The 114,872-nt window shown below is 56.0% G+C and carries 108 protein-coding genes, 2 tRNA genes and 1 pseudogene (2 of these 111 cut by a window edge); 56 read left to right on the forward strand and 55 right to left on the reverse strand.

Features of this window, described 5'->3' with window-relative positions; all coding sequences use genetic code 11:
* Window positions 1-508: the 5' portion of an iron-sulfur cluster repair protein YtfE gene (gene ytfE, locus M495_RS01585; RefSeq protein ID WP_020824923.1), read on the reverse strand. The gene continues 158 nt to the left of window position 1, outside the view; only the first 508 of its 666 coding nucleotides appear in the window; its start codon is at window positions 506-508; the stop codon falls past the left edge of the window.
* A gap of 119 nt (window positions 509-627) precedes the next feature.
* Window positions 628-2,580, reverse strand: a complete 1,953-nt coding sequence (locus M495_RS01590; RefSeq protein ID WP_020824924.1) for a bifunctional 2',3'-cyclic-nucleotide 2'-phosphodiesterase/3'-nucleotidase — start codon at window positions 2,578-2,580, stop codon at window positions 628-630.
* A gap of 256 nt (window positions 2,581-2,836) precedes the next feature.
* Between M495_RS01590 and cysQ the strand changes: the two genes are divergently transcribed.
* Complete coding sequence (gene cysQ / locus M495_RS01595) at window positions 2,837-3,577, forward strand: 3'(2'),5'-bisphosphate nucleotidase CysQ (protein ID WP_041415176.1); 741 nt, start codon at window positions 2,837-2,839, stop codon at window positions 3,575-3,577.
* Window position 3,578: 1 nt separating this feature from the next.
* Here cysQ and M495_RS01600 read toward each other — a convergent pair whose 3' ends face one another.
* Entirely contained in the window at window positions 3,579-4,136 is a 558-nt protein-coding gene (locus M495_RS01600) for a YtfJ family protein (RefSeq protein ID WP_020824926.1), read from the reverse strand.
* Between the two features lie 326 nt (window positions 4,137-4,462).
* On the opposite strand from M495_RS01600, the gene M495_RS01605 reads away from it, so the two are divergent.
* Window positions 4,463-4,669 (forward strand): DUF1107 domain-containing protein, encoded by a 207-nt coding sequence (locus M495_RS01605; protein WP_012004917.1) that lies wholly within the window; start codon window positions 4,463-4,465, stop codon window positions 4,667-4,669.
* A 197-nt stretch (window positions 4,670-4,866) separates the two neighbouring features.
* Here the strand turns inward: M495_RS01605 and M495_RS01610 are convergent, their stop codons facing one another.
* Window positions 4,867-6,198, reverse strand: coding sequence for a hemolysin family protein (locus tag M495_RS01610; protein ID WP_020824927.1), 1,332 nt, complete (start codon window positions 6,196-6,198; stop codon window positions 4,867-4,869).
* Window positions 6,199-6,375: 177 nt separating this feature from the next.
* Window positions 6,376-7,017, reverse strand: coding sequence for a peptide-methionine (S)-S-oxide reductase MsrA (gene msrA, locus M495_RS01615; protein ID WP_020824928.1), 642 nt, complete (start codon window positions 7,015-7,017; stop codon window positions 6,376-6,378).
* Between the two features lie 286 nt (window positions 7,018-7,303).
* Here msrA and tamA point away from each other — a divergent pair, with 286 nt between their 5' ends.
* The 3 genes and pseudogenes from tamA (at window position 7,304) to M495_RS01630 (ending at window position 13,199) form a co-directional block, all read left to right on the forward strand.
* Window positions 7,304-9,040, forward strand: a complete 1,737-nt coding sequence (gene tamA / locus M495_RS01620; RefSeq protein WP_020824929.1) for an autotransporter assembly complex protein TamA — start codon at window positions 7,304-7,306, stop codon at window positions 9,038-9,040.
* Window positions 9,037-12,849 (forward strand): annotated as a pseudogene (tamB, locus tag M495_RS01625) (autotransporter assembly complex protein TamB). Before tamA ends, tamB begins: the two are co-directional and overlap by 4 nt.
* 2 nt (window positions 12,850-12,851) lie before the next feature.
* Window positions 12,852-13,199 (forward strand): gamma-glutamylcyclotransferase family protein, encoded by a 348-nt coding sequence (locus M495_RS01630; RefSeq protein ID WP_006317485.1) that lies wholly within the window; start codon window positions 12,852-12,854, stop codon window positions 13,197-13,199.
* 52 nt (window positions 13,200-13,251) lie between these two features.
* Here M495_RS01630 and ppa read toward each other — a convergent pair whose 3' ends face one another.
* Window positions 13,252-13,782: an inorganic diphosphatase gene (gene ppa, locus M495_RS01635; RefSeq protein WP_004952787.1), complete on the reverse strand. Its 531-nt coding sequence runs from the start codon at window positions 13,780-13,782 to the stop codon at window positions 13,252-13,254.
* Between the two features lie 256 nt (window positions 13,783-14,038).
* Between ppa and M495_RS01640 the strand changes: the two genes are divergently transcribed.
* The gene (locus M495_RS01640; protein ID WP_020824932.1) at window positions 14,039-15,592 is read left to right on the forward strand and encodes a methyl-accepting chemotaxis protein; all 1,554 of its coding nucleotides are present in this window, start codon (window positions 14,039-14,041) and stop codon (window positions 15,590-15,592) included.
* A gap of 37 nt (window positions 15,593-15,629) precedes the next feature.
* On the opposite strand, the gene fbp is transcribed toward M495_RS01640, so the two are convergent.
* Entirely contained in the window at window positions 15,630-16,634 is a 1,005-nt protein-coding gene (gene fbp, locus M495_RS01645; protein WP_020824933.1) for a class 1 fructose-bisphosphatase, read from the reverse strand.
* A 168-nt stretch (window positions 16,635-16,802) separates the two neighbouring features.
* On the opposite strand from fbp, the gene mpl reads away from it, so the two are divergent.
* Entirely contained in the window at window positions 16,803-18,182 is a 1,380-nt protein-coding gene (gene mpl, locus M495_RS01650) for a UDP-N-acetylmuramate:L-alanyl-gamma-D-glutamyl-meso-diaminopimelate ligase (RefSeq protein WP_020824934.1), read from the forward strand.
* 203 nt (window positions 18,183-18,385) lie between these two features.
* Here mpl and yhcN (M495_RS01655) read toward each other — a convergent pair whose 3' ends face one another.
* The 3 genes from yhcN (M495_RS01655) to argR all read right to left on the reverse strand — a co-directional run bounded on the left by yhcN (M495_RS01655) (window position 18,386) and on the right by argR (window position 19,913).
* A complete protein-coding gene (gene yhcN / locus M495_RS01655; RefSeq protein WP_020824935.1) occupies window positions 18,386-18,649 on the reverse strand; it encodes a peroxide/acid stress response protein YhcN in 264 nt (87 codons plus the stop codon).
* 124 nt (window positions 18,650-18,773) lie between these two features.
* A complete protein-coding gene (gene yhcN, locus M495_RS01660; RefSeq protein WP_020824936.1) occupies window positions 18,774-19,037 on the reverse strand; it encodes a peroxide/acid stress response protein YhcN in 264 nt (87 codons plus the stop codon).
* 405 nt (window positions 19,038-19,442) lie between these two features.
* Window positions 19,443-19,913 (reverse strand): transcriptional regulator ArgR, encoded by a 471-nt coding sequence (gene argR / locus M495_RS01665; RefSeq protein ID WP_020824937.1) that lies wholly within the window; start codon window positions 19,911-19,913, stop codon window positions 19,443-19,445.
* Between the two features lie 47 nt (window positions 19,914-19,960).
* On the opposite strand from argR, the gene M495_RS25725 reads away from it, so the two are divergent.
* Window positions 19,961-20,128, forward strand: coding sequence for a hypothetical protein (locus M495_RS25725; protein WP_169534188.1), 168 nt, complete (start codon window positions 19,961-19,963; stop codon window positions 20,126-20,128).
* Window positions 20,129-20,379: 251 nt separating this feature from the next.
* The gene (gene mdh, locus M495_RS01670; RefSeq protein WP_020824938.1) at window positions 20,380-21,318 is read left to right on the forward strand and encodes a malate dehydrogenase; all 939 of its coding nucleotides are present in this window, start codon (window positions 20,380-20,382) and stop codon (window positions 21,316-21,318) included.
* Window positions 21,319-21,386: 68 nt separating this feature from the next.
* Here the strand turns inward: mdh and M495_RS01675 are convergent, their stop codons facing one another.
* Window positions 21,387-21,647, reverse strand: coding sequence for a helix-turn-helix domain-containing protein (locus tag M495_RS01675; protein ID WP_020824939.1), 261 nt, complete (start codon window positions 21,645-21,647; stop codon window positions 21,387-21,389).
* Between the two features lie 182 nt (window positions 21,648-21,829).
* Here M495_RS01675 and M495_RS01680 point away from each other — a divergent pair, with 182 nt between their 5' ends.
* Window positions 21,830-22,180 (forward strand): DNA-binding protein, encoded by a 351-nt coding sequence (locus M495_RS01680; protein WP_020824940.1) that lies wholly within the window; start codon window positions 21,830-21,832, stop codon window positions 22,178-22,180.
* A 49-nt stretch (window positions 22,181-22,229) separates the two neighbouring features.
* Here the strand turns inward: M495_RS01680 and ispB are convergent, their stop codons facing one another.
* The gene (gene ispB, locus M495_RS01685) at window positions 22,230-23,201 is read right to left on the reverse strand and encodes an octaprenyl diphosphate synthase (RefSeq protein ID WP_020824941.1); all 972 of its coding nucleotides are present in this window, start codon (window positions 23,199-23,201) and stop codon (window positions 22,230-22,232) included.
* Between the two features lie 269 nt (window positions 23,202-23,470).
* On the opposite strand from ispB, the gene rplU reads away from it, so the two are divergent.
* From rplU to cgtA, 4 genes are all read left to right on the forward strand, one after another.
* Window positions 23,471-23,782: a 50S ribosomal protein L21 gene (gene rplU / locus M495_RS01690; protein ID WP_004933561.1), complete on the forward strand. Its 312-nt coding sequence runs from the start codon at window positions 23,471-23,473 to the stop codon at window positions 23,780-23,782.
* Window positions 23,783-23,799: 17 nt separating this feature from the next.
* On the forward strand, window positions 23,800-24,057 hold the full coding sequence (gene rpmA / locus M495_RS01695) for a 50S ribosomal protein L27 (protein WP_004933559.1): 258 nt from the start codon (window positions 23,800-23,802) through the stop codon (window positions 24,055-24,057).
* Between the two features lie 106 nt (window positions 24,058-24,163).
* The gene (locus tag M495_RS01700) at window positions 24,164-25,135 is read left to right on the forward strand and encodes a DMT family transporter (RefSeq protein ID WP_041415179.1); all 972 of its coding nucleotides are present in this window, start codon (window positions 24,164-24,166) and stop codon (window positions 25,133-25,135) included.
* Between the two features lie 16 nt (window positions 25,136-25,151).
* Window positions 25,152-26,324, forward strand: a complete 1,173-nt coding sequence (gene cgtA / locus M495_RS01705; protein WP_020824943.1) for an Obg family GTPase CgtA — start codon at window positions 25,152-25,154, stop codon at window positions 26,322-26,324.
* A 51-nt stretch (window positions 26,325-26,375) separates the two neighbouring features.
* Here cgtA and pmrB read toward each other — a convergent pair whose 3' ends face one another.
* The 3 genes from pmrB to dacB are packed head-to-tail and all read right to left on the reverse strand — an operon-like array spanning window position 26,376 to window position 29,541.
* A complete protein-coding gene (pmrB, locus tag M495_RS01710) occupies window positions 26,376-27,440 on the reverse strand; it encodes a two-component system sensor histidine kinase PmrB (RefSeq protein WP_020824944.1) in 1,065 nt (354 codons plus the stop codon).
* Window positions 27,437-28,099: a two-component system response regulator PmrA gene (pmrA, locus tag M495_RS01715; protein WP_020824945.1), complete on the reverse strand. Its 663-nt coding sequence runs from the start codon at window positions 28,097-28,099 to the stop codon at window positions 27,437-27,439. Before pmrA ends, pmrB begins: the two co-directional genes overlap by 4 nt.
* A gap of 8 nt (window positions 28,100-28,107) precedes the next feature.
* Complete coding sequence (gene dacB / locus M495_RS01720; protein WP_020824946.1) at window positions 28,108-29,541, reverse strand: serine-type D-Ala-D-Ala carboxypeptidase; 1,434 nt, start codon at window positions 29,539-29,541, stop codon at window positions 28,108-28,110.
* A 256-nt stretch (window positions 29,542-29,797) separates the two neighbouring features.
* Here dacB and greA point away from each other — a divergent pair, with 256 nt between their 5' ends.
* On the forward strand, window positions 29,798-30,274 hold the full coding sequence (gene greA, locus M495_RS01725) for a transcription elongation factor GreA (RefSeq protein WP_020824947.1): 477 nt from the start codon (window positions 29,798-29,800) through the stop codon (window positions 30,272-30,274).
* A gap of 114 nt (window positions 30,275-30,388) precedes the next feature.
* On the opposite strand, the gene yhbY is transcribed toward greA, so the two are convergent.
* Window positions 30,389-30,682: a ribosome assembly RNA-binding protein YhbY gene (gene yhbY / locus M495_RS01730; RefSeq protein ID WP_004933536.1), complete on the reverse strand. Its 294-nt coding sequence runs from the start codon at window positions 30,680-30,682 to the stop codon at window positions 30,389-30,391.
* A 144-nt stretch (window positions 30,683-30,826) separates the two neighbouring features.
* Here yhbY and rlmE point away from each other — a divergent pair, with 144 nt between their 5' ends.
* The 19 genes from rlmE to yedF all read left to right on the forward strand — a co-directional run bounded on the left by rlmE (window position 30,827) and on the right by yedF (window position 50,470).
* On the forward strand, window positions 30,827-31,456 hold the full coding sequence (gene rlmE / locus M495_RS01735) for a 23S rRNA (uridine(2552)-2'-O)-methyltransferase RlmE (protein WP_012004940.1): 630 nt from the start codon (window positions 30,827-30,829) through the stop codon (window positions 31,454-31,456).
* Window positions 31,457-31,512: 56 nt separating this feature from the next.
* Window positions 31,513-33,444 (forward strand): ATP-dependent zinc metalloprotease FtsH, encoded by a 1,932-nt coding sequence (gene ftsH, locus M495_RS01740; RefSeq protein WP_041414147.1) that lies wholly within the window; start codon window positions 31,513-31,515, stop codon window positions 33,442-33,444.
* A 92-nt stretch (window positions 33,445-33,536) separates the two neighbouring features.
* A complete protein-coding gene (gene folP / locus M495_RS01745; RefSeq protein WP_020824949.1) occupies window positions 33,537-34,370 on the forward strand; it encodes a dihydropteroate synthase in 834 nt (277 codons plus the stop codon).
* 7 nt (window positions 34,371-34,377) lie between these two features.
* The gene (gene glmM, locus M495_RS01750) at window positions 34,378-35,715 is read left to right on the forward strand and encodes a phosphoglucosamine mutase (RefSeq protein WP_020824950.1); all 1,338 of its coding nucleotides are present in this window, start codon (window positions 34,378-34,380) and stop codon (window positions 35,713-35,715) included.
* A 252-nt stretch (window positions 35,716-35,967) separates the two neighbouring features.
* Window positions 35,968-36,303, forward strand: a complete 336-nt coding sequence (gene secG / locus M495_RS01755) for a preprotein translocase subunit SecG (RefSeq protein ID WP_020824951.1) — start codon at window positions 35,968-35,970, stop codon at window positions 36,301-36,303.
* A 77-nt stretch (window positions 36,304-36,380) separates the two neighbouring features.
* Window positions 36,381-36,467 (forward strand) — tRNA-Leu (locus M495_RS01760).
* A gap of 60 nt (window positions 36,468-36,527) precedes the next feature.
* A tRNA-Met gene (locus M495_RS01765) sits at window positions 36,528-36,604 on the forward strand.
* Window positions 36,605-36,821: 217 nt separating this feature from the next.
* On the forward strand, window positions 36,822-37,274 hold the full coding sequence (gene rimP / locus M495_RS01770; RefSeq protein ID WP_071827073.1) for a ribosome maturation factor RimP: 453 nt from the start codon (window positions 36,822-36,824) through the stop codon (window positions 37,272-37,274).
* Window positions 37,275-37,295: 21 nt separating this feature from the next.
* Window positions 37,296-38,804, forward strand: coding sequence for a transcription termination factor NusA (gene nusA / locus M495_RS01775; RefSeq protein ID WP_004952855.1), 1,509 nt, complete (start codon window positions 37,296-37,298; stop codon window positions 38,802-38,804).
* Between the two features lie 24 nt (window positions 38,805-38,828).
* The gene (gene infB / locus M495_RS01780; protein ID WP_020824953.1) at window positions 38,829-41,516 is read left to right on the forward strand and encodes a translation initiation factor IF-2; all 2,688 of its coding nucleotides are present in this window, start codon (window positions 38,829-38,831) and stop codon (window positions 41,514-41,516) included.
* 68 nt (window positions 41,517-41,584) lie between these two features.
* Complete coding sequence (gene rbfA, locus M495_RS01785; RefSeq protein WP_020824954.1) at window positions 41,585-41,995, forward strand: 30S ribosome-binding factor RbfA; 411 nt, start codon at window positions 41,585-41,587, stop codon at window positions 41,993-41,995.
* Complete coding sequence (truB, locus tag M495_RS01790; protein ID WP_020824955.1) at window positions 41,995-42,939, forward strand: tRNA pseudouridine(55) synthase TruB; 945 nt, start codon at window positions 41,995-41,997, stop codon at window positions 42,937-42,939. Before rbfA ends, truB begins: the two co-directional genes overlap by 1 nt.
* 123 nt (window positions 42,940-43,062) lie before the next feature.
* Window positions 43,063-43,332 carry a 30S ribosomal protein S15 gene (gene rpsO / locus M495_RS01795; protein WP_012004950.1) on the forward strand — a complete coding sequence of 90 codons (270 nt, stop codon included), beginning with the start codon at window positions 43,063-43,065 and terminating at the stop codon, window positions 43,330-43,332.
* Between the two features lie 255 nt (window positions 43,333-43,587).
* The gene (pnp, locus tag M495_RS01800) at window positions 43,588-45,705 is read left to right on the forward strand and encodes a polyribonucleotide nucleotidyltransferase (protein ID WP_020824956.1); all 2,118 of its coding nucleotides are present in this window, start codon (window positions 43,588-43,590) and stop codon (window positions 45,703-45,705) included.
* 128 nt (window positions 45,706-45,833) lie between these two features.
* A complete protein-coding gene (nlpI, locus tag M495_RS01805) occupies window positions 45,834-46,718 on the forward strand; it encodes a lipoprotein NlpI (RefSeq protein WP_012004952.1) in 885 nt (294 codons plus the stop codon).
* A 122-nt stretch (window positions 46,719-46,840) separates the two neighbouring features.
* Entirely contained in the window at window positions 46,841-46,915 is a 75-nt protein-coding gene (gene yrbN / locus M495_RS26185) for a protein YrbN (protein ID WP_223499600.1), read from the forward strand.
* Window positions 46,905-48,872: a DEAD/DEAH family ATP-dependent RNA helicase gene (locus M495_RS01810; RefSeq protein WP_020824957.1), complete on the forward strand. Its 1,968-nt coding sequence runs from the start codon at window positions 46,905-46,907 to the stop codon at window positions 48,870-48,872. Before yrbN ends, M495_RS01810 begins: the two co-directional genes overlap by 11 nt.
* A gap of 147 nt (window positions 48,873-49,019) precedes the next feature.
* On the forward strand, window positions 49,020-50,234 hold the full coding sequence (gene yedE / locus M495_RS01815) for a selenium metabolism membrane protein YedE/FdhT (protein ID WP_020824958.1): 1,215 nt from the start codon (window positions 49,020-49,022) through the stop codon (window positions 50,232-50,234).
* Window positions 50,231-50,470, forward strand: a complete 240-nt coding sequence (gene yedF, locus M495_RS01820) for a sulfurtransferase-like selenium metabolism protein YedF (protein WP_004952879.1) — start codon at window positions 50,231-50,233, stop codon at window positions 50,468-50,470. Before yedE ends, yedF begins: the two co-directional genes overlap by 4 nt.
* 82 nt (window positions 50,471-50,552) lie before the next feature.
* On the opposite strand, the gene M495_RS01825 is transcribed toward yedF, so the two are convergent.
* A complete protein-coding gene (locus M495_RS01825; RefSeq protein ID WP_201766289.1) occupies window positions 50,553-51,566 on the reverse strand; it encodes a luciferase-like monooxygenase in 1,014 nt (337 codons plus the stop codon).
* Between the two features lie 224 nt (window positions 51,567-51,790).
* Between M495_RS01825 and M495_RS01830 the strand changes: the two genes are divergently transcribed.
* The 4 genes from M495_RS01830 to M495_RS01845 all read left to right on the forward strand — a co-directional run bounded on the left by M495_RS01830 (window position 51,791) and on the right by M495_RS01845 (window position 56,263).
* Window positions 51,791-52,762, forward strand: coding sequence for an HlyD family secretion protein (locus M495_RS01830; protein ID WP_020824960.1), 972 nt, complete (start codon window positions 51,791-51,793; stop codon window positions 52,760-52,762).
* On the forward strand, window positions 52,744-53,898 hold the full coding sequence (locus tag M495_RS01835) for an ABC transporter permease (protein WP_020824961.1): 1,155 nt from the start codon (window positions 52,744-52,746) through the stop codon (window positions 53,896-53,898). The genes M495_RS01830 and M495_RS01835 overlap by 19 nt, the downstream gene beginning before the upstream one ends.
* Window positions 53,895-55,037: an ABC transporter permease gene (locus tag M495_RS01840; RefSeq protein WP_020824962.1), complete on the forward strand. Its 1,143-nt coding sequence runs from the start codon at window positions 53,895-53,897 to the stop codon at window positions 55,035-55,037. The genes M495_RS01835 and M495_RS01840 overlap by 4 nt, the downstream gene beginning before the upstream one ends.
* 104 nt (window positions 55,038-55,141) lie before the next feature.
* Window positions 55,142-56,263: a ribosomal protein uL16 3-hydroxylase gene (locus tag M495_RS01845; protein ID WP_020824963.1), complete on the forward strand. Its 1,122-nt coding sequence runs from the start codon at window positions 55,142-55,144 to the stop codon at window positions 56,261-56,263.
* Window positions 56,264-56,331: 68 nt separating this feature from the next.
* On the opposite strand, the gene M495_RS01850 is transcribed toward M495_RS01845, so the two are convergent.
* Together M495_RS01850 and ubiU are read right to left on the reverse strand one after the other, a co-directional pair.
* Window positions 56,332-57,210 carry a U32 family peptidase gene (locus M495_RS01850; RefSeq protein ID WP_020824964.1) on the reverse strand — a complete coding sequence of 293 codons (879 nt, stop codon included), beginning with the start codon at window positions 57,208-57,210 and terminating at the stop codon, window positions 56,332-56,334.
* Between the two features lie 11 nt (window positions 57,211-57,221).
* Window positions 57,222-58,217, reverse strand: coding sequence for a ubiquinone anaerobic biosynthesis protein UbiU (gene ubiU, locus M495_RS01855; RefSeq protein WP_020824965.1), 996 nt, complete (start codon window positions 58,215-58,217; stop codon window positions 57,222-57,224).
* 254 nt (window positions 58,218-58,471) lie between these two features.
* On the opposite strand from ubiU, the gene ubiT reads away from it, so the two are divergent.
* Complete coding sequence (gene ubiT / locus M495_RS01860; RefSeq protein ID WP_020824966.1) at window positions 58,472-58,993, forward strand: ubiquinone anaerobic biosynthesis accessory factor UbiT; 522 nt, start codon at window positions 58,472-58,474, stop codon at window positions 58,991-58,993.
* Window positions 58,987-59,490, forward strand: a complete 504-nt coding sequence (locus tag M495_RS01865; protein ID WP_020824967.1) for a GNAT family N-acetyltransferase — start codon at window positions 58,987-58,989, stop codon at window positions 59,488-59,490. The genes ubiT and M495_RS01865 overlap by 7 nt, the downstream gene beginning before the upstream one ends.
* Here the strand turns inward: M495_RS01865 and M495_RS01870 are convergent.
* The 4 genes from M495_RS01870 to speFL form a co-directional block, all read right to left on the reverse strand.
* Entirely contained in the window at window positions 59,477-59,785 is a 309-nt protein-coding gene (locus M495_RS01870) for a GIY-YIG nuclease family protein (protein ID WP_071846548.1), read from the reverse strand. The genes M495_RS01865 and M495_RS01870 overlap by 14 nt on opposite strands.
* 90 nt (window positions 59,786-59,875) lie before the next feature.
* Entirely contained in the window at window positions 59,876-61,192 is a 1,317-nt protein-coding gene (potE, locus tag M495_RS01875) for a putrescine-ornithine antiporter (RefSeq protein WP_041415181.1), read from the reverse strand.
* Window positions 61,193-61,255: 63 nt separating this feature from the next.
* Window positions 61,256-63,418, reverse strand: a complete 2,163-nt coding sequence (gene speF / locus M495_RS01880; RefSeq protein ID WP_020824970.1) for an ornithine decarboxylase SpeF — start codon at window positions 63,416-63,418, stop codon at window positions 61,256-61,258.
* Between the two features lie 269 nt (window positions 63,419-63,687).
* A complete protein-coding gene (gene speFL / locus M495_RS25445) occupies window positions 63,688-63,792 on the reverse strand; it encodes a leader peptide SpeFL (protein ID WP_112363015.1) in 105 nt (34 codons plus the stop codon).
* A 438-nt stretch (window positions 63,793-64,230) separates the two neighbouring features.
* Between speFL and M495_RS01885 the strand changes: the two genes are divergently transcribed.
* Window positions 64,231-64,659 carry a YhbP family protein gene (locus tag M495_RS01885; RefSeq protein WP_020824971.1) on the forward strand — a complete coding sequence of 143 codons (429 nt, stop codon included), beginning with the start codon at window positions 64,231-64,233 and terminating at the stop codon, window positions 64,657-64,659.
* Window positions 64,660-64,706: 47 nt separating this feature from the next.
* Window positions 64,707-65,345, forward strand: coding sequence for an NAD(P)H-binding protein (locus M495_RS01890; RefSeq protein ID WP_020824972.1), 639 nt, complete (start codon window positions 64,707-64,709; stop codon window positions 65,343-65,345).
* Here M495_RS01890 and phnP read toward each other — a convergent pair.
* From phnP to phnF, 11 genes are read right to left on the reverse strand one after another with little or no spacing between them, the layout of a single operon-like run.
* Entirely contained in the window at window positions 65,296-66,078 is a 783-nt protein-coding gene (gene phnP / locus M495_RS01895; RefSeq protein ID WP_041414151.1) for a phosphonate metabolism protein PhnP, read from the reverse strand. The genes M495_RS01890 and phnP overlap by 50 nt on opposite strands.
* Window positions 66,079-66,092: 14 nt before the next feature.
* Entirely contained in the window at window positions 66,093-66,695 is a 603-nt protein-coding gene (locus M495_RS01900; protein WP_020824974.1) for a DapH/DapD/GlmU-related protein, read from the reverse strand.
* Window positions 66,692-67,261 (reverse strand): ribose 1,5-bisphosphokinase, encoded by a 570-nt coding sequence (phnN, locus tag M495_RS01905; RefSeq protein WP_020824975.1) that lies wholly within the window; start codon window positions 67,259-67,261, stop codon window positions 66,692-66,694. Before phnN ends, M495_RS01900 begins: the two co-directional genes overlap by 4 nt.
* On the reverse strand, window positions 67,261-68,397 hold the full coding sequence (gene phnM / locus M495_RS01910) for an alpha-D-ribose 1-methylphosphonate 5-triphosphate diphosphatase (protein WP_020824976.1): 1,137 nt from the start codon (window positions 68,395-68,397) through the stop codon (window positions 67,261-67,263). Before phnM ends, phnN begins: the two co-directional genes overlap by 1 nt.
* Complete coding sequence (gene phnL, locus M495_RS01915; protein ID WP_020824977.1) at window positions 68,397-69,101, reverse strand: phosphonate C-P lyase system protein PhnL; 705 nt, start codon at window positions 69,099-69,101, stop codon at window positions 68,397-68,399. Before phnL ends, phnM begins: the two co-directional genes overlap by 1 nt.
* 16 nt (window positions 69,102-69,117) lie before the next feature.
* Window positions 69,118-69,906, reverse strand: coding sequence for a phosphonate C-P lyase system protein PhnK (gene phnK, locus M495_RS01920; protein ID WP_020824978.1), 789 nt, complete (start codon window positions 69,904-69,906; stop codon window positions 69,118-69,120).
* A complete protein-coding gene (locus tag M495_RS01925) occupies window positions 69,906-70,766 on the reverse strand; it encodes an alpha-D-ribose 1-methylphosphonate 5-phosphate C-P-lyase PhnJ (RefSeq protein WP_020824979.1) in 861 nt (286 codons plus the stop codon). Before M495_RS01925 ends, phnK begins: the two co-directional genes overlap by 1 nt.
* Window positions 70,759-71,844, reverse strand: coding sequence for a carbon-phosphorus lyase complex subunit PhnI (locus tag M495_RS01930; RefSeq protein ID WP_020824980.1), 1,086 nt, complete (start codon window positions 71,842-71,844; stop codon window positions 70,759-70,761). Before M495_RS01930 ends, M495_RS01925 begins: the two co-directional genes overlap by 8 nt.
* Window positions 71,844-72,425 (reverse strand): phosphonate C-P lyase system protein PhnH, encoded by a 582-nt coding sequence (phnH, locus tag M495_RS01935; RefSeq protein WP_020824981.1) that lies wholly within the window; start codon window positions 72,423-72,425, stop codon window positions 71,844-71,846. The genes M495_RS01930 and phnH overlap by 1 nt, the downstream gene beginning before the upstream one ends.
* Before the next feature lie 2 nt (window positions 72,426-72,427).
* Window positions 72,428-72,871, reverse strand: a complete 444-nt coding sequence (gene phnG / locus M495_RS01940) for a phosphonate C-P lyase system protein PhnG (RefSeq protein ID WP_020824982.1) — start codon at window positions 72,869-72,871, stop codon at window positions 72,428-72,430.
* Window positions 72,872-73,597: a phosphonate metabolism transcriptional regulator PhnF gene (phnF, locus tag M495_RS01945; protein WP_201766292.1), complete on the reverse strand. Its 726-nt coding sequence runs from the start codon at window positions 73,595-73,597 to the stop codon at window positions 72,872-72,874.
* 260 nt (window positions 73,598-73,857) lie between these two features.
* Between phnF and M495_RS01950 the strand changes: the two genes are divergently transcribed.
* The 3 genes from M495_RS01950 (at window position 73,858) to M495_RS01960 (ending at window position 75,601) form a co-directional block, all read left to right on the forward strand.
* The gene (locus M495_RS01950; protein WP_020824984.1) at window positions 73,858-74,916 is read left to right on the forward strand and encodes a permease; all 1,059 of its coding nucleotides are present in this window, start codon (window positions 73,858-73,860) and stop codon (window positions 74,914-74,916) included.
* A gap of 104 nt (window positions 74,917-75,020) precedes the next feature.
* A complete protein-coding gene (locus tag M495_RS01955; protein WP_020824985.1) occupies window positions 75,021-75,308 on the forward strand; it encodes a type II toxin-antitoxin system RelB/DinJ family antitoxin in 288 nt (95 codons plus the stop codon).
* 8 nt (window positions 75,309-75,316) lie between these two features.
* Window positions 75,317-75,601, forward strand: a complete 285-nt coding sequence (locus M495_RS01960; protein WP_020824986.1) for a type II toxin-antitoxin system RelE/ParE family toxin — start codon at window positions 75,317-75,319, stop codon at window positions 75,599-75,601.
* Here M495_RS01960 and nrdG read toward each other — a convergent pair.
* Window positions 75,598-76,062: an anaerobic ribonucleoside-triphosphate reductase-activating protein gene (gene nrdG, locus M495_RS01965; protein WP_020824987.1), complete on the reverse strand. Its 465-nt coding sequence runs from the start codon at window positions 76,060-76,062 to the stop codon at window positions 75,598-75,600. The genes M495_RS01960 and nrdG overlap by 4 nt on opposite strands.
* Here nrdG and M495_RS25730 point away from each other — a divergent pair, their 5' ends adjacent.
* Entirely contained in the window at window positions 76,063-76,224 is a 162-nt protein-coding gene (locus M495_RS25730) for a hypothetical protein (protein WP_071846549.1), read from the forward strand.
* Between the two features lie 11 nt (window positions 76,225-76,235).
* On the opposite strand, the gene nrdD is transcribed toward M495_RS25730, so the two are convergent.
* Together nrdD and M495_RS01975 are read right to left on the reverse strand one after the other, a co-directional pair.
* On the reverse strand, window positions 76,236-78,374 hold the full coding sequence (gene nrdD / locus M495_RS01970; protein ID WP_020824988.1) for an anaerobic ribonucleoside-triphosphate reductase: 2,139 nt from the start codon (window positions 78,372-78,374) through the stop codon (window positions 76,236-76,238).
* A 283-nt stretch (window positions 78,375-78,657) separates the two neighbouring features.
* Complete coding sequence (locus tag M495_RS01975) at window positions 78,658-79,566, reverse strand: LysR family transcriptional regulator (protein ID WP_020824989.1); 909 nt, start codon at window positions 79,564-79,566, stop codon at window positions 78,658-78,660.
* A 104-nt stretch (window positions 79,567-79,670) separates the two neighbouring features.
* On the opposite strand from M495_RS01975, the gene M495_RS01980 reads away from it, so the two are divergent.
* Window positions 79,671-80,195 (forward strand): NAD(P)H-dependent oxidoreductase, encoded by a 525-nt coding sequence (locus M495_RS01980; protein WP_020824990.1) that lies wholly within the window; start codon window positions 79,671-79,673, stop codon window positions 80,193-80,195.
* Between the two features lie 28 nt (window positions 80,196-80,223).
* Here M495_RS01980 and treC read toward each other — a convergent pair whose 3' ends face one another.
* Both treC and treB read right to left on the reverse strand, forming a co-directional pair.
* Window positions 80,224-81,888, reverse strand: coding sequence for an alpha,alpha-phosphotrehalase (treC, locus tag M495_RS01985; protein WP_020824991.1), 1,665 nt, complete (start codon window positions 81,886-81,888; stop codon window positions 80,224-80,226).
* 56 nt (window positions 81,889-81,944) lie between these two features.
* Complete coding sequence (treB, locus tag M495_RS01990) at window positions 81,945-83,360, reverse strand: PTS trehalose transporter subunit IIBC (protein WP_020824992.1); 1,416 nt, start codon at window positions 83,358-83,360, stop codon at window positions 81,945-81,947.
* Window positions 83,361-83,691: 331 nt separating this feature from the next.
* On the opposite strand from treB, the gene M495_RS01995 reads away from it, so the two are divergent.
* Window positions 83,692-84,108 (forward strand): Exc2 family lipoprotein, encoded by a 417-nt coding sequence (locus tag M495_RS01995; protein WP_235437184.1) that lies wholly within the window; start codon window positions 83,692-83,694, stop codon window positions 84,106-84,108.
* A 33-nt stretch (window positions 84,109-84,141) separates the two neighbouring features.
* Here the strand turns inward: M495_RS01995 and treR are convergent, their stop codons facing one another.
* Entirely contained in the window at window positions 84,142-85,089 is a 948-nt protein-coding gene (treR, locus tag M495_RS02000) for a trehalose operon repressor TreR (protein ID WP_020824994.1), read from the reverse strand.
* Window positions 85,090-85,506: 417 nt separating this feature from the next.
* On the opposite strand from treR, the gene mgtA reads away from it, so the two are divergent.
* Together mgtA and M495_RS02010 are read left to right on the forward strand one after the other, a co-directional pair.
* Entirely contained in the window at window positions 85,507-88,215 is a 2,709-nt protein-coding gene (gene mgtA / locus M495_RS02005; protein WP_020824995.1) for a magnesium-translocating P-type ATPase, read from the forward strand.
* Window positions 88,216-88,487: 272 nt separating this feature from the next.
* On the forward strand, window positions 88,488-90,881 hold the full coding sequence (locus tag M495_RS02010) for a beta-N-acetylhexosaminidase (RefSeq protein WP_020824996.1): 2,394 nt from the start codon (window positions 88,488-88,490) through the stop codon (window positions 90,879-90,881).
* Window positions 90,882-90,927: 46 nt separating this feature from the next.
* On the opposite strand, the gene M495_RS02015 is transcribed toward M495_RS02010, so the two are convergent.
* From M495_RS02015 to M495_RS02070, 12 genes are all read right to left on the reverse strand, one after another.
* Window positions 90,928-91,656, reverse strand: coding sequence for a proteasome-type protease (locus tag M495_RS02015; RefSeq protein WP_020824997.1), 729 nt, complete (start codon window positions 91,654-91,656; stop codon window positions 90,928-90,930).
* Window positions 91,657-91,731: 75 nt separating this feature from the next.
* Window positions 91,732-92,526, reverse strand: coding sequence for a transglutaminase family protein (locus tag M495_RS02020; RefSeq protein WP_020824998.1), 795 nt, complete (start codon window positions 92,524-92,526; stop codon window positions 91,732-91,734).
* Window positions 92,523-93,452 (reverse strand): alpha-E domain-containing protein, encoded by a 930-nt coding sequence (locus M495_RS02025; protein WP_020824999.1) that lies wholly within the window; start codon window positions 93,450-93,452, stop codon window positions 92,523-92,525. Before M495_RS02025 ends, M495_RS02020 begins: the two co-directional genes overlap by 4 nt.
* On the reverse strand, window positions 93,446-94,882 hold the full coding sequence (locus M495_RS02030; RefSeq protein WP_041415185.1) for a circularly permuted type 2 ATP-grasp protein: 1,437 nt from the start codon (window positions 94,880-94,882) through the stop codon (window positions 93,446-93,448). The genes M495_RS02025 and M495_RS02030 overlap by 7 nt, the downstream gene beginning before the upstream one ends.
* 245 nt (window positions 94,883-95,127) lie before the next feature.
* Window positions 95,128-98,109, reverse strand: coding sequence for a non-ribosomal peptide synthetase (locus tag M495_RS02035; protein WP_020825001.1), 2,982 nt, complete (start codon window positions 98,107-98,109; stop codon window positions 95,128-95,130).
* 207 nt (window positions 98,110-98,316) lie between these two features.
* A complete protein-coding gene (gene ridA / locus M495_RS02040) occupies window positions 98,317-98,703 on the reverse strand; it encodes a 2-iminobutanoate/2-iminopropanoate deaminase (RefSeq protein ID WP_020825002.1) in 387 nt (128 codons plus the stop codon).
* A 157-nt stretch (window positions 98,704-98,860) separates the two neighbouring features.
* Complete coding sequence (gene pyrI, locus M495_RS02045) at window positions 98,861-99,325, reverse strand: aspartate carbamoyltransferase regulatory subunit (RefSeq protein ID WP_020825003.1); 465 nt, start codon at window positions 99,323-99,325, stop codon at window positions 98,861-98,863.
* Between the two features lie 12 nt (window positions 99,326-99,337).
* Window positions 99,338-100,273 (reverse strand): aspartate carbamoyltransferase, encoded by a 936-nt coding sequence (gene pyrB / locus M495_RS02050; RefSeq protein ID WP_020825004.1) that lies wholly within the window; start codon window positions 100,271-100,273, stop codon window positions 99,338-99,340.
* A gap of 313 nt (window positions 100,274-100,586) precedes the next feature.
* Entirely contained in the window at window positions 100,587-101,591 is a 1,005-nt protein-coding gene (locus M495_RS02055; protein WP_020825005.1) for a FecCD family ABC transporter permease, read from the reverse strand.
* On the reverse strand, window positions 101,591-102,547 hold the full coding sequence (locus tag M495_RS02060; RefSeq protein WP_020825006.1) for an ABC transporter substrate-binding protein: 957 nt from the start codon (window positions 102,545-102,547) through the stop codon (window positions 101,591-101,593). The genes M495_RS02055 and M495_RS02060 overlap by 1 nt, the downstream gene beginning before the upstream one ends.
* A gap of 235 nt (window positions 102,548-102,782) precedes the next feature.
* Window positions 102,783-103,571, reverse strand: a complete 789-nt coding sequence (locus tag M495_RS02065) for an ABC transporter ATP-binding protein (RefSeq protein WP_020825007.1) — start codon at window positions 103,569-103,571, stop codon at window positions 102,783-102,785.
* Between the two features lie 19 nt (window positions 103,572-103,590).
* Window positions 103,591-104,832, reverse strand: a complete 1,242-nt coding sequence (locus tag M495_RS02070; protein WP_020825008.1) for an amino acid deaminase — start codon at window positions 104,830-104,832, stop codon at window positions 103,591-103,593.
* Between the two features lie 193 nt (window positions 104,833-105,025).
* On the opposite strand from M495_RS02070, the gene M495_RS02075 reads away from it, so the two are divergent.
* From M495_RS02075 to M495_RS02085, 3 genes are read left to right on the forward strand one after another with little or no spacing between them, the layout of a single operon-like run.
* Window positions 105,026-105,889, forward strand: coding sequence for a MurR/RpiR family transcriptional regulator (locus M495_RS02075; protein WP_020825009.1), 864 nt, complete (start codon window positions 105,026-105,028; stop codon window positions 105,887-105,889).
* 38 nt (window positions 105,890-105,927) lie between these two features.
* On the forward strand, window positions 105,928-107,388 hold the full coding sequence (locus tag M495_RS02080) for an N-acyl-D-amino-acid deacylase family protein (RefSeq protein WP_020825010.1): 1,461 nt from the start codon (window positions 105,928-105,930) through the stop codon (window positions 107,386-107,388).
* On the forward strand, window positions 107,385-107,783 hold the full coding sequence (locus M495_RS02085) for a RidA family protein (protein WP_020825011.1): 399 nt from the start codon (window positions 107,385-107,387) through the stop codon (window positions 107,781-107,783). The genes M495_RS02080 and M495_RS02085 overlap by 4 nt, the downstream gene beginning before the upstream one ends.
* 236 nt (window positions 107,784-108,019) lie before the next feature.
* Here M495_RS02085 and M495_RS02090 read toward each other — a convergent pair whose 3' ends face one another.
* Window positions 108,020-109,588 carry an ABC transporter substrate-binding protein gene (locus M495_RS02090; RefSeq protein WP_020825012.1) on the reverse strand — a complete coding sequence of 523 codons (1,569 nt, stop codon included), beginning with the start codon at window positions 109,586-109,588 and terminating at the stop codon, window positions 108,020-108,022.
* Between the two features lie 202 nt (window positions 109,589-109,790).
* Window positions 109,791-110,810 carry an ornithine carbamoyltransferase gene (argF, locus tag M495_RS02095; protein ID WP_041414153.1) on the reverse strand — a complete coding sequence of 340 codons (1,020 nt, stop codon included), beginning with the start codon at window positions 110,808-110,810 and terminating at the stop codon, window positions 109,791-109,793.
* Between the two features lie 163 nt (window positions 110,811-110,973).
* On the opposite strand from argF, the gene rraB reads away from it, so the two are divergent.
* Together rraB and miaE are read left to right on the forward strand one after the other, a co-directional pair.
* On the forward strand, window positions 110,974-111,402 hold the full coding sequence (gene rraB, locus M495_RS02100) for a ribonuclease E inhibitor RraB (protein ID WP_020825014.1): 429 nt from the start codon (window positions 110,974-110,976) through the stop codon (window positions 111,400-111,402).
* 99 nt (window positions 111,403-111,501) lie between these two features.
* Window positions 111,502-112,266 carry a tRNA isopentenyl-2-thiomethyl-A-37 hydroxylase MiaE gene (miaE, locus tag M495_RS02105; RefSeq protein WP_020825015.1) on the forward strand — a complete coding sequence of 255 codons (765 nt, stop codon included), beginning with the start codon at window positions 111,502-111,504 and terminating at the stop codon, window positions 112,264-112,266.
* 24 nt (window positions 112,267-112,290) lie between these two features.
* Here the strand turns inward: miaE and M495_RS02110 are convergent, their stop codons facing one another.
* Entirely contained in the window at window positions 112,291-113,898 is a 1,608-nt protein-coding gene (locus tag M495_RS02110; RefSeq protein ID WP_020825016.1) for a GMC family oxidoreductase, read from the reverse strand.
* Between the two features lie 352 nt (window positions 113,899-114,250).
* On the opposite strand from M495_RS02110, the gene M495_RS02115 reads away from it, so the two are divergent.
* A protein-coding gene (locus M495_RS02115) for an acyltransferase family protein (protein ID WP_020825017.1) crosses the window boundary here: on the forward strand, window positions 114,251-114,872 show its 5' portion. Its footprint extends 368 nt past the window's final position; only the first 622 of its 990 coding nucleotides appear in the window; it begins with the start codon at window positions 114,251-114,253; its stop codon lies off the right edge, out of view.

Here is a 114,872-nt window from a genome sequence, read left to right on the forward strand (position 1 = left end):
CTTCCAGCTGTTCGCCTGCTTCGTCATGCTCATGTTCCATTACCGAGATCGGCCCAGCCGCCTGCCGGCCCATACCCTGCTTGATCATCGGGAACAGGATCTGTTCCTCTTTCATCATGTGATTTTCCAGATCCAGCCGGATCAGGTTCAGCTGTTTCGCCAGACCGCGTGGACAGGTGGCTTTGTCGGCATGAACCCGTTCGACTTTTTCCGCCATCAGTACCAGCTCGGCCAGCTGTTCACGGTGCCGCTGATGGAAGCGTGGCAGAATATAATCAATCAGTTCACCGAGCGGTGCAGTACGCCAGTCATAGCTTGCTGCCGGTCTGGCGGCGAGGGCGGCCAATTCGCTTTCAAGCTGCTCGAGATCCAGTCCTTTACGCTCGGCCGCGCGTTGCAGCGTTTGTTTTCCGCCACAGCAGAAATCCAAATCGTTCAGGCGGAACAGGCGTGATGCCCGGGGAATAGCGATGGCGAGAGCGCCGAGGGATTGATTACGGTAATCCATGAGAGTGCCTCTTTAAATGAAAAATCTATAACATGCATTTTAAATGCAATTTAAAGGGCGCGCCAGCGAGAAAAAGGAGTAGATGGCCGGGGGGAACGCTGTGCCTCCCGGCCTACAGCTTATTTGCTACTTAAATCAATCTTATAAACTGCGAACCCGATGTTATCCGTGCCTTCGGATTTCATTGGATACTGGGCATATGCCTTGATAAACGCTGTCGCTTTCTCGCTTGGCGAGGTTTCAAAGCGAATATCCAGCGGTTGCGGGCTGCTGAAGGTCGCCAGGCGCCAATTGTTATCCACCTGTGGCCGGACTGCGCCATGCTGCTTGGTTTCAGCGCTGATATAGGCCGCCAACACCGAACGGTTCTCGTCCGGCGAAGCGAAGGCTATATGCTGATCGCCAGTGCCAGCGAACTTGCCGCCGTAAGCGCGGTAGTTATTGGTCGCCACCAGGAAGGTGGCCTTAGGATCAATTGGTTTGCCTTTGAACGTCAGCTGCTTGATACGTTCCGCCTTGTCGTTAATCAACTGGCATTCGCCGTCGTAACGCGCAGGCTGGCTGACGTCGATCTGGTAATTAACCCCGTCAATCACGTCGAAGTTATAGGTGCGGAAGCCATCCCAGTTGATCAGGCCCTGCGGTTGGCTGCTGTTGACGTCGATTTGATTGAACTGCCCGGCGGAGCACTCCAGCCACTCCTTCACCTCTTTGCCACTGGCTTTTACTACCACCAGGGTGTTGGGGTAGAGGTAGAGATCCGAAGCGTTACGGAAGGTGAGCTGGCCTTTTTCCACTTCGACGAAGCTGGCCGGATCGTTTTTGCGGCCGCCGACCTTGAACGGTGCTGCCGCTGACAGCACCGGCAAATCGGCCAGATCCGGGTCGCCCTGAATGTAGTGTTCCACATAGGCTTTCTGCGCGTTATTTACGATTTGTACCGTTGGGTCATCCTGCACCAGCGCCAGGTAGCTGTACATGTTGTCATCAGCTTTGCCGACCGGCTTGCTGACAAAATCGCGCGTGCCCTTATGATCTTCCGCCAGGACTTTCACCAGCTTGGCGTCTTCTGCCGCCAGCGATTTCTTGTTCTCTTTGTCGTAGATGGGCCGTGCTTCCGCTTTGGCGGAAGCTACTTTCCAACTGCCAGAGTCGTTGTTCAACTGCAGATCGACAACGCCGAGGTGGTCGCCCCACTGGCCGGGCATGACCGCAGGTATGCCGTTCAGCGTGCCCTGGGCAATGTCAGCGCCTTTGATATTGGCGAAGTCTTTGCTCGGGAATACGGCGTGAGCATGGCCGAACATGATGGCGTCAATGCCCGGAACCTGGCTAAGGTAGTACACCGAATTCTCTGCCATCGCCTTGTACGGCTCGCTGGACAGGCCGGAGTGCGGGATCGCCACGATCAGATCGGCCCCCTGTTTACGCATTTCCGGCACGTAGCGTTTGGCGGTTTCGGTGATGTCGTTGACCTTAACCTTGCCTTGCAGATTGGCCTTATCCCACACCAGAATTTGCGGTGGCACAAAACCGATATAGCCGATGCGTAAACTATGTTCCTTGCCGTCACGGTCTTTTACCGGCGTATCGACGATAATGTAAGGAGTGAACAGCGGTTTCTGCGTTTTAGCGTCGATCACGTTAGCATTGATATACGGGAACTTGGCACCGCTGATGGCGGTTTTCAGGTAATCGAGGCCGTAGTTGAATTCGTGGTTGCCGATATTGCCGACCACATAATTCAGGGTGTTCATGGCCTTATAGACAGGATGAATATCGCCGGGCTTCAGGCCCTTGGCCGCCATATAGTCGCCGAGCGGGCTGCCCTGAATGATGTCGCCGTTATCCACCAGTACGCTATTGGTGGCCTGCTGGCGAGCCTGTTCAATCAGGCTGGCGGTGCGCACCAGACCGAACTTGTCGGTCGGTTTATCCTTGTAGTAATCGAAGTCCATCATGTTGCTGTGCAGGTCGGTGGTTTCCAGCACGCGCAGATCGACCGTTGCCGCCTGCGCTGAGGCGCAAACCAGCACAGCGAGGACAGACAACGTCAGCGGACGCTTCATCATTTTTGGCTTTCTCCATTCTATTTTTCGAGTTTTATCGCAGAGGGGCATGTAATTAACATTGGTTGTCTCACCAAACTGTGAAGTGTGGCAGAAAATCGGCCAAGGTATCGGAGGAAATGTCACAGTTGTGACGGCAAAGACTCGAGTCATTACCGAAGGTTAAATCGTTATGATGGATATTCGATGCAAAAAAAACTAGGCTGCTAGCAATGAGAAAGGGGAAATGGCCCACGGAACTGTCTATCTGAGGTGAATGATGTTAGAAAAAATTTGCCAACTGTCCCGCGAGGCGGGCGCGGCCATCATGGCGGTGTACAACGGTGAACAACCGCTTGATGTTACACAAAAAAAAGATGACTCCCCGGTGACGGCGGCCGATCTGGCGGCGCACCACATTATCCAGCGCGGCCTGGCGGCGTTAACGCCGGACATCCCCTTGCTGTCGGAAGAAGATCCACCGACCTGGGAAGTGCGGCAGAATTGGACGCGCTACTGGCTGGTCGATCCGCTGGACGGCACCAAAGAGTTCCTGAATCGCAACGGTGAGTTCACGGTAAATATCGCGTTGATTGAAGACGGGCAGGCGGTAATGGGCGTGGTTTACGCCCCCGCGATCGACGTGCTGTATCTGGCCGAGCGCGGTAAAGCCTGGAAAGAAGAAAAAGGCCACCGGCAGGAGATTGGCGTCAGCAATGCCCATCCGCCATTGGTGGTGGTCAGCCGTTCGCACAGCGACGAAGAGCTGAAGGACTACCTGAAACAGCTGGGCGAACACCAGACCGTTTCCGTCGGTTCTTCGCTGAAATTCTGCCTGGTGGCGGAAGGTAAAGCGCAGCTCTATCCGCGCTTTGGGCCCACCAATATCTGGGATACCGCCGCCGGTCATGCCGTGGCCGTGGCAGCCGGGGCACAGATCCACGACTGGCAGGGCAGACCTCTGCTCTATACGCCGCGTGAATCCTTCCTAAACCCCGGCTTCAGGGTTTCGCTGTTCTAAATCAGTTCGCCAGCAGCTGGTGCAGTTGGGTCATGACCTGCTGCACCTCTTCTGGCGTCAGGGCGCCGTCTTTGGCGAACTGGATCCTGCCTTGCTTATCCAACACCACAATGGCCGACCCTTTCGGCTGCAAATCCCAGGCCTTGCGCACGTTGCCGTTGCTGTCGACCACAAACTGCGACCAGGGGAACTCTTTCTTGCTGTCTTCAATGCTGTTGCGAACAAACACCGCGGTGCCGAGTATCGCGTCGTCGGTATTCACTATTGTCGTCGTTTGGTAACGATCGTGCGGTAGTTTAGCTTTCTTAATCGCTTCGATCAGCGGATCGTTCATCGCCTTGGCGGAGCTACGGCCGGCAATATGCTGTATGACTCGCACTTTCCCACTGAGTTGCGCGCTATTCCAGTTTTGATAGCTAAACTTATCATTAGCGTAATTCAACTCTCCCTTATCGCTGACGCCGACCGGCGCGACGCGTTGCTGGAGTTGGAAGTTGTGCGCAGAGGCTAAAAAGGGGGCAAGCAGCAGGGAAACAATAAGCAGGTGACTTTTTTTCATGCCTTCTCCTTGGAAGGGGAACGGTGCCGACAGCACCCGACAGCCTAAAGCATAGGTGGTGATCGGAGGTCTGTCCTGTTAGCTGGATCGCAGTTTCCTCTTCTGGCCGGTAATACCTGTGTTTTGAAGGGATATACTGAAAAAGTTATATATTATCATATACAATTCTGTCAAAAAGTGTAAATCCAGTGAAGATATCCGTGCAGAAGTGAACATTATCGTCTTTACTAGGTCTACTACATGGCAATCAAGTTGCGTTCTTACTTTAGAGGCTGCCACCTTGGCGGCTCGCTGAGCGCATGGACCAAACGGAGGAGAGTAATAGAATGAGAATCTTCCAGCGTTATAATCCGTTGAAAGTGGCGAAGTACGTAAAAACCCTGTTTCGTGGCCGGCTGTATATCAAAGATGTAGGCGCGTTCGAATTCGACGAAGGGAAAATCCTGTTACCGAAAATTCGTGACCGGCGCCACTTCAGCGTGATGTCAGAGGTAAACCGTCAGGTGTTGTTGCTGCAAACTGAGATGGGTTGATGCATTACCCGTCGCCTTTCAAGCCGCAGCGTTGTTATCTGCACTCACCCACCCCTGTTACTTACTTAAGTAAGCTCCAGGGGATGAGTGGGCTGGCTGCCTAGCTGCAACTTGAAATTCATAGGGTAATTAGAGCAACTGAAAAAACTGAAATAATTGCGGCCCCGATGGGGCCGCTGACGTTTCTACAGTCCGGATCAGGCAGGGGCGTTGTCTTCTGGCGCCTTCGGCAGTACCGCCGCCGGTTTGTCGCTCAGTTTGGTTACCAGCAACTGGTCAATCTTGTAGCTGTCGATGTCCACCACTTCAAACTTGTAGCCGGCGTATTTCACGAAGTCGGTGCGTTTTGGGATCTTGCGCAGCATGTACATCATAAAGCCGCCGATGGTTTCGTAGTTGCCCGCCTGCGGGAACTCATCAATGTGCAGAACGCGCATCACATCGTCGATTGGCGTACCACCCTCAATCAGCCATGAGCTTTCATCGCGTGCGACGATCTGCTCTTCCTGGCCTTGACCGACCAGATCGCCCATCAGGGTAGTCATTACGTCATTCAACGTGATGATGCCCACGACCAGTGCATATTCATTGAGAATAACGGCAAAGTCTTCGCCGGCCGTCTTAAAGCTTTCCAGCGCTTCGGACAGCGTCAGGGTATCCGGCACGATCAGCGCCGCGCGGATTTGCACACCGCTGCTCAGCACCAGGCTTTGATTGCCCAGCACGCGGTTCAGCAAGTCTTTGGAGTCAACGTAGCCGACCACCTGATCGATATTGCCGTCGCACACCAGGAACTTGGAGTGCGGATGGGTCGAGACTTTCTCGATAATGCTTTCTTCGGTTTCACGCAGATCGAAGTAAACCACGCTTTCGCGCGAGGTCATCGACGAAGGTACGGTGCGTGACTCCAGTTCGAACACGTTTTCGATCAGCTCATGTTCCTGCTTGCGCAGCACGCCAGCCAGGGCTCCGGCTTCCACTACCGCGTAGATGTCGTCGGAAGTGATGTCGTCCTTGCGCACCATCGGCAGTTTGAACAGGCGGAAGATCAGGTTTGCCATGCCGTTGAAGAACCACACCAGCGGCCGGAAGATCATGATCGAGAAACGCATCGGGTTGATGATCCGGACGGCGACCGTCTCTGGTGCAATCATACCGATGCGCTTCGGGGTCAAATCTGCGAACAGGATGAACAGGCTGGTCACCAGGACGAACGAGCAGATAAAGCTGACTTGCTCCGCCATCTCCGGGGACAAAAAGCGATCGAACAACACCTGGAAGCTAGGGGAGAAGGCAGCATCGCCGACGATACCACCGAGAATGGCTACGGCGTTCAGACCAATCTGCACCACGGTAAAGAACAGCCCCGGGGTTTCTTGTAGTTTAAGGACTTTGGCGGCATTGACGTTACCTTCGTCAGCCATCAGTTTCAGTTTAATCTTGCGTGATGCGGCCAGAGATATTTCCGACAGTGAGAAAAACGCACTCACTGCGATCAGAAAAAGAATCAGTAAAATACTGTTTAACATAATCTATCCATACGTGCCGACGGGATGACGGCGCTCTTGAGGAAGGGTAGTACATTGTAAAAAAAGTAGTGATAACAACCAGAAAGGAGGCTATCAGGCCGCAGATGCGGCCCGCATAGTATAGCAGCAGCCCTACAGGGGCCGCCAGCGGTTAAAAAATTACCGCTGACCAAGGGTTTAGCCCTGGGGTGGCAAACAAACGCCGATGCCGCCCAGGCCGCAGTAGCCTTCAGGATTCTTGTACAGATACTGCTGATGGTCATCCTCGGCATAGTAAAACGGCAGCGCCGGCACCACTTCGGTGGTGATGGTGCGTTGATCGCCCGCCTCGTTCATGGCCTGCTGGAAACGCTTCAGACTGCTTTCGGCTGCGGTCTGCTGTTCCGGCGTCAGCGTATAAATTGCTGAGCGATACTGAGTGCCGACGTCGCCACCCTGACGCATGCCCTGCGCCGGATCGTGGTTCTCCCAGAACACCTGCAGCAGCTGCTTATAGCTGATGATTTTCGGATCGAATACCACCCGCACCACTTCAGTATGACCGGTCTGGCCGCTGCACACTTCGCGGTAGGTTGGGTTTGGCGTAAAACCGCCGCTGTAGCCTGCCGCCGTGCTGTACACGCCCTGCTGCTGCCAGAACAGGCGCTCTACACCCCAAAAGCATCCCATGGCGAAGATAGCCACTTCCATGCCTTCCGGCACCTGGGTCATTGAATGGTGAGTGACCACGTTGAGCGTGGCAACCGGCATGGGCGTCGTGCGGCCAGGCAGTGCGTTCGCCTTGTCGACGGTTTGTGTTTTATCAAAAAATGGCACCACGGTTGACTCCTGTTGTCACAGTAAGAATTGACCTAAGACACGGCAGTTCGGTTGTATCTAACCGCAACTTTGCCCACAATAAGCTACATATTCAGATTATGAATCAGATTAACGCAGTATTTAGAGCGCCAAAAGCTAAGAATGCGCCAGTTTACTGCGGCAGTAAAATCGTAATATGTCGCGTCTGGAATAAGGCTGAAAGGGCTGCCGTCTTGATAGCGCGGAGTATGCCCTGGCACCAGAGTGCGTGTTATAACAGGAAAGTAAAATAAATTAAGGAGAACGCGTGCCACGATACCGTGCCCTGTGCTTTTTGTGTGCGCTGCTCGCGACGCCTGCGGCGTTTTCGGCGAATGTGCGGCTGCAGGTTGAAGGACTTAGCGGGGAACTGGAAAAAAACGTCCGGGTACGCCTGTCTTCCATCACTCCGGAAGAGGTCGGTACTGATGGCCGTTTCCGCGCACGCGTGGATGAAGCTGTTCGTCAGGGGCTGAGAGCGCTTGGCTATTATCAGCCTACCATCGAATTTACGTTGGACGATCGGCCAGGGCTGGCGCGGCCGGTGCTGCACGCCAAGGTCAATCCGGGTGAACCGGTGCGCATTGCCGGGGCCAATATCGTGTTGGAAGGCGGTGCGAAAACCGATGAAGACTATCTGTCGTTGGTCAAAAAAGGCAAACCGACGATAGGTGAGATCCTTAATCACGGTAAATACGACAGTTTTAAAGGTTCACTGACCGGCCTGGCGCTGCGCAAAGGCTATTTCGATGCCGATATGACCAAAAGCCAGCTCGGCGTGGCGGAGGATCTGCATAAGGCCTATTGGGACATCGACTTCGACAGCGGGCAGCGTTACCGCTTCGGCCAGGTGAAGTTTACCGGTTCGCAAATTCGTGAAGACTATCTGCAAAATCTGGTGCCCTTTCATCAGGGGGATTATTACACTTCGGAAGACCTGGCCGAACTGAACCGCCGTTTGTCCGCCACTAACTGGTTTAACTCGGTGGTGGTCTCCCCTGATTTCAAAGATGCCAAAGAGAACAAGATTTTGCCGCTAGATGCGTTGGTGTCACCACGCACTCGCAACACCATCGAAACCGGTGTCGGTTACTCCACCGACGTTGGCCCCCGCGTTAAAGGCACATGGAAGAAGCCCTGGCTTAACGATCGCGGCCACAGTCTGGAAACCAGCGCCAGTATTTCGGCCCCGGAGCAGCAGCTCGATCTGACCTATAAGATCCCGTTGCTGAAGAATCCGCTGGAGCAGTATTACCTGCTGCAGGGCGGGCTCAAGAACGTCGATCTCAACGATACCAAGTCCGTAACCTCCAAAGTGGTGGCCTCGCGCAACTGGGATCTCTCCAGCGGCTGGCAGCGGGCTATTAACCTGACCTGGCGCTGGGATAACTTTACCCAGGGTAACGTCAGCAATACCACCATGCTGCTGTACCCTGGCGTCAGCCTCAACCGCACCCGCTCACGCGGAGGTCTGATGCCGACCTGGGGCGATAGCCAACGCTACTCCATCGACGTTTCCGACACCACCTGGGGATCCGGCGTGGACTTCGCGCTGATGCAGGCACAGAACGTCTGGATCCGCACCCTGGCCGATAAGCACCGGTTCGTGGCGCGCGGGCAGGTGGGGTGGATCGAAACCAACGACTTCGACAAAGTGCCGCCAGACCTGCGATTCTTTGCCGGTGGCGATCGCAGCATCCGTGGCTACAAGTACAAAGACATTTCCCCCCGCAACGATGACGGCAAGTTGACCGGTGCCTCCAAAATGCTGACTGGCTCGCTGGAATATCAATACAACGTGACCGGTAAATGGTGGGGGGCGATGTTCGTCGATTCCGGTGAAGCGGTGAACGATATCAAGCAGAGCAACTTCAAAACTGGCGCCGGTGTAGGTGTACGCTGGCAGTCGCCGGTAGGGCCAGTGAAGCTGGATATCGCCGCGCCCGTGGGGGACAAGGACACCCACGGGATGCAGTTCTACATCGGTTTGGGGCCTGAACTATGAGCCTGATAAAAAAGATTTGCTTTGGTTTCCTGATTGTCTTGCTGTTGCTGGTCGGGGCGGTGGCGTACTTGCTCGGTACCACCAGTGGTTTGCATATGACCCTCAACGCTGCTGCTCGATGGGTGCCGGGGTTGGATATTGCCAGCGTGAGCGGTGGCTGGCGTGATCTGACGCTAAAAGGCGTGAAGTATCAGATGCCGGGCGTCACGGTGAATGCCGGACAATTCCATCTGTCACTCGATCTGGCCTGCTTTAAAAACAGTTCGCTGTGCGTCAATGCGCTGACCGCGCAGGACGTCGACGTGGTGGTGAAAACCAAAGAAATGACGCCGTCTGCGCCGGTGGAAGAGACCAGCGAGCCGACCACTAATCTGAGCACGCCGTACCCTATTACCTTGCGTATGCTGACGCTGAATAACGTTAAGGTCAGCGTAGACGACACGGCAATCTCTCTTGGTGAATTCCGTACCGGAGCGCAGTGGCAAGAGCGTGCGTTGACCTTGCTGCCCACCAAAATCAGCGGCCTGTTGATTGCACTGCCGAAAACCCCGCAGAACCCGTTGCCGGAGGCGATACAGCCGGCTGTCGAGGTCGCGAAAAAAGTGGGTGAACAGGTCGACAAGGCGGCGAAACCGGTGCCGGAAGAGAAGCCACTGGGCGAAACGTTGAAAGAGCTGTTCGCCAAGCCGCTGCTGCCGGATCTGCCGGAAATCCGCCTGCCGTTGGACATCACGGTTAAGGAGATCAGCGGGGAACAACTGCGCTTGACCGGTGATACCGAGGTGTTGATTACCAGCCTGTTGCTGCAGGCCAGCACCCAGGATCAGCATATCAAGCTGGACAATTTCGATGTGAAATCCCCGCAGGGCACGTTGTCTGCGCAAGGGCAGGCGACGCTGACCGGCAGTTGGCCGGTGGAAATGGTGGCTAACAGCACGCTGAATATCGAGCCGCTGAAAGGGGAAAAGGTCAAACTGAACGTCGGCGGTGGGCTGCGCGAAGAACTTAAAGTGGCGCTGAACCTCTCCGGACCGGTCGGTGCGCAGCTTGATGTACAGACCCAATTGGCCGAAGTGGGTTTACCGCTGGCACTGACGCTGCAAAGCAAACAGCTGAAATGGCCGCTGAACGGCGAAGCTCAGTATCAGGTCAACGATTTCCGCCTGCGTTTCAATGGCAAGGCGACTGATTATGCCTTGTCGACCCGGGCCAATATCAAGGGGCAGGATCTCCCGCCGGCGGTGCTGACGCTGGACGGTAAAGGTAACGTTGAACAGTTCAAACTGGATCGCCTGCGGTTGGCGGCCTTGCAGGGCAATACCGATCTGACGGCGCTGGTGGACTGGAGCAAGGCCATCAGTTGGAATTCACAGCTGACGCTGAGCGGCATCAATACCGCCAAGCAGTGGCCGGAATGGCCGGCGAAGTTGGACGGTAAAATCACTACGCGTGGCAGCCTGCACGGCGGCAGTTGGTAATTGCAGGTGCCGGTGCTGCAGCTCGATGGTAACGTGAAGCAAAACAAAGTCACTGCACGTGGCACGCTTAGCGGCAATGCTGCCGGTCAGTGGAAAATCCCGGGCATCGATCTGACGCTGGGACGCAACCAACTGAACGTTAAGGGCCAACTGGACGAGAAAAGCTGGAACCTGGATGCGAATATTGACGCGCCACGTCTGGACGGCGCTCTGCCAGGGCTGGGCGGTACGGCGAAAGGCTTGCTGAAACTGCGGGGCAACCTGCAAGCGCCTCAGTTGCTGGCCGACCTGACCGCTTCCGGCCTGCAGTGGCAGGCGCTGCGCATCAACCGGGTGAAGATTGACGGCGACGTGCGTTCCAGCGATCAGATCCAGGGTCAGTTGGCGGTACGCGTTGAGCAACTTAAGCAGGATGCGCTGGATATCAGCCTGCTGACATTGGATGCCAAAGGCAGTGAGAAGCAGCATCAGCTGCAGTTGAAAATTGACGGCAAGCCGGTATCCGGTCAGTTGGCGCTGCAGGGCAGTTTCGATCGCCAACAGCAGCGCTGGCGCGGCAACCTGAACAATACCCGTTTCGATACCCCGGTGGGCGAATGGCGCTTAACTCGCGCCATTGCGCTGGATTACCTGAATACCGCGCAGAAAATCAGTATTGGACCGCACTGCTGGCAGAACCCGAACGCCGAACTGTGCGTACCCAAGACCATCGAAGCAGGCCAGAGTGGCCAGGCCAGCGTGGTATTGAACCGCTTTGATCTGGCGATGATCAAACCTTTCCTCGGTCCGGAGACCGCTTTGAGCGGCGTGTTCACCGGGCGGGCGGACGTAAGCTGGAAACCGGGCGGTGCGCTGCCGGACGCGAAAGTTTCCCTGGTGGGTAACGGCGTGAAGGTGGTTCAGCAAGTGCAGGGCAACGCGTTGCCGATCGCCTTTGATCGGCTGAACCTTAATGCCGGCCTGTCCAACGGTCGTGCACAGGCCGACTGGTTGATCAAGTTGACCAATAATGGCCAATTTGACGGTAACGTGCAGGTTGCCGATCCACAGGTACGACGCATTATCAGCGGCAACGTCAATATCACCAATATCTCGCTGGCGATGATCAATCCGGCGTTGATGAAGGGGGAGAAAGCCGCGGGCATGCTGAATGCCAATCTGCGCCTGGGTGGCAGTGCGCAGAAGCCTCTGGTTTATGGCCGGATGGCGTTGGATAAGGTTGATATAGATGGTCACTGGATGCCGTTTGATATGACGGACGGCCGCCTGGTGATGAACTTTGACGGCATGACCTCGACCATGGAAGGGCTGGTCAGCACCACGCGCGGACAGCTTAACCTGTCGGGCGATGCTGACTGGCGCGACATCAACGCCTGGCGCGCACGTATCGCCGCCAAGGGCGATAAGCTGCGGGTGACGGTGCCGCCGATGATCCGCATCGACGTTTCACCCGATCTGGTGTTTGAAGCCACGCCGCAGCTGTTCTCGCTCAATGGTTCGGTCGATATTCCGTGGGCGCGCATTACGGTGCAGGAGTTGCCGGAAAGTGCGGTGGGCGTCTCTTCCGACGAAGTGATGCTGGACGACCAACTGAAACCGATACAGCCGAAAACCGCAGGGATCCCGATCAACAGCAACCTGATGATCCACGTGGGTAACGATGTGCGGCTGGATGCCTTTGGCTTAAAAGCCCGCTTGAAGGGCGATCTGAAAGTAGTGCAGGACAAGAATGGCCTGGGCCTGAACGGCCAGATTGACATCCCTTCCGGTCGCTTCCATGCTTATGGTCAGGATTTGATCGTCCGCAAGGGCCAACTGATGTTCTCAGGGCCGCCGGATCAGCCGTTGCTGAATATTGAAGCCATCCGTAATCCTGAATCGACCGAAGACGACGTCACCGCTGGGGTACGCGTTACCGGGTTGGCGGATGCACCCAAGCTGGAAGTGTTCTCGGATCCGGCCAAATCTCAGCAGGAAGCGCTGTCTTATCTGCTGCGCGGGCAGGGATTGGGCAGTTCCGGCGCCGATGGTAACGCAATGACCTCAATGTTAATTGGGATGGGGGTTGCACAAAGTGGTCAACTTGTGGGTAAAATCGGCGAGGCGTTTGGCGTAAGCAATTTGGCCCTGGATACTCAGGGTGTCGGCGACAGTTCCCAGGTTGTCGTGAGCGGTTATGTTCTCCCAGGCTTACAAGTAAAATATGGGGTGGGTATTTTCGACTCGCTGGCTACGTTGACGTTGCGTTACCGCCTGATGCCTAAATTGTATCTGGAAGCGGTGTCTGGTCTCGACCAGGCATTAGATTTGCTCTATCAGTTTGAGTTTTAGCGATGCGAATAATTGTCTACGGCAGTTTACGACGCAAACAGGGAAACAGCCATTGGATGACCAACGCCCAATGGCTCGGCGAGCATGAGCTCGAAGGCTATCAGATTTATAATCTGGGCCATTACCCGGCGGCGATCCCTGGAGAGGGCACGGTACATTGTGAAGTGTACCGCATCAACTCATCGATTTTGGCTGAGCTGGACGAACTGAAAAGCAACACCAAGGACTATAAGCGCGAGCTGATTCAGACGCCTTATGGGAGTGCGTGGATCTATCTGTATAAACACAGTGTGGACGGTTACCCGCGAATTAACAGCGGCGACTGGCTGAAGCGTCTCGACGAAAAGTAAAAAAAAACACCGCTCACTGAGCGGTGTTTTTTTATCGGACGGCTGGCAAGAATTACTTCTTGGCGGCACGCTCGAAAGAAGCAACGATTTCAGCTTTGGCAGCGGCAGCATCTGCCCAGCCTTCCACTTTCACCCATTTGCCTTTTTCCAGATCTTTGTAGTGCTCGAAGAAGTGAGCGATCTGGGCACGCAGCAGTTCCGGCAGGTCGTTCACGTCTTTGATGTGATCGTACTCTTTGGTCAGCTTGCTGTGCGGTACGGCAACCAGTTTCGCATCTTCGCCGGCTTCGTCGGACATCTTCAACACGCCAACCGGACGGCAGCGGATCACAGAACCAGGCTGCAGTGGGTATGGGGTTGGCACCAGCACGTCAACCGGGTCACCGTCCAGAGACAGGGTGTGGTTGATGTAACCGTAGTTGCACGGGTAGAACATCGCGGTGGACATGAAACGGTCAACGAACAGCGCACCGGTGTCCTTGTCGATTTCATATTTGATCGGATCGGCGTTTGCCGGGATTTCGATAACAACGTAGATGTCTTCCGGCAGGTCTTTGCCAGCAGGGACCAGGTTCAAGCTCATGTCGGTTTCCTTTAATCAAACCAGAAATGGAGTGGCGGCTATTATAGCGGACTCTTTTGCGATTTCCTGCCCTTTTCATCATCCCCGCCCCGGCGCAGAGCCATCCATCGAATTTCCAGATAAATCCTCCCACGGCGTTAAGTTTTCTCGAGGGTTGCCGATAACTTTATCAAATAATAATGAGTCGGCGAAGTCTGGCTCCGCGTTTTACCTCCTCTACGTAAGATCTCACTATTTCTGAAGCCGGGAAGAACTCATGCTAAAAAAGATTACGGTCAAGGCCGGGCTGATTGCCCTGTTGAGCCTGATGACGCTGCTGTTGATTATGGTCAGCACGATTGGCGTCAACGCGATTAACGAAGGATCGCGCTCGTTACACACCCTGAATCAAATCCTGGGGGAAGAGTTGGGGTCGCTGGCCAGCAGTTCCAACCTGACGCTGCGCGCCAGAACCGCTGCCTCACTGGCGGTACGGCAACGGGAAATCGGCCAGATTGAGGTTTCAGATGCTACGGTGGGCCGTATCTATGACTACCTTGCGCAATCGAAGCAGGAAATGGCGCGTTTTGTCAGCGTCGGTACCGTTACCGAACGTGGACGCGAGCTGTCCGGTCGTTTGCAAAACAGCTATCGCGCTTATCTGGAACAGGGCGTTGGGCCGATGGCCGATGCCATCAAGGCCGGCAAAGTTGATGATTACTACGACATTCAGGAAACAAAAATTTCCGCGTTGAGCATCGCTTTTGAAAAGGACCTCAGCGACTTCCGCAGCTTCGCCATGAAGATTGGCCAGCAGCGGGTGAATGAAGCGGAAAGCAATGCCAGCACTAAAATTACGCTGATCGTGATTGCCGGCCTGCTCAGTATTTTGCTGGCGCTACTGGCCTGGTTTGCACTGCGGGTGATTATCCTGCGTCCGCTCGATGAGTCAATCGCCCAGCTGGAACATATCGCCAGCGGTGACCTGACGCACCGTATCACCGGCGAAGGCGAGACCGAAATGGGCCGTCTGGTGCGTGCGATGCAGCGGATGCAGCAGGCCTTGGTCAGTTCGGTCAGCAAGGTGCGCGATGCCAGCAGCCAAATCGATACCGGTTCACGCGAACTGGCTGCCGGCAACCTGCATCTGGCGCAGCGTACCGAAGAATCAGCCGCTTCTCTGGAAGAAACCGCCGCCAGCATGGAACAGCTGACCTCGACGGTGAAGATGAACGCCGAGAACTGCGAACAGGCGAATCAACTGGCGCTGAGCGTATCCGATATTGCCAACCAAGGCAGTGAAGTGGTCAGTCAGGTCATGGATAAGATGCAGGCGATCACCGACAGCTCACGCCGCATTGCCGATATCATCAGCGTGATGGACGGCATTGCCTTCCAGACCAACATTCTGGCGTTGAATGCGGCGGTGGAAGCGGCACGTGCCGGTGAACAAGGGCGTGGTTTTGCCGTGGTGGCCGGTGAGGTTCGCAGCCTGGCTCAGCGCAGTGCGCAGTCGGCGAAAGAGATCAAAGGGTTGATTGAAGCGTCGCAGAATCGGGTGCAGGAAGGCGAACAAATGGCCGGTTCGGCGGCGAAAACCATGAACGGCATTACCGGTGAAGTGGGCCGGGTGACGGCGCTGATGCGGGAAATCTCTGCGGCTACGCGTGAGCAAAGCAGCGGTATTGAGCAGGTAAACCTGGCGGTGGCGCAGATGGATCAGGTGGCGCAACAGAATGCGGCCTTGGTCGAAGAGTCTGCGGCGGCGACGCGCTCGCTGGAGGATCAGGCGCAGTTGTTGGCGCAGAGCATGGCAGCGTTCAAATTATAATGCCGGGGACGGCGTGCCGTCCCCCACATCGAACTCGTTATTCGTCCGGGTTCTCAGCGATAAAGCGCTCTGCGTCTTCCACCATGGATTTGGTGCCGACGAAGAACGGTGCGCGCTGGTGCAGTTTCACCGGGGTGATGTCCAGAATACGGTTTTTACCGTCGCTGGCTTTACCGCCGGCCTGTTCCGCCAGGAACGCCATCGGGTTGCATTCATACAGCAGGCGCAGCTTGCCTTGCGGGTGGCTGGCGGTGCTTGGATAAATGTAGATGCCGCCTTTCAGCAGGTTGCGGTGGAAGTCGGCAACCAGTGAACCGATGTAGCGTGAGGTATAAGGGCGTTGCGTAGCTTCGTCCTGTTCCTGACAATATTTGATGTATTTCTTCACGCCGCGCGGGAACTTGATGTAGTTACCTTCGTTGATGGAATACATATTGCCGCTGGCCGGGAAGCGGACTTTCTCATGGGAGAGGCAGAACACGCCCAGAGAAGGATCGTAGGTGAAGGCATGCACGCCATAACCGGTGGTGTACACCAGCATGGTGGATGAACCGTAAACCACGTAGCCTGCGGCGACCTGTGCGCTGCCTGGCTGCAGGAAGTCTTCTTCGGTCACTGGCGTACCGACCGGGGTAATGCGACGATAGATAGAGAAAATCGTACCGACCGAGACGTTGACATCGATGTTGGACGAACCGTCCAACGGATCCATCAGCACCACATACTTGGCATTTTCAGCCCGCTCGCCGTCGAATATCACGATTTCATCTTCTTCTTCAGAAGCGATACCCGCAACTTCACCGCGCGCTTTCAATGCTGCTTTCAGCTTTTCATTCGCGTACAGGTCCAGTTTCATCTGAACTTCGCCCTGTACATTGGAAACGCCGCTGGTGCCCAGAATATCCACCAGACCCGCTTTGTTGATATCGCGGTGGATGATTTTGGCGCCCAGTTTAATTGCAGAAAGTAGCGCAGTCAGCTCGCCGGTGGCGTGTGAGAAGTCGTGCTGTTTCTCGACGATAAATTCGCCTAACGTTTTCATGACACAATCCCTGAATCTACGGATGGGTAGCGGTTTGTTAACAAACCGCCAACGTATTCGCGAGCAGTGTAGCCCAAAGATGAACGCTATTCATAGGCAAATCCATTTCTTCTGGACGATTCTGAGCGTTAGAATGAGTCAACATTCGACGTACTCTATGAGAAAACTATGCGCATTCACATTCTTGGGATCTGTGGCACCTTTATGGGCGGGCTGGCGGTGCTGGCTCGTTCGCTAGGGCATGAGGTGACCGGCTCTGACGCTAATGTCTATCCGCCGATGAGCACGCTGCTGGAGAAGGAAGGGATCGACCTGATCCAGGGCTACGATCCTGCTCAATTGGATCCGGCGCCGGATCTGGTGATCATCGGTAACGCCATGACGCGGGGTAATCCTTGCGTTGAAGCGGTACTGGAACAGGGGATCCCTTACGTTTCCGGCCCGCAGTGGCTGCACGATTATGTGCTGCGCGATCGCTGGGTGCTGGCCGTGGCCGGCACGCACGGCAAGACCACTACCGCCGGTATGGCCACCTGGATCCTGGAAGCCTGCGGCTATCAACCGGGCTTCGTTATCGGTGGCGTTCCGGGCAACTTTGACGTTTCCGCGCGTCTGGGCGGTAGCCCGTTCTTTGTGATCGAAGCCGATGAGTATGACTGCGCCTTCTTCGACAAGCGTTCCAAGTTTGTACATTACAGCCCGCGTACGCTGATCATGAATAACCTGGAGTTCGATCACGCTGATATCTTCGACGATCTGAAAGCGATCCAGAAACAGTTCCACCATCTGGTGCGTCTGGTGCCGGGCAAGGGCAAGATCATTTTGCCTGATAACGACAACCACCTGAAACAGGTGATGGCGATGGGCTGTTGGAGTGAGCAAGAGCTGGTCGGGGAAGAGGGCGCATGGCGCGCTCAAAAATTAACGCCGGACGCCAGCCATTATGCGGTGTTCCTCGACGGCGAACAGGTGGGCGAAGTGAAGTGGTCGCTGGTGGGTGAACACAACATGCATAACGGTTTGATGGCCATTGCCGCCACGCGCCACGTTGGTGTGCTGCCAGCCGATGCCTGCCGCGCGCTCGGTGAGTTTATCAATGCTCGCCGCCGTCTCGAACTGCGCGGTGAAGCTCATGGCGTTACGGTGTATGACGATTTTGCCCATCACCCAACGGCGATCCTGGCGACCTTGGCCGCATTGCGCGGCAAGGTTGGCGGTACCGCGCGCATTTTGGCTGTGCTCGAGCCGCGCTCCAATACCATGAAAATGGGGATCAGCAAGAATGATTTGGCACCGTCTCTGGGCCGTGCCGATGAGGTCTTCCTGTTCCAACCGCACCATATCCCCTGGCAGGTGGCGGAAGTCGCGGAAGCCTGTGTACAGCCGGCCCACTGGAGCGCCGATCTCGACACGCTGGTGGACATGATCGTGAAAACGGCCCAGCCTGGCGACCACATTTTGGTGATGAGTAACGGCGGCTTCGGTGGGATCCATGACCGTCTGCTGGAGGCATTGGCCCACAAGTCAGAACCTAAAGTGACTTATTGATCGTCGATTCAGTGTGACTGAAGCAAAACTAAAAGGCCGCTTGCGGCCTTTTCTTTTGCCCATAAAAAAGCCCTCGCGAGCGAGGGCAACGGGGTTCGTCGGATAGGACGACGAAGTTTCTTCAAGGAATCAGTGCTTACGATAGAACTCGGCAGTGGCAGTGACGAGGGTAATCAGTTCGGTAAGCAGGGCTCCCTGAATTGTTATTTGTAGATTTCGGCTGTCGCGTGCCAATTGCCGTTTTCGTAGGCTTCGATCACGCGGTAGGCTTTAGCGCCTTGTTTATCGGCTTTGTCAGACAGGGCCTGGCGAATATCGGAAGGCGCGCCGGTGACGCCGCTGACGGTGATGGTACCGGCAGACTGGAGCGTATTGGCCTGGTCGTTAGTGATTAACGTCGCGGCGGAAGCGCCGAACGAAACGACAGACAGCAGGCTAAGTGCAGCGAGAGTGGTTTTCATGTTCATGATAGTGCGTCCTGTTGTGATAACCGCCTGGAAGGGCTTTTGCAGCGTTTTTGTACTTGAAGGCTGTTATCAGTGGTGCTCGGTACCAGAGTTATATTGCCCGTTGCCGGGTAACGCCTTGTACTTATTTGTAAATTTCTGCTGTCGCGTGGAAGTTACCTTCGTTGCGTGCTTCGATTACACGGTAAGCGGTCGCCCCTTTGGCATCGGCCTTTTCAGACAGTGCCTGACGGATATCTGAAGGTGCACCGGCAACGCCGCTGACGGTAATGGTGCCTGCAGATTGCATTTTTTCAGCCTGGTTTGCATCAACAGATTGTGCTGCAAATGCGCCGAAAGAAAGCATGGAGAGAACGCTCATAGTTGCGATGGTAGATTTAATTTTCATGATTTGACCTTTTCGTATTCTTTTATCAGTTCCAGTGAACTGTGATTTACGTCACGGAAATGAGTATACATCTAGTAACGCCAAAAATTAATAGTTCGCTAACAGTTTCTAGTGAAACTTTATTATGATGATCCTTATCTTTTATAACCAGATGGAATAAAAAGTGGTTATAAAACGATCTTTTGATGTTAAATTTATGTAATTTCAATAGGGTAAGTGCTTTTGACCAAAAGTGCGGAAGAACACAGTAGCTATCACTGGCTGAGCAGTAATGTCATTGAAATATGCTGTGATGAGAAAGAAACCTGGCGTTAAACGTGGTAGGGCTAGAGGGGAAAGTTAGGATAGGGTTAAAGAAACGCTAACAAAACGCGACGGCTCGCCGCATTTTGTTAGCGTTATGCATCACAGCTCCTGTTCGAACAGGGTCAGGATGGCTTCGTACAGCTGGCGCGCGGTAAAGCTGCTGGCTGGGGTAACGAAAATGGTATCGTCACCGGCGATGGTGCCGAGAATACCTTCGGATTTGCCCAGAGAATCCAGCAGGCGAGCAATGAGCTGCGCGGCGCCGGGGCTGGTGTGGATCACCACAACCGCATCGTTGTGATCGACATCCAGCACCAGATTCTTCAGCGGGCTGGTGGTGGTCGGCACGCCGAGTTCGGCGGGAAGGCAATACACCATTTCCATTTTGGCATTGCGCGTACGCACCGCGCCGAACTTGGTCAGCATGCGCGATACTTTGGATTGGTTGATGTTTTCGAAGCCTTCTTCTTGCAGCGCCAAAACAATCTCGCCTTGAGAACTGAATTTTTCTTCTTTCAATAACGCTTTAAACGCCTTGATCAGATCTTCCTGCTTTGCGGGATTACGCATTTTGCACCGTGGAATGTTGACAATAGAAGTGATGATTATGCATATAAATGAATTTTTATGCAATAAAAGGACGCCCGGAAAAAATAACAATGCCCGGACAACGAGGAAAGGGCAGCATTTTAACAAAATCCGTACCCCATGAATATGCCCTTTCGGTGACCGAAAATGCCGCCCGCGGTGGTAAAGAAAATGTTATTAAAATGATGTTGTTCTGATGTTGTGTAAGGGTGTAATGTAACCGCCGGTTAACTTGCTCGTGAATAACCTCGCAGTATTTTTGATTAGTGTGCGCTATGCCCTTAATGCGTAAGCTATTTAATCTAAAATGAGCGCGACATCGGCTGTTTTATTGCGCCAGTTCTCAAACAGACTGTTAAGAGATTGTTTTTAAAGGTGTAATAATTTAAGGTCCGTAACCAACATATTCACGGCGCTTTATATATTTAAGATAATAAAGGAGTATAGGATGAAAGTTGCAGTTCTCGGTGCTGCTGGCGGTATCGGCCAGGCCCTCGCCCTTCTACTCAAAACCCAGCTTCCTTCAGGTTCTGAACTCTCTCTCTACGACATTGCCCCCGTTACCCCAGGCGTTGCCGTCGATTTAAGCCACATCCCAACCGCAGTGAAAATCAAAGGCTTCAGTGGCGAAGACGCTACTCCAGCTCTGCACGGTGCAGACGTGGTGCTGATTTCTGCAGGCGTTGCGCGTAAACCTGGCATGGATCGTTCAGATCTGTTCAACGTGAACGCAGGCATCGTGCGTAATCTGATCCAGCAAGTGGCAACCACCTGCCCGAAAGCCTGCATCGGCATTATCACCAACCCGGTCAATACCACCGTGGCTATCGCGGCAGAAGTGCTGAAGAAAGCCGGTGTTTATGACAAGAACAAACTGTTCGGCGTGACCTCGCTGGACATTATCCGTTCCAATACCTTTGTGGCTGAGCTGAAAGGCAAAAAACCTGAAGAGCTGAACGTACCGGTGATCGGCGGACACTCTGGCGTGACCATTTTGCCGCTGCTGTCGCAGATCCCTGGCGTGAGCTTTACCGATCAGGAAGTGGCCGATCTGACTAAGCGTATCCAAAATGCGGGTACTGAAGTGGTTGAAGCCAAAGCCGGCGGTGGGTCTGCAACCCTGTCTATGGGCCAGGCGGCGGCGCGTTTCGGCCTGTCTCTGGTTCGTGCGCTGCAAGGCGAAAAAGGCGTGGTGGAATGTGCTTATGTGGAAGGCGATGGCAAATACGCTCGCTTCTTCGCGCAACCGCTGGTGCTGGGTAAGAATGGCGTTGAAGAACGCAAAGACATCGGCACTCTGAGCGCGTTCGAACAGAAAGCGTTGGAAGACATGCTGGATGTTCTGCACAAAGATATCGAACTGGGCGAAAAGTTTATCAATAACTGATCATCCAGCAGTGCATGAGTATGCATAGGCCGCCGGACAACGTACCGGCGGTTTTTTTATGCCCGCAGCTAGGACCGAATACGGGCTTTTCGATCCAGTAAGTTATTGGTATGGGGATCGAAATAGCGGCTCGGCCAGATTTCTGCAGGGTGTATATCGAGCGTTTCGGCAATCAGCCATTCTCCTTTTGGCCAGGGACGCGACAGTGCGTTTGCCAGCGTTGATGAGCTAAGTCCTGCCTTGCGCGACACCGCCGCCAGTGTCGTTCCCTTCTTACGTAAAGCCGCAATGATATCCGCCGGATGCCAATCCTTATTCCTTGAGTTCATGTTTGCATTCCTTTTTTGATTAGCGAAAGTTCTGTTAGTGGTATAACTAACAGGTCAAGATTAATCGTTTGAACAACATGAAACGCTTATACGGAAACTAGGATACCACTAAATTTCTTAAAAAATATCCAATAAATTTCCTAAAAAAGATCTTCGCCTACTTTTGCCCAGAGAACATGGCCATGAAAAAAGAGTGGTTTGCCGCCAAGGAATTGACCGGCGTGGCAGGGTTACCTTCCTCACCACAGGGAATAAACTTGATGGCGCGTCGTGAAGGCTGGATCAGCCGCCGGCGCAAAGGCGTACAGGGAAAGGCGCTGGAGTATCACATTGACAGTTTGCCGACCGGTACGCGCAATTTACTGATCTTGAAAGAGGACCCGGCGCTGTATGAAGTTGAACGCAAGGATCCGCTGACGGTGTGGATTGAGTATTACTACCACCTGACGGAGAGCGAACGCGAAAAGATGTTGGCTTTCCTGATGCGAGAGGGGATTGGCGGCCTGCTGGCGCGTGTCTTTCCGGGGAAATGAACAGACCCGCATCGCGGGTCTGTGGAAACTGCAGGGCGTTTATTATTTCTTAAAAATCGCGTTGAACTGCAAGATGGGCTAATCCTTCCAGCGCGGCACGGTGGGCAGACTCCGGTAGCACCTGCAGTGCGGCAATCGCCTTGTCGGCCTCTTCCTCAGCGCGTTGGCGGGTATATTCCAGCGAGCCGCATTGCTCCATGGCCTGTAAAACCGGCTCCAGCAAATGACGGCCGTTGCCCTGTTCAATCGCGCCGCGGATCATGGCTTTCTGCTCGCCTTCACTATTATGCATGGCATGCAGCAAGGGCAGCGTCGGTTTGCCCTCGTTAAGATCGTCACCGGTATTTTTACCCAGGGTGCTGCCGTCGGCGCTGTAATCGAGCAGGTCGTCGATCAGCTGGAAGGCGGTGCCAAGATAGCGGCCGTAATCCTGCAGCGCTTTTTCTTCTGCCTCGCTGGCGCCCGAAAGGATCGCCGAAGATTGTGCCGCCGCTTCGAACAGGCGTGCGGTTTTGCTGTAGATCACCCGCATGTAGCTTTCTTCGGTAATGTTCGGATCGTTCACGTTCATTAACTGCAGCACTTCACCTTCGGCAATCACATTGACCGCCTCGGACATCAGCGCCAATACACGGAGCGATTCCAGGCTGGTCATCATCTGGAAAGCCCGCGTATAGATGAAGTCGCCAACCAATACGCTGGCGGCATTGCCGAAGGCAGCATTGGCAGTGGCCTTGCCGCGACGCATATCGGATTCATCCACCACATCATCATGCAGCAGGGTTGCGGTATGAATGAATTCGATCAGCGCAGCGACGGTAATGTGTTTATCACCCTGATAATGCAATGCCCGCGCCGCCAGAACGGCGATCATCGGGCGGATGCGTTTACCGCCACCACTGATAATGTAATAGCCAAGCTGATTGATGAGCGTGACATCGGAATTCAGCTGTTCGAGAATTGTTGCGTTCACGGCCGCCATATCTTGCGCGGTTAACTCGGTAATTTGCTCTAGGTTCATTGTATTTTTTTCAGCTGTGTTTCTCTTCACCGCGTTGAGATCGCTGCTCACATCGGTACATGGCGGTAACTGTCCTACTGATTGTACTTGAAAAACGCCTCAGATAAACGCCATGAAAGAAACTGTGCTTTTTTTCTTCTTTTTTCTACTTCTGGTCTTATTCTGCTCTTGTCATATGCTGGATTATTGCGTAGAATTCGCGCCCTATTGTGAATATTTATAGCGCGCTCTGTACTGAACAGTTGGGCACGCGGAAAGCGGAGTTTTATATGTACGCGGTTTTCCAAAGTGGTGGTAAACAACACCGAGTAAGCGAAGGTCAAACCGTTCGCTTGGAAAAGCTGGACATCGCAACTGGTGAAGCTGTTGAGTTTGACCAGATTCTGATGATTGCTAATGGCGAAGATATCAAAATCGGCGTTCCTTTCGTCGATGGCGGTAAGATCAAAGCTGAAGTCGTTGCTCACGGTCGTGGCGAGAAAATTAAGATTGTTAAGTTTCGTCGTCGTAAGCACCATCGTAAGCAGCAGGGCCACCGTCAGTGGTTCACTGACGTTAAAATCACCGGCATCAGCGCTTAAGTTAGGGGAGCAGATTAATGGCACACAAAAAGGCTGGCGGCTCGACTCGTAACGGTCGCGATTCAGAAGCTAAACGTCTGGGCGTTAAACGCTTTGGCGGCGAAGCAGTACTGGCAGGCAGCATCATCGTTCGTCAGCGCGGCACTAAATTCCACGCTGGTACCAACGTGGGTTGCGGCAAAGACCACACTCTGTTTGCTTTGAAAGACGGTAAAGTCAAATTCGAAGTTAAAGGCCCGAGCAATCGTAAATTCATCAGCATCGAAGCTGAATAATTTTTCGAGCCTTACGAAATAGATGTAAGCCCCGCAACTCGTTGCGGGGCTTTTTACATTTATGGGCTGCTTGTGCATCGGCCCGTCAGCGCTGGCAAAAGGTAAGATGGAAACGAAACAGCAGGTCGGAATTGGCATTTTCCTAGCGGTAACTACGGCAGTTTGCTGGGGTGCATTGCCGATTGCGATGAAAGAAGTGCTGGTAGTGATGGAGCCGTTTACCGTCGTTTGGTATCGATTTACCATCGCGGCGCTGGGGCTTGGGATCATTTTGGCCGTGCGCGGCAGATTGCCGCCGGTGACCATGTTCCGTCAACCACGCTGGCTGCTGATTTTGGCCATCGCCACCGCGGGCTTGCTGGGGAATTTTATCTTCTTCAGCTCTTCGTTGCAGTACCTTAGCCCGACCGCATCTCAGGTCATCGGCCAGCTGTCGCCGGTCGGTATGATGTTTGCCAGCGTGCTGGTTTTAAAAGAGCGGATGCGCATCACCCAGGTGATTGGCGCACTGATGCTGATTTGCGGGCTGCTGTTGTTCTTCAATGTCAGCCTGATTGAGATTTTCACCCGCCTGACGGATTACACCCTGGGGGTGCTGTTGGGCGTGTGTGCGGCGATGGTCTGGGTGACTTATGGCGTGGCGCAGAAAGTGTTGCTACGTCGATTAGCCTCGCCGCAAATTTTGGTAATGTTGTACACTTTATGTGCGATCGCGCTATTCCCTCTGGCCAAGCCTGAGGTGATTTTCCAGCTCAGCGGCTGGCAATTAGCCTGTTTGCTGTTCTGTGGCGCCAACACGCTGATTGGCTATGGTGCGCTGGCGGAAGCCATGGCGCGCTGGCAGGCGGCGCAGGTGAGTGCGTTAATCACGCTGACCCCGCTGTTTACCCTGCTGTTTTCAGATTTGTTGGCGCTGGCCTGGCCACACGTATTCGCCGCCCCGACATTGAATGTCGTCGGTTATGTCGGCGCTTTCGTCGTGGTAGCGGGCGCCATGTTTTCCGCAATTGGTCACCGTTGGTGGCCGCGACGGGCAGAAACCCGCCTGGTTGCTCCTTTGAAGCAGCCCGGTGAATGATTTACGGAGACGGTAAATGAAGTTTGTAGATGAAGCAGCGATTTTGGTCGTTGCAGGTGACGGTGGTAATGGTTGCGTCAGCTTCCGCCGCGAAAAGTATATCCCGAACGGCGGCCCTGATGGCGGTGACGGCGGCGATGGCGGCGACGTCTATCTGTTGGCGGACGAAAACCTCAACACGCTGATCGACTACCGCTTTGAGAAATCTTTCCGTGCTGAACGTGGCCAGAACGGTCAAAGCCGTGACTGTACCGGCAAGCGTGGCAAAGATATCACCATCAAGGTACCGGTCGGTACCCGCGTGCAGGATCAGGGCACCGGTGAGATCCTCGGTGACATGACTCGCCATGAACAACGTCTGATGGTAGCGAAGGGCGGTTGGCACGGTTTGGGCAACACCCGTTTTAAATCATCAGTTAACCGTGCACCGCGCCAGAAAACGCTGGGCACCGCCGGTGAAGCACGTGACATCTTGCTGGAGCTGTTGCTGCTGGCCGATGTTGGCATGCTTGGCCTGCCAAACGCTGGCAAATCCACCTTCATTCGTGCAGTGTCCGCCGCTAAGCCGAAAGTGGCCGACTATCCATTTACCACTCTGGTCCCAAGCCTGGGCGTGGTACGTATGGATCACGAACAGAGCTTCGTTATTGCCGACATTCCTGGCTTGATCGAAGGGGCTTCCGACGGTGCCGGCCTGGGTATTCGCTTCCTGAAGCACCTGGAGCGTTGCCGCGTTCTGCTGCACCTGGTGGATATCGCACCTATCGATGAATCCGATCCGGTAGAAAACGCCAAAGTCATTATCAACGAGTTGAATCAATACAGCGAAAATCTGGCGCAGAAGCCACGCTGGCTGGTTTTCAACAAGGTTGACCTGATAGGTGAGGAAGAAGCCGCCGAGCGCGCCAAGGCGATTGCAGAAGGCATGGGCTGGGAAGGCAAGTACTACATGATCTCCGCGGTGAATCGCGAAGGCGTGAATGCGTTGTGCTGGGACGTGATGAAGTTCATCAACACCCAACCGAAAGCCATGGCTATCGAAGAAAGCGCACCGGAGAAAGTCGAGTTCATGTGGGATGATTACCACCGTGAACAGATCGCTGAAGTGGAAGCTGAAGCGGAAGACGATTGGGATGATGACTGGGACGAAGATGACGACGAAGGCGTCGAAATCATTTACCAGAAATAATCTTGCAAAGAAAAGGGCTCAGTTAAAAACTGGGCCCTTTTTTTATCGGCATTATTTGTTCAGGACATTCTCAGGTAACCAGCATTGTGCATTCAGCCCGTGGGTATCCTGGCGATTTTCCAGAGTCAGACGGCCCTGATGCAGTTGCACTATGCGGGTGACGATGTTCAGTCCCAGTCCGCTGCCGCCATAGCGTTGATCCATACGGCGGAATGCCTGAGTGAGCTCACCTTCCATTTGTTCTTTGATTCCCGGGCCTTCATCCGTCACCTGCAACTGATAGCCGGGTTTCTGCTGTGTCAGCTGCACCTGAATGCTGCTGCCTTCCGGGCTGTAGCGGTGAGCATTTTCTACCAGATTACGCAGCAGCAGGCGAAGCAGGACCGGATCGCCATGCATCGGGGCCGCCGTCGGGAGCTGCCATTGCAGTTTTTGTCCGCGCTGGCGGGTCAACTCCTCAAGTTCCTCTTGTAGCGGCAGGATCACGTCGCTCACCCAATCGAAACGCTGATAGTGGCCGCTGGCAAAGTCTTGTCCGGCACGCGCGAGCATCAGCAATTGTTCGACGGTATGCATCAGTTGATCGATGCGGGTGATCAACGGCTTACTTTGCGGGACCCCCTGTTTTTCCATTAACTCCAGATGCAGTCGTATCCCCGCCAGTGGCGTACGTAACTCATGTGCGGCATCTGCGGTGAACAGTCGTTCCTGTTGAATGGTGTTATCCAACCGTGAGAACAGTTGGTTGAGTGTGGTGGTGACCGCCATAATTTCGAGGCTGTCTCCGCTGAGCGGCAGAGGCGTCAGGTTATCGGCGGAACGCTTCTCCAACCGTTGCTGCAGCTGATTGAGCGGGCGAATAATCCAGCTGATAGCCCAGAATGAGGCCAGCAGGGTGACGATCATCATGATCAGCGAAGGGGCGAGCAGTGAGGCTATCGCCTCGGCGATTTCCGTATCGACACGCTCGGTACGCACCTTGGCCGACAGGGTTTCATCCACCAGGAAACTGATTTGCTCCTGGCTTTCATGCCAGAGCCAAAAGGCGCTGATTAACTGGGTGACCAACAGGATCAGCGCCAGCATCAACAACAGACGACGGCGCATGCTGATCATGATGAGGATTCCAGACGATAGCCAATGCCACGAACGGTACGGATGCGGTCCTTGCCCAATTTACGACGCAGGTTATGGATATGCACTTCCAGCGTATTGGAGCCTAAATCATCCTGCCAGGTATAGAGATCCTGCTGCAACAGCTCGCGATTAACCGTTTGACCGGCGCGCATCATCAGGCGGGAGAGGATGGCGAATTCTTTCGGCGTCACCTCCACCGGCTGCTGCTGAACATAAACCTGCTGGCTGGAGAGATTGAGCTGGAGATCGTCCAACTGAATAAGATTGTCGCTGTGGCCCTGATAGCGGCGGATCAGGGCGCGCACGCGCGCCTGTAGTTCAACTAACGCGAAGGGCTTGACCAGGTAATCGTCAGCACCGGCGTCCAGCCCGTCGACCCGGTCTTCCAGTGCGTCACGGGCGGTCAAAATCAGCACCGGCAGGTCGACTTGCTGGCGGCGCCACTGCCGCAGCAGGCTGGCACCATCCATGTCGGGCAAGCCCAGATCGAGGATAATCATGCTGTATTGGCTGGTGATGAGCAGAGCATTGGCCTCCGCTGCCGTGGCGGCGCAGTCACAGGCATAGCCTTCCCCGGCTAATGCCAGTGCCAACCCTTGTTGCAGCAGCTCATCGTCTTCCACAATCAGCAGTTTCATCATAACCCTCAGTTATTCTGATAAATATCCCGGTACAGGCGGCTTTCGAAACGAACCAGTGGCGCTCGACGCTGCTTTTGATCTTCCGGCGGTACGGCATAGCCTGAAAGATACTGTACGAAGGCAAAACGCTGGCCGCTGGCGGTAGTGATAAATCCGGCCAGGTTATATACGCCCTGTAGCGCACCGGTTTTGGCGGACACCTTGCCATCAACACCGGCTTCGTGCAGCCCGCCACGGTAGCGCAGCGTTCCGTCGTAACCGGACAGCGGCAGCATCGAAATAAAGTTCAGCTCGCTGTCATGCTGCGCAATGTATTGCAGCGCCTGCATCATGGTCGCCGGAGCCAGCAGGTTATGGCGTGAAAGGCCTGAGCCGTCTACCACGATGCTGTTGCCCAAATCCACGCCGGCCTTCTGACGCAGCACCTGACGCACGGCGTCAGCGCCGGCACGCCAGGTACCCGGAACGCCAAAACGTTCATGACCGATGGTGCGGAAGACGGTATCGGCAATCATGTTGTCCGATTTCTTCAGCATAATCTTCAGCAATTCGTGCAACGGCGCTGATTGAGTCTGGGCGATCACCGTGCCTTTCAGGCCCGGCTGTGTCTGGCGCTTCAGGTGTCCGTCGATCTGGATACCGGCCTGGGTCAGCTCATCTTTCAGGATCGCCCCGGCATAGCTGGCACCATCCTGAATGGCGAAGGCCAGCGGCAGGGGATCGCTGCGTTGGGTCAGGCAACCGGTCAGGGTAAAGCGGTTCAATTCGCCCGGCACCACATCCAGCTCGCAGTATTGGGCATCCGCAGACCCTTTCGCCAACGTGCGAACCTGGCTAAACATATTGACCGGATAATAGGAGGCCACGCGAATAAAGGCCATATCGCCCGGATTGGGGGCGCTGTACAGCGACACCGAGAAACAGTTGCGGTCGACTATCGCCGCCGCCGGCGGTGCGCTGAAACACTGCGTCAGGTCGTTCCACGGCCAGCCGGGGGCTTTGTCATGGCTGGCGAATACCGAGGTATCGACCAGCACATCGCCGGTAATCTGGCGCACGCCCTGTTTTTTCAGGATCGCCACCATGTTGCGCAGGCTCTGGCGCTTAAAGGTCGGATCGCCGCCAAAGCGGGCAATCAGGTTGCCGCGCAGCACGCCGTCGCTGATGTCGCCCTGGCTCTCCAGCGTGGTGGTGAAGCGATAGTCTGGGCCGAGCTGCAACAAGGCAGCTAAAGCGGTCAGTACTTTTTGGGTACTGGCCGGCAACGCCATTTGCTGAGAGTGATAATCGATGGTCGGAGCGCTAGCGCCGATCTTCTGAACTACCAGGGCAAGGTTGGCCCCATCAGGCAAATATTGTGTGTAATCTTCAACCGGGGCCGCATTCGCATTCAGAACAAATGCGCAAGCCAATGCACTGACAATTCGTGAAAAACGCATAATCTCGGGATAACAGCTGGATAACGTGCCGTCATACTACGGTGCATTCAGGGAAAAAGTAAACGATGACCCTCAAGGAACTCTAGGCTAAAATGCGTATCAAAATGCAAAATCGATCCTGACTTGGGCAAGGGTTCCGAGTCAGGCTTCTTTTGTTTATCGCCTGGAGGCGGGGGGCACGTACCCACCGTTTTTTCATACGAACACGTCAGGATGACGGCTATTTGAACAGGAAAGATTTAGAGGTATTTATACTATGAAACAGATTCCGATGACCTTGTTTGGCGCTGAAAAACTGCGCGAAGAACTCGAATATTTGAAAGGCGTGCGCCGTCCGAAAATCATTGCGGACATCGCTGACGCCCGTGAACACGGCGATTTGAAAGAAAACGCAGAGTACCATGCGGCGCGTGAGCAGCAGGGATTCTGTGAAGGACGTATCCAGGAAATTGAAGCCAAGCTGTCGAACGCGCAGGTGATCGATATCACCAAGATGCCAAACAATGGCCGCGTGATTTTTGGCGCTACCGTATCGGTGCTGAACCTGGATAGCGAAGAAGAAGTGACCTACCGTATCGTTGGCGACGACGAAGCTGATTTCAAGAAAAATCTGATTTCTGTCAATTCGCCTATGGCACGTGGCCTGATCGGCAAAGAACAAGATGATGTGGTTGTGATAAAAACCCCGGGTGGCGATGTCGATTATGAGATCTTGAAGGTTGAATATCTCTGATCACCTTCCAATCGTGCAGAAAATCGCCAGGGTTTTGTAAAGAAAGGAAAAAGGCCGCGTGCGGCCTTTTATCTGAATCAGGTGCATGGCACCTTTTCGTTAACCCAATGCTTATTAACGCGGTAGACTGATCTTGCGCTCTTTAGACGGGCGGTAAAGAATAAGCGTACTACCGATGACTTGCACATTGCAGGCACCCGTTTCGCGCACGATAGCGTCGGCGATCAGGGTTTTGGTTTCGCGATCTTCAGCAGCGATTTTTACCTTGATCAGCTCATGATGCTCCAGAGCCTGTTCAATTTCAGCCAGCACCCCTTCGGTGAGACCGTTATTACCCAGCATGACAACCGGTTTTAACGGATGCGCCAGGCCTTTCAGGTGCTGTTTTTGTTTATTATTCAGATTCATTGTCTTTTTTGCTTAAGTTGGGATTGAAAACGGTACATTCTACCGCCATCTCATGTATATCACCAAATCGGTCTTCATCGGTGTGAGTCTACATGAGCTGCGAACCTGACATTAAGACTCTTTTTATGATAGTTGGAAAACGAGATGGCTAATAAAAAGCGTTCTGCTAGCTCCAGTCGCTGGTTACAAGAACACTTTAGCGATAAATATGTGCAACAGGCGCAGAAAAAAGGGCTACGTTCGCGCGCCTGGTTTAAACTTGATGAAATACAGCAGAGTGACAAACTGTTTAAACCTGGCATGACCGTAGTAGATTTAGGTGCGGCGCCGGGTGGTTGGTCGCAGTATGTCGTGACCCAGATTGGCGGTTCCGGCCGCATCATCGCCTGTGATATTTTGCCAATGGATCCTATCGTTGGCGTCGATTTCCTTCAGGGCGATTTTCGTGATGAACTGGTGCTCAAGGCTCTGTTGGAACGTGTAGGTGAAAGTAAGGTTCAGGTGGTCATGTCTGACATGGCCCCGAATATGAGTGGCACTCCGGCCGTCGATATTCCAAGATCGATGTATCTGGTGGAATTAGCACTGGGAATGTGTCGTGATGTCCTCGCACCAGGCGGAAGTTTCCTGGTGAAGGTGTTCCAGGGAGATGGCTTTGACGAGTACCTACGGGAAATTCGCTCCCTGTTTACGAAGGTTAAGATTCGTAAGCCAGACGCTTCCCGCGCACGTTCGCGCGAAGTGTACATTGTAGCGACAGGGCGCAAGCTGTAGTACCCTAACGCTGTTTGTTAACACAGTTGTAATATGAGGTTAATCCCTTGAGTGACATGGCGAAAAACCTAATTCTCTGGTTAGTCATCGCGGTAGTGTTGATGTCTGTATTCCAGAGCTTTGGGCCCAGCGAGTCGAATGGCCGTAGGGTGGATTACTCTACCTTCATGTCCGAACTGACCCAAGATCAGGTTCGCGAAGCGCGAATCAATGGACGTGAAATTAACGTTACCAAGAAAGACAGTAACAAATACACGACCTACATCCCTGTCAACGATCCTAAGTTGCTGGATACGTTGTTGACCAAGAATGTGAAAGTGGTTGGTGAACCGCCTGAAGAGCCGAGTTTGCTGGCTTCTATCTTTATTTCATGGTTCCCGATGCTGTTGCTGATCGGGGTCTGGATCTTCTTCATGCGTCAAATGCAGGGCGGCGGCGGCAAGGGCGCGATGTCCTTCGGCAAGAGCAAGGCCCGCATGCTGACGGAAGACCAGATCAAAACCACTTTTGCTGACGTTGCTGGCTGTGACGAAGCGAAAGACGAAGTAAGCGAATTGGTGGAATACCTGCGCGAGCCGAGCCGTTTCCAGAAGCTGGGCGGCAAGATCCCGAAAGGCGTGCTGATGGTTGGCCCGCCGGGGACAGGTAAAACCCTGCTGGCGAAAGCTATCGCCGGTGAGGCGAAAGTGCCGTTCTTCACCATTTCCGGTTCTGACTTCGTGGAAATGTTTGTGGGTGTCGGTGCTTCCCGTGTGCGTGACATGTTCGAGCAGGCGAAGAAAGCGGCACCGTGCATCATCTTTATCGATGAAATCGATGCCGTCGGTCGCCAGCGTGGTGCCGGCCTGGGCGGCGGTCATGACGAACGTGAGCAGACGCTGAACCAGATGCTGGTTGAGATGGACGGCTTTGAAGGCAACGAAGGTATCATCGTTATCGCTGCGACCAACCGTCCAGACGTGCTTGACCCGGCGTTGCTGCGTCCAGGCCGTTTCGACCGCCAGGTTGTGGTGGGCTTGCCGGACGTGCGTGGTCGTGAGCAGATCCTGAAAGTGCATTCACGCCGCGTGCCACTGGCACCCGATGTTGATGCTTCTGTACTGGCTCGTGGTACGCCGGGCTTCTCCGGTGCTGACCTGGCCAACCTGGTTAACGAAGCTGCCCTGTTTGCCGCACGTGGCAACAAACGTGTTGTGTCGATGGTGGAGTTCGAAAAAGCCAAAGACAAGATCATGATGGGTGCAGAACGTCGCTCCATGGTGATGACCGAAGCGCAGAAAGAGTCGACCGCGTATCACGAAGCTGGCCACGCCATTATTGGTCGCCTGGTTCCTGAGCACGATCCGGTGCATAAGGTCACGATTATTCCTCGTGGCCGTGCGTTGGGTGTGACCTTCTTCCTGCCGGAAGGGGATGCGATCAGCGCCAGCCGTCAGAAGCTGGAAAGCCAAATCTCTACTCTGTACGGCGGTCGTCTGGCTGAAGAGATCATTTACGGACCGGAAAAAGTCTCTACCGGTGCCTCGAACGACATTAAAGTGGCGACCTCGATTGCACGCAACATGGTGACCCAATGGGGCTTCTCCGAGAAGCTGGGGCCATTGCTGTATGCGGAAGAAGAGGGCGAAGTGTTCCTGGGCCGTTCAGTGGCCAAGGCGAAGCACATGTCGGACGAAACCGCGCGCATTATCGACCAGGAAGTTAAATCCCTGATTGAACGTAACTATGTGCGAGCGCGTTCGCTGTTGATGGAAAACATGGACATCCTGCATTCAATGAAGGACGCCCTGATGAAGTACGAAACCATCGACGCGCCGCAGATTGACGATCTGATGAACCGCAAAGACGTGCGTCCGCCAGCGGGTTGGGACGATGTGGGCAAGGGCAGCAATTCCGACAACGGTGGCACACCAAAAGCCCCGACGCCGGTTGATGAACCGCGCACACCAAACCCAGGCAATACCATGTCTGAACAGCTAGACAAGTAACTTTGGCTGTGTAATAACATCGAACCCCGGCATGCCGGGGTTTTTTATTGCCCGGCGGGCAGTGAACCAGGCAACAGTAAGGTGGATTAGCAATGCAGTTAACCGTGCGAGACATGACTCTCGATCTTTCCCATCCGCGGGTGATGGGGATCCTCAACGTGACCCCGGATTCTTTTTCTGACGGCGGCCAGCACAACCAGCTTAATCAGGCTTTGCTGCACGCGCATGCGCTGATTTCGGCCGGTGCGACCATGATTGATGTGGGCGGCGAGTCGACCAGACCGGGAGCGGCTGAGGTCAGCGAAGACGAAGAGATCGCGCGCGTAGTCCCCGTCGTTGAAGCCATTGCCCGGCGTTTTGAAGTTTTTATCTCGGTAGATACTTCGAAAGCAGGGGTGATCCGCGAGTCGGCTCAGGCCGGTGCGCACCTGATCAACGACGTTCGTTCATTGCAGGAGCCGGGCGCATTGGCCGCTGCGGCGGAAAGCGGGTTGCCAGTGTGCCTGATGCACATGCAGGGTGAGCCACGAACCATGCAGCAGGCACCGCACTACGACGATCTGATTGGCGATGTGAACGCCTTTTTTCAGCATCATATAGAACGCTGTAATGCCGCCGGCATTACAAATCAGAAATTGCTGCTCGACCCCGGGTTCGGTTTCGGTAAGAATTTAGCGCACAATTATCAGCTTCTGGCCAGATTGTCTGAGTTTCATCACTTCGGCCTGCCGCTTTTGGTGGGAATGTCGCGTAAGTCGATGATTGGGCAACTGCTGAATGTCCCACCTGATCAGCGGGTTATCGGCAGCGTAGCCTGTGCGGTTATCGCCGCTATGCAGGGAGCGCAGATTGTCAGAGTGCATGACGTTAAAGAAACCGTCGAGGCGATGCGTGTCGTCGAGGCAACCATTTCAGCTAAGGGATGATAGAGACATGAGCGAGCGCAAATATTTTGGTACCGACGGCATTCGTGGCAAGGTCGGTGAGAGTCCTATTACCCCTGATTTCGTTCTGAAACTGGGCTGGGCGGCGGGCAAGGTGCTGGCACGCCACGGTTCTCGTAAAATTATTATCGGCAAAGACACTCGTATCTCAGGTTACATGCTTGAGTCGGCATTGGAAGCCGGTCTTGCCGCGGCGGGGCTGTCTGCTTCCTTCACGGGGCCTATGCCGACGCCAGCGGTAGCCTATCTGACGCGTACCTTCCGTGCGGAAGCCGGTATTGTGATCTCCGCTTCTCATAACCCGTTTTACGACAACGGCATTAAATTCTTCTCCATTGATGGCGCGAAGCTGCCGGATCATGTGGAAGAAGCCATTGAAGCTGAAATGGAAAAACCGCTGACCTGCGTAGAATCTTCCGAACTGGGTAAAGCGAGCCGGATCATTGATGCTGCCGGCCGTTACATCGAATTCTGTAAAGGCACCTTCCCGAGCGAACTGAGCCTGAAAGGCCTGAAAATTGTGGTGGACTGCGCCAACGGCGCGACCTATCACATTGCGCCGAGCGTGCTGCGTGAACTGGGTGCCACGGTGATTGCCATCGGCGTTGAACCGGATGGCATGAACATCAATGAAAAATGCGGTGCAACAGACGTTCGCCAACTGCAAGAGCGCGTGCTGCAGGAGAAAGCGCACGTCGGTCTGGCATTTGACGGCGACGGTGACCGGGTGATGATGGTTGATCACCTTGGCCACAAGGTCGACGGCGACCAGATCCTTTATATCATCGCCCGCGAAGGGTTGCGTCAGGGCCAACTGCGCGGTGGCGCGGTAGGCACGCTGATGAGCAATATGGGGCTCGAACTGGCACTTAAGCAGTTGGGCATTCCCTTTGCTCGAGCCAAAGTCGGCGATCGCTATGTACTGGAGAAGCTGCAGGAACTGGGATGGCGCATTGGTGCGGAGAACTCCGGCCATGTAATCCTGCTGGATAAAACTACCACCGGTGACGGCATCGTTGCCGGTCTGCAGGTACTGACGGCGATGGTCCGCAACAACATGAGCCTGCACGACCTGTGCAGCGGCATGAAATTACTGCCGCAGATCCTGGTCAACGTGCGTTTTGTCGGCGAGCACAACCCGCTGGAATCAGAAGAGGTGCGTAAAATCACCGAGCAGGTCGAGGCTGAACTGGCCGGCCGCGGCCGCGTGCTGCTACGTAAATCCGGTACCGAGCCGCTGATCCGCGTGATGGTGGAAGGCGAGGACGAGCAGCAAGTGACGGCATTGGCACATCGCATTGCCGACGCGGTGAAATCTGCGGGCTAACGCTTTTTTGATCGGTCCGGGGGCAACCGCTGCCCTCGGAAATCACAGCCTGCGAATTTTATTGGCGTTTTTTTCCGCAAACGCGCCGGTGGCTGCAAATTGCCCTTGCGTGGTTTGGCGCCTTTGGTTAGTATTCACACCCGCTTCAGTGGGCAGTTTGATATAACGCCTGCGACTTCTTAATAGAATTAGAAGCCTTTGGGGTGTGAAGCATTTGGCACGCGGTGAAGCCGCAAGGATACGGGTACAACTATGTACGAAGCTCTTCTGGTAATTTTCCTGCTGATCTCAATCGGGCTGGTTGCTCTGATTATGCTGCAGCAAGGTAAAGGCGCTGATATGGGAGCCTCATTCGGAGCAGGTGCTTCTGGCACATTGTTCGGTTCGAGCGGTTCCGGTAACTTCATGACCCGCATGACGGCTGTGCTGGCGACGCTGTTCTTCGTCATCAGTCTGATCCTGGGCAACCTGAGCACCAACCAGAGCAAGAAAGGCAGCGAGTGGGAAAATCTGGGTCAGCCAGTGAAATCTGAGCAGACTACCGCGCCGGCAGCACCAACCAAGCCGAGCAGCGATATCCCGCAGTAAGCAGCACGCAGTAACAGAGTTTGAAAACGGTTGTTATTACCTCATTAAAATAACGGCCGTTAGCAGTAAGAATCAGTACCGAGGTGGTGGAATTGGTAGACACGCTACCTTGAGGTGGTAGTGCCCTAACGGGCTTGTGGGTTCGAGTCCCATCCTCGGTACCAAATCCCAGAGATAACTTGCAATTTTGCGATTATCGGCGTAATATTTGCCACGTTTTCGGACGCGGGGTGGAGCAGCCTGGTAGCTCGTCGGGCTCATAACCCGAAGGTCGTCGGTTCAAATCCGGCCCCCGCAACCACTTTCCTTTAAGTGTTTATTTTCAAATACACTTTTCGATTGAATTCCGCTTTTCTCGATCAACATTTGAAAATGACACTTGTTAGAAAGTTGCACCGAAGCCGCTTAGCGGCAAACAGGGTCCAGTTGCATAAAGCCCCGAATTTTCGGGGTTTTTTGTTATTTGGCAACAGAATCACTGGGCTATTAGGCCCTTTTTTTATGTCTTGGGGGTGGGCTTGTCCACATTAGAGCAAAAATTAACAGAGATGCTTTCGGCACCGGTAGAAGCGTTGGGCTTTGAACTTGTAGGCATCGAATTTATTCGTGCGCGCCAATCGACGCTCCGTATCTATATTGACAGTGAAAACGGCATCAATGTTGACGATTGCGCTGATGTCAGCCACCAGGTCAGCGCGGTATTGGACGTCGAAGAGCCAATCACAGTCGCTTACAACTTGGAAGTCTCCTCTCCTGGCCTTGATCGCCCGATGTTCACCGCCGAACACTATACTCGTTTCCTCGGTGATGAAGTCAGCTTGGTCCTGCGCATGGCCGTACAGAACCGTCGCAAATGGCAGGGCATTATCAAGTCTGTCGATGGCGAGATGATCACGGTTACTGTGGAAGGGAAAGATGAAGTGTTCGCGCTGAGCAATATCCAGAAAGCGAACCTGGTACCCCACTTTTAAAGTTTGGATGAGGCAACTAGGATGAATAAAGAGATTCTGGCTGTTGTTGAAGCTGTTTCCAATGAAAAATCCCTTCCGCGTGAGAAGATTTTCGAAGCGCTGGAAACCGCATTAGCCACCGCCACCAAGAAAAAATACGAGCAGGAAATCGAAGTTCGCGTCAGCATTGACCGCAAAACTGGCGATTTCGATACCTTCCGCCGTTGGGTCGCCGTAGATGAAGTGACTCAGCCAACGCGTGAAATCACGCTGGAAGCTGCGCAGTATGAAGAGCCAGGCATCGAGCTGGGCGGTTACATCGAAGATCAGATTGAATCTGTTACCTTCGACCGTATCACCACTCAAACCGCGAAACAGGTTATCGTACAGAAAGTACGTGAAGCCGAGCGCGCTATGGTCGTTGATGCTTTCCGTCAGCACGAAGGTGAAATCGTCACCGGCGTGGTGAAGAAAGTTAACCGTGACAGCATTGCGCTGGATCTGGGCAGCAACGCCGAAGCGGTCATTGGCCGTGAAGACATGCTGCCGCGCGAAAACTTCCGTCCAGGCGACCGCATCCGCGGCATCCTGTACGCCGTTCGTCCCGAAGCCCGTGGTGCCCAGCTGTTCGTCAGCCGCTCCAGCGCCGAGATGCTGAAAGAACTGTTCCGCATCGAAGTACCGGAAATCGGCGAAGAAGTGATTGAAATTAAAGCGGCAGCCCGCGATCCAGGCTCCCGTGCGAAAATTGCAGTGAAAACCAACGACAAACGCATCGACCCGGTCGGCGCTTGCGTAGGTATGCGCGGTGCGCGCGTTCAGGCCGTTTCGAGCGAGCTCGGCGGTGAACGTATCGACATCATCCTGTGGGATGATAACCCTGCGCAGTTCGTCATCAACGCCATGGCGCCGGCAGACGTTGCCTCGATCGTGGTTGATGAAGATAATTGCACTATGGATATCGCCGTTGAAGCCAGCAATCTGGCACAGGCGATCGGCCGTAATGGCCAAAACGTGCGTTTGGCATCCCAGCTGTTAAAACAACACCGTGACGACGACCGTTGGGAACTGAACGTGATGACGGCGGACGATCTGCAGGCCAAGCACCAGGCCGAAGCTCATGCCGCCATTGATACCTTCACCAAGTATCTTGATATCGACGAAGATTTCGCCACCGTACTGGTTGAAGAAGGCTTCTCTACGCTGGAAGAATTGGCTTACGTGCCAATCAAAGAGCTGCTGGAAATCGACGGTCTGGATGAAGATATGGTTGAAGCGTTGCGCGATCGCGCCAAAGCTGCATTGACCACGCTGGCCCTGGCCCAAGAAGAAAGCCTGGGCGACCAAAAACCTGCTGACGATTTGCTCAACCTTCCGGGTCTTGAGCGCAGCATGGCCTTTAAACTGGCCGCGCGTGGGGTTTGTACGCTGGAAGATCTTGCCGAGCAGGGTGTTGACGATCTGGCTGATATTGAAGGGCTTAGCGATGAGCAAGCCGGCGAGCTGATTATGGCCGCACGTAATATCTGTTGGTTTGGCGACAACGCGTAATAAACTGTAGCAGGAAGGAACAGCATGACGACAGATGTAACCGTAAAATCGCTGGCAGCAGAGATTCAGACTCCAGTTGATCGCCTGGTACAGCAGTTTGCTGATGCAGGGATTAACAAGTCTGAGACAGACTCTGTAACCCAACATGAGAAAGAAGCCTTACTGGCGCACCTGAACCGTGAACACGGTAGCGCGCCTGGTAAGCTCACGTTGCAGCGCAAAACGCGCAGCACCTTGAATATTCCGAGCACCGGCGGTAAAAGTAAATCGGTGCAAATTGAGGTCCGCAAGAAACGCACTTATGTAAATCGCGATACGCCAGAAGCCCAACAGGCTGAAGCGGCAGAGCAGGCACAGCGTGAAGCGGAAGAGCAGGCACAGCGCGAAGCGGAAGAGCTAGCGAAACGCGAAGCAGAAGCGAAGCGCGCAGCCGAAGAGCAAGCCAAACGTGAGGCCGCGGAGATTGCTAAGCGTAATTCAGCGGAAAAAGAAAAAGTGACGAATCAACATACCGACGAAATGACCAAGCCAGCTCAGGCAGAAAAAGCACGCCGTGAAGCCGAAGCCGCTGAACTGAAACGTAAAGCGGAAGAGGAAGTACGCCGTAAGGTCGAAGAAGACGCCAAACGCGTAGCGGAAGAAGCTCGCCGCATGGCAGAAGAGAACGGTGAGAAGTGGGCCGAAGCTGAAGCAGCAAGCGCTGCGGTTGAAACAGCCGATTACCACGTGACTACCTCTCAGCACGCCCGTGCCGCTGAAGACGAAAACGACGCTAAAGTTGAAGGCGAACGCCGCAGCCGCACCCGTGGCGGTAAAGCGACCAAGCAGAAGAAAGGCAACAAGCTTTCCGAGTCTAAAGCAGACCGTGAAGAAGCGCGCGCCGTTACCCGTGGCGGTAAAGGCAAGCGTAAGCCAAGCACTCTGCAGCAGGGCTTCAACAAGCCGGCTCAGGTGGTTAACCGCGACGTTATTATCGGCGAAACCATCACCGTAGCCGAACTGGCTAACAAAATGGCGGTTAAAGGCTCTCAGGTCATCAAAGCGATGATGAAGCTGGGCGCAATGGCCACCATCAACCAGGTCATCGATCAGGAAACCGCGCAGCTGGTTGCCGAAGAGATGGGCCACAAAGTTATCCTGCGTCGTGAGAACGAGCTGGAAGAAGCGCTGATGAGCGATCGTGATACCGGTGCAGCGGCTGAGCCACGTGCGCCAGTTGTGACCATCATGGGCCACGTCGACCACGGTAAAACTTCTTTGCTGGACTACATCCGCTCCACCAAGGTGGCAGCAGGCGAGGCCGGCGGTATTACCCAGCATATCGGTGCTTACCACGTAGAAACCGACAACGGCATGATCACCTTCCTGGATACCCCAGGCCACGCAGCCTTTACTTCAATGCGTGCCCGTGGTGCTCAGGCGACTGACATCGTTGTTCTGGTTGTTGCTGCCGACGACGGCGTGATGCCGCAAACCATCGAAGCTATCCAGCATGCGAAAGCAGCGCAGGTACCGTTGGTGGTTGCAGTGAACAAAATTGACAAGCCGGAAGCCGATCCGGATCGCGTTAAGCAAGAACTGTCCCAGTACGGCGTTATGCCGGAAGAGTGGGGCGGCGAAGCTCAGTTCGTTCACGTATCTGCGAAAGCCGGTACCGGTATCGACGAACTGCTGAACGCTATCCTGCTGCAGTCCGAAGTTCTCGAACTGAAAGCGGTACGCAGCGGCATGGCCAGCGGCGTAGTTATCGAATCCTTCCTGGATAAAGGTCGTGGTCCGGTTGCTACCGTGTTGGTACAGGAAGGTACGCTGAACAAAGGCGATATCGTTCTGTGTGGCTTCGAATACGGCCGCGTGCGTGCGATGCGTGACGAGCTGGGTCGCGAAGTGACCTCTGCGGGTCCTTCTATTCCGGTTGAGATCCTGGGCCTGTCCAGCGTTCCTGCCGCCGGTGATGAAGCGACCGTTGTGCGTGACGAGAAGAAAGCGCGTGAAGTTGCGCTGTACCGTCAAGGCAAGTTCCGCGAAGTTAAACTGGCGCGTCAGCAGAAATCCAAACTGGAAAACATGTTTGCGAACATGACCGACGGTGAAGTTTCTGAGCTGAACATCGTACTGAAATCCGACGTACAGGGTTCTTGTGAAGCCATCATGGATTCACTGTTGAAACTCTCTACCGACGAAGTGAAAGTGAAGATTGTTGGTTCTGGCGTAGGTGGTATCACTGAAACCGACGCAACGCTGGCAGCCGCTTCCAACGCCATCATCCTGGGCTTCAACGTCCGTGCCGACGCTTCCGCGCGCCGCGTGATTGAAGCAGAAAGCCTGGATCTGCGTTACTACTCCGTGATCTATAACTTGATCGACGAAGTGAAGCAGGCGATGAGCGGTATGTTGGCGCCTGAGTACAAGCAGCAGATCATCGGTCTGGCCGAAGTGCGTGACGTGTTCAAATCACCTAAATTCGGTGCTATTGCCGGTTGTATGGTTACCGAAGGTAACATCAAGCGTCACAACCCAATCCGCGTTCTGCGCGACAACGTGGTTATCTATGAAGGCGAGCTGGAATCCCTGCGCCGCTTCAAAGATGACGTTAACGAAGTCCGTAACGGCATGGAATGTGGTATCGGCGTTAAGAACTACAACGACGTGCGCGTCGGCGACATGATCGAAGTCTTCGAAATCATCGAGATCCAACGTACCATCGCTTAACGCTAGCACATCTGCTTAAGTCTTTTCTGGGGGGCCTTGTGCCCCCCGATTTGTCTGGAGAATCCATAATGGCAAAAGAATTCAGCCGCGGTCAGCGCGTGGCACAAGAGATGCAAAAAGAGATTGCTATCATTCTGCAGCGTGAAGTCAAAGATCCGCGTATCGGCATGGCTACCGTTTCTGGTGTAGAAGTTTCTCGCGATTTGGCCTATGCCAAAGTTTATGTCACCTTCCTGAACGTGTTGACCGAAAACCCGGATCCGGAACTGGTGCCAAACGGTATCAAAGCGCTGCAAGACGCTTCGGGCTACATCCGCACATTGCTGGGCAAAGCCATGCGTCTGCGTGTAGTACCTGAGCTGACCTTCGCTTACGACAACTCTCTGGTTGAAGGCATGCGCATGTCTAACCTGGTGACTAACGTAGTGAAGAACGACGCCGAACGCCGTTCCGCATCAGGCGATGACGAGGAGGCTTAATGAGTCGCCCTCGTCGCCGCGGCCGTGATATCCACGGCGTCCTGTTGCTGGACAAACCGCAGGGCCTGTCGTCTAACGACGCCCTGCAAAAAGTAAAACGCCTCTATAACGCCAACCGCGCGGGACACACCGGCGCGCTCGACCCGCTGGCGACCGGCATGCTGCCGATTTGCCTCGGTGAGGCGACCAAGTTCTCACAGTTCCTGCTCGACTCCGACAAACGCTATCGCGTTATTGCTCGACTGGGTCAGCGCACCGATACTTCGGACGCCGACGGCCAGATTGTGCAGGAACGTCCGGTGAACTTCACCCAGGCGCAGCTCGATGCGGCGCTGGACAGCTTCCGCGGCGATATCAAGCAGGTGCCTTCGATGTATTCGGCGCTGAAGTACCAGGGCAAGAAACTCTATGAGTATGCTCGTCAAGGTATCGAAGTTCCGCGCGAAGCACGCAGCATCACCGTTTACGATCTGCAGTTTATCCGCTGGGAAGGGGACGAACTGGAGCTGGAAATTCACTGTTCGAAAGGCACCTACATCCGCACCATTACCGACGACCTCGGTGAGCTGCTGGGGTGTGGGGCACACGTGATCTACCTGCGTCGTCTGCAGGTGGCGACCTATCCGATCGAAAGGATGGTCACGCTGGAACAGCTGAACGAATTGCTGGAGCAGGCACAGGCACAGGAAGTCGCGCCAGGCGAGCTGCTCGATCCTCTGCTGATGCCGATGGACAGCCCGGTGGAGAACTACCCGGAAGTGAATTTGCTGCCGGTAGTCGCGGGATACGTTAAGCAGGGGCAGCCCGTACAGGTTGCCGGTGCGCCGGCCTCGGGCATGGTACGTATCACCGAAGGTGAAGAGCGTAAATTTATCGGCGTGGGTGATATTGCCGATGACGGTCGTGTGGCGCCGCGCCGCCTGGTCGTCGAATATTTCGACTGAGGGCAGAAAACGCACTGCCTTGCGATCGCACTGCGCTAAGGGTAGAATGGCGCAGCTTATGCATTGGGTTGCTGAATTAGAGATCGGCGCCTGTATTTATTATCTATAATCTGGAGTATTACAATGTCTCTAAGTGTTGAAGCTAAAGCTAAAATCGTAGCTGATTTCGGTCGTGGTACTAACGACAGCGGTTCTTCCGAAGTTCAGGTTGCCCTGTTGACTGCGCAGATCAACCATCTGCAAGGCCACTTCTCAGAGCACAAAAAAGATCACCACAGCCGTCGTGGTCTGCTGCGTATGGTTTCTCAGCGTCGTAAGCTGCTGGACTACCTGAAGCGTAAAGATGTAGCACGTTACACCAGCCTGATCGAGCGTCTGGGTCTGCGTCGCTAATCTAGCGAGTTTCAGTGGAAAGGGGCCTATTTGGGCCCCTTTCTTCTAGGAAGCATAAGCAAATCAGGTTAATGTATTACTGATGTTTCCAAACAGGATCTTCCATTACAGAGGTTCGCGCGGCTAATGAGAGGCTTTGTCTCAGGCTTGAGATAAGGATTGTCATTAGTCGCGAGGATGTAGTGAGAAGGCAAATCGAGCCAATGGCGTGTCGAGTCGTCAATACGATTGCGCGCCTAATCTAAGGATATAATTTTGCTGACACCGATCATTCGCAAATTCCAGTATGGCCAGCATACCGTCACTATTGAGACCGGTATGATGGCTCGTCAAGCCACCGCCGCCGTGATGGTGAGCATGGATGACACCGCCGTATTCGTTACCGTAGTTGGCCAGAAAAAAGCCAAACCAGGCCAGAGCTTCTTCCCACTGACCGTTAACTATCAGGAGCGTACCTACGCTGCTGGTCGTATCCCGGGCAGCTTCTTCCGTCGTGAAGGCCGTCCGAGCGAAGGCGAAACTCTGACTTCCCGCCTGATTGACCGTCCGATCCGTCCACTGTTCCCGGACAGCTTCCTGAACGAAGTTCAGGTGATCGCGACCGTTGTTTCCGTAAACCCGCAGGTTAACCCGGACATCGTTGCGATGATCGGTGCCTCTGCAGCCCTGAGCCTGTCCGGTATTCCGTTCAATGGCCCAATCGGTGCTGCTCGCGTGGGTTACATCAACAGCCAGTACGTGCTGAACCCAACGACTGACGAGCTGAAAGAAAGCAGCCTGGACTTGGTGGTTGCCGGTACCGCAGGTGCAGTGCTGATGGTTGAATCCGAAGCTGACGTTCTGAGCGAAGATCAAATGCTGGGCGCGGTGGTCTTTGGCCACGAGCAACAGCAGATCGTTATCGAGAACATCAATTCCCTGGTTGCCGAAGCCGGCAAGCCTAAGTGGGATTGGCAGGCACCTGCAGTCAACGAAGCGCTGCACGCGCGCGTTGCAGAACTGGCAGAAGGCCGCCTGGGCGACGCTTATCACATCACCGAAAAACAAGAGCGTTACGCTCAGGTAGATGCGATCAAGAACAGCGTTGTTGAAACCCTGTTGGCGCAGGACGAAACCCTGGACGCGTCTGAAATTCAGGACATCCTGGGCAGCGTTGAGAAAAACGTCGTTCGTAGTCGCGTGCTGCGTGGCGAGCCGCGTATCGACGGCCGTGAAAAAGACATGATCCGTGGTCTGGACGTGCGCACCGGCGTACTGCCGCGTACCCACGGTTCCGCACTGTTCACCCGTGGTGAAACTCAGGCTCTGGTTACTGCAACTCTGGGTACCGCACGTGATGCGCAGAACCTGGATGAGCTGATGGGCGAGAAGACCGACAGCTTCCTGTTCCACTACAACTTCCCTCCGTACTCCGTTGGTGAGACTGGGATGGTAGGTTCGCCTAAACGTCGTGAAATTGGTCACGGTCGCCTGGCGAAACGCGGCGTATTGGCTATGATGCCTAAAGCAGAAGATTTCCCGTACACGGTGCGTGTGGTTTCCGAAATCACCGAATCCAACGGTTCTTCTTCTATGGCTTCAGTCTGTGGCGCTTCTTTGGCGCTGATGGACGCTGGTGTGCCAATCAAAGCCGCCGTTGCGGGTATCGCAATGGGCCTGGTGAAAGAACAAGACAACTTTGTGGTTCTGTCCGACATTCTGGGTGACGAAGATCACCTGGGCGACATGGACTTCAAAGTAGCGGGTAGCCGTGACGGTATTACCGCGCTGCAGATGGACATTAAAATTGAAGGCATCACCCGCGAAATCATGCAGGTTGCACTGAACCAGGCCAAGGGCGCGCGTCTGCACATCCTGGGCGTAATGGAACAGGCTATCAGCACTCCGCGTGGCGATATCTCTCAGTTCGCACCACGTATTCACACTATCCGAATCAACCCGGACAAGATCAAAGACGTGATTGGTAAAGGCGGCTCTGTCATCCGTGCGTTGACCGAAGAGACCGGCACTACCATCGAAATCGAAGATGATGGTACAGTGAAAATCGCTGCTACCGACGGTGAGAAAGCGAAATTCGCTATTCGCCGCATCGAAGAGATCACTGCCGAGATCGAAGTGGGCCGTATTTACCAGGGTAAAGTTACCCGTATCGTTGATTTCGGCGCATTCGTGGCGATCGGTGGTGGTAAAGAAGGTCTGGTGCACATCTCTCAAATCGCAGACAAGCGCGTTGAGAAAGTGACCGACTATCTGCAGATGGGTCAGGAAGTACCGGTTAAGGTACTGGAAGTTGACCGTCAGGGCCGCGTGCGTCTGAGCATCAAAGAAGCGACCGCACCAGAAGCAGGTTCACCTGCGCCTGAAGCAGAATAACTGTATAGATAGATTTACAGCTCCCGGCCATGGGGTTGGGAGCTGTTCGTATCGCGCGGGTAGGATGCTTGCGTATTAGCAAACGGATGAAAGGATGTTCATCCAATGTTTGTCTTCGGGAGTGGGAAATGAAGCCTTTCTTGCGCTGGTGTTACGTTGCGACAGCACTCATGCTGGCAGGATGCAGCAACCATGATTGGCGTAAAGACGAAGTTTTGGCGATCCCGTTGCAGCCAACTCTGCAGCAGGAAGTGATCCTGGCGCGCATGGAACAAATACTTGCCAGCCGGGCACTGACGGACGATGAGCGTGCGCAGCTTTTATATGAGCGCGGTGTGCTGTATGATAGCCTCGGGCTACGTGCACTGGCGCGCAATGATTTCTCGCAAGCGCTGGCGATACGTCCTGATATGCCAGAAGTTTTCAACTACCTGGGCATTTACTTAACGCAGGCAGGCAATTTTGATGCTGCCTATGAAGCGTTTGATTCTGTACTAGAGCTTGATCCAACTTACAATTACGCGCGTTTAAACCGGGGCATCGCACTGTATTATGGCGGCCGCTTCCCGTTGGCGCAGGATGATCTGCAGGCGTTTTATCAAGACGACCCAAACGATCCCTTCCGTTCGTTGTGGCTTTATCTGGTGGAAAGAGAAATCGATCCCAAGAAGGCTGACGTAGCGCTCCAGCAGCGTTATGACAAAGCGAACCGAGGGCAATGGGGATGGAATATTGTCGAATTCTACCTGGGCAACATCAGTGAAAAAACGCTGATGGAAAGGCTCAAGGCAGATGCAACGGATAACACTTCGCTCGCTGAGCATCTCAGTGAAACTGACTTCTATTTAGGTAAGCATTACCTAAGTCTGGGGGACAAGGACACCGCTTCGGCGCTGTTCAAACTGACGGTCGCTAACAACGTTCATAACTTCGTTGAGCACCGCTATGCATTGTTGGAATTGGCGCTGTTAGGCCAAGAACAAGACGACCTATCGGAATCGGACCAGCAATAGCTGACGAACAACTATCAGCCTGATATACATTGGTTTTTTGCCAAAGTTATCGTCTTAACGGGCGAGGGCTTTTTTGTTCGTTTTATAATCTAATTTGAGCCGGTTCACACTTTTCAATGAAAATGACTGAAAATTTTCTCGACGAGTTATGTAGACTGGCTGCCATTATTAATGAGGCACGTGTACATGACTACTGAGCTTGAAACCTCTTTTGCTGACCTGGGGCTGTCTGCTCCGATCATTTCTGCCCTGACCGATCTGGGCTATGAAAAACCTTCACCGATCCAGGCTGAGTGTATTCCTCACCTGTTGAACGGCCGTGATGTGCTGGGCATGGCACAGACCGGTAGTGGTAAAACTGCAGCATTCTCGCTGCCACTGCTGCACAACCTTGACGCTTCCCTGAAAGCACCTCAGATCCTGGTGCTGGCACCGACCCGCGAACTGGCGGTTCAGGTTGCTGAAGCGATGACTGATTTCTCCAAACACATGCATGGCGTTAACGTCGTGGCCCTGTATGGCGGCCAGCGTTATGACGTGCAGCTGCGCGCTCTGCGTCAGGGCCCGCAAATCGTAGTAGGGACTCCAGGCCGTCTGCTGGACCACCTGAAGCGTGGTACCCTGAACCTCTCTAACCTGAGCGGTCTGGTGCTGGATGAAGCCGACGAAATGCTGCGCATGGGCTTTATCGAAGACGTAGAAACCATCATGGCAGAGATCCCGGCTGAACATCAGACCGCGCTGTTCTCCGCAACCATGCCGGAAGCGATCCGTCGCATTACCCGCCGCTTCATGAAAGAGCCGCAGGAAGTGCGCATCCAATCCAGCATTACTACCCGTCCGGACATCAGCCAGAGCTACTGGACTGTGCACGGCATGCGTAAAAACGAAGCGCTGGTGCGTTTCCTGGAAGCGGAAGACTTTGATGCGGCGATTATCTTCGTTCGTACCAAAAACGCGACCCTGGAAGTGGCTGAAGCGCTGGAGCGCAGCGGTTACAGCAGCGCAGCACTGAACGGCGACATGAACCAGGCACTGCGTGAGCAGACCCTGGAGCGCCTGAAAGATGGTCGTCTGGATATCCTGATCGCAACCGACGTTGCTGCTCGTGGCCTGGACGTTGAGCGTATCAGCCTGGTGGTAAACTATGATATCCCTATGGATTCAGAGTCTTACGTTCACCGTATCGGCCGTACCGGCCGTGCTGGTCGTGCCGGCCGTGCGCTGCTGTTCGTAGAAAACCGCGAACGCCGCCTGCTGCGCAACATCGAACGCACCATGAAGCTGACCATTCCAGAAGTTGAGCTGCCAAACGCAGAACTGCTGGGTGAGCGTCGTCTGGCCAAGTTCGCCGCTAAAGTACAGCAACAGCTGGAAAGCAGCGATCTGGACATGTACCGCGCACTGCTGGCTAAACTGCAGCCGGAAGAAGAGCTGGAAATGGAAACCCTGGCCGCAGCACTGCTGAAAATGGCACAGGGCGAACGTCCTCTGATCTTGCCACCGGATCCCGTGTTCAAACCACGTCAGCGTCGTGAATTCAACGACCGTGACGATCGCGGTAGCGACCGTCGTCGTGACGCACGTCCAGACAGCCGTGATGGTGGCGCAGATCGCCCACGTCGCGAGCGTCGTGACGTTGGCGAAATGCAGCTGTACCGCATTGAAGTGGGCCGTGATGACGGCGTTGAAGTTCGTCATATCGTTGGCGCGATCGCTAACGAAGGTGACATCAGCAGCCGTTACATCGGTAACATCAAGCTGTTTGCTGGTCACTCGACCATCGAACTGCCAAAAGGCATGCCGGGCGAGATCCTGTCTCACTTCACCCGTACTCGTATCCTGAACAAGCCGATGAACATGCAACTGCTGGGCGATGCACAGCCGCATGAACGTCGTGAGCGTCGCGAAGGCGGTGCTGGTGCAGGTAACGGCGAGCGTCGTGGCGGTGGTCGTCCATTCAACGGCGAACGTCGTGAAGGGGCAAACCCAGGCCGTCGTTCTTTCGGTGATCGTCGTGAAGGCGGTGCTGCTGCACCTGCCGGCAACGGTGGCGAACGTCGTGGCGGTAACTTCAACCGTGACGGCCAACGCGCCCCACGTCGTGATGACGCCGCTCCGGCTGCGCCACGTCGCCGTTTCGGTGATGCATAACATCTGATTTGACCGCTTGCGGTTAATCGGACTAAGAAACCAGCCTTCGGGCTGGTTTTTTTATGCCTGAAATTCACCGTTAAATGGCAGAAAATGGCGTATCATTTATAAGGTTTTTTCTTATGGATACTACGCACGGGAGATGCCATGAGTTGGCAGCAGTTCAAGTCTCAATACCTGGTGCGCTTTTGGGCACCTTTACCCGCGGTGATTGCCGCAGGGATCCTCTCTACCTACTACTTTGGTTTGACCGGTACCTTCTGGGCGGTAACCGGGGAATTTACCCGCTGGGGCGGCCATGTATTGCAGTGGTTCGGCCTGCATCCTGAGCAATGGGGCTACTTCAAGGTTATCGGCCTTGAGGGCACGCCGCTGCAGCGCATCGACGGCAGGATGATCATCGGCATGTTCGCTGGCTGTATCGCTGCCGCACTGTGGGCCAATAACATCAAGCTGCGCCAGCCACAGCACCGCATTCGCATTGTGCAGGCGCTGTTGGGCGGCATTATCGCCGGCTTCGGTGCCCGTCTGGCGATGGGCTGTAACCTGGCGGCGTTCTTTACCGGTATTCCTCAGTTCTCGCTGCACGCCTGGTTCTTCGCACTGGCGACCGCTGCTGGCTCCTACTTTGGCGCCAAATTTACCCTGTTGCCGATGTTCCGCATCCCGGTGAAATTACAGAAGGTAAAAGCCGCCGCCCCGTTGACGCAAAAGCCGGAGCAGGCGCGCCGCCGCTTCCGTTTGGGCATGGTGATTTTTTTCCTGTCGGTAGCCTGGTCACTTTGGACGCTGTTCGATGCGCCGAAGCTGGGTATCGCCATGCTGTTCGGTATCGGTTTTGGCCTGCTGATTGAGCGTGCGCAGATCTGCTTCACCTCAGCCTTCCGCGATTTATGGATCACCGGGCGTACCCACATGGCGAAAGCGATCATTATCGGCATGGCGGTGAGCGCCATCGGCATTTTCAGCTATGTGCAGTTGGGTGTCGCGCCGAAAATCATGTGGGCCGGCCCCAATGCGGTTCTGGGCGGCCTGCTGTTTGGTTTCGGCATCGTGCTGGCCGGCGGCTGTGAAACCGGCTGGATGTACCGTGCGGTGGAAGGACAGGTGCACTATTGGTGGGTGGGGCTGGGTAACATCATCGGCGCGACCCTGCTGGCTTACTACTGGGATGACCTGGCCCCGGCGCTGGCCACAGATTACGACAAGATCAACCTGCTGGATACTTTCGGGCCGATCGGCGGCCTGCTGGTGACTTACCTGCTGCTGGCGTTGGCGTTTGCCGCCATGCTGTGGTGGGAGAAACGTTTTTTCCGCGCCAAACCCGATGCGCAGGTGGTTAATTTGAGGAGTGTGTCATGAAGCAAGCGGCGATAGTGCCAGATTATCGGTTGGATATGCTGGGTGAACCTTGTCCGTATCCGGCAGTGGCCACGCTGGAGGCGATGCCGCAGTTGAAGCCGGGCGAGATCCTGGAAGTGATCAGCGACTGCCCGCAGTCGATCAACAACATTCCACTCGACGCGCGGAATCACGGTTACAAAGTGTTGGATATTCAGCAGGACGGGCCAACCATCCGCTATCTTATCCAGCGTTAACCGACGTGGGGCAGCGGTGTGCTGCCCCATTTTTGCAAGGTGGGCGTGAAGGGAAATGATTGCCCTGCGGCCCGCCGTTGACTTACCCTTTCGCCAGCGTGTCTTTTACTCCGGCGACAATCTCAAACGAATGCAACCGTGCCTGATGGTCAAAGATCTGGCCGTTAACCATGATCTCATCCGCACCGGTTTCGTTGAGCAACGTTTGCAGCCCGTGACGCACGGTATTTTCGTTACCGATGATCGACATGCGCAGTGCCTGATCAACCCCGTACTGTTCCCCGGCGGTCCATAGCGCGTGGATATTGTCCAGCGGCGCCGGCAGTGGGCCTGGCGAACCACGACGCAGGTTGATGAACTGCTGTTGCATCGACGTAAACAGGAAGCGCGCATCCGCATCGCTGTCGGCGGCCACCACGTTGACGCACACCATCGCATGCGGCTGCTGGCACTGCTCGGAAGCTTTGAAGTTATCACGATACAACTTCAGCGCCTGGAACAGCATCTCCGGTGCAAAGTGAGAGGCGAAGGCGAACGGCAGGCCGAGCTGTGCCGCCAACTGCGCGCTGTACAAACTGGAGCCGAGCAGCCAGAGAGGGACATGCAATCCTTGGCCGGGTACCGCTTGTACCGGCTGGCCCGGTTGTGCATCGCAGAAGTAATGTTGCAGTTCCTGCACGTCGCGGGGGAAGTTATCCACCTCGCCGGACAGATGGCGGCGCAGTGCCATCATGGTGCGTTGATCGGTACCGGGTGCGCGGCCGAGGCCCAAATCGATACGCCCGGGGTACAAAGACTCCAGCGTACCGAACTGCTCGGCGATCACCAGCGGCGCATGGTTAGGCAGCATCACGCCACCGGAACCAAGGCGAATGCTTTGGGTACCGGCGGCCAGATAACCCAGCAGTACCGAGGTGGCGGCACTGCCGATGCCGGTCATGTTGTGATGCTCTGCCAACCAATAGCGTTGATAACCCCATTTTTCGGCATGTTGTGCTAAATCTAAAGAAGCGTGAAACGCATCACGTGGTTTGGCCCCTTGTGGGATAGGGGATAAATCCAGTACCGAAACCGGTACCGCAGTTTTTTCAGTCATGGCATCGTCCATCAAAAGGTGATCGCTTAAAGGGCGATTGCAGAAGTCTGCAAACTACAAAGCATAATGTGCTTTTAGTGTTAAAAGCATAATCCAATTTATAGTTATAAAAGAGGATATATGTGCTCGGAATATCCTTATGAGTAAAATGGTTTTTTTGGGAGTTTATTGAGATATGGACATGATGATTTCACCTGCCGCTTATTGCTCAGGGAGCTGAGAGAATGAAAAAAAAGACGTTGTTTACCCTACTGTTGATGGTGGTGGCGATCGCCATGGCGATATTGTTCCGCGCGCATAATCAGGATTTGTTGTTGCAGGGCGAAGTGGATGCGCCTGAGGTGATTGTGGCTTCCAAGGCTAAGGGACGAGTGATTGAACGTCTGGTGGAGCGTGGGGACGACGTGCAGGCAGGGCAAGTGATGATTCATCTCGACAGCCCGGAACTGATGGCGCAACTGCGTTCCGCGCAGGCGTCGCGCGATGAGGCCAAAGCGCAGCTCGAGCAGTCGCTGCACGGCACGCGTGAAGAAAGCATCCGCAACCTGCGCGCCAACCTGGCGCAGTCCGAAGCGCAATATCGCAACGCGCAAAACGACTACAACCGCAACCTGAGCGTGGCCGGTAAAGGTTATATTTCGAAATCTGAATTGGACGCTTCTCGCCGCGCGCGCGATACCGCTTTTCAACAGGTGCAGGCCGCCAAAGCCAACCTGGACGAAGGGATTAACGGCGACCGTGTCGAATTACGGCAACAGTACGCTGCGGCACTGCGAGCAGCGGAAGAAAACTTGCTGCAGGTGAAAGCCCAGACGGACGACTTGCAGGTATTAGCTCCGGTGACCGGCGAAGTTGGGCCAATACCGGCAGAAGTGGGCGAGTTGTTGAATGCGGGTAGCCCATTGCTGACGCTGATCCGCATACCGGACGCTTATTTCGTGTTTAACCTGCGTGAAGATATTTTGGCTCACGTGCGGAAGGGCGACAAAGTCCAGATGCGGGTACCGGCATTGAAGGACAAAATGATCGAGGCGGAAGTGCGTTATATCGCGCCGCTGGGCGATTACGCCACCAAACGCGCCACCCGAGCAACCGGTGACTTCGATCTGAAAACGTTTGAAGTGCGCCTGTATCCGTCACAGCCGGTAGACGGCCTGCGCCCAGGGATGAGCAGCTTATGGCTATGGAAAGAGTAAGGGCCGGCTGGCGCTGCTTCAGTCATGCGTTTGGCAACGAGTGTCGGCTTGCCTTCCGCAGCCCGGTGGTACATTGGCTGAGCTGGATCTTCCCGCTGATCCTGTTTGGTCTGATCAGCAGTAACTTTTCGGAAGGGACCTTGCTCGATCTGCCGGTGTCGGTAGTGGACAGCGATCACAGCCCGCTATCCAAATCGCTGACGCGCCGTCTGGATGCCGGTTCGCACGCCCACGTCGAGGCTTACCCCGGTGGGCTGCAGGAGTCGCTGCATCGCCTGCGTAGCGCGCAGGATTATGCGCTGCTGTATGTGCCGCCGGATTTTGAGGCCAACGCGCTGGCTGGCAAACAGCCGAGCGTGGTGATGTACTACAATGCGTTGTTTTACGGTGCGGGGCTGTATTCCACCCAGGACTTCAGCGGCCTGATGACCGAAATCAACGCCAGCTACCGCAGCATCATCGCCGGCGAGATGGGCAAAACACTGCCGCCCCTGGCGGACGTGACGCTTTCCTACGGCAGTTTATTCAACGCCAGCGGCAGCTATATTTATTATCAACAGTTTGCCGCCACCATCCACCTGCTGCAGCTGTTCGTAGTGACCTGCATGATTTACGTGTTGGCACGCAGTAAATCCTTGTTGAAGGCGCGGCCGTTCAGCCTGGCGCTGCTCGGCAAGTTGGCGCCGTACACCTTATGTTTCACCAGCTTGCTGATGGTTGAAATTGCCGCGCTGGTGGGCATTTTTGACGCCCGCGTCAGCGGCAATCCGCTGTTCATGCTGATGATTGGTTTCTTCTACGTGATGGCGGCGCAGAGCATTGGCCTGCTGTTGTTTACCTTTACCAGCAGCACCATCACCGCCTACAGCCTGATCGCTATTTTGGTGAGTATTGCGCTGACCTTTTCGGGCATGGCGGTGCCGGAACTGTCGATGCCGCTGCCGGCGCGCATTATTTCCAATATTGAGCCGTTAACTCATGCGTTGTACGCCATGTTTGACGTATTCCTGCGGCAAGTCCCTGCCAGCGCCATCTTCAGCGTCTGTGCGTTGCTGTCGATTTATCCGCTGGTGACCGCACTGCTGGTGCGTAACCGGCTGTTGGCGCGGCTGTTAAAAGAAGGGGGGGCAGGATGAAACTTTATTGGCAAACCTTCGTCCGGGTGCTGCTCGGCATGCTGGAGCGGCCGATGTGGCTGATGTTGATCCTGTCGTTGTGCGTCATGAGCATGGTCTATGCCAACCGCACGGTATGGGATCTGCCGGTGGGCGTCATCGATCAGGATCACAGCACCGCCAGTCGCCAGCTGATCCGTCAACTGGACGCCACCTCCAAAATCGCTATTGAAACCTACGACAGTCTTGAGCAGGCGCAGCGGGATCTTGGCTGGCGCAAGCTGTTCGCGGTGATCATCATGCCGGTGGATCTGGAGAAGAAGATCCTGAGCGGCCAGAATATCGTGGTGCCGGTGTATGGCGATGCGACCAACCGCCTGGCCAACGGGCAGATCCAGCAGGATGTGGTGGCGGCTTATCAGCAGTTGCTGACCCAGTACAACAACGGCCTGCTGTTACGCAGCGGTTTCAGCGAACGCCAGGCGCAGGTGATCCTGACGCCGATCGTCGGACAGACGTTGGATGTGTTCAACCCGGGCATCAGCTTTGCGGCGATCATCTTCCCCGGCCTGCTGGTGATGCTATTGCAGCACTCGTTGTTGATTGCCTGCGTGCGCGTCAGCATTGCCATGAAGAGCATGCCCGGGGGCAAAGCGCCGCTGGCGGCGCATCTGGGGGGGCTGACGGCGTTGCTGCCGATCTGGCTGTTCCTGTCGATCGTGCTGTTTGTGCTGTGGCCATGGGTGCTGGGCTACCGGCAAACGGCGGGCATTGCGGAAATTCTGCTGCTGACCTTCCCGTTCTTACTGGCGGTGCTGGGGTTGGGCAAGCTGGTGACCGAGTGCCTGCGCAGCGTCGAAATGATCTACCTGACGCTGGCGTTTATTACGACGCCGATATTTTATCTTTCGGGCACCATCTGGCCGCTGCAGGCGATGCCGGGCTGGGTGCGGGCGATTTCCTACAGCATTCCCTCCACCTGGGCAACCAAGGCCGTTGCGGGGGTTAACCAGATGGGGTTGTCGCTGAACGAAGTGTGGGGGGACGTGGCGATGCTGCTGGTGCTGGGGATTGTTTACACCCTGTTGGGCTTCGGCGTAGGTTTCGTACGCAACAGCGTCGCGCTGCGCAGTATGTTCCGCAAACGGCAGGTTAATTAACGTTCCAGCAAGGGAGCCCCACCATTTCCTTGACCCTTAACAAGGTGGACAGACGCGCTGTCTCGCATAATCACGTCCGTGAATTTTCTTACTGGTGTGATTGTATGGCTTACCAACTGAACCTGAACTGGCCCGAGTTTTTAGAGAAATATTGGCAGAAAAAACCTGTTGTTTTGAAAAATGCCTTCCCGAATTTTGTCGATCCTATCACGCCAGACGAACTGGCGGGGCTGGCGATGGAGCAGGAGGTTGACAGCCGTCTGGTGAGCAACGCAGAGGGAAAATGGCAGGCCAGCAACGGTCCGTTTGAATATTTCGATGACCTCGGTGAAACGGGTTGGTCACTGCTGGCGCAGGCGGTTAACCACTGGCATGCGCCCTCAGCCGAGCTGGTGCGCCCGTTTCGCGCCTTGCCGGACTGGCGCCTGGATGATCTGATGATCTCCTTCTCGGTGCCGGGAGGCGGTGTGGGTCCGCATATCGACAACTACGATGTGTTCATCATTCAGGGGATGGGTCGCCGTCGCTGGCGCGTAGGCGATGCCTTGCCGATGCGTCAGTTCTGCCCGCACCCGGCGCTGCTGCACGTTGATCCGTTCGAGCCGATCATTGATGAAGAATTGGAACCGGGCGACATTCTGTACATCCCGCCAGGCTTCCCCCATGACGGTTTTACCCACGAAACGGCGTTCAACTATTCAGTAGGCTTCCGTGGGCCAAACGGCCGCGACTTGATCAGCAGCTTTGCTGATTACGCGCTGGAAAAAGATCTGGGTGGTGCGCATTACAGCGATCCTGATTTAACCCTGCGTGAACATCCGGGCCGGGTTGAAGAATATGAGCTTGAGCGCCTGCGCTCAATGATGTTCGAAATGATCGGCCAACCGGAAGACTTTAAGCAGTGGTTTGGCCGTTTTGCCACTACGCCACGTCATGAGCTGGATATCGCTATGGCGGAACCCCCTTATGAAGCGGAAGAGGTACTGAATGCGCTGATGGGTGGTGAAACCCTGACTCGCCTGAGCGGCCTGCGTGTGCTGCAGGTCGGCGACAGCTTCTTCGTCAACAGCGAGCGTCTGAACACCGTGGACGATCGTGTGGCCGATGCGCTGTGTCGTTATACCGAGTTGGGCCAGCCGGAGCTGGGTGCTGCGTTGCAAAATCCGGCCTTTGTGGCTGAGCTGACCGAACTGATCAATCAGGGATACTGGTTCTTCAAAGAGTAGTTGTCGCTGTTGGCTGACTTGCCGGGTGGCGCTACGCCTACCCGGCAGTTTTGTATTTTCTCAACGAATTAAGACACCAATTCCAGCCCCGCGACCCGGCGCCAGTAGCCGTTGCAGTCGGCTTGATCGGTGAGCGTTAACGGCTGCGCACCCTGCTCGTTGGCACGGAAACGTTCGACCAGAGCCAACGTCTCCGTGCTCTGCGGCGACAGGCGCACGATGTCTACCAATCCCTGCATACCGCTCAATTCGTTACCCAGGTTATAACAGTAGCCGCTCATGGTCTGAATACCGTTGAGCACGAACACCTGTTGCTGTTCTTGGGAACGCATCATGCGGCCTTGCGGGTATTTGATGCAGCAGGTTTCGCATTCGTCCTTGGCGCGGTCTTCAGACCGTGCGGTGAAGCAGCGTGCCGAATAGGCCAGCGGCAGGTGGCCGTAGCTCAGCACTTCCACTTCAAACTGCTGGCGGAAGCCCAGTTCCTCGCATTGAGCCAACAGTTTGGCCAGCCAGTCGCGTGACAGCTCGACCGGCATACACCAGCGGGTCATGCCCTGGCGGTGCAGCAGACGCAGGGTGTAGGCGTTGTAGCAATTCAGCGCGTGACCGGCGACGAACGGCAGGCCACGTTCCGCGGCCATGTTCACCGTGCCCAGATCGTTGGCTTCGATCAGGAATTCGCCGTTTTCCACATAACGCTTCAGTTCGTTCAGCTCGGACGGCGCCTGTAACAGTGCCAGGGTAGAGATCACCACCTGCTTGCCGCTGCGGGCTATCTCTTGCGCCAGCGCCAGCCAGTCTCCCACCTTCATTTCACGCCGTTTGGTGCAGACGCTTTCACCGAGATAAATAATCTCCGCGCTGCTGTTTACCGCCTGCTGATAAAAACTCTCGACCTCGGTTTTTGGCCAGTAGTACAGCACCGGGCCTAATGCGTATTTCATGCGTCCTCCTGCTACTGCCATTTGCGGTGATAGGCACCGAGGGTGGTCTGGGTGCCTTCGGACATCGAGCCGAGTGCCTCCATCCAGCCGACCTCGGCCTGATAAGCGGCCGGATCGGCCTGGCAGCGATCGATGGCCTGACGCCACACGCGGGCAACCTGGCTAACATAGGCCGGGCTGCGCTGGCGGCCTTCAATCTTTACCGAAGCGATATTGGCAGCCAGCAGTTCCGGCAGCAGTTCCAGCGTATTGAGGCTGGTGGGCTCTTCCAGCGCGTGGTAGCGCACGTCATCCACCAGATAGCGGCCCTTGCACAGCGTCGGGTAACCGGCATTTTCATCGTCCCGGTAGCGGTCGATCAGCACGCCGTTCAGGCGTGACTCCATACCCTGAGCCGTTTGCTGCCAGCGTACGTAGCGCGCCGGCGAACAGGCACCGACGGTATTGGGGGATTCGCCGGTCAGGTAAGAGGAGAGGTAGCAACGCCCCTCGGCCATGATACACAGGCTGCCAAAGGCGAAGACCTCCAGCGGCACAGGGCTGGTACGCGCCAACTGTTTAACCTGGTGCATCGACAGCACGCGCGGCAGCACCACCCGACCGACGTCGAAATGGCGTTGGTAGAAGCGAATTGCCTCTTCGTTAGTGGCAGAAGCCTGCACCGAAACGTGGCGCTCCAACTGCGGGTAACGTTCGGCGGCGTATTCCAGCATCGCCAAATCGGCGAGGATCAGCACGTCGGCACCCAACTGCGCCGCCATGTCTACCGCCCGTTGCCAGCGGGCATAGCCGTCTGGGTGGGCGAAGGTGTTGATGGCGATGTGCAGCTTGCGGTGGTGGCGATGGACGTACTCGACCGCTTCCTGCAGTTTTTTCTCGGTAAAGTTGAGGCCGGCAAAGTGGCGCGCGTTGGTATCATCTTTCAGGCCGATGTACACGGCGTCAGCGCCGTTATCCACCGCAGCCTTCAGGGCCGGCAGGTTACCGGCGGGACAAAGCAGCTCCATAGATTTATCCTGACTCAGCATGCACCCATGGCGGATGCGGGCTGTCACAATGTTTACCGGTGACCGTTTTTAACCGGCAAACGCTAATCGGGAGGCAATTTTAGTGAAAGCGCGCTGAACAGGCTTTGATTTGAGGCAGCTTCTGGCGTATTGATAAAGCTGGCGGCGAAATGCACTATTTGTTGATATAGAGCGCTTCTGCCGTGCGCCACTGTGGCAAAATAGTGCATCTGTGTTGAAAGGAGTGAACGACAGTGTTGGAACAATTACGAGCGCGCATTGTGCGCCAGGGGCCGTCGCTGCTGCGAGTACCGCTAAAATTCACGCCGTTTGCTTTGCAGCGCCAGCTTCTGGAACAGGTGCTGGGCTGGCAGTTCCGCCAGGCGTTGGCGGATGGCGATTTGGAATTTCTCGAATCGCGCTGGTTAAAGATCGAAGTCCGCGATCTGGCGCTACACTGGTTTATGACGGTAGAAAACGGCAAGCTGGTTGTCAGCCAACATGCCGAGGCTGATGTCAGCTTCAGCGGCGACGCCAACGATCTGATTCTTATCGCAGCGCGTAAGCAAGATCCCGATACGCTGTTCTTTCAGCGTCGGCTGCAGATTGAAGGGGACACCGAATTGGGCCTGTATGTAAAAAATCTGATGGACGCCATCGAGTTGGAAGCCATGCCGGCGCCATTGCGCCTGGGCCTGCTGCAACTGGCTGAATTTGTCGAAGCAGGGCTGCAGGAGGGCACGGTGCAAACTTCCCGTGTGCCGGTATCATGCTAATCCGCGTAGAAATTCCGGTAGATGCCGCAGGGATCGACGCGCTGTTGCGTCGTGCCTTTGGGCGTGACGACGAGGCCGATCTGGTGCAGCAACTGCGCGAAGATGGCCTGCTGACGCTGGGCATTGTCGCCACTGACGACGAAGGCGGCGTGGTAGGTTATGCGGCGTTCAGTCCGGTGGATGTGGCCGGGGAGGATCGCCAATGGGTCGGTCTGGCACCGCTGGCGGTGGACGAAAGCCTGCGTCGCCAAGGGCTGGGTGAAAAACTGATCTACGAAGGATTGGATTCGCTCAATGAGTTCAGCTATGCCGCAGTAGTGGTGCTGGGCGATCCCGCTTATTACGGCCGCTTTGGCTTTAAACCGGCTGCCGCCTACGGGCTGCAGTGCCGTTGGCCGGGCAGCGAAGCCGCCTTCCAGGTGTATCCGCTGGCGGAAAATGCTCTGGATGATGCGCGCGGGGCGGTGGAGTTTTCCGAGCCGTTTAACCGGTTTTAATCTCAGCGTCCGGCAGTAAATGATCCAACGAAAGAGGCGGGTGATTCACCAGCCTCTCTTTTTGCGTTTTGCTCAGTTGCTTCACCCGATATTCCAGCCTTAGCGCTTTAGAACGATCCCCCGCCAGGCAGTGAAACGCCAACACCAGCTCGCCTTTGCCCCGCAGTGCCTTTGCACCTTTGCCAGCCTGATGCTGCGCCAGACGTCGTTCGACGTCGGTAGTAATGCCGGTATACAGCATGCCGTTAGGCAGACGCAGCATGTAAAGGTACCAGGAGGAGAGGGTATCGGTCATGAATAAGCAGCGACTTCGGTGGTCAGGGTGGGAATATGATGGCATGTTCGCCGTCGTAATCCCACCCTGTCCGCCTGCGGATGATTACGGTTAGCCTTTTTTGCCCGCCATTTCAAAGCGAGGTGAAACGAGGCCGTACAGCGTCCAGCCGAGGAAAGTGGCGATGGCACCCCACATCATGGCCTCTTCACCGGAACTGTAGAGCGCATAGAAGCTGTAAAGCGCGCCAATGCCGGCAATGATGTTGGCGATCCGCGCTTTTTTCTCCGGCACTTTCGCCACCTTCTGAATAATGATCAGCGCCGCCATCGACAAGATGTAGGGGATAATATTGGTCACCACGGCCAGGTTAACCAGCACGTTGAACTGCTTGTTCAACGAGGGGCTGATGGTCATCAGCGACAGCACGCTCTGGATAACGACGATGGTCAGCATGCCTTTGACCGGGGCGTCCGCCTTGCTGAGTTTCGAGAAGATTTTCGGGAAGAAACCGCTGTCGGCGGAAGATTTGAATACCTGAGCGATGGTGAACTGCCACCCCAGCAGCGACCCGACGCAGGACATGATCATCAGTGCCATGATGATCTTGCCGACCGTTGGGTTGAACATATGGGAAAACGCCAGCCCAAACGGCGCGGTGGAATTGGCCAGGTCCATATTCGGTACTATACCGGCGATCACGTTGGTCGAAACGATATAGATCACTGCGGCGCTAAGCGTACCGCCCAATACGGCGATCGGCACATTACGTTCTGGGTTCTCCACCACATCGGTATTGGCACAGGCGGATTCGAGGCCCAGGAAAGCCCATAGGGTCATGGAAATCGAAGCGCCAATGGCTTCAAAAGTTGGCACCTGATGCGGGTTCCACGCGGCGACGTAAGCGCTGCCGCTGAACCAGTGCCAGCCGATGATCGAAATCCCGACCACCGGGATGATGACGCCCCAAACGGTGATGCCGCTGATCCTGCCGGTAATGCGAGCGCCGCCGAAGTTGGCGACCGTGGCTAACCACAGCACACCAATGGTGGCGATACAGATCCCCAACGGGCTCAGGTTGGCGCCAAACAGCTCGGTACCGTAACCCACGGCGGAAATGGCGATGGCGATATTGGCGATCAGTAACGAAACGCCGTAGGTATAGTTCGCCATAAAGTTGCCCGATTTGCCGAAGGCATATTCAGCATAACCCCCCATGCCGCCGGATTTACGGCTGAACATCCCGCATTTGGCGAAGGCATAGGCCAGCGCCATTGAACCAACCGCAGTGACCAACCAGGAAACAATAGAAATTGTGCCTACCTCGGCCAATTTGGTCGGCAGCATAATTATGCCGGACCCCATCATGTTGACGGCCGTCAGGATCGTTAACTGCACGACCCCCATTTTATTATTAGACTTACTCATGATCATTCTCTCTTTTATGATGCGATCTGGGCGGTGAATAATATTCACCGCCTTGTGAGGTCATTAATTACTCATGACGTAGCCGTAAGCGCGATTCCAGCCATCTTCATCTTGTTGGATATAAACACCCTGCAATTCCGGTGCGAAACCAGGAAGTAAATTAATGCCTTCCTCCAATGCCAGGAAATAACGCTGTGCAGCGCCACCCCATATTTCTCCAGGGACGACACATAAAACACCCGGAGGGTAAGGTAGTGCACCCTCTGCCGCAATACGGCCCTCAGCCTTGGCCAATGAAACCAATTCGATATTGCCGCGGACAAATTCTGTATTGGCATCTTGCGGGTTCATGGCGACACGAGGGAAATAATTCTTGCGGAACATCTCTTTTTGCAGTTCTTTAACATCGTAACTGACATAGAGATCGTGCATTTCTTGGCAAAGTTGACGCAGGGTATAATTCTTGTAGCGTTGCTCATTGCTTTTATATACCGCGGGCAGGACTTCACTGAGTAATGAATCCTGCTCGATGTGTTTTTCAAAGCGGGCAATCAGCGCCACCAGATGCTGCATTTTGGCGATGTCTTCGGCCGGCGTGAGAAGGAACAGGATCGAGTTGAGATCGCATTTTTCCGGTACTATGCCGTTTTCGCGCAGATAGTTGGCCAAAATGGTCGCCGGAATGCCGAAGTCACTGTAGTTACCGCTCGCCGTGTCTATGCCCGGCGTGGTGAGCAACAGCTTGCAAGGGTCGACAAAATACTGCGATTCCGCATAGCCTTCAAAGGCATGCCACTTCTCGCCTGGCACAAAGTTGAAGAAGCGCAAATCGTTGGCCATTGTCTCGGTGTCATAAGACTGCCAGGGCTTGCCGTCGATCTGGTCTGGAACAAAAGGTTTGATTAACTGGCAGGTCTCCAGCAGCATTTTACGGGCTTCAATCCCTACGCGAACGCACTCCTTCCACAGGCGCTGACCGCTTTTCCCTTCATGCATTTTGGCATTGACGTCCAGAGCGGCAAACAGCGGATAGAACGGGCTGGTGGAAGCATGCAGCATAAAAGCGTTATTAAAGCGTTTATGGTTGCAATAGCGACTTTGGCCTTTGATATGTTTGTCTTTTTTATGGATTTGTGAGGTTTGCGAGAAGCCGGCCTGCTGTTTGTGAACGGACTGGGTCACAATGATCCCCGGGTCGTTTTCATTCAGTTCAAGCAGTAAAGGCGAACAATCTTTCATCATTGGGATGAATTGTTCGTAGCCCACCCAGGCGGAGTCAAACAGGATGTAATCGCACAGGTGCCCAATCTTGTCGACCACTTGGCGAGCGTTGTAAATGGTGCCGTCGTAGGTGCCTAACTGGATGATTGCCAGACGGAAAGGCCGGGCCTCATTGGCACGTTCCGGCGCCACTTCGCGGATTTGCTGACGTAAATAACGTTCATCGAAGCAGTGCGCATCAATACCGCCGATAAAGCCAAATGGGTTGCGGGCGGTCTCCAGATACACCGGCGTTGCACCAGCTTGAATCAGTGCGCCATGGTGATTGGATTTATGGTTATTACGGTCGAACAACACTAAATCGCCGCGTGTTAACAGGGCGTTGGTCGCAACTTTGTTTGATGCCGAGGTCCCATTCAGCACGAAATAGGTCTTATCGGCGTTAAACACCTTGGCTGCGTGTTGCTGCGCGGCACAGGGTGCCCCCTCGTGGATCAATAAGTCGCCCAGTTTGACGTCCGCGTTGCACATATCGGAACGGAACAGCGTCTCGCCATAGAAATCAAAGAACTGACGTCCGGCCGGATGTTTACGGAAGAATTCACCGCCCTGATGGCCCGGACAGGCAAAGGTGGCGTTACCCATTTCGACATACTGCGTCAGCGTGTTGAAGAACGGTGGCAGCAGATCTTTTTCATATTTTACCGCCGCGGCCTCCAACTGCTTGCCGTAGAACTGGGTGTTTTTCCCGCAGAGTTCAAATACCCCGTGCAGCGCCGGTAATACGGCATTGTCCAACTCTTCTTCGCAGCAAACCGCCACAAACAGCGGGATGTTCAACCCGATCTCTTCGAGATGCGTCACCATGCCCTTCGTAACGTCCTCAACGGACAGCACAATGGCGGCGACATCATTGAAATCGCTCTGATGTACATCGACAATTTCACGTTCTGTTTCAAAGCAGCCCAGTGTTTTTTCATTAGCGGCAATTTTTAACTTTTTCATTTTCTCATTCTTCAGACAAAGGTATTCCACCGGCAAATAATTAAATCTGCCGTTAATACCTTATTAAAATAAAGGTGTACGAGAACCTGGCATGCCGGAAGGCATTCCTGAGTTCACTCTATTATTTTGTGATGACGTTCTTATCCCATGAAGATGAATTACGATGTTTTCCGCTGCGTAAGCAACAGCAGTTTATCTCTGTTGAACAGAGTGAAAAATAAGTCGTAATGATGTCTTGCGTTCGGAATAAGGACGAACGAGGAGGGAGGTTATCTGAAGTTAAAGAAAGCGAAGCTAAAGCAACTACGATGAGCCATCATCATAATATGGGTTGTGCGCCTGATATGCGCCATTTTTCTGTTGTTGTTTTCCATTTCTAATCCACCTTTGTGAGTGAAAAGATGGCGCTATTTTAACGCAGGCCTGAGCAAAATATGTGACATGCATCACGCATATACACCTTCAAGTAAATAACTATTCACTGGTTATGCATTGAGTTGCATAAGAATACCTCTGAAGAGTGATTATGCATGTAAATAGATTGATAACAAATAGCCCTTTCTGCCACCTGATTTTTTCTATGTGGGAGAAATAGCAAAAAAAATTGCGTTTAAGAGGGGCGTATAATGCGTAATTGAAGTGAGTTTGTTTTTATTATGTTATAAGTCCATACAATGATATTTTGTATATAAATTCACTTTATCTGGGTTTTTATTCCTTTTTGATTTTTGACGACATTGTTGTTATTTGTGACCCGCCTCAACAACACGGGTTAAGATGAAACAAGATAACGGGGAGAATTCACAGTGACTATGACCGATGAGCATCAACCTATCGCACAGTTTCTCAGCAAGCAGCACGTACTGACGCTGTGCGCGGGAAACGGCATGGATATGTGGTGCGCCAATTGTTTCTACGTGTTTGACGCCGAGCGGATGGCGCTGTGGTTGATGACCGAAACCCACACCCGTCACGGTGAGCTGATGCTGCAAAATGCCAGCGTGGTGGGCACCATAGCGCCGAAACCGAAGACCATCGCCTTGATCCGCGGCATTCAGTATCGGGCGCAAGCGACGATGCTGAACGGTGAGCAGGAGGCGTTGGCACGGGCACGTTACTGTAAGCGTTTCCCGATAGCCAAGATGATGAAGGCGCCGGTCTGGCAGTTGGATCTGCAGGAGGTGAAGATGACTGACAACACCCTCGGTTTCGGTAAAAAGCTTCACTGGGCGCGGGTCTGAATACCGCAAACTATACTTTTCAGCATCATCAATCAGCGGGAGGGCATATGGCACGGGTATTCATTGTCGGGGCAACTGGGTTGGTGGGTAATGCACTGTTGCATCTGCTGCAACGTGATCCGCAGGTCACGGCGATCGTGGCGCCAACGCGCAAACCATTGCCGCCGAACGAAAAATTAGAGAACCCGGTAGGGGATGATTTGTTTGCGCTGCTGACTGAATGTGAACAGCCGGTCGATATGGTGTTTTGCTGCCTGGGGACGACCCGCCGCGAAGCCGGTAGCGACGCTAATTTCCATTATGTCGATTACACCCTGGTGGTGGAAAGTGCGCTGACTGGCCGTCGGTTAGGGGCGCAGCATTGTCTGGCCGTCAGTGCGCTAGGCGCGAACAGGCGCTCTACGTTCCTCTATAACCGCACCAAAGGGGAAATGGAGCAGGCGCTGCGTGAACAGAATTGGCCGCGCCTGACGCTGGTGCGGCCATCCATGCTACTGGGGTCACGGCCCTCGCCGCGTTTGCTAGAGCGCCTCACCGCGCCGCTGTTTAAATTGCTGCCCGGCAAATGGCGAGCGGTGAGTGCCAAAGACGTGGCGCAAACCCTGCTGGAACAGGCGTTCAGCCCTGGCAACGGCGTTAGGGTGCTGGAATCCGATCGGCTGCATTGTTACCGCAGTGCACGCTGAGATTATCGAACGCCAGCTCCAGACCAGGCGGCAGTTCATTGTCCGTCAGCCACAAATCGAGATGATGGCTGATGTGCGTCAATAGGGTACGGCCTGGTTGCAAGCGTTGCTGAATTTCCTGCGCACGGGTCAAATCGTTGTGGTTACGCGGTGCCTGCGGCTGAGGGGGCAGGCTGCAATCGAGCACCAGCAAATCCAACGGCACTCCGCGTAGAAAAGCGTCGGTATCGGGCGGCAGGCCGACGGTATCGGTCAGGTAGGCGAGCGATGCCCCAGCGGCCTGGATCAGATAGCCCAGCGTGATTTTTGAATGCTGCAGCGGTAACGGTGTGATGCGCAGCCCGCCCAGTTCAAGGGGTTCGAAGGGGGTTAACGGCGGTTGAAACGCCAGAATACCAGGGTGTTTGAACAGGTCATCGCAGCCCTGCTCGTCTGCCGGACCATAGACCGGAATAAAATTTCCGCACCCCCAACGCAAAGGAAATAACCCCTGTACGTGATCCATGTGGTAATGTGTCAGTAAAAAACGTTGAATTTCCCCCGCCGAAAAACGCCGTTCCAACGACGGTAATCCCGCATCCAGCAAGGTCGTTTCCCCCTGAAATTTGAGCATGGCGCTGCACGGTCGTCGCCGAAACGCCGGCTCGCGCCTCGCCCGCTGACAGACTAGACAATCACAGCCAAACACCGGGATCTGTTGCGCGCCACCGGTGCCGAGAAACGTCAGTTGCATGTCGTCACTCCCGATTATAAATACTTCTCCGCGAAGGCATGGATATCACGGAAATCCGCCAACCGTTGTTGCAGCGTCTGGTGGTCCCAGTGCCACCACTGGCTGCGCTCAATGCGTTCGATCAGGGCGTCGTCGAAACGCATGCCGATCTTTTTGGCCGCTACGCCGGCGACAATCTCATAGGGGGCGACATCTTTGGTTACGACCGCCGCGCTGCCGATAACGGCACCGTTGCCGATGCTGACGCCGGGCATGACGATGGCGTTATGACCGATCCAGACGTCGTGGCCGATAGTCACATGCTGTTCGCGCCGCCAGTCGAAGAACGCTTCGTCGTCTTCTCCCAGTTCATACTCTGAAGCGCGGTAGGTGAAATGGTGTTGGGCGATACGCTGGTAAGTGGGGTGATTGCCAGGATTGATACGCACATAAGAGGCAATCGACACGAATTTGCCGATGGTGGCGTAAAAAATCTGGTTGTGTCCGGCGGTGTAGGAGTAGTCACCCATCTCCACCTCTTCCAGAATCGCATCGTCGGCCAGATGTACATATTGGCCTAAGCGACTGCGGTTAAGCGTCACGTTGTTACCGATTTTCTGCTGTGCAGCATCGTTCATGGCACGGCATCCTGTGGTTGTTTTGCCAAAGAGGGCAGCAGCGCCAACAGCGCCGCCAGCGTGTCATCAAGGTTGCCGTCGTTATCCAACCGTCGGCAACCGGCAGGGAGTTTTTCCTGGTACTCTGCCGCTCGCGCCAATCGTTGTTCGATCTGCTCGGCATTTTCGCGTCCGCGGTTTTGCAGCCGCTGGCGGAGAATATGCGTACTGACCTGTAGGCAAACCGGCAGCAGCTGTGCGCCATAACGCTGTTGCGCTTGCAAAAGGTGAGCGCGCGAGCCGTTGACCACCACATCGATCCCCTGCAGCAACCAAAGATCCACTTCGATCCCAAAAGCGTAATGATGCTGGTGCGCGTGCCAGTCGAGGGCGAACAGGCCTTTGGCGCGGCGGCGCAAAAATTCGGGTTCACTGAGCGCAATATGGTTCTCGCAGCCGGCGTCTGCCGGCCGGGTGATATAACGGTGCGCCACCAGCGGCGCACTGTCGGCATGGGCGCGCAGGGCGGCCAGCAGGCTGTCTTTCCCGGCCCCGGAAGGCCCCATCAGATAGATAAGCTGTGCCATCAGAACACCTGCTTGCCCTGGCGCCACACGTTCTGCACGTAGATATGCTCGCCGTGCGGCCGCGCCAGTACCAAATCTGCCCGTAATCCTTCGGCGATGGTCCCGCGATCCTGCAAGTCCAGCGCTTTCGCCGGGTTGCGGGTGATCATCTGCACCGCCTGCGGCAAGCCGTAGCCGTTGCGCTCGTCGGCCGCGATACGAAATGCCGCATCCAGCAGGCTGGCCGGGTAATAATCGGAAGACAGAATATCCAACACCCCCAACGCCGCCAGATGGTGCGCTGCCACGTTGCCGGAGTGGGAACCGCCGCGCACGATATTCGGCGCCCCCATCAGCACCTGTAATCCTTGCTGATGCGAGGCCAGGGCCGCGGCTTCGGTGGTGGGGAATTCGGCAATGGCGCTGCCCAGCGCACAGGACTCGGCTACGTGTTCGGCGGTCGCGTCGTCGTGGCTGGCAAGAGAGATCTTGCGTGCCCGGCAGTGAGCGGCGATCGCTTCGCGGTTTGGCGTGGCCCAGCGAGCGGAAAGCCCGATTTGCTGCTCCTCAAAGTCGCTCATCTGCTGGTCATTGAGGTTGTATTTGCCCTGATAATATTCGCGGTATTTTTCTCGCGAAGCGAACTGGCGCTGACCCGGCGAATGGTCCATCAACGACACCAGAGACACGCCCGGCTTGTCCATCAGCTGTTCGAACAACGGCAGGGTGCTGTCGTGCGGCAATTCGCAGCGCAGGTGCAACCGGTGTTCGGCGCGATTTACCCCCGCACGCTGGCTGTGGATCACCGCGTCGATCATTTTTTGCAGGTTCTCCAGCCGGTGACCGCCGTCGCGTACGTCGCCAATGGCCACTGCGTCCAGCACGGTGGTGATGCCATTGGCCACCATCAATGCATCATGGCTGCTCATGGCCGAATGGGCCGGCCAGTCGACGTTGGGGCGCGGGGTGAAAAACTTGTCCAGGTTGTCGGTGTGTAATTCAATCAGGCCAGGCAGCAACCAGCCGCCTTCACCGTTCAGTGCCTGGGGTAACTGACTCGGCGTATCGGCAAAACTGCGGATCGTGCCGTCGCTGATCTCCAGCGATCCTTCGACAACCTGATCTTCCAGCACCAGCTTCACGTTATTGATGATCATCAGAGGATCTCCAGCGCCTGTGGCGCCTGCATGTCATATAACCGGTCGGCGACCTGCTGACGGACGCCCTCATCATGAAAAATGCCGACTATAGCCGCGCCGCGCCGTTTGGCCTGTTCGATCAAGGCGACCACTGCCGCGCTGTTGCGGCTGTCGAGTGACGCCGTGGGTTCGTCCAGCAGCAAAATCGGATAATCGACAATAAAGCCGCGCGCAATGTTCACCCGCTGTTGCTCGCCGCCGGAGAAGGTCGAAGGCGCCAACTGCCACAGACGCTGCGGCACATTGAGCTGGTTAAGCAAGGTTTCGGCGCGTTCACGGCATTCGGCGCGATCGGCACCCTGTTCCAGTAACGGCTGCATCACGACGTCCAGCGCGCTGATACGGGGGATCACTCGCAGGAACTGGCTGACCCAGCCAAGGGTATGACGGCGAACCGCCAGGATTTGGCGCGCTTCGGCCTGCACCATGTCCAGCCATTCCCCCTGATGGTTGACCCAGATATGGCCGCTGTCGGGCAGATAGTTGGCATACAGCGAGCGCAGCAGGGTTGATTTTCCGCTGCCGGAATGGCCGTGCAGCACCACACACTCGCCGCTGCTGACCGTCATGTTGGCGTCGTGCAACACCGGCAGCCGCGTGCCGTGCTGCTGGTGGAGCACAAAGGTTTTGCTGAGGTGTTCAACCCGGATTTGAATAGTCATCTGTTATTACCTTGAGTTACGACAGCACCGAAGAAACCAGCAGTTGGGTATAAGGATGGTGCGGATCGTCCAGCACCCGGTCGGTCAGGCCGCTTTCCACCACCTCGCCTTGTTTCATCACCAGCAAGCGGTGCGCCAGCAGGCGCGCCACGCCGAGATCGTGGGTGACGATCACCGCTGCCAACTGCATTTCCACCACCAAAGTGCGCAGCAGATCGAGCAGCCGCGCCTGCACCGAAACGTCCAGACCACCGGTGGGTTCGTCCATAAACACCAGCTTCGGGTGGGTCACCAGATTGCGGGCGATCTGCAAGCGTTGCTGCATGCCGCCGGAAAAGGTGGTCGGCAGATCGTCAAGGCGCGACAGCGGGATCTCAACGTCTTCCAGCCACTGCCCGGCCTGACGGCGGATGTCGCCATAGTGGCGCTGGCCGATGGCCATCAGCCGTTCGCCGATGTTGCCGCCGGCGGAAACCTTGGGCCGCAGCCCGTCGAGCGGGTGCTGATGCACTACGCCCCAGTCGGTGCGCAGCAGGCGGCGGCGATCGCTTTCCGCCATCGCATATAAATCATGCTGTTGCCCGGCCTGCGGACGGTAGAGGATCTGCCCTTGCTGTGGCGCCAGCCGCGCAGAGATCGACTTCAGCAGGGTGGTTTTGCCGGAGCCGGATTCGCCGACGATGCCCAGCACTTCACCGGGGTAGATATCGAAAGACACATCGCTAAAGCCTTTGCCCGGCGCGTACAGGTGGGTCAGGTTAGCCACCGACAGCAGCGGCGTGGTGCTCAGAGGGGTGGAAGTCATCAGTGCTGCGCCTCTTGCGAAGGTTGCGCCAGTTGCTGCTGGCAGTAATCGGTATCGGAGCAGACGAACATGCGGTTGCCCTGGTCGTCGAGCACCACCTCGTCCAGATAACTGTGGCGCGAGCCGCACAGCGCGCAGGGCTCGTCCCACTGCTGTACGCTGAACGGATGATCGTCGAAGTCCAGGCTCTCCACTTTGGTAAAGGGTGGCAGGGCATAGATACGTTTCTCGCGTCCGGCCCCAAACAGCTGCAGCGCCGGCATCATGTGCATTTTCGGGTTATCGAATTTGGGGATCGGCGACGGATCCATCACGTAGCGGTCATTGACCTTCACCGGATAGGCGTAGGTGGTGGCGATGTGGCCGTAGCGCGCGATGTCTTCGTACAGCTTCACCTGCATCACGCCATACTCTTCCAGCGCATGCATTTTGCGGGTCTCGGTTTCTCGCGGTTCGATAAAGCGCAGCGGCTCAGGGATCGGCACCTGATAAATCAGGATCTGGTCTTCGCGCAGCGCGGTTTCCGGAATGCGGTGACGGGTCTGGATCAGCGTAGCCTCGGGCGTGCGTTCGGTGGTGGCGACCCCGGCGACGCGCTGGAAGAAGCGGCGAATCGACACGGCGTTGGTGGTGTCGTCGGCGCCCTGATCAATCACCTTCAGCACGTCGGCACGGCCAATCACGCTGGCGGTCAACTGAATGCCGCCGGTGCCCCAGCCGTAGGGCATCGGCATTTCACGGCCGCCGAACGGCACCTGATAACCGGGGATGGCGATTGCCTTCAAAATGGCGCGACGGATCATGCGCTTGGTTTGCTCGTCCAGGTAGCCCAGGTTGTAGCCGGTTAATACTTCACTCATTGCGGGCCTCCTGACGCTCGCTAAATTCCTGGCGCAGACGCTTAAGCAGTTCCAGCTCTGCCTGGAAATCGACGTAGTGCGGCAGTTTAAGGTGGGAAACAAAGCCGGCGGCTTCGACGTTATCGGCATGGGCCAGCACGAACTCTTCGTCCTGCGCCGGGCTGGCGATGCCTTCGTCGTACTCGGGGCTTTGCAGTGCACGGTCTACCAGCGCCATTGCCATCGCCTTGCGTTCGGCCCGGCCAAACACCAGACCATAGCCGCGGGTGAAATGCGGCGGCTGGTCAACCGGATCGATAAAACCGTTAACCATCTCGCATTCGGTTAGCAGGATTTCGCCGATATCAATGGTGAAACCCAGCTCTTCTGGCGTGATCTCCGCTGATACATAGCCGGTGCGGATCTCGCCGGCGAACGGGTGGGTACGGCCGTAGCCACGTTGGGTGGAGTAGCTCAGCGCCAGTAAAAAGCCTTCGTCACCGCGCACCAATTGCTGCAGACGCGCTGAGCGTGAGCAGGGGTAAACCGGAGGATTACGGGTGATATCGTCCGGTATGCTGCCGTCGTCCCGCTCCGCCAATGCCAGCTGTTGCTGACTGAGCAGATCAAACACGTGGGCACAGTTTTCCGGCAAGGGTTCGTCCGCCTGTGGTGCGCGGGGGGCTTCTCCTTCCGCCAGCAACGCGAAATCCAACAGCCGGTGGGTGTAATCGTAGGTTGGCCCCAGCACCTGTCCGCCGGGCAAGTCCTTGTAAACTGCCGAGATGCGGCGCTCCAGTCGCATATTTTCTGTCGCCAGCGGTTCGCCGATCGCCAGGCGCGGCAGAGTGGTACGGTAGGCGCGCAGCAGGAAAATGGCCTCGACCAGATCGCCGCTTGCCTGCTTGATGGCCAGCGCCGCCAGCTCAGGATCGTAGATGCCACCCTCGGTCATGACCCTGTCCACGGCCAGGCCCAGCTGCTGCTCAATCTGCAGTGCGCTCAGTTCCGCCACGCTGTCATCGCCGCGCCGCAGCTGTTCTTGTAACTGATGGGCGGTCTCAATGGCTTTTTCGCCCCCTTTAACGGCAACGTACATCAGCACACCTCCACGTGGGTGGTTCGCGGTAACGCCAACAGGCATTCGCCGCAGGTCAGCAGGAAATCCAGCCCCAGCGGGAAGCGCTGCGGGCGGTTAAGCAGGTAATCCAGCAGCGCCGGCGGCAGCTGCGGTGAAATAATTCGTTGATGTTCGATGCCTGGCCCGGTCAGGCGCAGGGCGGTGCCTTGTTCCAGGCTAGCTAACTGCACAATCACCGTAGCGCTGAACTCGGGGGAAATTTCGCTGCCGTGCGGCAATGCCTGTAAATCGGTCGCCTGCAGTTGGCTATCGAACAGGGCGAAACACACCTCTTCGGCGCGGTCGGCCAGCGGTGCGCCACTGTGGAAGCGAATGTTTGTTAGCGCTTGCTCACTTTTTAGCTCAGGACTCAGCTGGATCGGAGTTTCCTGATCCGCCAGGGTCAGCAAGGCTGCGGTACTGGCGGCATTCAGCCTGTCCCAGGTCGGGCTACCTTGCAGCGTGACCCTATACCCAGGCTCGCTTAACGCCTTAAGAATTAAACGGAAAGTTTGCTGAGATTGGTCGATCGGCTGGGTAAAACCTGTCAGTAGGCTCATGATTAATCCCCTCGCACCAGCGTAAAGAAGTCCACCCGGCTGGAGGCGACGGCCCTTGCACGCAGCTGACGTTGCTCGTGTTGCAGCGCGGCCAGCGGCTCTATCAGCTGTTGTTGCAGCAATTCGGCCTGCTCCGGCAGTTGCAGCATGGCATCCAGCAGCGCGCAGAGTTCGGCATGCGCCTTATCCCGCCCGGCGATATAGCTGTAGCCATAGCCGCCGTTTTCGAGCTGGACCACCGCACGGGTGACGGTCATGTCGCCCAAGACGAAGCGGCGACCGGTGGCGCCCATGCGCCCCTGCAACTGCGCCAGGCCAATCTCCGGTGCACGGATGCTCTGGTAGCGCGGGTTGATATTCAGCGCCTGCCAGTGGCTGCGCAACTGGGCAGGCTGGCTGTGCGCCAGTACCGACATCCAGCGTTGTCTCGGCTGTAAGGCTTGCATTTAGTGCTCCATCGTCAGTTCAATCATGTCGGCGCGCGCCAGGCTGACGGAGTATTCCGCCACGTTGTCGCTGCCGGTGCAGACGTTCAGGGTGCGCACGCACAGCAGCGGCGCCTGGGTGGCAATTTCCAGCATCCGGCTCTCTTTGGCCTGGGCCCGGCGCGCACTGATCCGTGTCTGGCTGCGGGTCAGCGGCTGGTGGATGTTTGATTCGATAAATTCGTGCAGCGAACCGCTGTGGAACTGTTGTAGCGCCGGCCACCAGTCCAGATCGGGCAGATAGTGGTCGATCAGGCTCATCGGTACGCCGTTGACCCGGCGCAAAGTGCGAAGGTGGATCACCGTTTCACCTTCTTCCCGTGACAACGCGCTGGCCACATGCCCATTGCACGGGCGTAGTACAGCGAGTAAGCGCTCACTGGTGGGGTGGCTTCCCTGCTCGAACAGGTTCTGACTGAAACGGGTATTGGCATGCAGCGGGTAGTCGTAGGGGCGCATCAACACCAGAATGCCGATCCCGTGCCGGCGTTGCAGCCAGCCGCGTTCCACCAATTGATCGACTGCACGACGCAGGGTATGGCGATTGACCTGATAGCGTTCCGCCAATTGCTGCTCGGAAGGCAGGTAGTCGCCACAGAGGTATTGGGTGCGCAGCTCTTGTTCCAGCTGCGCGGCGATTTGCTGGTAGCGGGTGGGAAAACTGGTCGGATGTCTAGATAAGTCCATCATAATAAAAACCTCGGTGGCCATAACGACATAAAAAATATGCGGTTTATTGGCATGTCTTACAGTGCTTACCCTGCGGCTTGAAAGACGACGGGTAGGTCCCGTGGTGAAGTTGGCATCATCTTGCAGGCGTCAGATGACAATCGCGTTACGCGTCGGTGGCGAACAGATGAACTATTTTGGACAGGCAGATGATGCGCAGGGGGCCGCTGCGCGCTAAGCTGACGCTATTGATGATTGAACCGAGTTAATCTAAGCCCATGCCACATCCCCTGATTGCAACTGAACACCGCGCGCGCCCTTGGCCGTGGTGGAAACCGGCGCTGTTTCTGCTGGTGGTGGCCATCGGCCTCTACTACGTCAAATGGCAGCCTTATTACGGCAAGGCCTTTCTGGCGGCGGACACGCATTCCATCGGCAAATCGATACTGGTCAACGACGACAGCAGCCCGTGGCTGGCGGCCTGGCACTATGCGCTGGTCTATTTCACGGCGGTATGGAAGGCGGCGGTGCTCGGTGTGGTGTTGGGCTCATTGGTACAGGTGCTGATCCCACGCGATTGGTTGATGCGCACGCTCGGTCATCCGCGTTTTTCCGGTACCTTGCTGGGCGCGGTGATCGCACTGCCGGGCATGATGTGTACCTGTTGTGCCGCGCCGGTAGCCGCCGGATTACGGCGTCAGTCGGTGTCCAGCGGGGCAGCGATGGCGTTCTGGCTGAGTAACCCGGTGCTGAATCCGGCCACGCTGATTTTTATGGGCTTTGTGCTCGGTTGGCAGTTTGCCGCAATCCGGCTGGTGGCTGGGGTGATCATGGTGCTGGGCATCGCCTGGCTGGTGCAGCGTGCCACTGCCAGGGATCCGCAGCCGGCGGCTTTGCAAACGCCGCTGCTGCCGCTGGATAAAGCTGATGAAAAGCCATTTTTCGGCCGCTGGCTCAAGGCGCTGTGGTCGCTGTTTTGGTCCACCATACCTGTCTACATTCTTGCAGTGTTGGCGTTAGGGGCCGCGCGCGTTTGGCTGTTCCCGCATGCCGATGGGGCGATAGATAATAGCGTGTTGTGGATTATTGGCCTGGCGATCGCCGGTTGCCTGTTCGTGATCCCGACGGCGGCGGAAATCCCGATTGTGCAGACTCTAATGCTGGCGGGTATGGGCGCCGGCCCGGCGCTGGCGCTGTTGATGACCCTGCCGGCGGTCAGCCTGCCTTCGTTGCTGATGCTGAACAAGGCTTTCTCTGCCAAGGCACTGTGCCTGACAGCGCTGTTGGTTGCGCTGTGTGGGATCGTCACGGGCGTGGTAGGAATGGGGTTGGTATAAATTGTTTAATAAATAGTCTTTCATTCGTATTTGCGTTGTCACAAATGTGCTAACGTTGGCAGGTTTTCAGTTGTTAAATATTGAGCGAATGCAGGAGTATCAAGATGGAAAGTCGTATCCAGTTTCGCATTGAGGATGAGACTAAACGTTTGGCGCAGAAAGCCGCAGAAGCCAAGGGGATCACTTTGAGTGAGGCGTGTCGACGTTTGGCTGAGCAAATGGCGGATGAGCAACGGGCCACTGAGCAACATGAAAATTGGTTGAAAGAAAAGGTTGATGCCGCTTTTGCCCGTTTGCATGAAGGAAGTGCGGTCTATCTTGACCAGCAACAGGTTGATGAAAGCATGGATGCCTTTAAGGCAAAAGTCCGAGCGAAATACGACCGAAAATAAGGATCGTTATGCGTGTCGAATGGGATGAAGAAGCGCTACGGGACAGGGAACGTATTTTTGATTTTCTCTATCCTTTTAATCCACAGGCTGCTGAGCAGGCTGATGCTGAGATTGATAAGGCAGTGAAGCGCCTGTTGGATTACCCTGAACTCGGTAAAATTTGGTACAGACAGGCGCGTAAGTTATTGGTCAGCCAGGCTTCGTTATTAGTTTTATACGTTGTTGTCGACGACGTGATTAAGGTTTTAGCCGTTGCTCATCAACGAGAGAAATTCCCCGACATAGAGAACTAACGCAGCTTATGCACCACCTGATTAGCGCTGCCGCGCCAAATCAGCGCCGGATCTTTTAAGCCCTGCACAAACTTTCCGTCAATCAACACGTTAATCCTGTCCACTATCTGCATTTGTTGCGCATCTAGCTCCGCCAGCCGGTAGCCGGTCCACAGCCAGATATCCTTGCCGGGGCATTCGGCGCGCACCCGTTTTACCAGTTGCAGCACCGCCGCGACGTTGGCGGGGTGCAGGGGATCGCCACCGGACAGCGACAGCCCTTGGCGCGGAATGCGCGTATCGTTCAGGTCGGCAATCAACCGGTCTTCCATCGTCTGGGTAAACGGCTGGCCGGAGTTGAGCCGCCAGGTACTTTTGTTGTAGCAGCCGGGGCACTGGTGCACGCAGCCGGCAACAAACAGCGTGCAGCGGGTGCCGGGGCCGTTGACGACATCAATGGGGTAATACTGGTGATAATTCATGTGAGGTCTGCCCATCTGGCTATTTTACTTGCCATTTTCCCCTCGGGCAGTGCTCTGAATACTCACGTACTGCGTGTACGCTCCGGTTCTTCCGCGCTGGCCGAGGGTAAATTGGCGGCGACAATCACGCCCGATGAACAGACTTATGCTCAGCAGGCTTGACGATCTTTGCTTCAGCCGATCTGCCCGTTCCCCAGGTGTTTCACCCGGCGTTTCACCTCTTCTTGCTTGCCGGCATTGAACGGCCTGGCGTCTGGGCTGCCGAGATAACCGCACACCCGGCGGGTGACGGAGACCTTGGATGGCTCGTGGTTACCGCATTTCGGGCAGGTGAAGCCCTTGCTGGTGCAAGAGAATTCTCCGGTAAAACCGCACTCGTAGCATTCATCGATGGGCGTGTTGGTGCCGTAATAGGGCACGCGGCTGTAGCTGTAATCCCACACGTCTTCGAGCGCTTTCAGGTTGTGCTGCAGGTTCGGGTATTCGCCGTAACAGATGAAGCCGCCGTTGGCCAATGGCGGATAGGGGGCTTCAAAATCCAGCTTGTCGTAAGGATTGACCTTTTTCTCTACGTCGAGGTGGAAGCTGTTGGTGTAATAGCCTTTGTCGGTCACGCCAGACACCACGCCGAAATCGGCGGTATCGAGCCGGCAGAAGCGATCGCACAGGTTTTCGCTTGGCGTGCTGTACAGGCTAAAGCCGTAACCGGTCTCGGCTTTCCAACTTTCCGTGGCGGCCCGCAGGTGCGCAACGATGGCGATCGCCTTGGCGCGCAGCGTTTCATCGTCGTATACGTGTTGTTCGTTGCCGAACAGGGCGTTGATGGTTTCATGCAGACCGATGTAACCCAGCGAAATAGAGGCGCGGCCATTCTTGAAGATCTCGGCAATGTTGTCGTCTGCCTTCAGGCGTACGCCGCAGGCGCCCTCCATATACAAAATAGGGGCCACGCGCGCCTTGATACCTTCCAGCCGGGCAATGCGCGTCATCAGCGCTTTTTTCGCCAGCAGCAAGCGCTGATCCAGCAGATCCCAGAAGCGGCTTTCATCGCCCATGGCCTCCAGCGCAATACGCGGCAGGTTCAGGCTGATCACGCCGATATTGTTGCGACCATCGTGTACCAGCTCGCCCTCTTCTTCGTAAGTGCCGAGGAAGCTGCGGCAGCCCATCGGCGTTTTGAACGAGCCGGTGACTTTCACCACCTGATCGTAATTGAGTATGTCTGGATACATGCGTTTGCTGGCGCACTCCAACGCCAACTGCTTGATGTCGTAATTCGGATCGCCGTACTGATGATTCAGGCCGTCGCGGATGGCGAACACCAGTTTAGGGAATACCGCCGTTTTACGGTTTTTGCCCAGCCCGGCAATGCGGTTACTCAGGATAGAACGTTGGATCAAGCGTGATTCCCAAGAGGTCCCCAGCCCGAAACCGAAGGTGACGAACGGCGTCTGGCCATTGGCGGTGTGCAGGGTGTTGACCTCGTATTCCAGCGACTGGAAGGCGTCGTAACACTCTTTTTCGGTGCGCGCCATGGCATAGCCTTGCGCATCCGGGATCTGCCACTGTTCGGCGACCTGCTGGTGTTTGTTAAAGCTTTCGGTGACGAACGGCGCCAGGATCTCGTCGATACGGTTAATGGTGGTGCCGCCATAAATATGGCTGGCCACCTGCGCGATGATTTGCGCGGTCACTGCGGTAGCGGTGGAGATCGACTTCGGGGGTTCAATCTCGGCGTTACCCATCTTGAAGCCGTTGGTCAGCATGCCCTTCAGGTCGATCAGCATGCAGTTGAACATCGGGAAGAATGGCGAGTAGTCGAGATCGTGGTAGTGGATCTCGCCTCGCTCATGGGCCAGCACCACGTCACGCGGCAGGATGTGCTGCTTGGCATAGTGCTTGGCGACGATCCCGGCCAGCAGATCGCGCTGGGTGGGGATCACCTTGCTGTCTTTATTGGCGTTTTCATTGAGCAACGCTACGTTGCTTTGCTCGACCAGGCCGCGGATCTCCTGGTTCAACCGTCCACGCAGTTCACGCGCGACGTCGCGATCGTGGCGGTACTCAATATAGGCCCGCGCCAGCTGCTTGTATTCGCCGGCCATAAGCTGGTTTTCCACTGCCCGCTGGATTTCATGGATATCGACGCGCGGCTGCTGCGATATCTGTTGAGCGACTACGCGGGCGACGGTTGCGCAGTAGTCCGCATCGACGATCCCCACGGCCAGCGCGGCCCGCTCGATCGCTTGCCCAATACGTGCCTCGTCAAAAGGTACCTGACAACCGTCCCGTTTAATCACTACTGGTTTCACGTTGTTACTCCTTGTTCCCCGAGGGAGCGTTGATACCCTGCCTTGCAGATTTCAGCCTGAAAGCTAGCGGATATCGGTATGATTTCAGCTTATCCACAGGGCAATGCCGCAGCACGCAAGGGCTGAGGCGATGTGTGGATGATTTTGTGGATAACTACTATATATAGTTGTTGTCGTTTCTTAATGCACTATATATAGATGTTGATGGGGTTCTTTTGACGTAGGACAAAGAAAATGAAAGAGCGCGCGTAAGCTGTACAGACGTTAATTTTGGCCTGAATGCTCAGGCCGGACGAGAGTGAAAATGTTCGAGCAGGAACTCAACCCAGACGCGCACTCGCGGGGGCAGATCGGCCGAGGCATAGTACAACCACAGTTGGGTTGGCTGCGGCCAGCATTCTGCCAGCACCGGCAGCAGGGTACCCTGCGCAAAGTGATGCTCCGCATACCAACGCGCCAGACAGACGATGCCCAGGCCAGCCAGTGCCGCATCCAATAACATCTCCGGCCGACTGGCCACCAGGCGGCCATGCAGCTCCAGCGTTTTGGCTTCGCCATGTCGATGCAACGGCCATTTTACGCTGCGGCCGGTGGCTGGGTTACGGTGCAGCAGACAATTATGTTGCAGCAGATCGTCAGGATCCTGCGGCGTGCCGTGCTGCGCAAGATAGCCGGGCGAGGCCGCCAGAACCATCTGCATCGGATACAGTGGCCGCGCTACCAGCCGGCTGTCGGGATCGACCCGGCTGCCGATGCCGACGTCAAATCCTTCGCCCACCAGATTGACCACGCGGGCATCCAGTGAGAGATCGAGATCGATCTGCGGATAACGTTCCAGGAATTGCGGGATCAACGGCATCAGGATCTGGCGGCCGAAGCCGGGGATCATGCTGACGCGCACCGTGCCGGAAGGTGCCTGCTGCGCGCTACCGGCAGTTTCCAGCGTGGCGGACAGCGCCTGCCATAGCGGTGCGACTTGCTGCAACAGCGCCTTACCTTCGTCGGTGAGCACCACATTGTGGGTATTACGCTGGAACAACCGCAGCGCCAGTTTTTCTTCCAGCACGCGAATATTTTTACTGATCGCCGCCGGGGTGACGCCCAGTTGGCGCGCGGCGGCGGAGAAATTCTGCGCCTGGGCGGCCGCGAGAAAGGCCGGCAGCAGGCGGTGCACGTCAAAGGGCAGCGACATAGTGGTTGATACTTTCAGTTGAAATTGAAGTGACGATTCACAGCCTACACCCGCGGCGCTGGAAATGGAAAAATGCGTTATCAAATCTTCATCAAGGATCCTTTATGTCGCGTATTTTAGTGTTGACCGCCCACCGTTTTCCCGACGAATCACGCATCAACAAAGCGTTGATCGAAGCGCTTCGTCCTTTGCCTAACGTCACTGTCCACGAACTGATGCGTGCTTACCCGGACTATCAAATCGACGTGGCGCGTGAGCAAGAGCTGCTGCAAAACCATGATGCGGTGGTGATGCTGTTCCCATTCTATTGGTACAGCTCACCGGCGATTCTCAGCGAGTGGCAGGATGCGGTATTAACCCACGGTTTCGCCTACGGCAGTGAAGGTACCCAACTGCATGGCAAGCCCTTGCAACTGGTGGTCACCACCGGCGGCAATCAGCAGGCCTATACGGCGGAAGGGTATAACCGCTATCCGGTCGAGGATTTGCTGCGTCCGTTCCATGCGATGGCCAACCTGACCGGCATGGATTATCTGCCGCCGCATCTGGTGCAGGGCGTCTTTGATATGAGCGATGAGCGTCTGGCGCAAGAGGCCGCCAGAGTGGTGGCTCTGTTGAAAAAAGAGTAGGGCGCAGCCTGAGGCCGCGCCCTGGGGGTTAGTCCTCTAACAACCACCACACCGCTTCGAACGGGCGCAGGGTGATAGCCTGCGGTTGCGTAGGCGCATCGGCGTAATTGCTCATCAGCGGACGCCACAACGCTGAAGGTTCCACGCCTTCCGCCCGCCAGGCCAGCGGTTCACGGCTGAGGTTGGCCGCCACCAGCAGGCGTTGGCCGTTCCAGCGGCGCTGGTAGCACCACAGCGCCGGATGGTTGGGCGCCAGATCCTGATAGTCACCGTGGGTCAACAGCGGATACTGCTTGCGCAGGGTGATTAACTGACGGTAGGCGTAAAACACCGAGTCCAGATCGGCCAGCGCCGCTTCAGCATTGATTTGCGGGTAGTTTTCCGCACAGCCAATCCACGGGGTTCCCTGGGTGAAACCGGCGTTGGGCGCGGCACTCCACTGCATTGGCGTGCGGCCGTTATCGCGCGATTTAGTGGCCAGGATCGCCAGCAATTCGGCGTCACTTTTGCCCTGGGAACTCAGCTCGGCGTACATGTTCAGGCTTTCCACATCGCGGTACTGCCCGATGGTGCTAAAGCCGGGATTGGTCATGCCGAGCTCTTCGCCCTGATAAATATAAGGCGTGCCCTGCATGCCGTGCAGCACCATCGCCAGCATTTTGGCGGCCGGTACTAGCAGTTCGCCTTCATCGCCGAAGCGCGAAACGATGCGCGGCTGATCGTGGTTACACCAGAACAGCGCATTCCAGGCCTGGTTGTGCATGCCCTGCTGCCAGTGGCGGAAAATCTGTTTCAGTTCAACGTAATCCGGCGCCGCCAGCGTCCATTTCTCGCCGCCGGCATAGTCCACTTTCAGATGATGGAAGTTGAAGGTCATCGACAACTCTTCACCGCTTTGCGCAGCGTACTGCCGGCAATGCTCCAGGGTGGTGGAGGACATTTCTCCCACGGTCATCAAGCCGCGCGGCTGGAACACGTCGCGGCTCATCTCCTGCAGGAACTCATGAATACGCGGCCCGTCGGTATAGAAACGGCGACCGTCCCCCTGGGGATCGGACGGGAAATCCTGCTGCTTGGAAACCAGGTTAATCACGTCGAGGCGCAGGCCGTCGACGCCTTTGTCGGCCCAGAACTGGCACACTTTCTTCAATTCTTCGCGGACCGGCGGGTGTTCCCAGTTGAGATCGGCCTGCTCGGTGGCAAACAGATGCAGGTAATACTGGCCGCTGTCGGCATGCCACTGCCAGGCATTACCGCCAAATTTGGAACGCCAGTTGTTCGGCGGGGTATCACCTTCGCCATCGCGCCAGACGTAGAACTGGCGGAAGGGGCTGTTCGGTTCTTGCGAAGCTTTGAACCACGGGTGTTCGGTTGAAGTGTGGTTGAACACCATGTCCATCACGATGCGGATGCTGCGCTGGTGGGCGGCGGCAATCAGTCGGTCGAAATCCTCCATGGTGCCGTAGGCTGGATCGATGGCGCAGTAGTCCGCCACGTCATAACCGTTATCCACCTGTGGGGAGACATAAACCGGCGTCAGCCAGATCGCATCGACGCCCAGCTCCTGCAGATAGTCCAGCCGCTGGGTCACACCGGCCAGATCGCCGTAGCCGTTACCGGTGCTGTCCTGAAAACTCTTCGGGTAGATTTGGTAGATGACGCCGTTTTGCCACCAGGGGATTGGATTGCTCATAGTCATACCTTTAAATCGTGACAACGGGCCCGGCATGCCGGGCCCCTACATTTTAATCAGACCGGCAGCTCACCGCGGCTGGCTTTGCGTTTGTAAACCATCATGGTCAGGACCAGCGGGATAATCACCGCCACCAGGATCGCCACCGTGTAAATCATCCAGAACTGAGGTTTGATCGACAGGATGCCCGGCAAACCGCCGACGCCGATGCCGTTGGCCATCACGCCGTCCAGGCCGCAGATTAACCCGGCGAAGGCAGAGCCGATCATCGCGCACAGCATAGGGAAACGGTATTTCAGGTTGATCCCGTACATTGCCGGTTCGGTGACGCCAAGGTAGGCGGAGATTGCCGCCGGGACCGAGATTTCACGTTCGTTGGCCTTGCGGCTGACGATGATGATACCCAGCACCGCAGATGCCTGCGCAATGTTGGACAGAGCAATCAGTGGCCAAACCGGCGTGCCGCCCATGCTCTGGATCATCTGCATATCGATGGCCAACGTGGTCTGATGTACGCCGGTGATCACCAGCGGGGCATACAGGAAACCAAACAGCGCGGCCCCAATCGGCGCGAAGCTGCCGGTCATGACGGCTTTCACCGCCCAGGCTACGCCATCGCCAATCATGCGGCCGAACGGGCCGATAAAGGCGTGCGCCAGGAACACCGCCAGCAGCAGAGAAACGACCGGCACTACCACCAGATACAGGTAATCCGGCACGATCTTTTTCAACCGGGTTTCAATCCAGCCCAGTGCCATACCGGCCAGCATGGACGGGATCACCTGCGCCTGATAGCCGACTTTCTGGATGGTGAACCAGCCGAAGTTCCACACTTCCGGGATCTGCTGGCCGAGCTGATAGGAGTTCATCAACTGCGGCGACACCAGCGTGACGCCCAGCACGATGCCAAGCACCGGCGTGCCGCCCATTTTTTTCACCGTTGACCAACAGATGGCGACCGGCAGGAACATGAAGATGGCTTCACCGAGCAGCCACAGGAAGTCGTAAATGGTTTTCCACGCCGGGTGCATTTGCGCCAGCGTTTGGCCGCCGGACATCGGGATGTCGCCGATCACGTTGCGGAAGCCGAGGATTAAACCGCCGCTGATCAGCGCCGGCAGCAGCGGGAAGAAGATTTCGGCGAAGTGGGAGATAGCGCGCTCGCTCCAGGTCATGTTCTGGCGCGCGGCCACCTTGGCCTGCTCTTTATCGGCCTCGTTGACGCCGGTGGTGGCAATCAACGCCTGATAATAATCACCGACCTCCGGGCCAATCACCACCTGGAACTGTCCGGCATTGGTGAAGCAGCCTTTGACCATTGGCAGCTCTTCGATTTCTTTTGGTTTGGCAAGACTTGTGTCGTTGAGAACGAAACGCAGCCTGGTAATGCAATGGCTGACGGTGGCGATATTCTCGCGCCCGCCCACCAGCACAATCAGGCGATCGATATCCTGCTGTTTTACTTTGCCCATTATTAGATACCTTTCTTGGTATGAGACTGCCGCAGAGGTGTTGTTCGAGTGATGATCAAAGCTTAGTCATTTCGCTTTTTTTATGGAATGGGAACGTTCCCGGTTTGGGGCGAGGATCACAAAACGATAAAAAAATGACCACTTGTTGAACAGGGGAAATTTGAGTTCGGGCTGAAACATTCCGTAATATTATCTTGAACTGACGCAATGGCGGTTATACTGTTAGACTTAACAATCAATAAGTTGATTCAATTCAGCGGCACTCACGCCTGTGTTTTCAAAACCAATACGCTATTCGAGTGCTATTACCACGGACTTTTTTCAAGGAAGAATGATGACTTTGACATTGCCTCGACTGCTTATTGTCTTTACCGCGCTGCTCCTGAGCGCCTGTACCAGTCAAAAAAGTAGCCCGGAACGCCACGCTAAACATGCGGTTTATCAGTTGGCACGTGAAGATTTCTCCCCCGAAATGCGAACCCAAATCCCAGACTCGATAAAAGCGTCTATTCCGTTCTTCGACCAGTTCTACAAGATGGGGAAAGCCGATCGGGCCAAGGGCTTAACGCAGCAACAGGCACAGCAGCAGGAAGCCTATTTCCGCAGCCCAGAATTCCTCAGTGACATGGGAAAGAAAGGGCAATTTATCAATCAGCAATATTCAGTGGATAACCCGCAAAAACAACGCCAGATATTGCTGGATTCCGCCGTGGCCACCTACTGGGATGGTTACGAAGGCCGGCCTTGAAGACTGCCTACAAATGATGCAATAAACCCGCCGTCAGGCGAGTTTGCTTGGCACGATGATCTGGCGGAGGCCTTGTTCGCCGCTGAGCTGGCCCAGCAGCTGTTGCGCAGCCTGCAGTCCGGCGCTGCCGTAGCCGAGATCGACCGAGAACGTTTCGGGGAACAAGAAGTTAAGCAACGGGGTGTTACCGATGCCGCACACCTGCAGCGGCGTAATATGCTGCTGTTGCAGGTATTTGATGGCGCCGAGGGCGATGGTATCGGAGGCGCACACCAGCGCGGTGGTCTGTGGTTCGATGGCTGAGGCAGCCAGTTGGAAGCCGCTCTGATAACTCAATTCACCCAAGGCCACATGGGGGGAAATCCCCCGTTGGCGGCAGGCGTCCAGATAGGCCTGGTGGCGGCGCAAACCGGTGGTGGCATCCGACAGTTGCACCCCCAAATAACTGATATGGCGATGCCCCTGCTGGTGCAGGCGTTCCATCAACAGCCGTACGGCGCCGTCGTCGTCGTAGCACACCGAGGAAAAACCGTCGTATTCCCGCGCCAGCACCACCATCTTTTCTTGCCATGGGCTGAGCATGGCCGCCGTCAGGCCGGTGAAGCCAAACAGGATCACCCCGTCGACGTTGCGCTGTTGAAGGACATGCAGATGCTCTTCCACCAGCCGGGTTTCAAACTGGCTTTCCATCACGATAGGGTCGAAACCGTGCTGATACAGCAGCGGCAGCATGGTGCGTACCGCCTGGTTTTCTGACGGCGAATCGAGACGGGAAACGATGATGCCGACCACTTTATCGCTCTGGCCGCGCATGGCGCGCGCCGATTTGGACGGGGTGAACCCCTGCTGACGGATCACCGCTTCCACCCGTTCGCGGGTTTGCGGGCTCACGCTGCCTTCGTTGTTCAGCACGCGTGATACGGTGGATTTGCCTACGCCGCTCAGGCGTGCGATGTCCTTGATGGTCAGCCGGTTTTGCATGGTTTACTTTTCGTTGAGGTTAAAAGGCGTAGACTGGCGGCCTACGCTGAATGCCCGTCAGCATAGCTTATTTTCCGCAACGGATCTTGACGCTATGCAGGGATTTATGTGCTGCGCTGAACGGCCGCTCTTGTCGTTCGATCTTTTCATTTACCGGAGGTTATCACCCGTATGGATCCCGATCCGACCCCGTTAGACACCCACTCGGTGATCCGGTAAAACCTGCTCGCTTTGCGCTGCTGTTTTACCGGTGAAGTAAACGGTAACCGGTAGCGCACGCCCGTCGTTCGCTCCTGCTGCTTTTAAAAAAACAGGATCTGCCCTGGCAGAGGCTTTTTGGCACATCCAAAAGCCCGGTTGGGAGCGATCCCGCGTTCACCCGCTGCCGGGAGGCAATGGGCGACGAGGTGCAAAATAATGAAACTGAAAAATATTCCCCGTCAGCTGTTGGGCATGCTCAGCCGCAATTTACCGCGCCGTTTGGTGCACCGCGATAGCCTGTTGGACAGCCTTGGCGGCAAAGCGCAAGGGTTGCCCGCCGGATTGGCACAGCAGCGGCTGGAATGCGCCGCTGCCGACGTCACCGATCTGTATCTGCGTTTTCACAGCCACCCGGAAGGCATCACTGCCCATGAGGCTGAGCGGGTGCGCGAACGCTGCGGCGAGAACGTCATCGACGATCAGCAAAAAGAAGCCTGGTGGCAGCACCTGTGGCACTGTTATCGCAACCCGTTCAACCTGCTGCTGACCGCGCTTGGCATGATCTCTTACGCGACGGAAGATCTGACTGGCGCACTGGTGATCGCACTGATGGTGGTGATCTCCACGTTGTTGAACTTCATTCAGGAAGCGCGATCCAATCGGGCGGCGGACGCGTTGAAGGCGATGGTCAGCAACACCGCCACGGTGATCCGCAGCGACGCATTGTCCGGGAAAAGCGAACACCTTGAACTGCCGATCTCTCAACTGGTGCCGGGTGACATCATCAAACTGGCGGCAGGAGATATGATCCCGGCGGATCTGCGCGTGCTGTCGGCCAAGGATCTGTTTATCAGCCAGGCAGCGTTGACCGGCGAGTCTCTGCCGGTAGAGAAAATCGCCGAGCTGCGCGAACAGGCAGAAGATCCGTTGGAGTGCCAGAACCTGTGCTTTATGGGCACCAACGTGGTCAGCGGCACCGCGCTGGCGATGGTGATCGGTACCGGCGGCGGCACCTACTTTGGCCAGTTGGCGCAGCGGGTCATCAGCCAGGATGAACAGCCGAACGCCTTCCAGACCGGCATCAGCAGGGTCAGTTGGCTGCTGATCCGTTTTATGCTGGTGATGACGCCGATCGTTTTGTTGATCAACGGCTACACCAAGGGTGACTGGTGGGAAGCGGCGCTGTTTGCGCTGTCGGTGGCGGTGGGGCTGACCCCGGAAATGCTGCCGATGATCGTCACTTCAACGCTGGCCAGAGGGGCAGTGAAACTGTCCAGGCAGAAAGTGATCGTCAAACGTCTGGATGCTATCCAAAACTTTGGCGCCATGGACGTTTTGTGCACTGATAAAACCGGCACCCTGACCCAGGATAAAATTGTGCTGGAGCGCCACACCGACGTGTTCGGTGCCGCCAGCGATCGCGTACTGCATTACGCCTGGCTGAACAGCTTCTACCAGACCGGCTTGAAAAACCTGCTCGACGTGGCAGTGCTGAGCTGCGCGGAACAAAACCAACAGCCGGATGCGTTGCAGCATTACCGTAAAGTGGATGAGATCCCGTTTGATTTTGAACGGCGCCGTATGTCGGTGGTGGTGGCCAAAGACGCGCAATATCACGAACTGATCTGCAAGGGCGCGCTGGAAGAGATGCTGGCGATTTGCAGCCATGTGCGGCAGGAAGATGAGGTGATCCCGCTCAGCGAAGCGCTGCTGGCGCGAATTCGGCGCATCACCGACGATCTCAACCAGCAAGGGTTGCGCGTAGTGGCGGTGGCCAACAAGATCTTGCCGGCCCAGGCCCATGAATACAGCGTGGCCGACGAGTCGGATTTGATCCTCGAGGGCTACGTGGCCTTCCTCGATCCGCCTAAAGAGAGCACGGCGCCGGCGTTGGCGGCGCTGAAAAACAGCGGTGTCACGGTGAAGATCCTTACCGGTGACAATGAGCTGGTGGCGGCGAAGGTGTGCAAAGACGTCGGGCTGGCGGCGGATCACGTATTGCGCGGCAGTGAAATCGAACAGATGAACGACGAACAGCTGGCGCAGGCTGCGGCGCGTACCACGGTGTTCGCCAAGCTGACGCCGCTGCATAAGGAACGCATCGTCAAGCTATTGCGCCAGCAGGGCCACGTGGTCGGCTTTATGGGGGACGGCATCAACGATGCGCCCGCTCTGCGTGCGGCGGATATCGGTATTTCGGTGGACTCCGCCGTGGATATCGCCAAGGAAGCGGCGGACATCATCCTGCTGGAAAAAAGCCTGATGGTGCTGGAGCAGGGGGTCATCGAGGGACGCCGTACTTTTGCCAACATGCTCAAGTACATCAAGATGACCGCCAGCTCCAATTTCGGCAACGTCTTCAGCGTGCTGATTGCCAGCGCCTTTTTGCCTTTCCTGCCGATGTTGCCGCTGCACCTGTTGATCCAGAACCTGATGTATGACATTTCACAGATCGCCATTCCGTTCGACAACGTCGACGACGATCAGATTACTCAGCCGCAACGCTGGAACTCCGGCGATATTGGACGCTTTATGGTGTTTTTCGGGCCGATCAGCTCGATCTTCGACGTGCTGACCTTCAGCCTGATGTGGTGGGTTTTCAAGGCCAATACGCCTGAAATGCAGACGCTGTTCCAATCCGGCTGGTTCGTGGAAGGCCTGCTGTCGCAAACGCTGATTGTGCATATGATCCGCACGCGCAAAATACCGTTTATCCAGAGCCGTCCTTCATGGCCGCTGTGCATGATGACCCTGCTGGTCATCGTTACCGGCATCGGCCTGACCTTCTCGCCGTTGGCCGGATTCTTGCAGCTACAGGCATTGCCGCTCGGCTACTTCCCGTGGCTGGTGCTGATCCTGACCGGCTATATGGTGCTGACCCAGTGCGTGAAAGGCTGGTTTGTGCGCCGTTACGGCTGGCAGTAATCGCTGCGCCCCTCTTTCGCCTGGAAGAGGGGCATCTGTGATCCAACCCGGCTTTTCACCCTTGTCGTTGGACATCTGTCCTGTGCTCAGTCTTTATTTACAGCTTAGCTGTCTTCCCCTTTGCCTTTCAAACTACCGCGTTGTTGGCTGCACGTCCTCACCCTAGTCACTTAGCAAATCTAAGCTCCCAGGGATTCAGACGCTTGCCGCCTGGCGGTAATTTGAAATTCGTTGGGGGAGCAATTGATATTTTTTCCTCTGAGGAATTTCTGATGCACAGAACTTTGCGTTATACGCTACTGGCTTCATCGTTATTGCTTTCCCTGGGCGCGCTGGCGCAGCCGGCCGGCGATCTGCCGCTAATGCCCTGGCCGCAGCAGGTTGAACTGACTCAGCCGGCGGGCAAGCTGGTGCTGGATCACCGTTTGTCGATTAGCCTGCAGGGGGACGATCTGGACGATGCGCTGCAGCGCTGGCGCCAACGTATTGAGCTGCAAACCGGCTGGACACTGGTGCCGCAGGCCGAAAAAGCCACGGGCGTGGTCATCAAGGTGAATATCAAAGATAAGGTGGCGGCGCAGCCGCTGCCGGGGAGCGATGAAAGCTATAAATTGACGGTGACGCCGCAGGGGGTAACGCTGGCAGCCAATACCCGTTTCGGCGCGTTGCGCGGCATGGAAACCCTGCTGCAATTGGTGCAGACCGACGGGCAGAACACCTTCCTGCCGTTGGTGAGCATTACCGACGTACCGCGTTTCCCGTGGCGCGGTGTGCTGCTGGATTCGGCACGTCATTTCCTGCCGTTGGCGGACATTCTGCGTCAGCTCGACGGCATGGCGGCGGCCAAACTCAACGTGTTCCACTGGCACCTGACCGACGATCAGGGCTGGCGCTTTGCCTCCGAGCGCTATCCTAAACTGCAACAGCAGGCCAGCGACGGCCAGTTCTACACACGCGAACAGATGCAACAGGTAGTGGCTTACGCTAGCGCGCGCGGTATCCGGGTAGTACCTGAAATCGATCTGCCTGGCCATGCTTCCAGCATCGCCGTGGCCTACCCGGAATTGATGAGCGCGCCGGGCCCGTATTCGATGGAGCGCAAGTGGGGTGTGCATCTGCCGACGCTGGATCCGACCCGCGATGAAGTTTATCGGTTTGTTGACGCCATCATTGGCGAACTGGCTGCGATCTTCCCCGATCCTTATTTGCATATTGGCGGTGATGAGGTTGATGCCAGCCAGTGGAAGCAATCCAAAACCATTCAGGCCTTTATGCAGCAGCACCAGTTGGCGGACACCCATGCGCTGCAGGCCTACTTCAATCAGAAGCTGGAGAAAATCCTCGAACAGCATCAGCGTCAGATGGTGGGTTGGGATGAGATCTATCATCCGTCGCTGCCGCGCAGCATTGTCATCCAGTCCTGGCAGGGGCAGGATTCGCTCGGCGCCAGCGCACAGGACGGTTACCAGGGCATTCTGTCTACCGGTTTTTACCTCGATCAACCGCAAAGCGCGGCCTATCACTATCGCAATGAGATCCTGCCGCAGCCGCTGGGCGTCGACACCGAGGTACAGCCGGATGAAAAGGCGCAAAGCTGGCAGTTCAGCATGCCGCGGCTGAAGGGCAGCGCGGTAGAAGGCAGTTTTACCCTGATTGAAGGTAAGCAGGGCTGGCGGGGTTTTATCGATTTCAACGGTAAATCGCGCCGTGCGCTGCACGAAATCGTCTGGCGTTCTCCGCAGCAGGTGAGCTTCCGGCTCGACAGCTGGATGGGGGATACCCGCCCGGTATTTACCCTGAGCCAGGACCAGCTCAGTGGCTATACGCTGGTGGGCAACGTGCGTTACCCGACCACTGGCAGCAAGCTGACGGCGATCCCGGAGAGCAAGATGCCGGTGGTGCCGGAGACGAAGCAGCAGGCCAATATTCTCGGCGGTGAGGCGGCGCTGTGGGCGGAAAACATCAGGGCGCCGATCCTCGATCTCAAACTCTGGCCGCGTGGGTTCGCGGTGGCGGAGCGCTTGTGGTCTGCGCAGGACGTGACCGATGAAAATAATATGTACCGCAGGCTGGCGGCAGTCGATGCCTGGTCGGTGGTGTCGGTGGGGTTGCAACAGCATGCGGAAACCGCACGCGAGTTCACCCGGTTGGCAAACAGCGTGACGATAGCACCGCTGCAAACCCTGGCAGAAGCGGTGGAGCCGGGCCAGTACTACACTCGACAGCATCTGAAATTCAAAGCCGGTAACTATCACCAGTTCGAACCGCTGAACCGTTTTGCCGATGCACTGCCGGCGGAAAGCAACGCGGTGCGCGAGATGGGCATGCAGGTTGCGGCGTTAGTGAAGGACCGCAACGATCGTGCTGCAGCGCAGGCGTTGCGCGAACGTTTACAACGCTGGCAGCTCAATACCGCACCGGTAAAAACGGTGATTGCCGGTAACCGGCTGATGCAGGATCTGGCACCGGTGGCGCAGGATGTCGGCGCGCTGTCCACGCTGGGGCTGATGCTGTTGGAGCGTTATCAACAGGGCAAACCGCTGAGCAAGGCAGAAGCGGCCCAGATACAGCAGCAATTGGACGCGGCGGCGCAGATACGCGACGAAGTGGTGATTGCGGCGGTCTATCCGCTGGAAGCGCTTTTGCGCGCCAGCGCTATCGAATGAGGTAAGTCAGCATATGTAGGGGCTCAGCATGCTGAGCCCGCAAAACCTACAGTTGCAGCGGCGGCAACTGTTTGAAAATACTGACCAGCCCTTCGCCCCAGCCTTTACGGATGGCGCTAAAATGCGGGTGATCTTCGGTGATACGGTACTGCTGCGCACTGCTAAAGCTGTCGCGCGGGTAGATCATCACGTCGAGCGGCAGGCCGACCGACAGGTTGCTGCGCAGCGTCGAATCCAGAGAGATCAGCGCGCACTGCATCGCCTGTTCCAGCGGGGTGTCGTAGGTCAGTACCCGATCGATAATCGGTTTGCCGTATTTGCTTTCGCCAATCTGGAAATAGGGCGTATCGCGGGTGGCCTCGATAAAGTTACCCTGCGGGTAAATATGGAATAGCCGCATCTCTTCACCGCTGATCTGGCCGCCGAGCAGCAGGCTGCAGCTAAAGTCGGTCGTGCTGCCGCTTTGCTGGGCTTCGCTGTCGCGTTGGATCACTTCCCGCACCGTTTCGCCCACCAGCGTGGCGGCTTCGTACATGCTCGGTGCGTTCAGCAGGTTCAGGCGTTCGGGATCTTTGCTGCGGCGCTGTAGCAGGCTGATGATGCTCTGAGTGGTCGCCAGGTTGCCGGCGCTTTGCAACACCAGCATGCGTTCACCGTCCTGCTGAAACACGTGCAGTTTGCGGAAGGTGGAAATATGATCCACGCCGGCATTGGTGCGCGAATCGGAAGCAAAGACCAGCCCGGAAGACAAGCGCATGGCCACACAATAGGTCATACCACAATCCCTCAAAACGATACTGGCACGCCGCCAACCGCCAGCGTGCCGTAAACCTTGGTTTTCGGCAAGAGGCTACTGGCCGGTTGGCATCATCTGCACTTCGGCGATGGTCTGCATGTTCTCGCAGCCGCCGCCGAGCCGCATCCCGCGTACCGGGCAGGCGTCGAGATAGTCGATGCCTACCGCCAGCTTAAGGTGTTGATTCGGCAGGCGGGTATTGTTGGTGACGTCAAAGCTGTGCCAGCGGTCGTCGACCCAGGCCTCGGCCCAGGCGTGGGTGGCGACGTGGGCGGAGTCTTCGCTGTAAAGATAGCCGCTGACATAGCGCGCCGGAATGTTCAGGCTGCGGCAGCAGGCCAAAAATACGTGGGTATGATCCTGACAGACGCCGGTGCCGGTCGCGAATGCCTGTGCCGCGCTGTCGGTGACACTCGTTGACCCTGGGGTGTACGGCATTTTGAGCAGCAGCTCGCCCATCAGATTTTCCAGCCCGTCCAGCACCGCCTGCGGTTGGTAGTAGCGCAGGGCGAAGGCCTGGATCGCGCTGTCGGGTTGGGTCAGCGGGCTGTGGCGCAGGAAGACCAGCGGCGACAAATGCCCCATCACCTGATCTTCGGCACCGTCTTCAATTTCCACCACGCCGTGGGCCTGAATGCTGATGGCCTGGTGCGGGTGATCCAGCGTCAGCACGTGCAGCACGTTGCCGAAGGCATCGGTGGTGCGCACCGCATCTTCCGGCAGCGTCAACTGCCATGAAATAATGCGCTGATGCTCCGAATCCTGCGGCGTCAGGCGCAGATACTGAGTGCTGCGCTGCACCTGCTGGGCATAGGTATAGTGGGTGTTGTGCTCAATGTTCAGTTTCATTGCGCCTCCAGATAAGTGTGATGGATGCTCTCCGCGATGCCGCCAATCTGGCCGAGAAACGCGTCCAGCCAGTCGTTCAACCCGACCTTGTTCAGATCTTTCATGCTGCTAAAGCGCAGCTCGGCGTGCAGCGTATGCGCCAGCCGGCGCGGCTGATTGGCACTGTTGCCGCCAATTTGCTCCAGCTGTTGCACCAGATCGCCGACGCAGGCCAGCAAGGAGCGGGGGATTTCATTACGCAGGATCATCAGTTCGGCAATGGTGTCCCGACTGAGCTGCTGCTTGTAGATGCTGTGGTAGGCTTCGCGTGCGCTCACTGCACGCAACAGCGTGTCCATGCGGTAATATTCGCGCACCGGGTCGCCGTCGCTGTCCATCAGCGAGTTCTTGACCCCTAACAGACGGGCAGTGCTGTCTGCGCGCTCCAGCAGGGTGCCGAGACGGATAAAGCACATGGCGTCGCTGCGCAGCAAAGTGCCGAACATCGCACCGCGAAACAGGTGAGAACGTTCCTTCACCCAGTCGAAAAAGCCATCCGCGCCCACTGACCCTATGCCCTGACGGCGGATCAGCTTCATTTCGATCCAGGTGGCGTTGATGCATTCCCAGACCTCGGAAGACAGGCTGCCGCGCACCGCATGGGCGTTGTTCCAGCCCATTTGCAGGCAGCTGTAAATGCTGCTGTGGTTACGGCTGTCGAGCGCAAAAAAGCTCACCAGATTGGCCATCGTCAGGTCTGGGTAGGCGGCGGCATACAGCTGTCCGGTACTGGTCAGATTGAGCGGTACCTGCAGATCCTGATCCTCGCTGTCGCGGATCGGCATCATCGACAGCTTGTTGGTGACGTCGAGCACCCGGGCGATGCTTTCCGCCCGCTCCAGATAGCGGGCCATCCAATAGAGTTCACTGGCAGTTCGGCTCAGCATGCGTCGTCCTCCAACACCCAGGTATCCTTGGTTCCCCCGCCTTGCGACGAGTTGACCACCAGTGAGCCTTGCGCCAGCGCCACGCGCGTCAGGCCGCCTGGCACCAGGCGGATTTCCGCGCCGCTGAGGGCGAACGGCCGTAAATCGATATGTCGCGGCGCCAAGCCGTCGTTGACGAAGGTCGGGCAGGTCGACAGCGCCAGCGTGTTTTGCGCAATGTAGTTATGCGGCTTGGCCAGCAGCAGGCTGCGGAAGTGAGCGATTTCGTCTTTGGTCGCCGCCGGGCCAATCAGCATGCCGTAGCCGCCGGCACCGTGTACCTCCTTCACCACCATCTGTTCCAGGTTCGCCAGCACGTACGACAGTTCATTCTTGTGGCGGCATTGCCAGGTGGGCACGTTATTGAGGATCGGCTCTTCCTGCAGGTAAAAACGCACCATGTCCGGCACGTACGGATAAATTGACTTGTCGTCGGCCACGCCGGTGCCGATGGCGTTGGCCAGCACCACGTTGCCGGCGCGGTATACCGACAGCAGGCCCGGCACGCCGAGCATCGAATCCGGGCGGAATGCCAACGGATCGAGGAAGGCGTCGTCCACCCGGCGGTAGATCACATCCACCTTGCAAGGCCCGGCGGTGGTGCGCATAAAGACCGCCCCGTCCTTGACGAACAGGTCGGCGCTTTCCACCAGCTCAACCCCCATCTGCTGCGCCAGGAAGCTGTGTTCGAAGTAGGCACTGTTGAAGCGGCCCGGCGTCAGCACCACCACGGTAGGATCGTTGATCGGCGAGCTTTCACGCAGGGTTTGCAGCAGGTGCGACGGGTAGCGCTCCACCGGCGCGATGCGTTGCTGAGCGAACAGCTCCGGGTACAGGCGCATCATCATTTTGCGGTTTTCCAGCATATAGGAAACACCGGACGGGGTGCGCAGGTTGTCTTCCAGCACGTAATACTGGCCGTCACCGTTGCGTACCATATCCACGCCGACGATGTGCGCGTAAATATTGCGGTGCAGATCGACCCCTTGCATGCAGGGTTGATATTGATCGTTGGCCAGCACCTGTTCCGCCGGAATGATCCCGGCTTTCAGAATGTGTTGTTGATGGTAAATATCGTGCAGAAAGGCGTTAAGCGCCTGTACGCGCTGGCGGATACCGCGATCGAGCATCGCCCACTCGCTGGCGGGTATGATGCGCGGTACGCTGTCGAACGGAATCAAGCGCTCAGCGCCGTCATCCTCACCATAAACGTTAAAGGTAATCCCCACCCGGTGAAACAGCAGCGCAGCCTCTTCCCTCTTGCGTTGAATGGCCTTTTGGTCAGCCTGTTGCAGCCAATGCCAGTAAGCCTCGTAGTGACCCCGGTGCTTACCCTCAGCCAGAAGCATCTCATCAAAAAACGGTGAAGCAGACAGATCGATATTTAGCATCATCACCTCGTCGACATTGCAGGCTGTATACAGAACCAGCATAAAATGTGCCAAGGTGATAAAGGGGCGAAAATGGCGCGAAAACGCCGGCTCGCGGCAGGAAATGGCCCGCTTTGGGTGCAACCAAAGCGGGCGCTGCCTTAAAACGGGGCAAAACTGCGGCGCGTGTGGGTTGACTATGAGCAGTGATGGCGCAACTCACCGGGCAAAGGACGCGGGCGGGCCCTGAAGACCCGCCCTGGTATTTATACCTGCAATGCTTGCTGCGAAGTGCCGATAGACTGCCGCAGATAATTCAGTAGCATTTGCCGGGTAAACCGCGGTTCTTCGATCCCGCTGTGCCGCAGGAAATGCTGCAGGTTGCTGCAATCCCATTGGTAGGTATTTTGGTAGAGCTGCACCGTCGATTGCCCATTCACCATATTGTCCCTGAACAGGCTGAGCAACGGGTAGAGCGGTGCATTAGCGTCGTGTTCCCACTGTGCTCGCCATTGATCGAAAGGCAGCTGTCGGAAACGGTAGCCACACTCGCGCTCCAGCAGGCGGAAGAAGGCTTGTAGCGTCAGGTTATTCTGGTGCTGGTGGATCAGGTTGAATTTCTTCCCTAACGCCTGAGGGTTGCGAGTGATATGGGCAATGGATTGGGTCATATAGTCCACCGTCGTCAGGCCCTCGCGCAGGTCTTGCAACACCGGCTGGGTGCCGCTGGTGATACAGGTTTTGACTAGCCGTCCCCACCATTGGTAGCTGGCGCTGACGCCGGTTCGGCTGTGGAAGGTGGCGTACCCCAGACGGAAGGTCATTAGTGGCAAGCCTTGCGATGCCGCCAGATCGGCAATTTTCTCCATTACCCATTTGCTGCGGACGTAGCCGATATCGGTGATCACCGCCGGCAGGTTCTGATCTATGTCGTCACTTTCCAGCATCACCCGTTTGCCGGTATGCAAGTGCCCCCAGCTGTAGACCGAAATCGTCGACATCAACATCAGTGGTTTGGTGCGTCGGTACGCGGCAAAACGAATGATTTCGCGCAGGCCCTGCACATTATCGCGTTTCATATAAGAATAGGGCTGGATAAAGTTCACCGCACTTGCCGAATGATAAATGATATCGATCCGCTGGCTGAGTTCACGGAAGTGCTCAGGTGACAGGGCGAAATCGTGCTCGGCCACGTCGCCGGGGATCAGATGGACGCGCGCGTACTGCTCGGCGGATAAAGTAATCTGATAGCGATTCAGGATCTCGTCGAGTCGTTGCTGCGGGGTTATCCGGCTGCGCTGCCGCACCAGGCAATACAACTCGGCACGGGTTGTGGCGAGCAACTCTGCCAGCAGATGCGCACCGACAAAGCCGGTGGCGCCGGTGAGCAAAATGGCTTTGGGGTCGCTGACCTGTCGCACATCATAATCCGGGTTGATGGTGATATCTGCAGGCAGCCAAACATCGTCTTGCAGAGCACGTACCGGTTCGCTGTCCACCGTCGGCAGTGCATGGCCGCTGCGTTCATCCAGCGCCTGCGACAGACGGTTTATCGTCGGATATTCATAAATATCGCGCACATAGACTTTGACTCCGATTGTGTTATCGATGGCCGTCGCCAGCTTTGCTGCCAGCAGTGAATGGCCGCCGATGTCGAAAAAGTTGTCTTCGGCGCGGATATTCGCCGTCCCCAATACCTGGCTCCAAATAGCGGCAATGATCTGCCGGCTGCCGGTCAGCGTCTCTGCTGTCGGAGACTGATCCGTGCGGGAAAGGGCCAACAGCGCGGCCTTATCGGTTTTACCATTGGCATTGATCGGCATGCGTTCCATCACCAGGAAGCTGGCGGGCAGGAAGTATGAAGGTAACATTTCTTTCAGCTGCCGCTTCACACGTTCGACCAACTCGCCGTCGTCATTGTCAGCCGCCAGAAACGCCACAATCTGTTTGTTTGCCGGATCCTGGGGTTGGGTGGCAATAGCGACAGCCGCCTTCACTCCCGCAACCTGCACCATAACGCTTTCTATTTCGCCCAGTTCCACGCGGTTACCGCGGATTTTGATCTGGTCGTCTAGACGCCCGAGGTATTGAATGCGTTGATCCGGTAGCCAGCGTGCCCGATCGCCGCTGCGGTAGAGGCGTTTACCGGCAAAATGCACCGGGGTAATAAACTTTTCTGCGGTGAGCTGTGGGTCATTCAGGTAACCACGAGCCAGGCAACGGCCACTGATATAAAGCTCGCCAGCCTGTTGGCCACTCACCGGTTGCAGATGATCGTCGAGAATGAAGATCTCGGTGTCTGCCACCGGTCGACCGATAGTCGCGGCCGTGTTTTGTGTTGCACAAGTGACCCGATTCCAAGTGGCGAAGATGGTCGCTTCAGTGGGGCCGTAGTAATCCACCAAGGGGTAACTCACTCCACGGAGATCGATCGGGTTGAGTTTTTCCCCGGCGGTAAACAGGTAGCGCAGCGCCAGGTTTTCTGGCTGTGGCGCGCCGACGATTTCAGCCACCAACACCGTGGGCACGAAAGCATGGGTGATCTGGTGGTCTGCGAAGAAGTTGAGCAGGGCAGAGGGCTGCAGTCGGGTCTCTTCTTGCGGCAAATATAGCGTGCCGCCGCTGAGCAATGCTGCCCAGATTTCCCACTGAGCCACATCAAAGCCGATACCGGCTATCAGCGTGGAACGGCTTTCATGGCTCATGGCGAATTTTTGATTATGCCAGAGAATAATATTCAACAGTGAATGATGTTCAATCATCACTCCCTTGGGCTTGCCGGTAGTGCCAGAGGTGAAAATAATATAAGCCGTTGCATCACTCTTGGGATTTATTAATTCAAAAGGAACCAGTTTATCTGATGTAATATTATCAATGGTAATAATTTTCACATCGGGGTTATTTATTTCAAAAGTAATTGATAAGTTACTCAATATGATTAATTTTGACCCGCTTTGTCTGACAATATCCAGAATTCTTTTTTCAGGATATCGGGCATCGATGGGGATATAACTTGCTCCAGCTTTGATAATCGCCAGGATACCTATCAGCAATTCCGGCGTGCGCAGCGCGACTAATGGCACGTTGTCACCGGGGCTAACGCCCTGCCGTTGCAACTGACCGCAGAGTTGGTTGCTGGCTTCATTTAACTGTCGGTAGGTAATACGTTGATCGTCACTGACGATCGCCAGTGCTTCGGGGGAATAAGTGACCTGTTGGATAAAATAATCCAATATGCTTTGAGCCATGGGATATTCTCCTGAGATAATTAGTCTGGTTAATAAATCACAAGAAATCATAGCCTGGCCGGGCGAAAATAATTATAGACGTATTTTTAATGTGGAATTGTAAATGTGGGGAGGGTAGGTCTATCGTTATAAAATAATTGAAATAATAAAAATACTAAAAATAAAAACGGCCAGCCTGGGCTGACCGTTGGGCGCGTGATCGCGGTATTAGCGACGAACGGCGATGGCTTCGATTTCGATTTTCACGTCTTTCGGCAGACGGGCCACTTCAACGCAGGAACGGGCCGGGAACGGCGCGCTGTGCTCGGTGAAGAAAGCTTCATAAGAGGCGTTAACGGTAGCGAAGTCGTTAAGATCTTTCACGAAAACCGTGGTTTTCACGATATCGGCCACTTTCAGGCCGGCGGCTTCAACGATCGCTTTAACGTTTTCCAGCGACTGGCGAGCCTGAGCGGCAACGTCGTCGGCAACGGCGCCGGTTTTCGGATCGACCGGGATCTGGCCGGAAGTGATGATCATGCTGCCCAGATCAACGCCCTGCACGTAAGGACCAATGGCTGCCGGGGCGAGTTCAGTGCTGATGTTACGTGACATTTTTTCTCCTGATATACCCTTCGTCTTTCAAATCGCAGCGCGGTGGGCTGCGTGGCTCTCCGTAGCGTCGGGCCCGGTATTCGGTGCCCCTACGGGGTTCCCATTATAGGCAGTCACCGGGAGAATAACAGCCTCATCTCCCGGCCGCCGGCCGAACTCAGTCCGCCTGCAAGACCACCTGATGCTCGAACTCTTTTTCGCAGTAGCGGCATTTCAGGTGTACGTCGCCGTCGCGGGATTTCACGCTAAAGCTGGAAGACACCGGTTCGCTGCGGCTGATGCAGTTGCTGTTCGGGCAGGTCAGCACGCCGTCGATGTGATCCGGCAGGCTGAGGGTCAGCTTGCGTACCACTTCATAATTGTCGATGCGGTTAACCGTGGCTTTCGGCGCGTACATGGCCAGTTGGTTGGCCTGTTGCTCCGTCAGGAAGGTGTTTTCGATTTTGATCAGGTCTTTACGGCCCAGCTCGTTGGAAGGCAGGTTCAGGCCGATGGTGATGCGCTGGTCGGTGGCGGTCAGCTTGAACAGCGTCAGCAGCTTAAACCCGATCTGTGCCGGAATATGGTCAATCACCGTGCCGCACTTGATCGCTTCAACCTGCAGTTTGTTATCGTGAGTCATGACGGTTCCCCCTTAAAGAGCCAAATCTGCGTTTAAAACCAGCGCCAGCAGCGCCTGACGGGCAAAAATGCCGTTACCCGCCTGCTGGAAATAGTAGGCGTACGGCGTTTTGTCCACGTCGGTAGTGATTTCGTCAATACGTGGCAGCGGGTGCAGCACCTTGAGGTTGGCGCGTGCGCCGGCCAGATCCGCTGCGCGCAGAACGAACTGCGCCTTCACGTTGGCGTATTCGGAAGGATCCAGACGCTCTTTCTGCACCCGGGTCATGTAGAGAATATCCAGCTCGGGGACCACTTCTTCAATGCTGCTGTGCAGGCTGAACTCGATGCCTTTCTCTTCCAGCATTTGCAGGATATAGGCCGGCATTGCCAGCGCGTCCGGCGCGATGAAGAAGAAGCGGTTGCCTTCAAACTTGGCCAGCGCCTGCGCCAGTGAGTGCACGGTGCGGCCGTATTTCAGGTCGCCGACCATGGCGATATTGATGTTGTTCAGGCGGCCCTGGGTTTCCTGAATGGTGAACAGGTCGAGCAGCGTCTGGGTTGGGTGCTGGTTGGCGCCGTCACCGGCGTTGAGCACCGGGATGCCGCCGGAGAATTCGGTCGCCAGGCGCGCCGCGCCTTCCTGCGGATGACGCATGACGATGGCGTCGACGTAGGTGCCAATCACCGAGATGGTGTCGGCCAGCGTTTCGCCTTTCTTGCCGAGCGAGGTGTTGCTGCCGTCGGCAAAACCCACTACCGAAGCGCCCAGACGGTGCATCGAGGTTTCAAACGACAGGCGGGTACGGGTCGAGGCTTCAAAGAAGCAGCTGGCGATCACCTTGTGTTTTAGCAGCTCGGGTTGCGGATTGGCTTTCAGGCTGGCGGCGGTGCGCAGCACCAGCTCCAGATCCTCGCGGCTGAGATCGTTAATAGAGATGATATGTTTGTGATACAGCGGGTTGGCCATTTTTCACTCTCCTCGACTCGTGCCCGTGGCGCGGGGCTTTGAACAGATTTTTCAGGCAAAAAAAAGCCCCTCAACGAGGGGCTTGAAACGATCGGTTTAGCAACAGGAGAAACAACGGCAGTTGGCTGCCGATTGGCAGTCGGTTTTGTCGGTTGTGGCTAACAAAACAAACGTCGTTTTTCATGCTTTCTCCTGGCAAATTGTCGCGCATTATACTCGCGCCTTTGTCCACTGCAAGCGCTAAAACGCCGATTTTTGTCATTTCGCAATCGATTGGCTGGTGGCCTTTAGCCGCATGGCAGAAAATTTACCTTCAGTGGGCTCGGCGCAGCAAAATCACCAGAACGAAAACGCCGCCCAGCCCGGCGGTAATGATCCCGATGGGCAGCTCTTGGGGGGCGGTGATGACGCGGCTCAGCAGATCGCCAGCAGAGAGCAATATGGCCCCTAACACCCCGACCAACGGTAGCAGACGCCGGTGACGTACGCCGGTAAAAGGGCGCGCCAGATGGGGAACCATTAAGCCGACAAATCCTATCACCCCGGTCAATGCCACCAGTAATGCCGTCGCCAACGAACAGCAAAGAAACACTTCCGTGCGCAAACGGCGGGTGTTGATGCCCAGCGTGCCGGCGGTCTGTTCGCCCGCCAGTAAGCCGTCCAGCGATCGCCAGCGCAAGGCAATCAATACCACCAGCAACAGCAGCGCTATCAAGGCAAAAAGCACATTATCCCAGCGGGCCAGCCCCAGCCCGCCCAGCGTCCAGAATAGTACGCTACTGGCGGTACGCTGATCGCCGGAAAAAACCAGATAGTTGGTGAAGGCCCCGAATAAAAAAGAAACCGCCAGCCCGCAGATAATCAGCTTTTCGGTGCCTTTTTGCGATTGAGTCATAAAAATAACCAGCACCACGGCAGCAGAGAGCATGCCACCGGCAAAGGAAGACACCGGTAACGTCCAGGCCCCGAGGCTATCACCGAGACGGGTCATCACCAGCACCACGCCGGCGGAGGCGCCAGAGGAGAGGCCAAACAGAAAGGGATCGGCCAAATCGTTGCGGGTTGTGGTTTGCAACAGCGCGCCGACCAACGCCAGGCCAGCCCCCGCCAGTAGCCCAAGCAAGGTGCGTGGCAAACGCAGTTCCAGCACGATGCTTTTGATCATGGGGGGTACATCACCCGGGACGATGCCCAGCGCGCTTAACACCTGGGCAAGAGAGAGCGACACGCTGCCTTGGGCGACATTGGCGAAGATTAACCCTGCCAATAACAGCGGGGCGAGGGTCCAGGCCAGCCTGAAACGTATTTTTTCCGACATCAGCTAACAGCGGCAGGATAAAGGGCCTGAGCCAGTTTGTGGATCGCCTCAATATTGACCGGCCCCGGTGTTAACGCCTGGTATTTCAATTTCAAATAGCGGTGATGAACCACTGCCGGGGTTTGCTTCATCAGGGGGTGTTGTTCAAGGAAAAGCTGCCGCGCATCGATGCTGTCGGTGGGCTCAGCCTGATAGTCCACCAGAATGATAAATTCAGGCTCTGTCGCCGCCACGCTTTCCCAATTGGTGTTCACCCAGCTGGTGTTCAGGGTATCCATCACGTTTGTTGCCCCAGCGGCTTCAATAATCGCCGTCGGCATGGCGTAGGCCCCGCTGGTGTAGGGCTTTTCTTCGCCAGAATCATAAAGGAACACCCTGACGGGTTTTTGCGTCGCAATTTTTCGATGGATATCTGCCACCTGACGTTGCCAGCCTGCGACCAGCTTTTCCGCCTGTTCCTGTTTACCAAAGACTTTGCCGAGCCTGATCATATCGTCGTAGAGCAAATCCATACTGGCCCGCGGCCGATGGTTGTCGACGTGGATGCAGCTTTCACTCAGCACCAGCGTTTTGATATTGAATTTTGCCAGCGCTTGCGGGGTCACTTCCCCACGAAGACCATAATTCCAGCCGGCGAAGAACAGGTCTGGACTGGCAGCGAGAAGGTTTTCGATCGTCGGGTATTTGGGGGCCAGTTCAGGAATGGTTCCCTGCTGCTGCGTGAATTCAGGGATGTTTTTGTACCAGCCGGAGATCCCTGTCACGCCGACGATAGAAGGCTGGAGCTGCAGGGCAAAGGCCATTTGCGACATATTGATATCTTGAATAATGGCACGCTGTGGCGGGCGTTCAAAGGTCAGGGGCTGGCCGCAGTTGTCCACCGTAACCGGGAAACCAGAGGCCCCGGCGCTTGCCGCGGTGAATGCCAGTAACGCGGCGAGGGTTAACTTTTTCACATCGACTCCAGATTCATTGCACCGAAAGGCTATTGATTGGGCATTACCGTCGGTTGTCTGGCCTGGCGTCAGTGGGGCGGAGGAAGGTCATCCCACTCGGGTAATCCCGTGGGCAAAACGGCAAAACCGAAGTCAATAACCCGGTTTATTGGAAACGGGGCAACATACCTGAATAATTCGTATGACAAATATAGTTAGATCAAACAATTGTCGATTGTGGCGAATATCGCGGGGATTATGTCGGTAAAGCCTCGAAGAAACGCACAGCTTCGCCGCTTTCCGGATGACGAACCTGCAGCGTTCTCATGCCAAACACCTGTTGCAGGTGCGCCGATTCCAGCACCGTTTCAGGGCGGTCATAACAAAGGATTTTCCCTTTATTGATGATCATCACCTTATCGGAAAAGGGTTGCACCAGCTCGAGATCGTGCAGCACTTTTATCGTGGCTATCTTTTTTTCATGGATCAGCGACAGCAGTTGATGTCGGGCCAGCGGATCGAGATGGTTAGTGGGTTCATCAAGCAATAACAGCACCGGCTGCTGCGCCAATGCTCTGGCGAACCCGGCGCGCTGGCGTTCACCGCCTGAAAGCTTGCCCAGCGGGCTATGTTGCAGGTGGCCGATACCCACTTCCTCCATCGCTTTTGCAACTATCAGCGCGTGTTGAGATGGCGAATGATCGGCCAGCCAGGGCAGTCGTCCCAGCGCCACATACTCGCTAACCTTAAGCCGTAAATCCGCATCATCGTGCTGGCTCAGCAAGGCGATAGCGCGGGCGCGTTGCAGGGGTTTTAAGCTGGCTAGGGGCGTTCCCTGAAAGAGAATTTCGCCTTCGGTCGGCTTGAGCTCACAGGTCAGTAGCCGCAATAGCGTGGATTTCCCACTGCCGTTCGGGCCGATAATGGTAACGGATTCACCGGGTTGAATACTGAAGCTGGCCCGATCAATTCGCGGGGCTTTCCCTGGGGTCGTCAGAGAAAGATTCTGCACCGACAGCAGGCTGTCGGTGGGCAGGCTGGTCATGAAATATCCTTTTCCGAGCTCAGAAAAATGTCTCAATGGTTTCTATAACGTTGTAATTATCATCAATCACCAACAGCGTCTTCCATTTATCGAAGGTCAGACAGGGGTGAGAGGTGGCAAACACCAGTATATCTCCAACCTGCACCGGGAAGTCTGCCGGGCAGCTTAACATGGCGTGCTGGTCCATAATCCCCTGGGTGGTTAACTGCTGCACGCCACTGTCTTGCCGAACCCCGTTGCGGTAATGGGCGATCGGCTGCGGTAATCCGGCGTCGAAAGCCGCGTCTCGCTTGCCAAAATTGACGATAACCCGGCCCGGCTCCGGCACCGACTGTACCAGCGCTATCAATTCCAATGCCGAGGTTAGCTCCCCCGCCAGATCGCAGGCGTAGCTATCGCGGGCCAGCACCGCATTTTGCGCGTCCTGATAAATTCCCCGATCGTGGGTGATGTAACAGCCGGGGCGGATCACCCGACGGCAGTTTTCCGGCAGCGACTCTTCACCCCAAACGCGGCAAACCACGTCATACCAGGAAGAGCCCGCACCGGTGAGGATTGCTTCTTCACCGCTGAGCAGACGTTGCCGGTGCAGTTCACGCAGCAAGCCGGCGGCGTCACGCAGGAACCGTTCGATTTTACTCTGGGCGTCGTCGCCGTGCATCACGCCTTCATATAGCTCGATACCCTGCAGGCGCAGCCCTGGCAGCCCGGCAATATCCTGCGCCAGTTGCTCGGCTTGTGCCACGCTACGGCAGCCGCAGCGGCCACCGGGCACGCCCAGTTCCAACAGGACATCCAGGGTTTGCCCATGCTGGCTGAAAAACGCCGAGAGGGCTTGCGCATTGCTCAGGCTGTCGATGCAGCAAAGGAAAAGGGTGGAGGGATGTTGCGCTTTCAATTCGGCCACGAGTCGCATATTGGCCTTGCCGACCAGTTGGTTGGCCATCAGTACCCGGGGGACGCCCGCCTCCATTGCCACCTTCGCCTGCCAGGCTGAACCGACGCCCACCGCCCAGGCGCCCTGGGCTACCTGACGCTGGAAGATCCAGGGGGTCATGGTGGTTTTACCGTGCGGGGCCAGCGAGACGCCGCGTGCATCGGCATAGTTTTGCATCCAGGCGATATTGTTTTCCAGGCTGCTGAGCTTGATCACCGCGGCCGGCAGGCAGACATCTTCGTTAAGCAGGTTTGCCGGCGCAGACGGGTCACTGCGCAGCACGGCGGCCTTATGGGTAACGGTGAAATCTTTTTGGTATTTCATAACATTATCCTTTGGGTGCTCTATCTTTTTTAAATTGGGGTATCTTGATTTATTTATTTGATTTTAATTGGATTTAAATATTATTTTTTGATTTTAGGGTACAAAGTATCATTTTTAACGCTGATTTTTGTGTAGTCTTCCACTGTTTTCTTGCATTGTAAATGACAAAATTTAATCACTATGGGGTGAGGCGATGGGGGTGGATATCGACATTATCTCGCGCATTACAGAGCTTTTTATTGAGCTGAGCAGCGCCGAAAAACGTATCGCGCAATTCATTCTGGACGAGGCGGACGCGGCGACCGCTTTGCCGATTGCCGAGCTGGCCCGACAGGCCAACGTCAGCCAGGCCTCGATCACGCGCTTCGCCAAAACGCTGGGCTGCCGTGACGTGCGTGACCTTAAGGTCAAGCTGGCGCAGTCGTTGGCGGTGGGGCAACGGTTTATCCATGAAGAACCGGACCTGGAAGGGATCCAGGGGATTTACGAAACCATCATCAATGTCCTGACGATTAACCGCCGGACGATCGACGAGCCGGCGCTGGCCAAAGCGGTGGAGTGGCTCAGCGACGCGCGGCAAATTCTGGCCATTGGCATGGGGGGCGGTTCGACCATTTGTGCCGCTGAGGTACAGCACCGCCTGTTTCGGCTCGGGCTGCCGGTGACCGCGCAAAGCGACGGCTTGCTGGTGCGCATGATGGCGGCGGCGGTGGCCAGTCAGGATGTGGTGGTGGCGCTGTCGCTGGGCGGCTACACGCAGGAAGTGGTGGAAAGTGCGGCGATTGCTCGCCAGTACGGGGCCAAAGTGGTGGCCATCACGCCGGCAGGAACGCCGCTGGCGGCGCAGGCCGACGTGCTGTTGGCGCTGGTGGTGCGGGAAAATGATTACATCTATAAACCCAGCACTTCGCGCTACGCCATGTTGGCGATGGTCGACGTGCTGGCGACGGCGCTGGCCATGGCGAATAAACGCCAGTCCCGGGACCGTCTGCGTCGCATCAAGCTGGCGCTGGACAGTCACCGTGGAGGAGAAGATCGGCAGCCGCTGGGGGACTGAGTCGCTGCCCCAAGACACTAACCTGAGGATGATGATTCATGCGGTATCAGTATCTGATTAAAAATGTCACGGTGATCGACGGCAGCGGCGGGCCGCAATACCGTGCCGATGTGGCGGTGAAAGACGATCGGATTGCGGCGATCGCACCCGCCATAGAGGCTGAAGCCGAGGTGGTGATCGACGGCCGGGGGCGGGTGCTGTCGCCGGGGTTTATCGACGTACATACTCACGACGACACCAATGTGATCCGCATGCCCGAGATGCTGCCGAAGATATCTCAGGGGGTGACAACGGTGATTGTCGGCAACTGCGGCATCAGTGCTGCCGGGGCGGTGATCAAAACCAGCGTGCCCGATCCAATGAACCTGCTGGGAGAAAAAGCGCATTTCGTTTACCCCACGATTGCCGATTATCGTCAGCAGGTCGAGGCCGCGACGCCGGCGGTGAATGTGGCGACGCTGATCGGGCACACCACGCTGCGCAGTAACCAGATGGACGACCTGTTTCGCCCGGCTAATGCCGAGGAAATCTGCGCCATGCGTGAGCAGCTGCGTGCCGCGTTGCAACAGGGCGCTTTGGGTCTGAGTACCGGCCTGGCGTATGCCTCGGCGTTCTCTGCCCCCACGCAAGAGGTGATGGCATTGGCGGAAGAGCTGGCGGGTGAGCAGGGGATTTACACCACTCACCTGCGTTCTGAATTTGAGCCCATACTCGAGGCAATGGAGGAGGCATTCCACATTGGCCGCCATGGCCGGGTGCCGGTGGTGATTTCGCACCACAAATGCGCCGGGGCGAAAAACTGGGGCCGCACGCAGGAAACGCTCAAGCTGTTCGACAAGGTGCGCCAGACGCAGGACGTGTCCTGCGACTGTTACCCTTATTCCGCCAGTTCATCGACGCTGGATTTAAAACAGATCACCGATGAGTTCGATATCGTCATCACCTGGTCCGAACCGCACCCGGAGATGGCGGGGCAATCCTTGCGGGACATCGCCGGGGCCTGGTCAATGAGCCTGCATGAGGCCGGCAAACGGCTGATGCCGGCGGGGGCGATTTATTACAACATGGACGAGCAGGATGTGCGCCGGGTATTGCGCTATCCGCTGACCATGGTGGGATCGGATGGCTTGCCGAACGATCCGATGCCGCACCCGCGCCTGTGGGGCGCTTTTCCCCGCGTGCTGGGCCACTACAGCCGCGATGAAGGTTTGTTCCCGCTCACGGTGGCGGTGCACAAAATGAGCGGTATGTCGGCGGCGCGTTATCAACTGCCGCAGCGTGGGCTGATCAAAACAGGGTACTACGCCGATCTGGTATTGTTTGACGCATTGAAAGTGAAAGACAGCGCGACGTTCAGCCAACCGCAGCAACCCGCCGCAGGGATCGACGCGGTGTGGGTGAACGGCGTACTGAGTTATCAACATCAGGCCGTGACCGGCCTGCGCGCCGGGCGGTTTTTGTGCCGTCAGGGCAACACAATCGACAGGAGCAAGGCATGACGATCAAAAGATACGGCATTGACGGCGGAACCGGGACCGGTGGGCAGCATCTGCCCTTTTCCCGCGCGGTAGAAGCCGGTGGCTGGTTGTACATTTCCGGCCAAACGCCGATGAAAGACGGCGAAGTGGTGGAGGGGGGGATTATCGATCAGTCTCGCCTGGCGATCCAAAACTGCCTGGATATTATGGCGGAAGCGGGATATGGCCTGGAAGACGTGGTGCACGTTAAGGTCATTCTGACTGATGCGCGTTACTTCCAGTCATTCAATAAAGTCTTTCGCGAGTTCTTTGCCGCTCACCCCCCGGCACGGATTTGCGCGGTCGCCGATCTGGTGGTGGATTGCAAGGTTGAAGTGGATATCACCTGCTATAACGCCGCACGTATTCCCCGCTAGAGCGCTTGCCGATTAAAGGGGGGGAAGCCACCCTCAGACCGCAGACAAACCCGCATAAGGGTTAAACCGGTAGGGGTCGAATATGTCGACCCGATTTAACCGATTGATTATGCGATAGGGCGCAGCATGCAGCGCCCTTACTACGAAACTTGGGAGCACTTTGCCAGTGGCCTTAGGGGAAAAATCTCCCTTAATCATCATTTCACCAGGCGGTGGAGCTCCGTGGCGCGAGTCGGTTATTTGCTGACGCGATCGTAGTAGACCATGTCGGCGTTCAGACCCTGCTGATAGCCTTTGACGTTATCGCGCAGCACCACTTCGGTTTTCGCCTGATCGATAAAGACATACGGAGAACTGCGTTGCAGTTCTTGCTGCATGGCAGTGTACAGCGCGCTGCGCTTGGCGGGATCGGCTTCGGCCACCGCCGCCAGCGTTTGCTGGTTCAACTGTGGGATCTGCCAGCCGTTGAGGCCTGCGACCGTGCTGGTCTTGCCGTCGTTATAGGCGAAGGCGCTGGCGTTGGAGTGGGCGTCGAAATAGTCCGGGATCCACAGGCGGATCGCCGCCTGATGCTGTCGGGCGCGTACCCGCGAATAAACCTGGCTGCCGGCGGCCGGCAACAGTTCCACCTTCACGCCGCCTTCGGCAAAGCTGGCCTGCAACGCCTGAGCAATAGTAATAAACGGCGGTTTGTTCTCGACGTCCAGCGTCAGCGAGGCATTGGTGATACCGGCCTTGGCCAGAATGGCCTTGGCTTTGGCCGGATCGAAACTGAACGGATTGTCTTTCAGCGCGCCCGGCAAGCCGACCGGCAGGAAGCTCTGGTGCACAAAATACTGGCCCTTCAGCAGGTCTTTAGTGATGCCCTGATAGTCGATCAGATAGCGCGCCGCTTCCCAGAACGCCGGGTTTTTCAACAGCGGATTGGCGGTATTGCCGGTGTTGAACACCAGGTAATTCTGCTCGGCAGAGGGGATTTCCAGCACCTTCACGCCCTGCTGATTTTTCAGCGCCACGGTTTGGTCCGGGCCCAGTTCGCGCGCCACATCAGCGTCACCTTGCTGGATCAACAGGCGGCGAGTGGCGGAGTCCGGCACGCTTTTAATGATGATGCTTTTCAGCAGTGGCTTGCTGCCCGGCGACGTCGGGTTGGCGTCCAGCACAATCGCCTGATGCGGTTGATAGACGCGCATTTTAAACGGCCCGCTGCCGGCGGAGTGCATTTTCAGCCAGGCATTGCCGTAGTCGCCGTCTTTGGCGTTAGGCTGCACCGCCTTGCTGTCGACGATCGAGGCGATCGGCGTGGAGAGAATATTCAGCGCCACCGCAGGACTGACGTTCGCCGTCCAGCTCAGTTGCAGGCTGTGGTCGTCGATTTTTTTCAGCTGTGCGTCGATGTTGTCCGGCTGCCAGCCGAGAACGTTGAGGATAAACGCCGGTGACTTGTTCATCTTCACCGCGCGGCTAAAGGAAAAGATCACGTCATCGGCAGTCAGCGGGTTGCCGGAGGCGAAGGTCGCCTGCGGACGCAGTTTGATGGTCAGGGTTTTGGCCACGGCGTCGCCCTGCCAGCTTTCCGCCAGCACCGGTTCCACTTTCGCCGGATCGTCGCGATCCGCCTGCACCAGCCGCTGATACAGGCTTGGGACGGTCTGGATACTCGACAGCTCGTTGGCCTCCGCCGGATCCAGGCTGACGATATCGTCGAGCGATTGCACGACCACCAGCGTATTGGGCGGGGTGGCGGCCAGCGCGGAGGAGGACAGGGCGGCAAGCATTAACAGCGGCAGGACTTTGGCTTTCATCGATGTTTTCCCTTGAATGTACGGCAAGAAATTATTGTTATCGTTTGTTTTCACGGCGTTTTCGCCGCCAGAATGCCACGGTAGAGTCTTTGTCGGCGGCTGACAAAGGCCAATCGGCTATTTGATATGCTTAAAATATATTAGACGGAAAAGGCGGGAGGGGGACGCAGCGTGCTGGATCACTGCGCCCCGGCAATGCAGATTAAAACGTTTCGCTCAGGGTGGCGACTATCACCGCCTTGATGGTGTGCAGGCGGTTCTCGGCCTGATCGAACACCACGCTGTGTGCAGATTCGAACACCTCATCGGTGACTTCCATGCCGCCGTGCAGCCCGTATTGTTCGGCCATTTGCTTACCGAGCGTGGTCTGGTCGTCGTGAAACGCCGGCAGGCAGTGCAGGAATTTGACGTTCGGATTGCCGGTCAGTTTCACCATCGCCATATTGACCTGATAAGGCTTCAGCAGCGCGATACGCTCCTGCCAGGTTTCTTTCGGCTCGCCCATCGATACCCACACGTCGGTATACAGAAAGTCCGCGTCCTTCACCCCTTCGGCAATGTCTTCGGTCAGGGTGATCTTGGCGCCGGTCTGTTTCGCCAATGCCTGGCACTCTGCCACCAGCTCCGGCTGTGGCCAGCAGGCCTTCGGCGCCACCAGTCGCAGGTCCATGCCTGCCAGGGCGGCAGCTTCCAGCAGGGTGTTGCCCATGTTGTTGCGGGTGTCGCCAAGGTAGGCGAGCTTCACCTCGCTCAGCGGCTTGCCCGGTAGGTGCTCCTGTACGGTCAGCAGATCCGCCAGCAACTGGGTCGGATGGAACTCGTTGGTCAACCCGTTCCACACCGGTACGCCGGCATGGTTGGCCAGGGTTTCCACCAGCGCCTGACCATAACCGCGGTATTGAATACCGTCATACATCCGGCCCAACACCCGGGCGGTGTCTTTCATCGACTCTTTATGGCCGATCTGGCTGCCGCTTGGGCCCAGATAGGTGACCTGAGCACCCTGATCGAAAGCGGCAACTTCGAAAGAGCATCGGGTACGGGTCGAGTCTTTTTCGAAGATGAGCGCAATGTTTTTGCCCTGCAGGTGGCGTTTTTCCTGGCCTTTCCGCTTGGCCTGCTTTAACTCGGCCGAAAGCTGCAGCAGCGCCTGAAGCTCCGCCGGGGTGAAATCCATTAACCTTAGGAAGTGACGTTTGTAGAACGGGTTTATGCTACTCATTGCCGTGTATCCTGATTGTTGTTATTGAATTAAAATTCACTTTATATGTATGAATATTCAATTTCAACCCCGTGGGAGAAATCTTTCACGTTTATCGTGGAAGCAATGCCGACGGTGTGTGAAAATAGAAGGAATACAGGCCATTTGACTTGAGGATATAGGCATGGCAAACCGCGAACAGCTAGAAGAACAACGTGAAGAGACCCGCCTGATCATCGAAGAACTGCTGGAAGACGGCAGCGATCCGGAAGCGCTCTACACTATCGAACACCACCTTTCTGCTGAGAAGTTTGAAGTGCTGGAGCAGGCCGCCGTTGAAGCCTTCAAGTTGGGCTACGAAGTGACCGACGCCGAAGAGCTGGAAGTGGAAGACGGTACCCTGGTGATGTGCTGTGACGTGATCAGCGAAATCGGTCTCAACGCCGAGCTGATCGACACTCAGGTAGAGCAGCTGGTGGCGTTGGCGGCACGTTGCGGCGTCAACTACGACGGTTGGGGCACCTACTTTGAAGATCCGAACGGCGAAGAAGGTGACGACGACGAAGAAGAAGGTGACTTCATCGACGAAGACGACGACGGTAAACGCCATTAATTAATCTTGTGGGCCGGCGCTCGCCGGCCCCGCCTATCCCGCCGTTTTTCAAGCCGCAGCGCTAGCTGTAACTTGAAATGCATAGGGCAGTTGAAGCAGATGAAATACCAATCCCTGTTAGCCCCCATTTTAAACTTCCTGCATTGCGAAACCCCAGACGCCTGGATCGACGCCGCCCGTCGTCCGGAAAACCTGCCGCTGTTGCTGACCGACCATATGGTGTGCGAGCTGAAAGCGGCGCAAACCGGCATGTGGCTAATTCGCCGTTACGTGGCAGACAAGGAGAGCGGCGATGCCTTGTTGGCGCTGCTAAGGCCTTATGAAGCATTTCTGCATGAAGCGCAGGGCGTGCCGGAAGCCTTGTTCCAGCAAAACAATTTCACCCGCAAGATCTTGCCTAAGAACGGCTCGGCCTACGGCCAGGATCTGGCGGACAAGATGGTGTTGCTGATCAAAGAAGAGCTGCATCATTTCTCGCAGGTGCTGGAGATCATGCTGGCGCGGCAGATCCCGTATAAGAAGATCACCGCCAGCCGCTATGCCAAAGGCATGATCCGCGAGATCCGCACCCACGATCCGGCCACGCTGATTGATAAGCTGATTTGCGGTGCCTATATCGAAGCCCGCTCCTGCGAGCGTTTTGCCCGGTTGGCACCGCATCTGGACGACGAGTTAAACCGTTTCTACGTTTCGCTGCTGCGCTCCGAAGCGCGCCACTATCAGGATTACCTGCAGCTTGCCGAACAGATAGCCGGTGGCGACATCAGTGAGCGGGTGGCCTATTTCGGCCGCATTGAAGCAGAGCTTATCCAAACGCCGGACAGCGAGTTCCGCTTCCACAGCGGCGTGCCCGCCTTCGCCTGATAGCCGGGCGCCCGCGCAACTCAGTTACGCCGGTGCGCCCAGCAGCAAATCCACCGCTTTTTCCGCCAGCATAATGGTCGGCGCATTGGTATTGCCGCTGGTGACCTGCGGCATCACCGAGCAGTCGATCACCCGCAGTCGCTCAAAACCGTGCACCCGCAGTTGCAGATCGGTCACCGAGTCCTGCGGCGATTGGCCCATGCGGCAACTGCCTACCGGGTGATACACCGTCTTGCAGAAGTTGCGCACAAACTCCTCCAGCTGGGCGTCATCGTTCAACCATGCCGGCTGCGGCATCAGCAGATCTTTGATCAGCGGCTTGAGGGCCGCGGTTTGCAGGAAGCGCAGGCCGAATTTCACCGCGCGCACGCTGCCGGCCAGATCTTCCGGATGACCGAGGTAATTGGCGTGCAGCTTCACCGGATCGCGCGGATCGCGGCTGCGCAGCAGGACTTCCCCTCGCGCCTTGGGCTGCAGATAACCGACCTTGAGCGTGAAACCGTGGATATTGGGCAGCGGTTCGCCGGGCACATCGTCCCAGCTGTCGAGCATCGGCAGGAAGTGGATTTGCACGTCGGGCCGGCCGTCACCCTGGCTGTCGGTGAAGGCGGCACCTTCCAGTACGTTGGAGCTCAGCACGCCGCTGCGAAACGCCAGCCATTCGGTGCCGTGGCGTAGCGCCTGCAGCCCGCGATCGGCACCGTAGAGGCTGATCGGTTGCTGGGTGCTGACGTTGATCGACATATGCAGGTGATCGTGGAAGTTCTTGCCCACCGGCAGATCGGCGAGCGGGGTTATGCCCAACTGTTGCAGATGTTCGCGTGGCCCAATGCCTGACAGCATCAGGATCTTCGGCGATCCTACCGCGCCGGCGCTGAGGATCACTTCCTTTGCCGCATGCGCGGTGACTTCGGCACCGCCGTTTTGGCTATACACCACGCCGGTGGCGATGTTGTTGTCCAATACCACTCGGTGCACCAGCGCATTCAGTTTCACCACCAGGCGCTGTTCGTTACGCACCGCTTTCAGGTAGGTGCGTGCAGTGCTGGCGCGCTCGCCGTTATGGGTGGTGGTCTGGTAGAAGCCGACGCCGTGCTGGCTGTCGCCGTTGAAATCGTTGCGGTAGGGCAGGTCCAGCTCCTGGCCGGCGCGGATAAACGCCATGCTGAGCGGGTGTCGGTAGCGGTTCTCGCTGACCGGCAGCAGGCCCTCACCGCCGTGATAGGTGTCGGACAGGCTCTCGTTGGCCTCGGCACGTTTGAAATAGGGCAGCACGTCCTGATAGCCCCAGCCGACGCAGCCGTAACGTTCGGCCCACTCGTCGTAATCCTGCCGCTGGCCACGAATATAGATCATGCCGTTGACCGAGCTGCTGCCGCCCAACACCTTGCCCTGGGCGATCTGCATGCGGCGGTTGTTGGCGTGCGGCTCGGGTTCGGTTTCGTAGGGCCAGCTTTTTTTGGCGATGATTTTCGCCACGCCGGCCGGCATCTTGATGAATAAATTATTGTCGTCGCCACCGGCTTCCAGCAGTAACACCCGCGCCTGAGTGCGGCGGATCAACTGCGCTGCCAGTACGCAGCCGGCGGAACCTGCGCCGACAATGATGTAATCAAAAGCATTTTCCGACATGACTGCTCCCTGTGCGATTACGGCATGAGCCTGTCATGGCAGAGTATCGCAAGCGGGCGGTAGGTCAATTTCAAATCGTTAATTTGTTAATGAATATCACATAAATTGTTTTTAATTTTTATCAACTAATTGATTTTAATATATAAAAAATAAAATGTTCATATTAATATTTTTTGTGGTTTGCGCGACCGTGACGATACCGGAACGAAAAATACGCGGTGATAAATATCCGGCGCATTGTTTCTAAACGGAATATTAAATATGAGATTTATCCGAGCGGGAAAGAGGATGTCAGCACAAAAATGCTGCTATATGATGAGCCACTCTATGGTTGGATAAGATATTAAGAAATATGGACATTTCGATTAATAAATCTAATTATTTAAAAGGGATTGCCATCATATTGATGCTGATCCATCACCTGTTTGCCTACCCGATCCGAATTAGCCCGGATATCCCGGTCTATCATATTGTTAACAGCGTTGATCTTGAAATGTATCTTGGTCTGTTCGGCAAGATTTGCGTTTCGATGTTTCTGTTCCTGTCCGGTTACGGGTTTTCGCTGAAAAAAGAAGTGTCGTTTCACTATATCTGGGGCAAGCTGAAGAATTTATATATCAGCTATTGGATAGTGTTATTTATCTTTGTCCCTATCGGCATTTTCTTCTTTCCCGGAGAAAGGTATAGCCTTTCCCTGCCGCTGTTTCTCGAAAACCTGATTGGCATTAAATCCACGTATAACAGCGAGTGGTGGTTCTTCAAACTCTATGTGCTGTACGTGCTTTCTCTGCCGCTGTTGTCGCGGCTGAATATCTACCCTCTGCTGGGGTTGCTGGTTCTGGCGGCGCTGTGCGGCAGAGGGCTACAGTATTTCGCCTGGGCGCCTGAAATCTTGATCGAATATTGCACCTGGCTACTGCCTTTCGGCTTTGGCATGGTGTTTGGCCGCAGCAAGCAAATGCCGGCGGACTTCT

Source organism: Serratia liquefaciens ATCC 27592 (assembly GCF_000422085.1).
Taxonomy (GTDB): domain Bacteria; phylum Pseudomonadota; class Gammaproteobacteria; order Enterobacterales; family Enterobacteriaceae; genus Serratia; species Serratia liquefaciens.

Coding starts and splice junctions, on each gene's coding strand:
- cysQ (WP_041415176.1), top strand. CDS start 2,837: ATGTTAGAAAAAATTTGCCAACTGTCCCGCGAGGCGGGCGCGGCCATC.
- glmM (WP_020824950.1), top strand. CDS start 34,378: ATGAGCGAGCGCAAATATTTTGGTACCGACGGCATTCGTGGCAAGGTC.
- M495_RS01870 (WP_071846548.1), bottom strand. CDS start 59,785: ATGACCGATACCCTCTCCTCCTGGTACCTTTACATGCTGCGTCTGCCT.
- M495_RS01960 (WP_020824986.1), top strand. CDS start 75,317: ATGCGTGTCGAATGGGATGAAGAAGCGCTACGGGACAGGGAACGTATT.
- M495_RS02110 (WP_020825016.1), bottom strand. CDS start 113,898: ATGTCGGAAAATGCTTTTGATTACATCATTGTCGGCGCAGGTTCCGCC.
- ubiU (WP_020824965.1), bottom strand. CDS start 58,217: ATGGAGCTGCTTTGTCCCGCCGGTAACCTGCCGGCCCTGAAGGCTGCG.
- M495_RS01885 (WP_020824971.1), top strand. CDS start 64,231: ATGACCGATGAGCATCAACCTATCGCACAGTTTCTCAGCAAGCAGCAC.
- M495_RS01890 (WP_020824972.1), top strand. CDS start 64,707: ATGGCACGGGTATTCATTGTCGGGGCAACTGGGTTGGTGGGTAATGCA.
- speFL (WP_112363015.1), bottom strand. CDS start 63,792: ATGGAAAACAACAACAGAAAAATGGCGCATATCAGGCGCACAACCCAT.
- M495_RS01995 (WP_235437184.1), top strand. CDS start 83,692: ATGATGACTTTGACATTGCCTCGACTGCTTATTGTCTTTACCGCGCTG.
- phnH (WP_020824981.1), bottom strand. CDS start 72,425: ATGAGCCTACTGACAGGTTTTACCCAGCCGATCGACCAATCTCAGCAA.
- M495_RS01845 (WP_020824963.1), top strand. CDS start 55,142: ATGGCTTACCAACTGAACCTGAACTGGCCCGAGTTTTTAGAGAAATAT.
- M495_RS02090 (WP_020825012.1), bottom strand. CDS start 109,588: ATGAAAGCCAAAGTCCTGCCGCTGTTAATGCTTGCCGCCCTGTCCTCC.
- phnM (WP_020824976.1), bottom strand. CDS start 68,397: ATGATCATCAATAACGTGAAGCTGGTGCTGGAAGATCAGGTTGTCGAA.
- pmrB (WP_020824944.1), bottom strand. CDS start 27,440: ATGATCAGCATGCGCCGTCGTCTGTTGTTGATGCTGGCGCTGATCCTG.
- mpl (WP_020824934.1), top strand. CDS start 16,803: ATGCGCATTCACATTCTTGGGATCTGTGGCACCTTTATGGGCGGGCTG.
- nusA (WP_004952855.1), top strand. CDS start 37,296: ATGAATAAAGAGATTCTGGCTGTTGTTGAAGCTGTTTCCAATGAAAAA.
- treR (WP_020824994.1), bottom strand. CDS start 85,089: ATGCAAAACCGGCTGACCATCAAGGACATCGCACGCCTGAGCGGCGTA.
- yhbY (WP_004933536.1), bottom strand. CDS start 30,682: ATGAATCTGAATAATAAACAAAAACAGCACCTGAAAGGCCTGGCGCAT.
- M495_RS02075 (WP_020825009.1), top strand. CDS start 105,026: ATGGGGGTGGATATCGACATTATCTCGCGCATTACAGAGCTTTTTATT.
- M495_RS01840 (WP_020824962.1), top strand. CDS start 53,895: ATGAAACTTTATTGGCAAACCTTCGTCCGGGTGCTGCTCGGCATGCTG.
- M495_RS01975 (WP_020824989.1), bottom strand. CDS start 79,566: ATGTCGCTGCCCTTTGACGTGCACCGCCTGCTGCCGGCCTTTCTCGCG.
- M495_RS02020 (WP_020824998.1), bottom strand. CDS start 92,526: ATGAAACTGAACATTGAGCACAACACCCACTATACCTATGCCCAGCAG.
- M495_RS01610 (WP_020824927.1), bottom strand. CDS start 6,198: ATGTTAAACAGTATTTTACTGATTCTTTTTCTGATCGCAGTGAGTGCG.
- treB (WP_020824992.1), bottom strand. CDS start 83,360: ATGGGCAAAGTAAAACAGCAGGATATCGATCGCCTGATTGTGCTGGTG.
- yedF (WP_004952879.1), top strand. CDS start 50,231: ATGAAGCAAGCGGCGATAGTGCCAGATTATCGGTTGGATATGCTGGGT.
- M495_RS01640 (WP_020824932.1), top strand. CDS start 14,039: ATGCTAAAAAAGATTACGGTCAAGGCCGGGCTGATTGCCCTGTTGAGC.
- rlmE (WP_012004940.1), top strand. CDS start 30,827: ATGGCTAATAAAAAGCGTTCTGCTAGCTCCAGTCGCTGGTTACAAGAA.
- yhcN (WP_020824935.1), bottom strand. CDS start 18,649: ATGAACATGAAAACCACTCTCGCTGCACTTAGCCTGCTGTCTGTCGTT.
- M495_RS01930 (WP_020824980.1), bottom strand. CDS start 71,844: ATGTACGTTGCCGTTAAAGGGGGCGAAAAAGCCATTGAGACCGCCCAT.
- dacB (WP_020824946.1), bottom strand. CDS start 29,541: ATGCGTTTTTCACGAATTGTCAGTGCATTGGCTTGCGCATTTGTTCTG.
- M495_RS02025 (WP_020824999.1), bottom strand. CDS start 93,452: ATGCTGAGCCGAACTGCCAGTGAACTCTATTGGATGGCCCGCTATCTG.
- rpmA (WP_004933559.1), top strand. CDS start 23,800: ATGGCACACAAAAAGGCTGGCGGCTCGACTCGTAACGGTCGCGATTCA.
- M495_RS01590 (WP_020824924.1), bottom strand. CDS start 2,580: ATGATGAAGCGTCCGCTGACGTTGTCTGTCCTCGCTGTGCTGGTTTGC.
- phnP (WP_041414151.1), bottom strand. CDS start 66,078: ATGCAACTGACGTTTCTCGGCACCGGTGGCGCGCAACAGATCCCGGTG.
- M495_RS02015 (WP_020824997.1), bottom strand. CDS start 91,656: ATGACCTATTGTGTGGCCATGCGCTTGTCTTCCGGGCTGGTCTTTGCT.
- argR (WP_020824937.1), bottom strand. CDS start 19,913: ATGCGTAATCCCGCAAAGCAGGAAGATCTGATCAAGGCGTTTAAAGCG.
- folP (WP_020824949.1), top strand. CDS start 33,537: ATGCAGTTAACCGTGCGAGACATGACTCTCGATCTTTCCCATCCGCGG.
- M495_RS02055 (WP_020825005.1), bottom strand. CDS start 101,591: ATGTCGGAAAAAATACGTTTCAGGCTGGCCTGGACCCTCGCCCCGCTG.
- M495_RS02070 (WP_020825008.1), bottom strand. CDS start 104,832: ATGAAATACCAAAAAGATTTCACCGTTACCCATAAGGCCGCCGTGCTG.
- rpsO (WP_012004950.1), top strand. CDS start 43,063: ATGTCTCTAAGTGTTGAAGCTAAAGCTAAAATCGTAGCTGATTTCGGT.
- treC (WP_020824991.1), bottom strand. CDS start 81,888: ATGAGCAATCCAATCCCCTGGTGGCAAAACGGCGTCATCTACCAAATC.
- yhcN (WP_020824936.1), bottom strand. CDS start 19,037: ATGAAAATTAAATCTACCATCGCAACTATGAGCGTTCTCTCCATGCTT.
- miaE (WP_020825015.1), top strand. CDS start 111,502: ATGAAATACCAATCCCTGTTAGCCCCCATTTTAAACTTCCTGCATTGC.
- M495_RS01825 (WP_201766289.1), bottom strand. CDS start 51,566: ATGACTGAAAAAACTGCGGTACCGGTTTCGGTACTGGATTTATCCCCT.
- nlpI (WP_012004952.1), top strand. CDS start 45,834: ATGAAGCCTTTCTTGCGCTGGTGTTACGTTGCGACAGCACTCATGCTG.
- rbfA (WP_020824954.1), top strand. CDS start 41,585: ATGGCAAAAGAATTCAGCCGCGGTCAGCGCGTGGCACAAGAGATGCAA.
- pmrA (WP_020824945.1), bottom strand. CDS start 28,099: ATGAAACTGCTGATTGTGGAAGACGATGAGCTGCTGCAACAAGGGTTG.
- ridA (WP_020825002.1), bottom strand. CDS start 98,703: ATGTCACGTAACATCAGCACTGAACTCGCCCCGGCAGCCATTGGTCCT.
- M495_RS01980 (WP_020824990.1), top strand. CDS start 79,671: ATGTCGCGTATTTTAGTGTTGACCGCCCACCGTTTTCCCGACGAATCA.
- M495_RS01680 (WP_020824940.1), top strand. CDS start 21,830: ATGAAAAAAGAGTGGTTTGCCGCCAAGGAATTGACCGGCGTGGCAGGG.
- greA (WP_020824947.1), top strand. CDS start 29,798: ATGAAACAGATTCCGATGACCTTGTTTGGCGCTGAAAAACTGCGCGAA.
- M495_RS01835 (WP_020824961.1), top strand. CDS start 52,744: ATGGCTATGGAAAGAGTAAGGGCCGGCTGGCGCTGCTTCAGTCATGCG.
- mdh (WP_020824938.1), top strand. CDS start 20,380: ATGAAAGTTGCAGTTCTCGGTGCTGCTGGCGGTATCGGCCAGGCCCTC.
- ftsH (WP_041414147.1), top strand. CDS start 31,513: ATGGCGAAAAACCTAATTCTCTGGTTAGTCATCGCGGTAGTGTTGATG.
- ppa (WP_004952787.1), bottom strand. CDS start 13,782: ATGAGCTTGAACCTGGTCCCTGCTGGCAAAGACCTGCCGGAAGACATC.
- M495_RS01830 (WP_020824960.1), top strand. CDS start 51,791: ATGAAAAAAAAGACGTTGTTTACCCTACTGTTGATGGTGGTGGCGATC.
- rraB (WP_020825014.1), top strand. CDS start 110,974: ATGGCAAACCGCGAACAGCTAGAAGAACAACGTGAAGAGACCCGCCTG.
- M495_RS01605 (WP_012004917.1), top strand. CDS start 4,463: ATGAGAATCTTCCAGCGTTATAATCCGTTGAAAGTGGCGAAGTACGTA.
- M495_RS25725 (WP_169534188.1), top strand. CDS start 19,961: ATGAATTTTTATGCAATAAAAGGACGCCCGGAAAAAATAACAATGCCC.
- phnN (WP_020824975.1), bottom strand. CDS start 67,261: ATGGCACAGCTTATCTATCTGATGGGGCCTTCCGGGGCCGGGAAAGAC.
- phnL (WP_020824977.1), bottom strand. CDS start 69,101: ATGACTATTCAAATCCGGGTTGAACACCTCAGCAAAACCTTTGTGCTC.
- M495_RS01865 (WP_020824967.1), top strand. CDS start 58,987: ATGCTAATCCGCGTAGAAATTCCGGTAGATGCCGCAGGGATCGACGCG.
- rplU (WP_004933561.1), top strand. CDS start 23,471: ATGTACGCGGTTTTCCAAAGTGGTGGTAAACAACACCGAGTAAGCGAA.
- secG (WP_020824951.1), top strand. CDS start 35,968: ATGTACGAAGCTCTTCTGGTAATTTTCCTGCTGATCTCAATCGGGCTG.
- infB (WP_020824953.1), top strand. CDS start 38,829: ATGACGACAGATGTAACCGTAAAATCGCTGGCAGCAGAGATTCAGACT.
- M495_RS01700 (WP_041415179.1), top strand. CDS start 24,164: ATGGAAACGAAACAGCAGGTCGGAATTGGCATTTTCCTAGCGGTAACT.
- nrdG (WP_020824987.1), bottom strand. CDS start 76,062: ATGAATTATCACCAGTATTACCCCATTGATGTCGTCAACGGCCCCGGC.
- yedE (WP_020824958.1), top strand. CDS start 49,020: ATGAGTTGGCAGCAGTTCAAGTCTCAATACCTGGTGCGCTTTTGGGCA.
- pyrI (WP_020825003.1), bottom strand. CDS start 99,325: ATGACTCACGATAACAAACTGCAGGTTGAAGCGATCAAGTGCGGCACG.
- M495_RS01925 (WP_020824979.1), bottom strand. CDS start 70,766: ATGAGTGAAGTATTAACCGGCTACAACCTGGGCTACCTGGACGAGCAA.
- M495_RS02085 (WP_020825011.1), top strand. CDS start 107,385: ATGACGATCAAAAGATACGGCATTGACGGCGGAACCGGGACCGGTGGG.
- mgtA (WP_020824995.1), top strand. CDS start 85,507: ATGAAACTGAAAAATATTCCCCGTCAGCTGTTGGGCATGCTCAGCCGC.
- potE (WP_041415181.1), bottom strand. CDS start 61,192: ATGAGTAAGTCTAATAATAAAATGGGGGTCGTGCAGTTAACGATCCTG.
- M495_RS02030 (WP_041415185.1), bottom strand. CDS start 94,882: ATGCTAAATATCGATCTGTCTGCTTCACCGTTTTTTGATGAGATGCTT.
- argF (WP_041414153.1), bottom strand. CDS start 110,810: ATGAGTAGCATAAACCCGTTCTACAAACGTCACTTCCTAAGGTTAATG.
- speF (WP_020824970.1), bottom strand. CDS start 63,418: ATGAAAAAGTTAAAAATTGCCGCTAATGAAAAAACACTGGGCTGCTTT.
- M495_RS01675 (WP_020824939.1), bottom strand. CDS start 21,647: ATGAACTCAAGGAATAAGGATTGGCATCCGGCGGATATCATTGCGGCT.
- phnG (WP_020824982.1), bottom strand. CDS start 72,871: ATGCAAGCCTTACAGCCGAGACAACGCTGGATGTCGGTACTGGCGCAC.
- M495_RS02035 (WP_020825001.1), bottom strand. CDS start 98,109: ATGGCTCAAAGCATATTGGATTATTTTATCCAACAGGTCACTTATTCC.
- M495_RS02065 (WP_020825007.1), bottom strand. CDS start 103,571: ATGACCAGCCTGCCCACCGACAGCCTGCTGTCGGTGCAGAATCTTTCT.
- M495_RS01630 (WP_006317485.1), top strand. CDS start 12,852: ATGCGAATAATTGTCTACGGCAGTTTACGACGCAAACAGGGAAACAGC.
- M495_RS01850 (WP_020824964.1), bottom strand. CDS start 57,210: ATGAAATACGCATTAGGCCCGGTGCTGTACTACTGGCCAAAAACCGAG.
- M495_RS02010 (WP_020824996.1), top strand. CDS start 88,488: ATGCACAGAACTTTGCGTTATACGCTACTGGCTTCATCGTTATTGCTT.
- M495_RS01950 (WP_020824984.1), top strand. CDS start 73,858: ATGCCACATCCCCTGATTGCAACTGAACACCGCGCGCGCCCTTGGCCG.
- M495_RS01900 (WP_020824974.1), bottom strand. CDS start 66,695: ATGAACGATGCTGCACAGCAGAAAATCGGTAACAACGTGACGCTTAAC.
- M495_RS01600 (WP_020824926.1), bottom strand. CDS start 4,136: ATGAAAAAAAGTCACCTGCTTATTGTTTCCCTGCTGCTTGCCCCCTTT.
- pyrB (WP_020825004.1), bottom strand. CDS start 100,273: ATGGCCAACCCGCTGTATCACAAACATATCATCTCTATTAACGATCTC.
- M495_RS02080 (WP_020825010.1), top strand. CDS start 105,928: ATGCGGTATCAGTATCTGATTAAAAATGTCACGGTGATCGACGGCAGC.
- M495_RS01955 (WP_020824985.1), top strand. CDS start 75,021: ATGGAAAGTCGTATCCAGTTTCGCATTGAGGATGAGACTAAACGTTTG.
- ispB (WP_020824941.1), bottom strand. CDS start 23,201: ATGAACCTAGAGCAAATTACCGAGTTAACCGCGCAAGATATGGCGGCC.
- phnF (WP_201766292.1), bottom strand. CDS start 73,597: ATGGACTTATCTAGACATCCGACCAGTTTTCCCACCCGCTACCAGCAA.
- truB (WP_020824955.1), top strand. CDS start 41,995: ATGAGTCGCCCTCGTCGCCGCGGCCGTGATATCCACGGCGTCCTGTTG.
- fbp (WP_020824933.1), bottom strand. CDS start 16,634: ATGAAAACGTTAGGCGAATTTATCGTCGAGAAACAGCACGACTTCTCA.
- M495_RS01810 (WP_020824957.1), top strand. CDS start 46,905: ATGACTACTGAGCTTGAAACCTCTTTTGCTGACCTGGGGCTGTCTGCT.
- phnK (WP_020824978.1), bottom strand. CDS start 69,906: ATGACTTCCACCCCTCTGAGCACCACGCCGCTGCTGTCGGTGGCTAAC.
- cgtA (WP_020824943.1), top strand. CDS start 25,152: ATGAAGTTTGTAGATGAAGCAGCGATTTTGGTCGTTGCAGGTGACGGT.